Annotated in this window: 117 protein-coding genes and 1 tRNA gene (2 of these 118 running past the window's edge); 71 read left to right on the forward strand and 47 right to left on the reverse strand. The window is 58.4% G+C overall.

Going from position 1 to position 111067, the window contains the following annotated elements; genetic code table 11:
* From ACR0C6_RS11695 to ACR0C6_RS11720, 6 genes are all read left to right on the forward strand, one after another.
* On the forward strand, window positions 1-76 hold the 3' portion of the coding sequence (locus ACR0C6_RS11695) for an SURF1 family protein (protein WP_480619534.1). The gene continues 593 nt to the left of window position 1, outside the view; the window shows 76 of its 669 coding nt (coding positions 594-669); the start codon falls outside the window, past its left edge; it ends in the stop codon at window positions 74-76.
* Entirely contained in the window at window positions 73-1461 is a 1389-nt protein-coding gene (gene thrC / locus ACR0C6_RS11700; protein ID WP_480619408.1) for a threonine synthase, read from the forward strand. Before ACR0C6_RS11695 ends, thrC begins: the two co-directional genes overlap by 4 nt.
* Window positions 1458-2720, forward strand: a complete 1263-nt coding sequence (locus ACR0C6_RS11705; protein WP_171229604.1) for a M16 family metallopeptidase — start codon at window positions 1458-1460, stop codon at window positions 2718-2720. The genes thrC and ACR0C6_RS11705 overlap by 4 nt, the downstream gene beginning before the upstream one ends.
* A complete protein-coding gene (locus tag ACR0C6_RS11710; RefSeq protein ID WP_480447047.1) occupies window positions 2720-3304 on the forward strand; it encodes a GNAT family N-acetyltransferase in 585 nt (194 codons plus the stop codon). The genes ACR0C6_RS11705 and ACR0C6_RS11710 overlap by 1 nt, the downstream gene beginning before the upstream one ends.
* A gap of 102 nt (window positions 3305-3406) precedes the next feature.
* The gene (locus tag ACR0C6_RS11715; RefSeq protein ID WP_480447045.1) at window positions 3407-4225 is read left to right on the forward strand and encodes an MBL fold metallo-hydrolase; all 819 of its coding nucleotides are present in this window, start codon (window positions 3407-3409) and stop codon (window positions 4223-4225) included.
* A 38-nt stretch (window positions 4226-4263) separates the two neighbouring features.
* Window positions 4264-5679 carry an FAD-binding oxidoreductase gene (locus tag ACR0C6_RS11720; protein WP_480447044.1) on the forward strand — a complete coding sequence of 472 codons (1416 nt, stop codon included), beginning with the start codon at window positions 4264-4266 and terminating at the stop codon, window positions 5677-5679.
* A 36-nt stretch (window positions 5680-5715) separates the two neighbouring features.
* On the opposite strand, the gene ACR0C6_RS11725 is transcribed toward ACR0C6_RS11720, so the two are convergent.
* Both ACR0C6_RS11725 and ACR0C6_RS11730 read right to left on the reverse strand, forming a co-directional pair.
* Entirely contained in the window at window positions 5716-6198 is a 483-nt protein-coding gene (locus ACR0C6_RS11725; RefSeq protein ID WP_480447043.1) for a fasciclin domain-containing protein, read from the reverse strand.
* Window positions 6199-6368: 170 nt separating this feature from the next.
* Window positions 6369-6908: an adenine phosphoribosyltransferase gene (locus ACR0C6_RS11730; RefSeq protein ID WP_224857464.1), complete on the reverse strand. Its 540-nt coding sequence runs from the start codon at window positions 6906-6908 to the stop codon at window positions 6369-6371.
* Between the two features lie 437 nt (window positions 6909-7345).
* On the opposite strand from ACR0C6_RS11730, the gene ACR0C6_RS11735 reads away from it, so the two are divergent.
* Window positions 7346-7519: a hypothetical protein gene (locus ACR0C6_RS11735; RefSeq protein ID WP_171117543.1), complete on the forward strand. Its 174-nt coding sequence runs from the start codon at window positions 7346-7348 to the stop codon at window positions 7517-7519.
* 7 nt (window positions 7520-7526) lie between these two features.
* Here the strand turns inward: ACR0C6_RS11735 and ACR0C6_RS11740 are convergent, their stop codons facing one another.
* The gene (locus ACR0C6_RS11740; protein WP_480619411.1) at window positions 7527-8156 is read right to left on the reverse strand and encodes a LysE family translocator; all 630 of its coding nucleotides are present in this window, start codon (window positions 8154-8156) and stop codon (window positions 7527-7529) included.
* A gap of 356 nt (window positions 8157-8512) precedes the next feature.
* Between ACR0C6_RS11740 and ACR0C6_RS11745 the strand changes: the two genes are divergently transcribed.
* A complete protein-coding gene (locus tag ACR0C6_RS11745; RefSeq protein WP_152457271.1) occupies window positions 8513-9178 on the forward strand; it encodes a hypothetical protein in 666 nt (221 codons plus the stop codon).
* Between the two features lie 37 nt (window positions 9179-9215).
* Here ACR0C6_RS11745 and ACR0C6_RS11750 read toward each other — a convergent pair whose 3' ends face one another.
* Window positions 9216-10088 carry an S-methyl-5'-thioadenosine phosphorylase gene (locus ACR0C6_RS11750; protein ID WP_480619413.1) on the reverse strand — a complete coding sequence of 291 codons (873 nt, stop codon included), beginning with the start codon at window positions 10086-10088 and terminating at the stop codon, window positions 9216-9218.
* A 66-nt stretch (window positions 10089-10154) separates the two neighbouring features.
* Window positions 10155-10715 (reverse strand): invasion associated locus B family protein, encoded by a 561-nt coding sequence (locus ACR0C6_RS11755; RefSeq protein WP_480619415.1) that lies wholly within the window; start codon window positions 10713-10715, stop codon window positions 10155-10157.
* A gap of 166 nt (window positions 10716-10881) precedes the next feature.
* Between ACR0C6_RS11755 and ACR0C6_RS11760 the strand changes: the two genes are divergently transcribed.
* Window positions 10882-12516 (forward strand): SulP family inorganic anion transporter, encoded by a 1635-nt coding sequence (locus ACR0C6_RS11760; protein ID WP_171229611.1) that lies wholly within the window; start codon window positions 10882-10884, stop codon window positions 12514-12516.
* 31 nt (window positions 12517-12547) lie between these two features.
* Here ACR0C6_RS11760 and ACR0C6_RS11765 read toward each other — a convergent pair whose 3' ends face one another.
* Both ACR0C6_RS11765 and ACR0C6_RS11770 read right to left on the reverse strand, forming a co-directional pair.
* Entirely contained in the window at window positions 12548-13186 is a 639-nt protein-coding gene (locus ACR0C6_RS11765) for a CatB-related O-acetyltransferase (protein ID WP_480619417.1), read from the reverse strand.
* Window positions 13186-13791, reverse strand: coding sequence for a flavin reductase family protein (locus ACR0C6_RS11770; RefSeq protein WP_480447038.1), 606 nt, complete (start codon window positions 13789-13791; stop codon window positions 13186-13188). The genes ACR0C6_RS11765 and ACR0C6_RS11770 overlap by 1 nt, the downstream gene beginning before the upstream one ends.
* 71 nt (window positions 13792-13862) lie before the next feature.
* Between ACR0C6_RS11770 and ACR0C6_RS11775 the strand changes: the two genes are divergently transcribed.
* The 5 genes from ACR0C6_RS11775 (at window position 13863) to ACR0C6_RS11795 (ending at window position 16916) form a co-directional block, all read left to right on the forward strand.
* A complete protein-coding gene (locus ACR0C6_RS11775; RefSeq protein WP_480447037.1) occupies window positions 13863-14357 on the forward strand; it encodes a GNAT family N-acetyltransferase in 495 nt (164 codons plus the stop codon).
* A gap of 52 nt (window positions 14358-14409) precedes the next feature.
* Window positions 14410-15153, forward strand: a complete 744-nt coding sequence (locus ACR0C6_RS11780; RefSeq protein ID WP_171170805.1) for an EcsC family protein — start codon at window positions 14410-14412, stop codon at window positions 15151-15153.
* Between the two features lie 132 nt (window positions 15154-15285).
* Entirely contained in the window at window positions 15286-15747 is a 462-nt protein-coding gene (locus tag ACR0C6_RS11785; protein WP_480447036.1) for an NUDIX hydrolase, read from the forward strand.
* Window positions 15748-15819: 72 nt separating this feature from the next.
* Complete coding sequence (locus tag ACR0C6_RS11790; protein WP_171229617.1) at window positions 15820-16275, forward strand: DUF1178 family protein; 456 nt, start codon at window positions 15820-15822, stop codon at window positions 16273-16275.
* Window positions 16276-16277: 2 nt separating this feature from the next.
* Window positions 16278-16916 carry an SDR family NAD(P)-dependent oxidoreductase gene (locus ACR0C6_RS11795; RefSeq protein ID WP_171229618.1) on the forward strand — a complete coding sequence of 213 codons (639 nt, stop codon included), beginning with the start codon at window positions 16278-16280 and terminating at the stop codon, window positions 16914-16916.
* Here the strand turns inward: ACR0C6_RS11795 and ACR0C6_RS11800 are convergent.
* Complete coding sequence (locus ACR0C6_RS11800; protein WP_224857439.1) at window positions 16910-17266, reverse strand: hypothetical protein; 357 nt, start codon at window positions 17264-17266, stop codon at window positions 16910-16912. The two genes, ACR0C6_RS11795 and ACR0C6_RS11800, sit on opposite strands and share 7 nt — an antisense overlap.
* Window positions 17267-17431: 165 nt before the next feature.
* Between ACR0C6_RS11800 and ACR0C6_RS11805 the strand changes: the two genes are divergently transcribed.
* The 6 genes from ACR0C6_RS11805 to ACR0C6_RS11830 all read left to right on the forward strand — a co-directional run bounded on the left by ACR0C6_RS11805 (window position 17432) and on the right by ACR0C6_RS11830 (window position 26241).
* Complete coding sequence (locus ACR0C6_RS11805) at window positions 17432-18670, forward strand: aspartate kinase (protein WP_152457283.1); 1239 nt, start codon at window positions 17432-17434, stop codon at window positions 18668-18670.
* A gap of 46 nt (window positions 18671-18716) precedes the next feature.
* Window positions 18717-20960 carry a phosphoenolpyruvate--protein phosphotransferase gene (gene ptsP / locus ACR0C6_RS11810; RefSeq protein WP_480447035.1) on the forward strand — a complete coding sequence of 748 codons (2244 nt, stop codon included), beginning with the start codon at window positions 18717-18719 and terminating at the stop codon, window positions 20958-20960.
* 149 nt (window positions 20961-21109) lie between these two features.
* Window positions 21110-22555, forward strand: coding sequence for a glucose-6-phosphate dehydrogenase (gene zwf, locus ACR0C6_RS11815; protein WP_480447034.1), 1446 nt, complete (start codon window positions 21110-21112; stop codon window positions 22553-22555).
* A gap of 2 nt (window positions 22556-22557) precedes the next feature.
* A complete protein-coding gene (gene edd, locus ACR0C6_RS11820; protein ID WP_480619419.1) occupies window positions 22558-24363 on the forward strand; it encodes a phosphogluconate dehydratase in 1806 nt (601 codons plus the stop codon).
* Window positions 24364-24366: 3 nt separating this feature from the next.
* Window positions 24367-24999, forward strand: coding sequence for a bifunctional 4-hydroxy-2-oxoglutarate aldolase/2-dehydro-3-deoxy-phosphogluconate aldolase (locus ACR0C6_RS11825; protein WP_480619421.1), 633 nt, complete (start codon window positions 24367-24369; stop codon window positions 24997-24999).
* A gap of 51 nt (window positions 25000-25050) precedes the next feature.
* Window positions 25051-26241, forward strand: coding sequence for a pyridoxal-phosphate-dependent aminotransferase family protein (locus ACR0C6_RS11830; protein ID WP_480619423.1), 1191 nt, complete (start codon window positions 25051-25053; stop codon window positions 26239-26241).
* Window positions 26242-26372: 131 nt separating this feature from the next.
* On the opposite strand, the gene ACR0C6_RS11835 is transcribed toward ACR0C6_RS11830, so the two are convergent.
* The gene (locus ACR0C6_RS11835; protein WP_480619425.1) at window positions 26373-27482 is read right to left on the reverse strand and encodes a pyridoxal phosphate-dependent aminotransferase; all 1110 of its coding nucleotides are present in this window, start codon (window positions 27480-27482) and stop codon (window positions 26373-26375) included.
* A 70-nt stretch (window positions 27483-27552) separates the two neighbouring features.
* Between ACR0C6_RS11835 and ACR0C6_RS11840 the strand changes: the two genes are divergently transcribed.
* Both ACR0C6_RS11840 and ACR0C6_RS11845 read left to right on the forward strand, forming a co-directional pair.
* The gene (locus ACR0C6_RS11840) at window positions 27553-28641 is read left to right on the forward strand and encodes an SMP-30/gluconolactonase/LRE family protein (protein WP_254443947.1); all 1089 of its coding nucleotides are present in this window, start codon (window positions 27553-27555) and stop codon (window positions 28639-28641) included.
* A gap of 66 nt (window positions 28642-28707) precedes the next feature.
* The gene (locus ACR0C6_RS11845; RefSeq protein WP_171229626.1) at window positions 28708-29490 is read left to right on the forward strand and encodes a crotonase/enoyl-CoA hydratase family protein; all 783 of its coding nucleotides are present in this window, start codon (window positions 28708-28710) and stop codon (window positions 29488-29490) included.
* Here ACR0C6_RS11845 and ACR0C6_RS11850 read toward each other — a convergent pair whose 3' ends face one another.
* From ACR0C6_RS11850 to ACR0C6_RS11865, 4 genes are all read right to left on the reverse strand, one after another.
* Window positions 29491-29823, reverse strand: a complete 333-nt coding sequence (locus tag ACR0C6_RS11850; protein WP_480619427.1) for a DnaJ family domain-containing protein — start codon at window positions 29821-29823, stop codon at window positions 29491-29493. It lies immediately after the preceding gene.
* A 40-nt stretch (window positions 29824-29863) separates the two neighbouring features.
* Complete coding sequence (locus ACR0C6_RS11855; protein ID WP_480619429.1) at window positions 29864-31027, reverse strand: benzoate/H(+) symporter BenE family transporter; 1164 nt, start codon at window positions 31025-31027, stop codon at window positions 29864-29866.
* Between the two features lie 138 nt (window positions 31028-31165).
* Window positions 31166-34327, reverse strand: a complete 3162-nt coding sequence (locus ACR0C6_RS11860; RefSeq protein ID WP_480619431.1) for a valine--tRNA ligase — start codon at window positions 34325-34327, stop codon at window positions 31166-31168.
* 79 nt (window positions 34328-34406) lie between these two features.
* A complete protein-coding gene (locus ACR0C6_RS11865) occupies window positions 34407-35135 on the reverse strand; it encodes a dienelactone hydrolase family protein (RefSeq protein WP_224857408.1) in 729 nt (242 codons plus the stop codon).
* Window positions 35136-35248: 113 nt separating this feature from the next.
* Between ACR0C6_RS11865 and ACR0C6_RS11870 the strand changes: the two genes are divergently transcribed.
* The 5 genes from ACR0C6_RS11870 (at window position 35249) to ACR0C6_RS11890 (ending at window position 43085) form a co-directional block, all read left to right on the forward strand.
* Window positions 35249-37540, forward strand: coding sequence for a xanthine dehydrogenase family protein molybdopterin-binding subunit (locus ACR0C6_RS11870; protein WP_480619433.1), 2292 nt, complete (start codon window positions 35249-35251; stop codon window positions 37538-37540).
* Window positions 37518-38594 (forward strand): DUF2235 domain-containing protein, encoded by a 1077-nt coding sequence (locus ACR0C6_RS11875; RefSeq protein WP_480619435.1) that lies wholly within the window; start codon window positions 37518-37520, stop codon window positions 38592-38594. Before ACR0C6_RS11870 ends, ACR0C6_RS11875 begins: the two co-directional genes overlap by 23 nt.
* 229 nt (window positions 38595-38823) lie before the next feature.
* Window positions 38824-40728: a DUF3604 domain-containing protein gene (locus ACR0C6_RS11880; RefSeq protein ID WP_480619437.1), complete on the forward strand. Its 1905-nt coding sequence runs from the start codon at window positions 38824-38826 to the stop codon at window positions 40726-40728.
* A 291-nt stretch (window positions 40729-41019) separates the two neighbouring features.
* Entirely contained in the window at window positions 41020-42072 is a 1053-nt protein-coding gene (locus ACR0C6_RS11885) for a DUF1214 domain-containing protein (RefSeq protein ID WP_480619439.1), read from the forward strand.
* A gap of 14 nt (window positions 42073-42086) precedes the next feature.
* Entirely contained in the window at window positions 42087-43085 is a 999-nt protein-coding gene (locus tag ACR0C6_RS11890; RefSeq protein WP_480619441.1) for a DUF1214 domain-containing protein, read from the forward strand.
* Window positions 43086-43872: 787 nt separating this feature from the next.
* Here ACR0C6_RS11890 and ACR0C6_RS11895 read toward each other — a convergent pair.
* The 4 genes from ACR0C6_RS11895 to ACR0C6_RS11910 all read right to left on the reverse strand — a co-directional run bounded on the left by ACR0C6_RS11895 (window position 43873) and on the right by ACR0C6_RS11910 (window position 48044).
* Window positions 43873-44556 carry an outer membrane beta-barrel protein gene (locus tag ACR0C6_RS11895; RefSeq protein WP_480619443.1) on the reverse strand — a complete coding sequence of 228 codons (684 nt, stop codon included), beginning with the start codon at window positions 44554-44556 and terminating at the stop codon, window positions 43873-43875.
* A 380-nt stretch (window positions 44557-44936) separates the two neighbouring features.
* The gene (locus ACR0C6_RS11900) at window positions 44937-46484 is read right to left on the reverse strand and encodes an amidohydrolase family protein (protein ID WP_480619445.1); all 1548 of its coding nucleotides are present in this window, start codon (window positions 46482-46484) and stop codon (window positions 44937-44939) included.
* A gap of 235 nt (window positions 46485-46719) precedes the next feature.
* Window positions 46720-47205, reverse strand: coding sequence for a DUF3124 domain-containing protein (locus tag ACR0C6_RS11905; protein ID WP_480619447.1), 486 nt, complete (start codon window positions 47203-47205; stop codon window positions 46720-46722).
* 263 nt (window positions 47206-47468) lie between these two features.
* Window positions 47469-48044, reverse strand: a complete 576-nt coding sequence (locus ACR0C6_RS11910; protein WP_152457300.1) for a GcrA family cell cycle regulator — start codon at window positions 48042-48044, stop codon at window positions 47469-47471.
* Window positions 48045-48170: 126 nt separating this feature from the next.
* On the opposite strand from ACR0C6_RS11910, the gene ACR0C6_RS11915 reads away from it, so the two are divergent.
* Window positions 48171-48974 carry an ABC transporter permease gene (locus ACR0C6_RS11915; RefSeq protein ID WP_480619449.1) on the forward strand — a complete coding sequence of 268 codons (804 nt, stop codon included), beginning with the start codon at window positions 48171-48173 and terminating at the stop codon, window positions 48972-48974.
* Window positions 48975-49049: 75 nt separating this feature from the next.
* Here ACR0C6_RS11915 and ACR0C6_RS11920 read toward each other — a convergent pair whose 3' ends face one another.
* Window positions 49050-49934: a DMT family transporter gene (locus ACR0C6_RS11920; RefSeq protein WP_480619451.1), complete on the reverse strand. Its 885-nt coding sequence runs from the start codon at window positions 49932-49934 to the stop codon at window positions 49050-49052.
* A gap of 273 nt (window positions 49935-50207) precedes the next feature.
* Here ACR0C6_RS11920 and ACR0C6_RS11925 point away from each other — a divergent pair, with 273 nt between their 5' ends.
* Window positions 50208-51395, forward strand: a complete 1188-nt coding sequence (locus ACR0C6_RS11925) for an acetylornithine transaminase (protein WP_480619452.1) — start codon at window positions 50208-50210, stop codon at window positions 51393-51395.
* 76 nt (window positions 51396-51471) lie between these two features.
* On the forward strand, window positions 51472-52398 hold the full coding sequence (gene argF / locus ACR0C6_RS11930; RefSeq protein WP_152457303.1) for an ornithine carbamoyltransferase: 927 nt from the start codon (window positions 51472-51474) through the stop codon (window positions 52396-52398).
* Here the strand turns inward: argF and ACR0C6_RS11935 are convergent.
* Together ACR0C6_RS11935 and ACR0C6_RS11940 are read right to left on the reverse strand one after the other, a co-directional pair.
* Entirely contained in the window at window positions 52395-52991 is a 597-nt protein-coding gene (locus ACR0C6_RS11935) for a ferric reductase-like transmembrane domain-containing protein (protein WP_371419741.1), read from the reverse strand. The genes argF and ACR0C6_RS11935 overlap by 4 nt on opposite strands.
* Window positions 52992-52999: 8 nt before the next feature.
* Window positions 53000-53488 (reverse strand): peptidase associated/transthyretin-like domain-containing protein, encoded by a 489-nt coding sequence (locus tag ACR0C6_RS11940; protein WP_152457305.1) that lies wholly within the window; start codon window positions 53486-53488, stop codon window positions 53000-53002.
* 216 nt (window positions 53489-53704) lie between these two features.
* On the opposite strand from ACR0C6_RS11940, the gene ACR0C6_RS11945 reads away from it, so the two are divergent.
* The 3 genes from ACR0C6_RS11945 to ACR0C6_RS11955 all read left to right on the forward strand — a co-directional run bounded on the left by ACR0C6_RS11945 (window position 53705) and on the right by ACR0C6_RS11955 (window position 56674).
* Complete coding sequence (locus tag ACR0C6_RS11945; RefSeq protein WP_480619455.1) at window positions 53705-54538, forward strand: phytanoyl-CoA dioxygenase family protein; 834 nt, start codon at window positions 53705-53707, stop codon at window positions 54536-54538.
* Window positions 54539-54657: 119 nt separating this feature from the next.
* Entirely contained in the window at window positions 54658-55620 is a 963-nt protein-coding gene (locus tag ACR0C6_RS11950; protein WP_480619457.1) for a pirin family protein, read from the forward strand.
* 79 nt (window positions 55621-55699) lie between these two features.
* Window positions 55700-56674, forward strand: coding sequence for a 2-dehydropantoate 2-reductase (locus tag ACR0C6_RS11955; protein ID WP_480619459.1), 975 nt, complete (start codon window positions 55700-55702; stop codon window positions 56672-56674).
* A gap of 9 nt (window positions 56675-56683) precedes the next feature.
* On the opposite strand, the gene ACR0C6_RS11960 is transcribed toward ACR0C6_RS11955, so the two are convergent.
* The 3 genes from ACR0C6_RS11960 to hrpB form a co-directional block, all read right to left on the reverse strand.
* A complete protein-coding gene (locus ACR0C6_RS11960; RefSeq protein WP_480619461.1) occupies window positions 56684-58159 on the reverse strand; it encodes an inorganic phosphate transporter in 1476 nt (491 codons plus the stop codon).
* Window positions 58160-58248: 89 nt separating this feature from the next.
* A complete protein-coding gene (locus ACR0C6_RS11965; protein ID WP_480447535.1) occupies window positions 58249-58707 on the reverse strand; it encodes an NUDIX hydrolase in 459 nt (152 codons plus the stop codon).
* A 166-nt stretch (window positions 58708-58873) separates the two neighbouring features.
* Window positions 58874-61327, reverse strand: coding sequence for an ATP-dependent helicase HrpB (gene hrpB / locus ACR0C6_RS11970; protein ID WP_480619536.1), 2454 nt, complete (start codon window positions 61325-61327; stop codon window positions 58874-58876).
* A 209-nt stretch (window positions 61328-61536) separates the two neighbouring features.
* Here hrpB and meaB point away from each other — a divergent pair, with 209 nt between their 5' ends.
* The 4 genes from meaB to ACR0C6_RS11990 all read left to right on the forward strand — a co-directional run bounded on the left by meaB (window position 61537) and on the right by ACR0C6_RS11990 (window position 64254).
* Window positions 61537-62508: a methylmalonyl Co-A mutase-associated GTPase MeaB gene (meaB, locus tag ACR0C6_RS11975; RefSeq protein WP_480619463.1), complete on the forward strand. Its 972-nt coding sequence runs from the start codon at window positions 61537-61539 to the stop codon at window positions 62506-62508.
* A gap of 186 nt (window positions 62509-62694) precedes the next feature.
* On the forward strand, window positions 62695-62982 hold the full coding sequence (gene rpmB / locus ACR0C6_RS11980) for a 50S ribosomal protein L28 (RefSeq protein WP_050603240.1): 288 nt from the start codon (window positions 62695-62697) through the stop codon (window positions 62980-62982).
* 407 nt (window positions 62983-63389) lie between these two features.
* Window positions 63390-63740, forward strand: coding sequence for a hypothetical protein (locus ACR0C6_RS11985; RefSeq protein ID WP_480447536.1), 351 nt, complete (start codon window positions 63390-63392; stop codon window positions 63738-63740).
* Between the two features lie 40 nt (window positions 63741-63780).
* On the forward strand, window positions 63781-64254 hold the full coding sequence (locus ACR0C6_RS11990; RefSeq protein WP_480447537.1) for a copper chaperone PCu(A)C: 474 nt from the start codon (window positions 63781-63783) through the stop codon (window positions 64252-64254).
* A 92-nt stretch (window positions 64255-64346) separates the two neighbouring features.
* On the opposite strand, the gene ACR0C6_RS11995 is transcribed toward ACR0C6_RS11990, so the two are convergent.
* Window positions 64347-64955 carry an HdeD family acid-resistance protein gene (locus ACR0C6_RS11995; protein WP_480619465.1) on the reverse strand — a complete coding sequence of 203 codons (609 nt, stop codon included), beginning with the start codon at window positions 64953-64955 and terminating at the stop codon, window positions 64347-64349.
* A 61-nt stretch (window positions 64956-65016) separates the two neighbouring features.
* A complete protein-coding gene (locus ACR0C6_RS12000) occupies window positions 65017-65715 on the reverse strand; it encodes an NAD-dependent deacylase (protein ID WP_480619466.1) in 699 nt (232 codons plus the stop codon).
* Window positions 65716-65743: 28 nt separating this feature from the next.
* On the opposite strand from ACR0C6_RS12000, the gene ACR0C6_RS12005 reads away from it, so the two are divergent.
* On the forward strand, window positions 65744-66187 hold the full coding sequence (locus ACR0C6_RS12005) for a low molecular weight protein-tyrosine-phosphatase (protein WP_480447539.1): 444 nt from the start codon (window positions 65744-65746) through the stop codon (window positions 66185-66187).
* Here ACR0C6_RS12005 and ACR0C6_RS12010 read toward each other — a convergent pair.
* From ACR0C6_RS12010 to ACR0C6_RS12020, 3 genes are all read right to left on the reverse strand, one after another.
* The gene (locus ACR0C6_RS12010) at window positions 66184-67137 is read right to left on the reverse strand and encodes a LysR family transcriptional regulator (RefSeq protein WP_480447591.1); all 954 of its coding nucleotides are present in this window, start codon (window positions 67135-67137) and stop codon (window positions 66184-66186) included. The two genes, ACR0C6_RS12005 and ACR0C6_RS12010, sit on opposite strands and share 4 nt — an antisense overlap.
* Before the next feature lie 65 nt (window positions 67138-67202).
* A complete protein-coding gene (locus ACR0C6_RS12015) occupies window positions 67203-67511 on the reverse strand; it encodes a hypothetical protein (RefSeq protein WP_171229650.1) in 309 nt (102 codons plus the stop codon).
* Between the two features lie 2 nt (window positions 67512-67513).
* On the reverse strand, window positions 67514-68614 hold the full coding sequence (locus tag ACR0C6_RS12020; RefSeq protein WP_480619469.1) for a Hint domain-containing protein: 1101 nt from the start codon (window positions 68612-68614) through the stop codon (window positions 67514-67516).
* Between the two features lie 161 nt (window positions 68615-68775).
* Between ACR0C6_RS12020 and lepA the strand changes: the two genes are divergently transcribed.
* On the forward strand, window positions 68776-70575 hold the full coding sequence (lepA, locus tag ACR0C6_RS12025) for a translation elongation factor 4 (RefSeq protein WP_480619471.1): 1800 nt from the start codon (window positions 68776-68778) through the stop codon (window positions 70573-70575).
* 34 nt (window positions 70576-70609) lie between these two features.
* Here the strand turns inward: lepA and ACR0C6_RS12030 are convergent, their stop codons facing one another.
* Together ACR0C6_RS12030 and ACR0C6_RS12035 are read right to left on the reverse strand one after the other, a co-directional pair.
* A complete protein-coding gene (locus ACR0C6_RS12030; protein ID WP_480619473.1) occupies window positions 70610-71335 on the reverse strand; it encodes a hypothetical protein in 726 nt (241 codons plus the stop codon).
* Window positions 71325-71891, reverse strand: a complete 567-nt coding sequence (locus ACR0C6_RS12035) for a hypothetical protein (RefSeq protein WP_480619475.1) — start codon at window positions 71889-71891, stop codon at window positions 71325-71327. The genes ACR0C6_RS12030 and ACR0C6_RS12035 overlap by 11 nt, the downstream gene beginning before the upstream one ends.
* 307 nt (window positions 71892-72198) lie before the next feature.
* Here ACR0C6_RS12035 and ACR0C6_RS12040 point away from each other — a divergent pair, with 307 nt between their 5' ends.
* The 3 genes from ACR0C6_RS12040 (at window position 72199) to ACR0C6_RS12050 (ending at window position 73512) form a co-directional block, all read left to right on the forward strand.
* A complete protein-coding gene (locus tag ACR0C6_RS12040) occupies window positions 72199-72552 on the forward strand; it encodes a hypothetical protein (protein WP_171726738.1) in 354 nt (117 codons plus the stop codon).
* 83 nt (window positions 72553-72635) lie between these two features.
* Window positions 72636-72956, forward strand: a complete 321-nt coding sequence (locus ACR0C6_RS12045) for a hypothetical protein (protein WP_170345061.1) — start codon at window positions 72636-72638, stop codon at window positions 72954-72956.
* A gap of 106 nt (window positions 72957-73062) precedes the next feature.
* The gene (locus ACR0C6_RS12050) at window positions 73063-73512 is read left to right on the forward strand and encodes a hypothetical protein (protein ID WP_152457340.1); all 450 of its coding nucleotides are present in this window, start codon (window positions 73063-73065) and stop codon (window positions 73510-73512) included.
* A 100-nt stretch (window positions 73513-73612) separates the two neighbouring features.
* On the opposite strand, the gene ACR0C6_RS12055 is transcribed toward ACR0C6_RS12050, so the two are convergent.
* From ACR0C6_RS12055 to ACR0C6_RS12065, 3 genes are all read right to left on the reverse strand, one after another.
* A complete protein-coding gene (locus ACR0C6_RS12055; protein ID WP_171229655.1) occupies window positions 73613-74029 on the reverse strand; it encodes a type II toxin-antitoxin system Phd/YefM family antitoxin in 417 nt (138 codons plus the stop codon).
* Window positions 74030-74856: 827 nt separating this feature from the next.
* Window positions 74857-74994 carry an entericidin A/B family lipoprotein gene (locus ACR0C6_RS12060; RefSeq protein ID WP_152457342.1) on the reverse strand — a complete coding sequence of 46 codons (138 nt, stop codon included), beginning with the start codon at window positions 74992-74994 and terminating at the stop codon, window positions 74857-74859.
* A 61-nt stretch (window positions 74995-75055) separates the two neighbouring features.
* Window positions 75056-75397, reverse strand: coding sequence for an ArsR/SmtB family transcription factor (locus ACR0C6_RS12065; RefSeq protein ID WP_480619477.1), 342 nt, complete (start codon window positions 75395-75397; stop codon window positions 75056-75058).
* Between the two features lie 368 nt (window positions 75398-75765).
* On the opposite strand from ACR0C6_RS12065, the gene ACR0C6_RS12070 reads away from it, so the two are divergent.
* The 6 genes from ACR0C6_RS12070 (at window position 75766) to ACR0C6_RS12095 (ending at window position 79646) form a co-directional block, all read left to right on the forward strand.
* Window positions 75766-76398, forward strand: coding sequence for an ATP-dependent Clp protease proteolytic subunit (locus ACR0C6_RS12070; RefSeq protein WP_117869644.1), 633 nt, complete (start codon window positions 75766-75768; stop codon window positions 76396-76398).
* Between the two features lie 131 nt (window positions 76399-76529).
* Window positions 76530-77798, forward strand: coding sequence for an ATP-dependent Clp protease ATP-binding subunit ClpX (clpX, locus tag ACR0C6_RS12075; protein ID WP_480619479.1), 1269 nt, complete (start codon window positions 76530-76532; stop codon window positions 77796-77798).
* A gap of 193 nt (window positions 77799-77991) precedes the next feature.
* Window positions 77992-78354, forward strand: a complete 363-nt coding sequence (locus ACR0C6_RS12080) for a RidA family protein (RefSeq protein ID WP_171229658.1) — start codon at window positions 77992-77994, stop codon at window positions 78352-78354.
* A gap of 79 nt (window positions 78355-78433) precedes the next feature.
* Complete coding sequence (locus tag ACR0C6_RS12085) at window positions 78434-78817, forward strand: NADH:ubiquinone oxidoreductase subunit NDUFA12 (protein WP_152457346.1); 384 nt, start codon at window positions 78434-78436, stop codon at window positions 78815-78817.
* A gap of 11 nt (window positions 78818-78828) precedes the next feature.
* Complete coding sequence (gene mlaD, locus ACR0C6_RS12090) at window positions 78829-79281, forward strand: outer membrane lipid asymmetry maintenance protein MlaD (protein ID WP_152457347.1); 453 nt, start codon at window positions 78829-78831, stop codon at window positions 79279-79281.
* Window positions 79278-79646 carry a DUF2155 domain-containing protein gene (locus tag ACR0C6_RS12095; RefSeq protein WP_480447549.1) on the forward strand — a complete coding sequence of 123 codons (369 nt, stop codon included), beginning with the start codon at window positions 79278-79280 and terminating at the stop codon, window positions 79644-79646. Before mlaD ends, ACR0C6_RS12095 begins: the two co-directional genes overlap by 4 nt.
* Here ACR0C6_RS12095 and aat read toward each other — a convergent pair.
* The 4 genes from aat to ACR0C6_RS12115 all read right to left on the reverse strand — a co-directional run bounded on the left by aat (window position 79601) and on the right by ACR0C6_RS12115 (window position 82829).
* A complete protein-coding gene (gene aat, locus ACR0C6_RS12100) occupies window positions 79601-80233 on the reverse strand; it encodes a leucyl/phenylalanyl-tRNA--protein transferase (protein ID WP_480447550.1) in 633 nt (210 codons plus the stop codon). The two genes, ACR0C6_RS12095 and aat, sit on opposite strands and share 46 nt — an antisense overlap.
* Before the next feature lie 48 nt (window positions 80234-80281).
* On the reverse strand, window positions 80282-81631 hold the full coding sequence (gene accC, locus ACR0C6_RS12105; RefSeq protein ID WP_171117652.1) for an acetyl-CoA carboxylase biotin carboxylase subunit: 1350 nt from the start codon (window positions 81629-81631) through the stop codon (window positions 80282-80284).
* A 9-nt stretch (window positions 81632-81640) separates the two neighbouring features.
* Window positions 81641-82141, reverse strand: coding sequence for an acetyl-CoA carboxylase biotin carboxyl carrier protein (gene accB, locus ACR0C6_RS12110; RefSeq protein WP_171232527.1), 501 nt, complete (start codon window positions 82139-82141; stop codon window positions 81641-81643).
* 151 nt (window positions 82142-82292) lie between these two features.
* Entirely contained in the window at window positions 82293-82829 is a 537-nt protein-coding gene (locus tag ACR0C6_RS12115) for a LuxR C-terminal-related transcriptional regulator (RefSeq protein WP_152457352.1), read from the reverse strand.
* Between the two features lie 189 nt (window positions 82830-83018).
* Between ACR0C6_RS12115 and ACR0C6_RS12120 the strand changes: the two genes are divergently transcribed.
* The 5 genes from ACR0C6_RS12120 to ACR0C6_RS12140 all read left to right on the forward strand — a co-directional run bounded on the left by ACR0C6_RS12120 (window position 83019) and on the right by ACR0C6_RS12140 (window position 88938).
* Entirely contained in the window at window positions 83019-84311 is a 1293-nt protein-coding gene (locus ACR0C6_RS12120; protein ID WP_152457353.1) for a helix-turn-helix domain-containing protein, read from the forward strand.
* 78 nt (window positions 84312-84389) lie between these two features.
* Window positions 84390-84770: a response regulator transcription factor gene (locus tag ACR0C6_RS12125; protein WP_152457354.1), complete on the forward strand. Its 381-nt coding sequence runs from the start codon at window positions 84390-84392 to the stop codon at window positions 84768-84770.
* A complete protein-coding gene (locus ACR0C6_RS12130; protein WP_254705354.1) occupies window positions 84767-85075 on the forward strand; it encodes a hypothetical protein in 309 nt (102 codons plus the stop codon). Before ACR0C6_RS12125 ends, ACR0C6_RS12130 begins: the two co-directional genes overlap by 4 nt.
* A complete protein-coding gene (locus tag ACR0C6_RS12135) occupies window positions 85075-87753 on the forward strand; it encodes an ATP-binding protein (RefSeq protein WP_480447552.1) in 2679 nt (892 codons plus the stop codon). The genes ACR0C6_RS12130 and ACR0C6_RS12135 overlap by 1 nt, the downstream gene beginning before the upstream one ends.
* 78 nt (window positions 87754-87831) lie before the next feature.
* Window positions 87832-88938: a FliM/FliN family flagellar motor switch protein gene (locus tag ACR0C6_RS12140; RefSeq protein ID WP_480619481.1), complete on the forward strand. Its 1107-nt coding sequence runs from the start codon at window positions 87832-87834 to the stop codon at window positions 88936-88938.
* Window positions 88939-88941: 3 nt separating this feature from the next.
* Here the strand turns inward: ACR0C6_RS12140 and ACR0C6_RS12145 are convergent, their stop codons facing one another.
* From ACR0C6_RS12145 to ACR0C6_RS12160, 4 genes are read right to left on the reverse strand one after another with little or no spacing between them, the layout of a single operon-like run.
* Complete coding sequence (locus tag ACR0C6_RS12145; RefSeq protein ID WP_480447554.1) at window positions 88942-89373, reverse strand: protein tyrosine phosphatase family protein; 432 nt, start codon at window positions 89371-89373, stop codon at window positions 88942-88944.
* 9 nt (window positions 89374-89382) lie between these two features.
* Window positions 89383-89814, reverse strand: coding sequence for a DUF6691 family protein (locus ACR0C6_RS12150; RefSeq protein WP_171229665.1), 432 nt, complete (start codon window positions 89812-89814; stop codon window positions 89383-89385).
* On the reverse strand, window positions 89814-90242 hold the full coding sequence (locus tag ACR0C6_RS12155; RefSeq protein WP_480619483.1) for a YeeE/YedE family protein: 429 nt from the start codon (window positions 90240-90242) through the stop codon (window positions 89814-89816). The genes ACR0C6_RS12150 and ACR0C6_RS12155 overlap by 1 nt, the downstream gene beginning before the upstream one ends.
* A gap of 35 nt (window positions 90243-90277) precedes the next feature.
* Window positions 90278-91141 (reverse strand): MBL fold metallo-hydrolase, encoded by an 864-nt coding sequence (locus tag ACR0C6_RS12160; RefSeq protein WP_152457360.1) that lies wholly within the window; start codon window positions 91139-91141, stop codon window positions 90278-90280.
* 243 nt (window positions 91142-91384) lie between these two features.
* Here ACR0C6_RS12160 and ACR0C6_RS12165 point away from each other — a divergent pair, with 243 nt between their 5' ends.
* Window positions 91385-91600 carry a hypothetical protein gene (locus ACR0C6_RS12165; RefSeq protein WP_152457361.1) on the forward strand — a complete coding sequence of 72 codons (216 nt, stop codon included), beginning with the start codon at window positions 91385-91387 and terminating at the stop codon, window positions 91598-91600.
* A gap of 9 nt (window positions 91601-91609) precedes the next feature.
* Here the strand turns inward: ACR0C6_RS12165 and ACR0C6_RS12170 are convergent, their stop codons facing one another.
* Window positions 91610-91828, reverse strand: a complete 219-nt coding sequence (locus ACR0C6_RS12170) for a hypothetical protein (RefSeq protein ID WP_152457362.1) — start codon at window positions 91826-91828, stop codon at window positions 91610-91612.
* A gap of 428 nt (window positions 91829-92256) precedes the next feature.
* On the opposite strand from ACR0C6_RS12170, the gene ACR0C6_RS12175 reads away from it, so the two are divergent.
* Window positions 92257-92520 (forward strand): DUF2312 domain-containing protein, encoded by a 264-nt coding sequence (locus tag ACR0C6_RS12175; protein WP_152457363.1) that lies wholly within the window; start codon window positions 92257-92259, stop codon window positions 92518-92520.
* Between the two features lie 579 nt (window positions 92521-93099).
* Here ACR0C6_RS12175 and ACR0C6_RS12180 read toward each other — a convergent pair.
* The 3 genes from ACR0C6_RS12180 to ACR0C6_RS12190 all read right to left on the reverse strand — a co-directional run bounded on the left by ACR0C6_RS12180 (window position 93100) and on the right by ACR0C6_RS12190 (window position 94986).
* Window positions 93100-94161: a YeeE/YedE family protein gene (locus tag ACR0C6_RS12180; RefSeq protein WP_480619485.1), complete on the reverse strand. Its 1062-nt coding sequence runs from the start codon at window positions 94159-94161 to the stop codon at window positions 93100-93102.
* 41 nt (window positions 94162-94202) lie between these two features.
* Window positions 94203-94511 carry an ArsR/SmtB family transcription factor gene (locus ACR0C6_RS12185; RefSeq protein ID WP_152459831.1) on the reverse strand — a complete coding sequence of 103 codons (309 nt, stop codon included), beginning with the start codon at window positions 94509-94511 and terminating at the stop codon, window positions 94203-94205.
* A 100-nt stretch (window positions 94512-94611) separates the two neighbouring features.
* Window positions 94612-94986 (reverse strand): hypothetical protein, encoded by a 375-nt coding sequence (locus tag ACR0C6_RS12190; protein ID WP_480619487.1) that lies wholly within the window; start codon window positions 94984-94986, stop codon window positions 94612-94614.
* 80 nt (window positions 94987-95066) lie between these two features.
* On the opposite strand from ACR0C6_RS12190, the gene ACR0C6_RS12195 reads away from it, so the two are divergent.
* The 14 genes from ACR0C6_RS12195 to ACR0C6_RS12260 all read left to right on the forward strand — a co-directional run bounded on the left by ACR0C6_RS12195 (window position 95067) and on the right by ACR0C6_RS12260 (window position 107990).
* On the forward strand, window positions 95067-95807 hold the full coding sequence (locus tag ACR0C6_RS12195; RefSeq protein ID WP_171207063.1) for a cytochrome c biogenesis CcdA family protein: 741 nt from the start codon (window positions 95067-95069) through the stop codon (window positions 95805-95807).
* 14 nt (window positions 95808-95821) lie between these two features.
* Window positions 95822-96400, forward strand: coding sequence for a thioredoxin family protein (locus ACR0C6_RS12200; RefSeq protein ID WP_480619489.1), 579 nt, complete (start codon window positions 95822-95824; stop codon window positions 96398-96400).
* A 131-nt stretch (window positions 96401-96531) separates the two neighbouring features.
* Entirely contained in the window at window positions 96532-97008 is a 477-nt protein-coding gene (soxX, locus tag ACR0C6_RS12205) for a sulfur oxidation c-type cytochrome SoxX (protein WP_480619491.1), read from the forward strand.
* 47 nt (window positions 97009-97055) lie between these two features.
* Window positions 97056-97472, forward strand: coding sequence for a thiosulfate oxidation carrier protein SoxY (gene soxY / locus ACR0C6_RS12210; RefSeq protein ID WP_152457370.1), 417 nt, complete (start codon window positions 97056-97058; stop codon window positions 97470-97472).
* A 36-nt stretch (window positions 97473-97508) separates the two neighbouring features.
* Window positions 97509-97838: a thiosulfate oxidation carrier complex protein SoxZ gene (gene soxZ / locus ACR0C6_RS12215; RefSeq protein WP_152457371.1), complete on the forward strand. Its 330-nt coding sequence runs from the start codon at window positions 97509-97511 to the stop codon at window positions 97836-97838.
* Between the two features lie 70 nt (window positions 97839-97908).
* Window positions 97909-98754 carry a sulfur oxidation c-type cytochrome SoxA gene (gene soxA, locus ACR0C6_RS12220; protein WP_152457372.1) on the forward strand — a complete coding sequence of 282 codons (846 nt, stop codon included), beginning with the start codon at window positions 97909-97911 and terminating at the stop codon, window positions 98752-98754.
* A gap of 87 nt (window positions 98755-98841) precedes the next feature.
* The gene (gene soxB, locus ACR0C6_RS12225; protein WP_171229673.1) at window positions 98842-100539 is read left to right on the forward strand and encodes a thiosulfohydrolase SoxB; all 1698 of its coding nucleotides are present in this window, start codon (window positions 98842-98844) and stop codon (window positions 100537-100539) included.
* Window positions 100540-100563: 24 nt separating this feature from the next.
* Entirely contained in the window at window positions 100564-101826 is a 1263-nt protein-coding gene (gene soxC / locus ACR0C6_RS12230; protein ID WP_480447564.1) for a sulfite dehydrogenase, read from the forward strand.
* Complete coding sequence (locus ACR0C6_RS12235) at window positions 101810-103135, forward strand: c-type cytochrome (protein WP_480619494.1); 1326 nt, start codon at window positions 101810-101812, stop codon at window positions 103133-103135. Before soxC ends, ACR0C6_RS12235 begins: the two co-directional genes overlap by 17 nt.
* 2 nt (window positions 103136-103137) lie before the next feature.
* Window positions 103138-103845 (forward strand): c-type cytochrome, encoded by a 708-nt coding sequence (locus ACR0C6_RS12240; RefSeq protein ID WP_480447566.1) that lies wholly within the window; start codon window positions 103138-103140, stop codon window positions 103843-103845.
* Between the two features lie 24 nt (window positions 103846-103869).
* Window positions 103870-105132: an FCSD flavin-binding domain-containing protein gene (locus ACR0C6_RS12245; protein WP_480619496.1), complete on the forward strand. Its 1263-nt coding sequence runs from the start codon at window positions 103870-103872 to the stop codon at window positions 105130-105132.
* Window positions 105133-105213: 81 nt separating this feature from the next.
* On the forward strand, window positions 105214-105648 hold the full coding sequence (locus tag ACR0C6_RS12250) for a DUF302 domain-containing protein (RefSeq protein ID WP_171641091.1): 435 nt from the start codon (window positions 105214-105216) through the stop codon (window positions 105646-105648).
* 1 nt (window position 105649) lies between these two features.
* Entirely contained in the window at window positions 105650-106873 is a 1224-nt protein-coding gene (gene hemA / locus ACR0C6_RS12255) for a 5-aminolevulinate synthase (RefSeq protein WP_480619498.1), read from the forward strand.
* Window positions 106874-106931: 58 nt separating this feature from the next.
* The gene (locus ACR0C6_RS12260) at window positions 106932-107990 is read left to right on the forward strand and encodes a YeeE/YedE family protein (protein WP_480619500.1); all 1059 of its coding nucleotides are present in this window, start codon (window positions 106932-106934) and stop codon (window positions 107988-107990) included.
* A gap of 1 nt (window position 107991) precedes the next feature.
* Here ACR0C6_RS12260 and ACR0C6_RS12265 read toward each other — a convergent pair whose 3' ends face one another.
* Window positions 107992-108936 carry an MBL fold metallo-hydrolase gene (locus ACR0C6_RS12265; protein ID WP_480619502.1) on the reverse strand — a complete coding sequence of 315 codons (945 nt, stop codon included), beginning with the start codon at window positions 108934-108936 and terminating at the stop codon, window positions 107992-107994.
* Entirely contained in the window at window positions 108933-109859 is a 927-nt protein-coding gene (locus ACR0C6_RS12270) for an MBL fold metallo-hydrolase (protein WP_480619504.1), read from the reverse strand. Before ACR0C6_RS12270 ends, ACR0C6_RS12265 begins: the two co-directional genes overlap by 4 nt.
* A gap of 386 nt (window positions 109860-110245) precedes the next feature.
* Here ACR0C6_RS12270 and ACR0C6_RS12275 point away from each other — a divergent pair.
* Both ACR0C6_RS12275 and ACR0C6_RS12280 read left to right on the forward strand, forming a co-directional pair.
* Window positions 110246-110331 (forward strand) — tRNA-Leu (locus ACR0C6_RS12275).
* Window positions 110332-110680: 349 nt separating this feature from the next.
* Window positions 110681-111067, forward strand: the beginning of a protein-coding gene (locus tag ACR0C6_RS12280) for an inositol monophosphatase family protein (RefSeq protein ID WP_480447574.1). 405 nt of this gene lie beyond the right edge of the window; 387 of the gene's 792 nt are visible here — the first part of the coding sequence; it begins with the start codon at window positions 110681-110683; its stop codon lies beyond the right edge, outside the window.

Here is a 111067-nt window from a genome sequence, read left to right on the forward strand (position 1 = left end):
GGCTCTGGTCTGGGCTGTGATGACCGGTTATTTCCTGTGGCGCAATCGCGCCCCTTCTGAGAGTGAAGAGCAATGAAATACATCTCGACCCGTGGCCAAGCGCCAGAACTGACCTTTGAAGAGGCGATGTTGACCGGATTGGCCCGCGATGGGGGTCTGTATCTGCCCGCCGAGATCCCTGTGATGAGCCATGACGAGATCGCGGCGCTGGCTGGTCTGCCCTATGAAGACATCGCATTCCGTGTGATGTGGCCCTATGTCAGCGGGTCCTTTGCCGAGGATGAGTTCAAGCAGATCATCGCCCGCGCCTATGAAGGATTTGGTCATGACGCCCGCGCGCCATTGAAGCAGTTGAACGAGAACCATTTTCTGCTGGAACTGTTCCATGGGCCCACGCTGGCCTTCAAGGACTTTGCCATGCAGTTGATCGGCCAGCTGTTCCAGGTGGCCTTGAAGCGGCGCAATGACCGCGTGACCATCGTCGGCGCCACCAGCGGTGACACCGGCTCGGCCGCGATCGAGGCCTTCCGGGGGCTGGATGCCGTGGATGTATTCATCCTGTTCCCGCATGGCCGCGTGTCCGAGGTGCAGCGTCGCCAGATGACCACGCCTGCGGACAGCAATGTTCATGCTCTGGCCGTGGATGGCGATTTCGATGATTGTCAGGCTGCGCTGAAGGACATGTTCAACGATTTCGACTTCCGCGACGGGGTCAAGCTGGCGGGTGTGAACTCGATCAACTTCGCGCGGGTGCTTGCGCAGATCGTCTATTACTTCTCGGCCGCCGTCAGCCTTGGCGCGCCGCACCGCAAGGTCAGCTTCACCGTGCCGACCGGCAATTTCGGCGACATCTTCGCGGGCTATCTGGCCAAGCGGATGGGCTTGCCCATCGACCGTCTGGTCGTTGCGACCAACCAGAACGACATCCTGCACCGCTGCCTGTCGGGTGAGGGGTATTTCAAAGGCGACACCATCCCCTCGATCAGCCCGTCGATGGACATTCAGGTCAGCTCCAATTTCGAGCGGGCGTTGTATTACGCCTATGGCGAGGACGGCGGTGCCGTGGCGCAGTTGATGGATGAGCTCAAGTCCGGCGGCTTCAACGTCAGCCAGGGCGCGATGGAAGCGCTGCGCGAGACTTTCGACTCGGGCCGGGTGTCCGAAGACGAAACGCTGGCAACGATCAGGCATACGCTTGCCCACAGCGCAGAACTGGTCTGCCCCCACACTGCGGTCGGGATCAAGGTCGGCGAAGACCACCGTGCCACCGATACCCCGATGATCACCTTGGCCACTGCGCATCCCGCCAAGTTCCCCGCCGCAGTCGAGAAGGCGAGCGACGTGCATCCGCCTCTTCCATCCCGCATGTCTGATCTGTATGAACGTCCGGAACGGGTGACCCGGATCGCCAACGATCTGGGCGCCATCGAGGATCATATCAAAGGGCACATCGCCGAGTGACTGTCAGACAAGACCAACTGAAGAACGGCTTTCGTATCGTCAGTGAACATATGCCGGGGCTGCAATCTGCGGCCATCGGCATCTGGGTAACCGCCGGTGGGCGGCATGAGCGGATCGAACAGAACGGCATCGCACATTTCCTTGAGCATATGGCGTTCAAGGGAACCGAGCGACGTTCGGCGCTGCAAATCGCCGAGGCGATCGAGGATGTGGGCGGGTATATCAACGCCTATACCTCGCGCGAGGTAACGGCTTATTACGCGCGCGTCCTGAAGGACGACGTGGCGCTGGCGATGGACGTGATCGGCGACATCGTTCTGAACCCGGTTTTCGACCCGCGTGAAATCGAGGTTGAGCGCGGCGTGATTCTGCAAGAGATCGGCCAGGCCTATGACACACCGGACGATGTGATCTTTGACTGGTTGCAGGAGCAGAGCTATCACGACCAGCCTTTGGGCCGCACCATTCTGGGACCCTCCGAACGGGTCAGTGCGTTCTCGCGCGAGGATCTGTCGGGGTTCGTGGCCGAGCATTATGGCCCCGATCAGATGATCCTGTCCGCTGCCGGAGCCGTGGATCACGATCAACTGATGAAAATGGCCGAAGAGATGTTCGGTCATCTGCAACCACGCACCGGGCTGATCGCCGAGCCTGCGCGTTTTACCGGTGGTGAAGCGCGGCAGGAAAAAGTGCTGGAGCAGGCGCATTTCGCACTTGCGCTGGAAAGCCCGGGCTATCGCGACGATGCGATCTATACGGCGCAGATCTATTCCACCGCTTTGGGTGGTGGCATGTCTTCGCGGTTGTTCCAGGAGGTGCGGGAGTCGCGCGGGCTGTGCTATACGATCTTTGCCCAGACCGGTGCCTATGCCGATACCGGTACGACGACGATCTACGCCGGTACATCGGCAGATCAGGTGGCAGAGCTTGCCACCATCACCATCGACGAAATGAAGCGCGCGGCAGAGGACATGACCACGGAAGAGGTTGCCCGTGCCCGTGCGCAGATGAAAGCCGGGATGTTGATGGGGCTGGAAAGCCCGTCAAACCGGGCCGAACGCTTGGCACGGCTGGTTCAGATCTGGGGGCGGGTCCCGTCTCTGGAAGATACGGTGGCCCGAATTGATGCGGTCAGCACCGAAGATGTGCGCGTATTTGCCGAGCAGATGGCCGTAAACGCACCTGCCGCTTTGGCGCTGTACGGGCCGGTTTCGGGGGCGCCGACATTGGCCGAACTACAGGAGAGGCGGGCGGCGTGATGCTGTTGGGCAGACGCAAGCTGAAACTCGAGACTGCGCGGCTCAGCCTGCGCCCGCCAGTACATTCCGACTTCAACGATTGGGCCGCATTGCGGCGGGCCTCGAAAGACTATCTGACACCTTGGGAACCGATCTGGGCCAAGGACCACCTGAGCCGCAAATCCTTTACCAACCGTGTGTATTGGGCACAACGTTCTGTAACGGCCGGGACGGCAATCCCGCTTTTTCTGTTTCGCCGCGAGGATGACGTGTTGGTTGGGGCCATCACGCTGGACAACATTCGGCGCGGTCCCGCGCAGGCGGGCACATTGGGGTACTGGACCGGTCAGGCCTTTGCCCGACAAGGGTATATGCGTGAAGCCATCGGCGCGATGGTTCACCATGCCTTTACCCGTTTGGACCTGAGCCGGATTGAAGCCGCCTGCTTGCCGGAAAACCGGGCGTCGCGCGGGTTGCTGGAAAGCTCGGCCTTCAAGTACGAGGGCGTGGCGCAGTCGTATTTGCAAATCAACGGGCGGTGGCGGACGCATGTTCTGTATGCCAGCTTGCGGTCTGACCGGCGCGGAAAAACCGACGCAGGATAGGGGGCGCTGCCCCCGTCGCGGCAAGCCGCGCCTCCCCCGGGATATTTGGGGCCAGATGAACAAGGGGCATGACTTGTCGTAGTTCTGCGCTACACTCGGGGTATGCGCTGGTTGATTGCGGCATTGATGGTGATTTCGGGCGGGGCCGCTGCGCAGGAGCGACGGCCAAGTCATTGTGTCGCCATTGCCGATGCGGCGCCCGGAATAGAGTATCTGCACAGGGCGGCCTGGCAGGATCCTGTGCCGGAATTCTCGGTGCGGATCAGCTATATCGCGCATGCCTCTTTCATGATCCAGACCCGCGGCGGGCTGAATGCGGTGACGGATTTTACCGGATTTATCGGCAGCGCAAACCTGATCCCCGACGTGGTGACGATGAACCATGCCCACGGCACGCATTGGACGGCGCATCCCGACCCGGCCATTCCGCATGTTCTTCCGGGGTGGGGAGAGTTCGGGAAAGGTGTCGAGCATCATCTGGATCTGGGTGAGATGCTGGTGCGCAATGTCTCGACCGATATTCGATCTGTTTATGGTGGGGTCGAAGAACGCGGCAATTCGATTTTTGTGTTCGAGGTTGAGGGGTTGTGCATAGGTCATCTGGGACATTTGCATCATGTCCCTTCGGATGAGCAGTTTGCCGCGCTCGGGCGGCTGGATGTGGTCATGGCCGCCGTGGATGGCGGGACCACCATGCCTCTGCCCGAGATGATTGCGGTTCTGAAACGGCTGAAAAGTTCTGTCATCATTCCGATGCACTGGTTCTCGCAGTTTTCGCTGGATCGCTTCCTGGTGGATATCAGGGATACATTTCCGGTTGAGCGCGACGGGGTGTCGGAGATCACCGTGTCGTTGCGGAACCTACCGGACCGCCCCACGGTTGTGGTGCTTGAGCCGCGCTATCTGATTGATCTTGAATAAGGCTTGCGACAACCGCATCGCTTGGGCATTGAAGGCGTATGAGTTTGAACCCCGCTGATGACCGTTTTGCCGCGCTGCTCCGTTCGAAACTGGGCGACGGTGTCCTGCGCCCCGTAGAGGAACGGTATTTGGAAGAACCGCGCGGGCGTTTTTCGGGACGGGTCGGTCTGCTGGCCTTGCCGCGCAACACCGATGAGGTGGCGCAGCTGGTAAAATTGGCTGCGCAGGCACAGGTTCCGATTGTTCCATATGGCGGCGGCACTGGCCTGGTCGGCGGGCAGGTGATGTCGGCGGGGCCTGCGCCGTTGGTGATTTCGTTGGAACGGATGACCGCCATCCGGTGTGTCTTTCCAACCGAGAACGTTCTGGTCGCCGAAGCCGGGGCCATTCTTCAAGATGTTCAGGCCGCAGCCGGGGCGGTAAACCGTTTGTTTCCTTTGTCATTGGCGGCACAAGGATCCTGCCGGATCGGGGGCAACCTGTCGACCAACGCAGGGGGCGTCAACGTTTTGCGGTATGGCAACGCGCGCGACCTGTGCCTGGGGCTTGAGGCGGTGCTGCCCAGTGGTGAGATCTGGCACGGCCTCAGCCGGCTGCGAAAGGACAACACCGGCTATGACCTGCGCAACCTGCTGATCGGGGCTGAGGGGACGCTGGGGATCATCACTGCCGCATCGCTCAAGCTGTTCCCGCGACCTGCCGGTGTCGGGACGGCGGTGTTTCAGGTGGCTTCTCCCGAAGCGGCGATCGACCTGCTGGCTTTGGCGCGGGACAAGGTGGGTGAGGCCGTCAGTACGTTTGAACTGATCCACCGGCAGGGGCTTGATTTCCTGACCGAGGTTCTGCCGGATGTCCGTCAACCGTTCGCCTCGCCCCCGGAGTGGAGCGTGCTGATCGAGCTGGGTCTGGCTGACGGGCAATCACCATTTGCCGCATTGGAGGGACTCTTTGTTCGCGCTGAAGAGCTTGGTCAGGTTCAGGACGGAGTAATCGCCCAAAGTGAAGCGCAGCGGGCCGATTTGTGGGCGGTGCGCGAACGCATTCCCGAAGCCAATCGTTTGATCGGGTCAGTGTCGAGCCATGATATCTCGATCCCGATTTCCAGAATTCCCGATTTCATTTGCGAAGGCAGAGAATTGATTGCGGGCCTGGGGCCCTTCCGGATCAATTGCTTTGGCCATCTTGGTGACGGCAATCTGCATTACAACGTGTTCCCGCCCAAAGGGCAGCACCGATCGGAATTTGATGATCAAAGAGGCGCGATCAAGCAGGCCGTCCATGATCTGGTTTACGCCTTCGACGGTTCGGTCAGTGCCGAACATGGGGTCGGGCGCCTCAAGACCAACGATTTGGAACGCTATGCCGATCCAGCCAAGCTGGGCGCGATGCGGGCTATCAAACTGGCATTGGACCCGCAGGACATCATGAATCCCGGCGCGGTACTGAAAGGGTGAACACGGCCCGAACGTCGGACCGTGCCCGGTTGTTTCTTACGAGGCAGGCAGGATCACCTTGTCGATCACATGGATTACGCCGTTTTTGGTTTCGATGTCGGCCTGAACCACGTTGGCGTCATTCACCATCACACCCGAATCCAGATCGATCGTGATATCGCCGCCTTGTACGGTTGCAGCCGTCATGTCATCGCTCAGGTCACCTGACATCACTTTGCCCGGCACGACATGGTAAGTCAGAATGGCAACCAGCTGATCCTTGTTTTCGGGCTTCAGCAGGTTTTCGACGGTGCCATCGGGCAAAGCCGCGAATGCGTCATCGGTGGGGGCAAACACGGTGAACGGGCCATCGCCTTTGAGTGTGTCCACGAGTTCGGCGGCCTGAACTGCCGCGACGAGTGTTTCAAAGCTGCCAGCGGCGACGGCTGTGTCGACAATGTCTTTGCCGTGACCATCGGCGAATGCGGCAGTGCTGAACAGGATCGAGGCGACACCGGCGACGGCGAATTTGCGTAACATGAGCTTAACTCCCTAGGTTGAAATGCTTCAAGCAGCATCACCGAGGGTACGGGGCAACCTGACCACAAGATCACTTGTGTTGATCCGTTTTTCGCCTTGATCGGCGCAAAAACCGCGCTAAGCCCGCCCGGTTTTCAGTTTCCAGTCACGTTTTTGTGAAAAACTCCTGGTCAGAGTCCTTCGAATTCGCACAGGACATGCACGTCCATGCCCATCTCTTCCAACACTTTTCGGCCGCCAAGTTCGGGCAGGTCAATGATGAAGGCGCACGAGACGATTTCGCCCCCAAGCCGTTCGATCAGCTTAATACCCGCCGCGGCAGTTCCGCCCGTGGCCAGCAGATCGTCGACCACAAGAATTTTTTCACCGGGTTGGATGGCATCGTCATGAATCTCGACGATCGCCTCTCCGTATTCCAACTTGTAGTCCTGACTGATAGTCGTGCCGGGCAGTTTGCCCTTCTTGCGGATCGGGACAAAACCGACGCTCAACTGATGTGCAATCGCACCGCCCAGAATGAACCCGCGTGCTTCAAGCCCGACCACTTTGTCGATCCGCTCACCGGCATAGGGGTGCAACATCTGGTCAATCGCCATCCGAAACCCGCGGGGGTCGGCAAACAGGGTTGTCACATCCCGAAACATGATCCCTTCATGGGGGAAATCGACGATGGTTCGGATGTAATCTTTGACAGATTTGTTTCTGGACATGGATCAACCTTTTAGCGCCAAACACAGGTATTGTGTTTGACCCAAGAGGGTTGGCCTTGCAAGGAACAATTCCACGGCTGGATCAGCACCGGATTTGGGTTGCAGCGTTGAGCAGGCCAAAAACCGGGGCAACCCGTGCGCTGGCCGCGATAGGTGCCCGACCCATTTGTTTGGTTGCTGCCACCTGTGCCAAACAACCCCCGCGCACGGATTTCCGGGCGTGCAATGAGCAATCTGTCTGGTTTGCAGTTCGACGTACCTTGGTCACAGGCGCGGTCGGCTTCAATTGCTGGGAACCGGCTCAAGAACGGCCCGAAGGTGGCAAGGTTCATTGTCAATTTCCTGTCCTTGCCGTTAAGTGCCCGATAACGACAAAAACTATGCTATGAATTACACGGCATCGACAGATAGAGCATAACTTCGTTGGGAAAATACACGTGGCCAGGAATGAAGGCAAAGGATCGACCAAGAAGAACAGTCAGTTGGTCTTGCGCCTCGACAGGGATGAACGTGACTCGTTTGTCGAGCTTTGCAAAGAGCTGGACACGTCGGCTGCGCGCGAAATCCGCAGATTTATCCGTGGATTCATGAAAGAGCACGCCGAAGACTGATGCGGTGTCAGGCCGGTCGGCGTAGGACCGCCGTGGCCATGCCCATTCCGATCAAGGTCAACCCGCCAAACCGTGTCATCGCAGTGATCACGCTGGCGCGACCGATAAGCCGCCGCAACCTGTCTGCCAACAGGGCGTAGGCCAACGCATTCAGCCAGGCCAGCCCGACGAATGTGGCAATCAGGATGACGAACTGAGGTCCAAGTGGTTCAGCAGGGCGTATGAACTGCGGCACAAAGGCAACGAAGAAGGCGATGGATTTCGGGTTCAGGGCAGTAACGGCGGCTGCGTGGCCGAATACGCTGCGCGCGGTGACATCCCGCCCGGTGTCGACCTTGCTCAATCCACCGGCCGGTGCGCTGCGCAACAGTTTGACCCCAAGCCAGACCAGATAGGCTGCGCCGACCCATTTCAGCACGGAAAACAGGGTTGCCGATGCAAGAACAAGCGCGCCAAGCCCCAGCAAAGATGCGGTCATGGCCACAAGATCGCCCACCGCAACACCTGTGGCGGACGCGACGGCGACACTGCGCCCCTTGGACAGGGCATAGCTGAGAACGAGCAACACCGTCGGGCCCGGGATCAGCAGCAGGGCGGTGGATGCAGCAACAAAGGCCAGCCAGAGATCGAGTTGCATCGTCAAATTCCTGATCAGATCGCCCGAGATTGAGAGAATCAGCACCGGGGGTCAACCTGCTTGCGCCGCGTGAATGTCCCGTAAGCCAGCTCTCATTTCCCGTGAATCACAAGTTTAGTCAATTGCTTGTTCGTGTCCTGGGGGTTTTGGGGACAAAATATTCAATTTGTGCTATGATTACCCCGTTTTTTTAAGTTCATTTTAAAAGGAGGTTCGTCATGAAACTTGCCGTTTCTATTTTTTTGTTGAGCGTGTTGCTGATGCCGACTGCCGCCACAGCCTGCCCAGACGGTTACTTCAACTGCGGCGGGTCGTTATGCTGCCCCAAACCTCAGAACTAGTTCGGAGGGCTTGGGATGTCTGTTATCAGTTTACGCAATGCTGTCATTGTTGCTGGAGCGCTGGCAATTATGGGCGCTGGTAAAACGCTTGTATTGAATGCGAATGAACTGGATTTACAATACCAGAAGCTCATTGTTCCGAAGGGTTCACTACATGCGCCTGTGCTTGGTGCGGCTTATGCCTTGGATCATTCAACCGGAAGATTTAGACCCACAAAGATATGTAATTTGTTTGTTGGGGGGAACGAATCTGGCCCGGAAGATGTCTCCTTCACCAGCCTTAGCCTTGTGGCAATCGGCTGGAACGGTGCCATGGATGCCGTAACCGACTACGTCGGTGAGAAAATCGTAAATTCCATGAAATTCTCGGATGAGAGTGCCAAGTGGGAATTCCAAAAAAGGTTCTGGAGTGCCCGCGAGGGTATGTCATTCAGAAGCACGTGCAGGTCTCTTGTTGAGGAAACCGCTGCGAACCCCAACTACTCTGTTTTTCTTGTAGAAACCATCTTCTTCGATCCGGTTTCCGACGAAAAACAGGTAATGGTTCAAATGTCTCAGACTTCGGTGGTATTTGATGGCTGCGAAGATGCATGTCCACAACCTGTCTCGCTTCAATCCGTGCTAAATGTTGGTTGGCTAGCTCGCTCAAAGGGCGACTGGGGCATCGTTCGCATCCATTGAGGTCATTGAGGCCCTAGCCGATTTTCTCGAGTCGGTCTTATAGAATACGCCCGGCCACCGCATCCAACTTGGCCAAAAGCGCTGGATCGCGGTTTTCCGGTGCGGTCAGGATCGCGTATTCCAGCGCCCGGTCGCAGCCATGCGGGCAGGGTGCTCGTTCGGCCCCTAGAAGGGATGGCAGGCCCTTGACAAGTGCGCGGCCTTTTTCGGCATTGCCGGTCAGGGTGGCGATGATCGTGGTCACGTCCACCTCGCCATGGTCCGGGTGCCAGCTGTCATAGTCGGTGACCATCGCGATCGACGCGTAACACAGCTCGGCCTCGCGGGCGAGTTTCGCCTCGGGCATGTTGGTCATGCCGATCACGTCACAGCCCCATTGCTCGCGATACATCCTGGATTCCGCAAGGCTGGAAAACTGAGGGCCCTCCATCGCCAGATAGGTGCCGCCCCGGTGGATGGTGATGCCGGCGGCCTTACCTGCCGTCTCGCATGCGTCCGACAGGAGTGGGCAGGTGGGATGAGCAACACTGACATGGGCAACGCAGCCGGTTCCGAAAAAGCTCTTGTCCCGTGCAAAAGTGCGATCGATGAACTGATCGACGATCACGAAGTCACCCGGTGCCATATGTTCGCGGAACGACCCGCATGCGGAAACTGAGATCACGTCCGTCACGCCCAACCGTTTCAGCGCATCGATATTGGCGCGATAAGGTACATCGGTGGGCGAATGCACATGACCGCGCCCATGACGTGGTAGAAAGGCCATATCGACACCGCCCAGCGACCCGGTCAGGATCTGGTCTGACGGCGTTCCCCAAGGGGTCTCAACCTCTACCCATTCCGGGTTTTCCAGCCCATCGATGTCATAGATGCCCGATCCGCCGATGACGGCTATCCTGGTTTGGGTCACTGTCCTGCTCCGCCTGAATAACTGATGTTGAATTTGTGCGGGTTCAGCCCGGATTTGACAAGAGGCCTATTCCCGTATCGTCAACAGGTTGCGCTGCTGCGATTGCACGGTGAAATCATCCCAGGCCGCGCCAAACATGCCCAGAGACCAGGTCAGATCCTGTGATTGTCCGTGCCGGTCTCGGAACACGAAGCGGAACGCATCGCCGGTTAGCATGGCATCCAAAAGCGCCTTGGCGCGTTGGTCTTCGAAGGTACAGCCAAGCCCGGTCAGGCATCCGGGGCGCCGCGTGCGCCATATGGCTTCTTCGCCGTTGTCGATGCGAAATCCGGATGGGTTGAAGAAAGTGCCCGGCTCGATCCCGAATTCAACTTTGAAACCTTCAGGTTCGGGCGTAATGAAAACGAACTGTGCCGCAAATTTTGGCCGAAAGGAAAACACCTCTGCCCGTCGGATGTAGCACCGCTGCCGCAGGGCACCGTCTTCTTCGCGCTCGTCACAAATCGAATTCCAGATGCCGAAAATCTCGTGATGCGTTACCCGCCAGTTGCCGGCCGTGTCATTGCCATCCAAATCCTGTGCAAGGACGGGAAGGGCCGGGAACAGTAAGAAGAGGATCCAACGCATGGCCTCACATGTTGTGGCTTCATCATGGTTCCGCAAATCAACTTGCCGCGAGCGCCACGTATGCGTCACACGCATGGCTGCATCCCGTTTTATGCAGTAGCTCAATGCCGGCGCGCCAGCTACAACGACGCCTTCGCGCGAACATATAATCCTATAGGACTGTCTGATGCCCCGAGCCTTGCTGGCAAGCTTTGCCAATCGCCTCGCCATTCCCGATCTGCGCTGGGTTCCAGATGAAGGGCTGACCTTCTCACGCCTGCGGATCGAGCTGCTGTCCGGCCTGACGGTTGCACTTGCACTGGTGCCCGAGGCGGTGGCCTTTGCCTTTGTGGCGGGCGTGCACCCGCTGGTCGGTCTTTATGCGGCGTTTTTGGTCGGTTTGATCACCGCACTGATCGGTGGACGACCGGGCATGATCTCGGGCGCGACCGGCGCGCTTGCGGTGGTCATGGTGGCACTGGTGGCCGAACATGGGGTTGAATACCTGTTCGCGACCGTCGTTCTTATGGGAATCCTTCAGGTCATCGCCGGGGCGATGCATTGGGGGCGCTTCATCCGTTTGGTGCCGCATCCTGTCATGCTGGGCTTTGTGAACGGTCTGGCCATCGTGATCTTTCTTGCCCAGATGGGACAGTTCAAAGTGCCCGGAACCATGGAAAATACCGGTCATGGCATGGGCGGCGGCGAATGGCTGTCCGGGATGCAGCTTTACACCATGCTGGGACTTGTCGGGCTGACAATGGCAGTGATCTGGGTCATGCCCCGGATTACACGCATCATTCCTGCGCCGCTGGCCGGTATTCTGGTTGTCGCGGCAATCGTGATCGGTTTTGGCCTCGATGTGCCGCGCGTCGGCGATCTGGCATCGATTGAAGGCGGCCTGCCTTCGTTCCATATTCCAATGGTACCTCTGAACTGGGAAACCTTTGAGATCATCCTGCCATATGCAGTCATTCTGGCCGCCATCGGCCTGATCGAATCCCTGCTGACCTTGAACCTCGTGGGTGAGATCACAGGCAAGCGTGGTGGGGCGTCTCAGGAATGCATCGCGCAGGGCGCGTCGAATATCGTGACCGGATTTTTCGGCGGCATGGGCGGTTGCGCGATGATCGGGCAGTCGATGATCAACGTGAAATCCGGCGGGCGTACTCGTATTGCCGGAATTGCAGCAGCGCTTTTCCTGCTGGTCTTCATCCTGTTCGCATCACCCCTGATCGAACAAATCCCGCTGGCCGCGCTGGTTGGCGTGATGTTCATGGTTGTGATCGGCACCTTTGCGTGGAACTCATTCAAAATTCTGCGCAAAGTGCCAATGACCGATGCCTTCGTCATCGTTCTGGTCACCGTCGTAACGGTGATGGAGGACTTGGCCGTTGCCGTTGTGGTCGGCGTCATCGTCTCGGCGCTGGCCTATGCCTGGAACAATGCCAAGCGCATTCACGCGGTCACGCGTGACTCCGAGACCGAGAAAGGCGCGAAAGTCTATGAAATTCAGGGGCCGCTGTTCTTTGGGTCTTCTGACGGCTTTATCGAACTGTTCGACGTCCCGAACGACCCCGAAACCGTTATCATCGACTTCGCCGAAAGCCGCGTGGTGGATCAGTCCGCCCTGCAAGCCATCGAAAACATCGCCGCAAAATACGAGGCGGCAGGCAAACGGGTCATGCTGCGTCACCTGAGCCGCGACTGTCACAAACTGCTGAAAAAAGCGGGACACCTCATGGTCGACAGCGATGATGATCCGGATTACGAACTGGCGGTGGACTACTCTGTCCGCACCGGCATTCTGGGCGGGCACTGACTTTGAAAGGCGGCTGAACAAGCCGCCTTTTTCAAAGGGCCAGACGCTCCAGGTTTTCGATATCTCCCCTCAACAGGACGCTTTCGGCTTCGATGATCAATTCGGCTGGCCAATCCCACCACTTCAAAGCAAGCAACCGCTCGATCTTGTCGGCGTCAAAACGATACCGCCTTATCTCGGCAGGATTGCCGGTGACAACCGAATAAGGCGGGATTGTCCCGCGAACAACTGAACCCGCACCAATTATCGCTCCGTCACCGATACTGGCTCCTGGCATGATCAGCGCGCCATAGCCGATCCAGACATCGTTGCCGACTAGGGTGTCCCGGACGTCTGGCTGATATTCCAGCATCCGTTCCGGATCGAAAACCGGAAAGGGAAAACAGGTTATCCCATCCGTTGCGTGATTTGCCGAAGCTGTCACAAAGCGGACGCCATGGGCAATTTGGCAAAACTTTCCCAAAACCAGCTTTTCACGCGAGAACTCGAACAGGTAAGGCGCCAAACGATTGGCCCAATCCTCGGGCGCGTCAAAATCCGACGCATAGGTGTAATCGCCCACCTGAATTCTGGGGTGGTCGATCACCTGTGACAGAAAGGCTGTTCCCTTGTGTTCCGTACCATCAGGCAAAGTGACAGGATATCGGCGCGCTGAGTCAGGCAGGGGCATCAGTCATCCGGTCTCGAAAGGCTGAACAACTCGGAAACGACGGAGTAATCGCGATACCCGAGCCGCGCCAAAGGTTGGAACGAGGTCACGTCAAACTTGCCGTCCCGAATGTGATCGTCGTGCAGGTGCACACCTGTCACCTCGCCGAACACCACCCGATTGGCTTCACCAGGCAGCGTGACGATCTGGGTCAGCTTGCATTCCAACGCAGCTGGGACCCCTTCGATCCGTGCGCAGGGTATGGTTTCGCATTCTATGGGTGAAAGCCCGGCATGCGAAAACTCGTCAACTTCTTTCGGCAAGCCGGCCGAACTTGCATTCATTGCGTCCCGATGCGCATGGGCCACGACATTTACGCAAAACACGCCCGTGGCCTCGATATTGGCGATGCTGTCCTTGCCGGCGTTCTGATCCTGTTTGGTGCCGGTCGAGGCAAACATGACCTGCGGTGGCGTATAGGCGACGCCGTTGAAGAAGGAATAAGGCGCCAGATTGTTGATCCCATCCGCGTCCCGAGTCGAAATCCAGCCAATCGGGCGCGGCGTGATGATGGCGTTGAACGGGTTGTGCGGCAATCCGTGGCCGTCTTCGGGGCGGTAGAACATCTGATCTCCAAGCGTTTGCCCAAGGCGTAGCGAAGTGCTAGGGCGATTGCCAGCAAGTAAATGAGGGCAGGGTGCAGCAATTCGGGATCAGGCCGGAAGAGCCGGACGACTGGTGGGAGGTCGAAGCCCTGTATGACCTGTGTTTTGCGCCGGGTCGCGAGGCTTTGTCGTCCTACCGCTTGCGTGATGATGTGCCGCCGGTTGCGGGTTTGTCTTTGGTCGCGCGCGACGGTCAGGGGATTCTGGCCGGTGCGATCCGGTTCTGGCCGGTTCATGTCGGTGATCATGATGCTCTGCTGCTGGGGCCGATTGCCGTGCACCCCACCCACCAAGGTGAAGGCCTTGGCGGATATCTGATACATGCCGGAGTCGAAGCGGGGCACACTCGCGGTTGGCAAAGGGTCATGCTGGTCGGGGATGAGCCCTATTACAGCCGGTTCGGTTTCACGCGATTGCACGCGGTCGAGATGCCTCCGCCCACCAACCCTGACCGGGTTTTGGGGCTGGAACTGGTGCCCGGTGCCTGGTCCGGGGTTCAGGGCGCGGTGACACGTTGGAGCCGCTGACCTATTGAAACCATGCTGCGCAACGCCGATGTTGAAAGGCAGGAGGGCGTGAATGCAGAACGTTGTTCTTGTTGAAAACGTGGATACCGAGGCCGAACTGGATCGTTTGGCGGATCACTACCGATCCGCCGGAGGGGCTGGCGTGAAACTTCTCAACAAGCTTGGAGGATCAGCCGAGTCATTGCTGGAGCAATTGCCAGAACCCGTTCGGAATGGCCTGACAGGCGCAACCGAGCAGGCGTTATGGCTGGCGATGCATGCGGCCGAGGGTTCGCGGCGCGCGGTTCCTGATCAGCAGCCCTGGGTCAATACCGCAGTGACGACTGCCATGGGTGCGGCCGGGGGGCTGGGCGGTGTTTCGACAGCCCTGATGGAGCTGCCCGCGACAACCGCGATGCTGCTACGTGCCATTCAGGGGGCTGCGGCGCGCGAGGGGTTTGATCCCTCTGCCGAAAACGTAAAGTTCGATTGCGTCCGCGTCTTGTCGGCAGCGGGACCATTGTCGCATGACGATGGGGCGGACCTGGGTTTTTTCTCGGTCCGGCTGACCCTGACCGGACCGGCCATGCAACGCCTGATTGCCGCCGTTGCGCCGCGTTTTTCGATAGTACTGGGGCAAAAGCTTGCAGCCCAGTCCGTTCCTGTGCTGGGGGCATTGGCCGGCGGTGGCACGAACTATGTCTACACGCGCTATTATCAGCAAATAGCGCGCGTGCATTTCGGTTTGCGCCGGCTGGCAATTGACGCTGACATCCCCCATGAGGATCTGGCACGGCGGCTTTCTGCCCGAATGTAGGCGATATCTTGGGCGACGCGAGTGACTTGGCGTGTGTTACATCATGTGGTATGATTGCAGGTGCCAGCCGCTAGATTAGGTGAGCGTACCAATTTGGATGGCTGACGTTCGACCGAAAGGGAGCGTCGCTCGATGAAAGCACGATTGTTGCTTCATGACCTTCCAAAAGCTGCAAGGCAGCCAGTTTTGCGGCAATCCTCGGCTTTGTGTTTCCGGATCAAGCGCGGCCGTCCCAAGATTCTCTTGATCACGACACGCAAGTCGCGGCGATGGATCATTCCCAAAGGATGGCTCATCCCCGGTCTGGGCCCGCAGGAAACCGCATTGCAAGAGGCTTGGGAAGAGGCGGGTGTATCTGGCCGGATCAACGGGGCGCGACTGGGGCAGTTCCTGCACCACAAACATCATTCTAACCGGCCCCCATCCTTGTGTCTGGTGGATGTTTTTCCAGTGCATGTAAGCACTGTGTCGCAGGAATACCCGGAAAAGACCGAGCGTCGGCGCAAATGGTTTTCGCCGAAAAAAGCAGCGCTAAAGGTCGATTCTCATGAGCTTGCTGAATTGTTGCGCGACTTTAAGCCGTACTCACATTAAAGTAGCATCTGATAGGCTTGATATTGTCACCTTGATCGGTATCTATTCGCCAATCGTTTTTTTGGACTGAACATGATTCAATACGCGTTGAAATGCAGCGAAGGCCACAGTTTCGACAGTTGGTTCCAATCCGCAGAAGCCTATGACAAGCTGGCCTCTGTGGGTATGGTCACCTGCGCGGTTTGCGGGTGCACGCAGGTCGAGAAAGCGGTCATGACGCCACGCGTCCGCCCGGCGCGGAATGCCCGGAAGGAAAGTGAAATCCGTTCCGCCCCGGAACAAAAGATCGACGTTGCAACCCCATCGCCCGAAATTGAGAAGGTTTTGGCCGAGATGCGCCGCCATGTCGAAGAAAACTCGGATTATGTCGGGAAAGATTTCGCCAGTGAGGCGCGCAAGATTCATCTGGGCGAGGCGCCTGAGCGTGCGATTTACGGAGAGGCCAAGCTGGATGAGGCGAAATCCCTGATCGAAGATGGCGTGCCGGTGGCTCCGCTGCCGTTTGTCCCCAGCAGAAAGACCAATTGATCATGCACATCATGATCACCGGCGCCAATCGCGGCATCGGGCAAGCCCTGGCAAAGCGTTACGTGAACCGGGGGGACAAGGTCACTGGGACGGCGCGTGACGGCAGCATGCAGGTGCGTCTGGATGTGTCCGATCCCGTGCAGCAATCTGCCATGGCAGAACAGATGAAAGACCAGCCTGTCGATCTGCTGGTCTGCAATGCCGGCGTGTATCTGGACAAGGGGCATTCGATCGATGGCTACCCGGCCGACATGTGGGCGCAAAGCTTTGCGGTAAATGTCACGGGGGTCTTTCTGACCATACAGACCCTGTTGCCCAACCTGCGCGCCGCGGGCGGTAAAGTTGCGATCCTTTCGTCGAAAATGGCGTCGCACACACTTGCGCCGGGTGGCAGTTATATCTACCGCGCATCCAAGGCGGCGGCTCTGAACCTTGGGCGGAATCTGGCGATGGATCTCAAAGATGACGGGATTGCCGTCGGCATCTATCATCCGGGCTGGGTTCAGACGGATATGGGCGGTGCAGCGGCGGATATCGATGTGGATCAGGCCGTATCCGGTCTGATTGAACGATTTGATGCCTTGTCTCTATGCACAACGGGCTGTTTTGAAACCTATGACGGGCAATCGCACGCCTATTGAGAGGTCAATGCGGCTTTGGGGATTTCGAAGACCTCACCAGGTTCAATGTAGACCACCATCATATCGCCTCGTGTTTCATGTGAGATTTTCGAGGTCGAGTTGCTGGAGTCCGGCACGCCATCCTTGAAATAGATATTGCGCACTTGCCCGCCACCCAGGGCCACCGCGACCGTAATGTTTCCGTCGTCATGGCGGCGCAGTTCCGCGTGGCAGCTTTGTACGGGATCACCGGCATTTGCAGCGCAGGGAATTGTGCCCAACGCGTTCTTGCCGTCCGTCCCGGCGACACTCGCGACCTGGGCCAGTGCAGGCGATGACAATAGGGCAAAGGCGAGGGCTAGGCGAAACATAAAGAACCTCTTGATCTGGTTGGTGTCCTTAGGCTGACATTGCGCCAGTGCAATGTAAAGCGGCCCTGCGCCGCAGGGGCGACCGCTTTGCGCCCTTGCCCTTGCGGTGCCCCTCGCTTATGAGGCACGGAACTTCTAATCCAAGGCGCGGAGACTTTTGCCCCCATGCCCGTACTCGTAATGAAATTCGGCGGCACATCGGTCGCCAATCTGGACCGCATCCGCCGCGCCGCCAAACGTATCGGCGTTGAAGTTGCCAAAGGCTATGACGTGATCGTCATCGTCTCGGCCATGTCGGGCAAGACCAACGAGCTTGTAGGCTGGGTGAACGAAACGTCGCCCCTGTTCGACGCCAGGGAATACGATGCCGTCGTGTCCTCGGGCGAGAACGTGACCGCTGGCCTGATGGCCCTGACCTTGCAGGAAATGGACATCCCCGCGCGCAGCTGGCAGGGCTGGCAGGTGCCGCTGCTGACCACCAGCGCGCACAGTCAGGCGCGGATCGAGGAAATTCCGACCGAGAACCTGAACCAGAAATTCAGCGAAGGTATGCGTGTTGCCGTGGTTGCCGGGTTCCAGGGCATCAGCCCGGAAGGCCGGATCACGACACTGGGCCGGGGTGGGTCAGATACAACGGCCGTTGCCTTTGCGGCAGCCTTCGACGCCGAACGCTGCGACATCTATACGGACGTTGATGGTGTCTACACCACCGATCCGCGCATCTGCGAAAAGGCCCGCAAGCTGGACCGCATCTCGTTCGAAGAAATGCTGGAACTGGCGTCGCTTGGTGCCAAGGTTCTGCAAACCCGCTCGGTCGAACTTGCGATGCGATACAAAGTGAAACTGCGCGTTCTCTCAAGCTTTGAAGAACAATCCGATGAGGCCGGCACGCTGGTCTGCGACGAGGAGGATATTATGGAATCCAATGTTGTGGCCGGTGTGGCCTATTCCCGCGACGAAGCCAAGATGACCGTTGTTTCCGTGGCCGACCGACCGGGTATCGCCACGACCATCTTCTCGGCGCTCAGCGAAGAGGGCGTGAATGTCGACATGATCGTCCAGAACATCTCGGACGAGGGGCGTACGGACATGACCTTTTCCTGTCCCACCGATCAGGTGGCCCGCGCCGAAAAAGCGCTGCTGGCGATCAAGGAAAAGGGCGAGCTGAACTATGCCGAACTGGTTGCAGATACCGATGTCTGCAAGGTTTCGGTTGTGGGTATCGGGATGCGCTCGCAATCGGGCGTGGCGGCCAAGATGTTCAAGGTTCTCTCGGATGAGGGGATCAACATCAAGGTCATTACAACCTCCGAGATCAAAATTTCCGTCCTTGTCGACAGGAAATACATGGAACTTGCTGTTCAGGCACTGCATGATGCCTTTGAACTGGACAAGGCGGCCTGAGCTTATCGGCCAAAGGTATCGCCTGACACACTAAATCGGTTGGGCCATGGCGGACGGCACGGAAACAGAATCCCGCAAGCTGCTGCGGCGGTTGCGCGAAGAAATGGCGAGCGAAGCCGCCGGTCAGGAACGTCTTGACCGGATCACGCACCTGATTGCCGACAGTATCAGGGCCGAAGTGTGTTCCATCTACCTGTTTCGCGATGAAGATACGCTGGAACTTTGCGCGACCGAGGGGCTGTCTCCGGAAGCGGTCCATAAAACCCGGATGCGCATGGGCGAAGGTCTTGTGGGGCGGGTCGCCAAGTTCGGCAAGGTCGTCAACACCGCCGACGCGCCGTCGGCCAAGGGCTTTCGTTACATGCCGGAAACCGGCGAGGAACGGTATTCCTCGTTCCTTGGTGTGCCGGTTCAACGCCTTGGGGAAAAGCTGGGCGTTCTGGTCGTCCAGTCCCGCGAGGCGCGCGAGTTTTCCGCCGATGAGGTCTATGCGCTGGAAGTGGTGGCTATGGTGCTGGCCGAAATGGCCGAGCTTGGCGCTTTTGTCGGCGAAGGCGCGGCCCTGTCACCCCTGCACCAGCAATCGGTTCTGCTGCGCGGCGGCCCGGCGCAGGAAGGGTCTGCCGAAGGGCATGTCTGGCTGCACGAACCCCGCGTTGTGGTTACCAATCCAATTGCCGAAGACCCTCAACGGGAACGCGAACGTTTGGTCGAAGCGGTGGAGGAACTGCGCGTCGGTGTCGACAAGATGCTCGAAATTTCGCAGGGCGGCGACAAGGAACAGCTGAAAGTTCTGGAAGCTTACCGCATGTTTGCCAATTCCAAAGGCTGGATGCGGCGGATGGAGGAAGACATAGCCCTGGGTCTCAGCGCCGAAGCTGCGGTGGAGAAAGAACAATCCCAGGCCCGCGCGCGCATGGGGCAGGTCACCGATCCCTACTTGCGTGAACGTCTTGCGGATCTGGACGATCTCAGCAATCGCCTGCTGCGCATCCTGACCGGGCAAGGCAAGACGGACAGTGCTGATTTGCCACCCGATCCGATCCTGATCGCGCGCAATATCGGCCCCGGCGACTTGCTGGAATACGGACGGGCGCTGAAGGGGATCGTGCTTGAAGAAGGCTCTGTCGGCAGTCATGCCACGATCGTGGCCAGGGCGCTTGCGATTCCTTTGGTCGTGCATGTGGGCCGGATCACCACCGAGGCCCTGAACGGAGATCACATTCTGGTGGATGGTGATCAGGGCGTTGTGCATCTGCGCCCGGAAGACAGCGTGGTCAGTGCCTTCCGCGACAAGATCGCGATGCAGGCAAAGGCGCAGGAACGTTATGCGTCGATCCGCGAAACACCCTGCGTCACGCGCGATGGCTCGCGGATTAACCTGGTGATGAATGCAGGCCTGATGGCCGACCTGCCATCGCTTGGCACCTCGGGCGCCGAGGGCGTTGGCCTGTTCCGCACTGAACTTCAATTCCTGATCCGCAACCAGATGCCGAAACGGTCGGAACTGGTCAGCCAATATCAGCGCGTTCTGGACGCGGCGGGGGACAAGAGGGTGGTATTCCGCACACTCGATATCGGGTCGGACAAGGTTCTGCCCTATATGAAGCACGTGGCGGAACCAAACCCGGCGCTGGGTTGGCGTGCCATTCGGGTCGGTCTGGACAAGCGCGGTGTTATGCGGATGCAATTGCAGGCCCTGCTGCGCGCCGCCAATGGTCGACCGCTGACCATCATGTTCCCTTTTGTCGCACAGGCCGAGGAATATCGCGAAGCCCGTTGGGAAGTGAACAAAACGATCGAGCGGGAAAAGCGATTGGGTCATGTGCTGCCCGAGATGCTTGAAGTTGGCGCGATGCTGGAAACGCCGTCGCTGGCCTTTGCGCCGCAGAAGTTCTTTGACGAAGTGGACTTCATTTCGATAGGCGGGAACGATCTAAAGCAGTTCTTCTTTGCTGCTGACCGTGAGAACGAACTGGTCCGGCGCCGCTATGACACGCTGAATGTCAGCTTCCTGAGCCTGATGGAACGCATCGTCGAACGCTGCGATATCTCGGACACGCCGCTCAGCTTCTGTGGTGAAGATGCAGGCCGCCCGGTCGAGGCCTTGTGCCTTGCGGCGATGGGGATACGGACGCTGTCGATGCGGCCTGCCTCGATCGGCCCGGTCAAAAGCCTGCTGTTGCGGTCCAATCTGACGGAGGTTCGCAAGATCATCGCTGACGCGCGCCACCGCGGAGAGCAATCGGTGCGTCCCGCGGTCATGGACTGGCTGCGCCATCAGACTTGATGCGCGAAACGGCACGGTTTCTTCAAACTGTGCTTGATTTTTCATGGGCGGCTTTCTAATAGACAGGCAGTGTTAGCGATAACATGTCAGGTTTTGCGGGGTATCACGCCGTGCTAAGCTGATATCGGCAAATTCAGAAGGAGCCTGTGATGGTTTCACGCGTAATTCCGGTAGAGCCATTTGATCTGGTGCTTTTCGGTGCGACCGGCGATCTGGCGCAGCGTAAAATCCTGCCGGGCCTGTACCATCGCTTCGAGGTCGGCCAAATGCCCGACGGCGCGCGGATCATCGGTACGGCACGCTCTGATATCGACAATGACGGGTTTCGCGATCAGGTCCGCAAATCGATGGAACAGTTCGCGCCCGGTTTTTCCCGGGAAACAATGGATCGGTTCCTTGACCATGTCGAATATGTGCCCGTGGATGCGCTGGGCGAGGCCGGGTGGTCCGATCTGAAAGAACGGATGCGCGAAGACGTCGTGCGGGCCTTTTATTTGTCCGTTGGTCCAAGCCTTTTTTCGGGTATAGCGCAGCGGCTGCATGACGCCGGTCTTGCGACACCGGACAGCCGCATTGTCGTCGAAAAACCATTTGGGCACGATCTTGCCTCGGCGAAGGCGCTGAACGAAGGCTTGCGCGCCTGTTTCGAAGAACATCAGATTTACCGGATCGACCATTATCTGGGCAAAGAGACCGTGCAGAACCTGATGGCGCTGCGCTTTGCCAACTCGCTGTTCGAACCCCTCTGGAATTCGACCCATATCGACCACGTGCAGATCACGGTGGCCGAGACCGTAAGCGTCGAAGGGCGCGGGGCCTATTACGATCAGTCCGGCGCAATGCGGGACATGGTCCAGAACCATCTGGTTCAGTTGCTGTGTCTGACCGCAATGGAACCGCCGTCGAAATTCTCACCCAACGCGGTGCGCGATGAAAAGGTCAAGGTGATCGAAGCGCTCGAGCCCGTGGCCCAGTCTGACATCGCGCGCGGTCAGTACCGGGCCGAAAAGGGCGAGGGCGGTTATGTCGATCATGTCGGCAACCCTGCCAGCCGAACCGAAAGCTTCATCGCCCTCAAGGTTCATATCGGCAACTGGCGTTGGGCAGGTGTGCCGTTCTATCTGCGCACTGGCAAGCGTCTGCGCGCGCGGGAATCCGAAATTGCGGTGTTCTTCCGCGATCCGCCGCACACGATTTTCCCCAATGTCGGCCCTCTGCACGGAAACGTTCTGGTGATCCGGTTGCAGCCTGATGAAGGCATCACCCTGCGCACCACGATTAAGGATCCTGGGCCGGGGGGCTTCCGGCTGTCGGATGTTGCGTTGGACATGAGTTTTGCCGATGCGCTTGGGGCCGAAGCGCAAGCCCCCGACGCTTATGAGCGGCTGATCATGGATGTCATCCGTGGCGATCAGACACTGTTCATGCGTGGGGACGAGGCCGAGGCCGCCTGGGCCTGGGTCGATCCCATCATTCAGGGCTGGGAGCAGCGCGGAGACCGCCCATCCCGATACGATCAGGGCAGTTCAGGCCCCGAAGAAGCATTGATGCTGATGCATCGCGATGGGCGCCGCTGGCGTCAGATCGGAGGGTAATCATGGTTCACTCAGTCATTTCCGATGTCACCAAACGGATCATCGACCGCAGCGCCGATCTGCGCGGCCCACATCTTGAACGGATGGAGCAGGCCAGATCCAAGGGTCCTGCCCGTGCGCATCTGTCCTGTAGCGGTCAGGCCCATGCCTATGCGGGCGCAGGCGAAGATCAGCAATCGATGGCCACCGGCACCGCCGGCAATCTGGGCATTGTCACCGCTTATAATGACATGCTTTCGGCCCATCAGCCGTTCGAACGTTATCCCGCCCTGATCCGCGACGCGATCCGCGCCGCCGGCGGAACGGCACAGGTGGCAGGCGGTGTTCCAGCCATGTGCGACGGTGTCACCCAGGGCGAAGCGGGGATGGAGCTGTCGCTGTTCTCGCGCGACGTCATCGCGTTGGCAACCGGTGTGGCCCTTAGCCACAACACCTATGACGCGGCTGTTTTTCTTGGGGTGTGTGACAAGATTGTGCCCGGCTTGATTATCGGCGCGCAGGCCTTTGGCCATCTGCCCGCCGTATTCCTGCCCGCAGGCCCGATGACCAGCGGCTTGCCGAACGACGAAAAAGCCAAGGTCCGACAGAAATTCGCCGCCGGGGAAGTGGGCCGCGAAGAGCTGATGAAGGCTGAAATGGCGGCCTATCACGGCCCCGGCACCTGTACCTTTTATGGCACCGCCAATACCAACCAGATGCTGATGGAGTTTATGGGCCTGCACCTGCCGGGTTCCAGCTTCGTCAATCCGAATACCCCGCTGCGTGACGCCCTGACCGAGGAAGGCGCGCGCCGAGCCCTGTCGCTCAGCGCGTTGGGCAACAGCTATACACCGGTCTGTCAGGTTCTGGATGAACGCGCATTCGTCAATGGCATCGTCGGTTTGATGGCGACCGGTGGTTCAACCAATCTGCTGATTCACCTGATCGCCATGGCGTGCGCTGGTGGTATCGTGTTGGACTGGCAGGATTTTTCCGATATTTCCGCTGTGGTTCCGCTGGTTGCGCGGGTTTATCCCAACGGCCTGGCGGATGTGAACCATTACCACGCGGCCGGCGGACTTGGGTACACGATCGGTACATTGCTTGAACAAGGCTTACTGCACCCCGACACGCTGACCGTCGCAGGGCAGGGGCTGCACAACTATACCAAGGAACCCAAACTGATCGATGGTGAGTTGATCTGGCAGGATGGTTCGGGACACAGCCTGAACGAAAAGATCCTGCGCCCGGCCAATGACCCGTTCCAGCCCACCGGGGGCCTGTCGCGCCTGACCGGTAATCTGGGCACCGGGGTCATGAAAGTATCAGCCGTCTCGCCGGAACATCAGGTCGTCGAAGCACCCGTGCGGGTGTTCCACGATCAGGATGAGGTGAAAGCCGCCTTCAAGGCCGGAGAATTCACGGATGACGTCATCGTCGTGGTCCGCTTTCAGGGGCCAAAGGCCAATGGGATGCCTGAACTGCATTCGCTGACCCCGATTCTGTCGATCCTGCAAGGCAGGGGGCAAAAGGTGGCACTGGTCACAGATGGCCGCATGTCGGGTGCATCCGGCAAAGTGCCCGCCGCCATCCATGTCTGCCCCGAGGCGCTGGACGGAGGACCCATCGCCTACCTGCAAGACGGTGACATCCTGCGTGTCGACGCGGTCAACGGCGACCTGGAAATCCTGACCAAAGGGGTTTTGGACCGGTCCCCCGCCACCGCCGACCTTTCCGCCAATCAACACGGTGTCGGGCGCGATCTCTTCGCTGCGTTTCGGCAGAATGTCGGGTCCGCCGACACTGGCGCCAGCATATTCGGAGCGTAATAGATGTCCAAAACTCAACGCACCCGCGAAATCTGCGCTCTGGCGCCCATTGTTCCGGTGCTGGTTGTCGATGACGCCGCACAGGCCCGCCCGCTGGCCGAGGCGCTGGTCGCCGGCGGCTTGCCCGCGCTCGAGGTGACCTTGCGCACCCCGGCGGCACTGGATGCGATCAAGGTCATGTCCGAGGTGCCCGGCGGCGTGGTCGGTGCAGGCACGCTGGTCACGCCCGAAGACGTCCGCGCTGCCAAACAAGCGGGTGCGCTTTTCGGCGTTTCCCCCGGTGCCACGGATGCCCTGATCGCGGCCTGCGAGGCCGAAGACCTGCCGCTGCTGCCCGGTGCCGCGACGGCAAGCGAGGCTATGGCGTTGCTGGAAAAGGGCTATGACATGCTGAAATTCTTCCCGGCCGAGGCGTCGGGCGGCGCGCCTGCGCTCAAGGCAATCGGCGCGCCGCTGCCCCAGATCAGCTTCTGTCCGACGGGTGGCGTGTCGCCTTCCAACGCCAGCGACTACCTGTCATTGCCCAACGTGATCTGCGCTGGCGGAAGCTGGGTTGCACCAAAGCAACTGGTCGAAAACGGCGACTGGGCGGGGATCGAGACACTTGCGCGCGAGGCGTCGAAGCTGGCGGATTGACGCCGCGCGGCCCCTCGGTAATGTGGGCGTCAATTCATACAGGTTGAGCCCATGACACAGACAGTTTCCCTTTCCCAGGGGCGGACATATTTGGCCATTCCGGGCCCTTCGGTCATGCCGGACGCGGTTTTGCAAGCCATGCACCGTCCGTCGCCCAACATCTATGATGGCGAACTCATTGATATGATGCCCGGCCTGACGCGCGATCTGTGCCGGGTTGCCCGCACCAAGCACAACGTCGCCATCTATATCGCCAATGGCCACGGCACCTGGGAGGCGGCACTGTCCAACGTGATCGCCCCCGGCGAAACCGTTCTGGCTCCTGCCTCGGGCAGGTTCACCCATGGCTGGGCCGAAATGGCCGAAGGGATCGGGGCAAAAGTCCAATTGATCGATTTCGGCACCTCGTCAGCCTGGGATTTCGACCGGATCGCAGATGCGCTGCGTGCGGATCGAAACCACCAGATCAAGGCGGTTCTGGCGGTCCACGTGGATACATCCAGTTCGATCCGGAACGACATCCCGGCGCTGCGCAGGCTTCTGGACGACCTGCAACACCCGGCGCTGCTGATGGCAGACTGTATTGCCTCGTTGGGCTGTGACAGGTTCGAGATGGATGGCTGGGGCGTCGATGTCACAGTTGCCGCTTGCCAAAAAGGCTTGATGACCCCGGCGGGCATCGGCTTTGTTTTCTTCAACGAGAAAGCACAAGCCAAACGGGCCACCATCCTGCGCGTTTCGCAATATTGGGATTGGCAGCCGCGCGTTAATCCAGATCTGTTCTATCAGTATTTCAACGGCACCGCGCCCACGCACCACCTCTATGGCCTGCGCGCCGCGCTTGATCTGATCCATGCAGAGGGGATCGAGCAGGTCTGGGCCCGCCATGAGCGCCTGGCCAATGCCATCTGGGCGGCCTGTGAGACCTGGGCCGCAGGCGGCATGTTGCACCTGAACGTCGCCGACCGTGCCTATCGCAGCCACGCCGTCACTGCCTTGCGATTGACGGAAGGTCGCGGCACGGCCCTGCGTACGTTCACCGAAACCCGGTTGGGCCTGACACTGGGCATCGGCCTTGGGATGGAGGATTATGACAGCTGTTTCCGTCTCGGTCATATGGGGCATATCAACGGGCAGATGGTCATGGCGATTCTGGGCGGTGTGGAAACGGGTATGGCTTCACTTGACATATCGCGTGGCAAAGGGGCCCTCGAAGCCGCCGCCGCCGTGCTGGCGGCCTGACACTCTAAGGGTGTCTCCGCCCGATCCGCCTCTTCATCTGGCCAAAAATATCCTCGGGCGGAATCGCGCCCTGGCGCGATGGGGGGCAGACAGCCCCCCCTTTGCTGTCCGACCGGGCGCAAAGGGATCAATCAGCGCACCCGCGCGACTGCGAGCGCCTTGGGCAAAGCGGCGGCAAACGCATCCAGATCAGACGCCGGGCCACAGCTTACCCGAATGCAACTGTTCTGCGGTGCCGCGAACGGCATTCGGACAAAAATCCCCTGCGCCACCAGGGCGTCCAGCACGGCCTTGGCAAAATCCCCGTCGCGCCCGCAGTCAATCGCCACGAAATTGGTGGCCGAAGGCAGGGCCGCCAATCCGTTTTCCCGGGCAATCGTATCGATCCGCTCACGTGCTTCTGCGATCTGCGCCTGAACATGCTCCAGCCACGCGCCATCCTGCAAAGCCGCCAAAGCACCGGCCTGCGCGGCGCGGTTCATGCCGAAATGGTTGCGCACCTTGTTGAAGGCTGCGATCAGATCCGGCGTGCCCATGGCATAGCCAACCCGCGCACCCGCCATGCCATAGACCTTCGAGAAGGTCCGCATCCGGATTACGCGCGGATCATCTATACTGACAGGTGCCGCCGTCCCCTCGGGCGCACATTCCACATAGGCCTCATCCAGAACCAGCAGGCAGCCATCAGGCAAGGCATCCATGGCGGCCACGATGTCAGCGCCGGAATGCCAGCTGCCCATCGGATTGTCCGGATTGGCCAGATAGACCAGCTTGGCACCAACCTCCGCCGCCTTGGCAAACAGGGCCGAGGGGTCCTCGTGATCACCTGAATACGGCACTTTGTGAAGAATGCCGCCGAACCCGGCCACATGATAGTTGAAGGTCGGATAGGCCCCGTCCGAGGTGACAACCGCATCCCCGGGCCCGACGATCAGCCGCACCAGATAGCCCAGTAGCCCGTCAATACCTTCGCCCACGACGATATTCTCCGGCGATACGCCGTGATGGTCGGCCAAAGCATGGCGCAGGTCATGGTTTTCGGGGTCGCCGTACATCCAGATCTCTGACGCGGCTTGCGCCATGGCCTGGGTCGCGCGGGGCGAGGGGCCGAAAATGCTCTCATTGGCACCCAGTCGGGCCACAAAGGACGCGCCGCGCTGGCGCTCTTGCGTTTCCGGGCCGACAAAGGGCACGGTGGCGGGCAGGGATTGGGCAAGCGGGGTGTATCGAGGTCCGGTCATGTCCGCAGATAACCCCAAGCCCGATCAATGAGCAAGCGCGCACAGGCGTTGGGCGCGCTGGAAAAGAAGTATGAATAAAGGAGCGCAGATGCGCATTCTCTCGATCGTTATTCTTCTGGGGCTCGCCTATCTTCTGCTCTGGCCGGTCCCGGTAAAACCCGTCGCCGTCGAAATGCCGGAAGATGCCGGGTTTGTCGGGGATTTCGTTGAAAACACGGCACTGGATGCGGTGCAGCTGATCCCCCTGCCGGGTCAAGAGATCGGGCCCGAAGACATCGCCGTCATGCCAGATGGGGCGATCTACACAACCAGCCTGTCAGGTACCCTTTACCGCATCGACGGGGCGGAACCGGTCGAGGTTGACCAGCTTGGCGGGCGTCCGCTGGGCCTCAAGGCCGGACCGGATGGCGCGCTTTACATCGCCGACAGCTATCGGGGCGTGATGCGCTGGACCGGTCCGGGCACGTTGGAAAGGGTGGTGAGTGACATCAACGGCGCGCCGGTGATCTACGCCAACCAGTTGGACGTGGCGCAGGATGGCACGATCTACTTCTCGAATTCATCTGACCGCTTCGATCCTGAAACCATGGGCGGGACCAAACCGACCTCTGTCCTCACCATCTGGGAACAGTCCGATACGGGTTACGTCGCGCGTCGCACACCCGACGGCCGCACCGAGAAAATCACCGAGGGCTTTGTCTATACCAACGGTGTCGCGCTTTCACCTGACGAGGATTTTCTGCTGATCGCGGAAACAGGTCGCGCGCGCGTGCACAAGCTGTGGCTGACCGGACCAAATGCAGGGCGGCAGGAGATCCTGCTGGAAAACCTGCCCGGCTATCCCGACAACCTCGAGGCTCAGGGCGACGGCACCTATTGGATGGCCTTCGCCAGCCCGCGTGTCCCGTCCGAGGCGCTGATGCCGTACCCGTTCCTGCGCAAGGTGATCTGGCGATTGGGTCCGGCAGTACGCCCCGCGCCGATCCATCGTGGCATGATGGTGCAGTTCGATGGCGACGGTACGATCCTGCGCACGCTACAGGACCCGCAAGGCCGCCTGGGCATCACGACCGGGGGCAAGATTGCGGGGGATCAGTTCTATGTCATGACCCTCGATTCCCCGTGGTTCGGGCGAATGCCTGTCACCGACATGCCCTGACGTCGCAGTGGTATTCCTCAGTCTGTCCGGGCATGTTTGTCACGATTGAATTACCGGAGGTCCTCCATGTCACGCGTATCCGTTGCCTATCAAGACCACGTTGCCCATGTCACACTGACCCGAGGCGACAAGATGAATGCGCTGGATGATGCAATGATCAAGGCACTTTTGTCCGCCGGGCAAGAGGTCGCCGCGTCGGATGCCCGTGCCGTGGTCCTGTCCGGCGAAGGCAAAAGCTTTTGCGCCGGGCTCGACATGGCAAGCTTTGCCAAGATGGCCCACATGGACCCCACGGAATGGCTGATGACCCGCAGCCATGAAGACGCCAACGAGATGCAGGAACTGGCGTTGATCTGGCGTCGCGTACCGGTTCCGGTGATCTGCGCAATTCAGGGCGTGGCTTATGGCGGTGGCCTGCAAATCGCGCTGGGCGCGGATATCCGTATCGCGCATCCCGAGGCGAAACTGGCCGTGATGGAGATGAAATGGGGCATCATTCCCGACATGGGCGGCATGGTTCTGCTGCCTCGGCTGGTCCGGTCGGACGTGCTGCGGCTGCTGACCTATACGGCCCGCCCGATCCGTGCGCCGCAGGCGGCGGAGTGGGGCCTTGTGACGCAATTGTCCGACGATCCGCTGACCGAAGCGTTGGCCATTGCCGAAAACATCGCGGGTCAAAGCCCTTCGGCCATCCGTGCCGCCAAGCGTCTGATCGAGGTCGCTGAAACTCAGTCCCGCGCAGACGTTCTGATGGCGGAATCCGCTGAGCAGGTGGAACTGATAGGCAAACCCGACCAGATGGAAGTTGTCATGGCGCAGATGCAGGGCCGCAAGCCCGAGTTCAAATGATCACCGCATGAAGGCCCGCCGTGCGTCGCGGGCCATGTTGTAGCGCATTTCCAGATCGGCGATACGAGCCATCGCGGCTTTGCGCTTTGCCGGGTCCGTCAGGGTCGCATAGTCCTGCCGCGCTGTGTCGAGCTGCTTTTTGATGTCGAATTCTTCCGGCAACACGCCTGCCTGCGCCATGATCCGATGGCCGGCGGCGGTGGCCGGATCGCTCAATGCCTCGGATGACCGGTCAGGCAGTGGTTGGCCTTCGCCCTCGAGGCCCTGCAACTGACCCTCGGACTGGGCTTTCTTGATCTGGCGCTCGACCAGTTTTCCCAACGCTCCAAACATGGCCTCTTCATACTTGCTTTGAAGTGCGGTTTGAACCCGTTCACCGAAAGCGTTGTTTCACAAGATAGGCCATCCCGCCTGCCAGCAAGCCCCAGACCGCCGCACCAAGCCCGAACGCGGTGATCCCTGATGCAGTGATGGCAAAGGTCAGGATGGCCGCTTCGCGCTCGGCCGGAACTTCCAGCGCGGCGGATGTGGCATTGGCCATCACCCCGATCAGCGCTACACCGGTCAGCGTGCCCATCAACAGTGGATCGGCATGAATGGCGAACCCGGTAATCGCCACGGCGAACACCCCGAACAGGCAATAGAACAATCCACCCATCACGGCAGACCAATAGCGTTGCGCGGGGTCGGGGTGGCTGTCCTCGTTCGCGCACATCGCAGCGGTGATCGCCGCAAGGCAGGTGGCGGGGGCACCGAACGGAGAGGACAAGATGCTGGAAATGCCCACGGACGAGAACAGTTTGCCGGTTTGCGGCGCATAGCCAAAGCTGCGGATCACAGCGATGCCGGGGATGTTCTGGGTCGCCATCGTGACGATGGACAGCGGCACGGCAATCCCGACGACCGAAGCCACAGAGAAGCTGGGCGTGGTCCAGACCGGAGCCGCGATCCATTGCGTCGGCGTCAGCGACGCGTCCCCGGCGTTCAGGACCACGACGGCTGCCGCTGCCACGACCGCGGCCGGAACGGCAAACAGGCGGTTGATCCGGCCGGCGATGAACCATGTCAGAATTACCGGCAGCGCTTGCCACGGCAGGTCAACTGCCGCCTGAAAGGGCAATATGCAAAGCGGCAGCAACACGCCCCCCAACATGGCCTGCGCCAGGGTCGTCGGTATCGCCGCAGCCATGCGCCCCAATGGTCGCCACAGCCCGGCCAACACGGTCAAAGCCCCTGCACAAAGGAACGCGCCTGTCGCTTCGGCGAACCCCAGTGCAGGTGTGGCGGAAACCGCCAGCAGGGCCGCACCCGGCGTGGACCAGGCCACGCTGATCGGCTGTCGGTACCACAGGCTCAGCACGATGGCGGTCAGGCCCATGGCGATCGCCGCCATCATCAATCCGGACGCCGCCTGCGCCGGGGACGCGCCCATCGCCGCCAACCCCTGCAAGACGATCGGGAAAGAGCTGAAAAAACCGACGATTGCCACAACCAGCCCGGTCGAGACTGTCTGGAACGGTGGGGCTTTGTGCGTCATGACGGCCTCGGAGAAATGTGTTCGCTGATTGCTAACAAGCAGGGGCAGGGTCCGGCAAGGCCCGAGCGTGCAAAAGAAAACCCCGCCGTTGTGGCCGCGGCGGGGTTCCGGATTTGAGTATTTGTGAAAAGATGAAGATCAGGCGATTTCGGTCAGTCGGGCCAGCGCCTCGTTCAGTTTCGCCTCTTCCTCTTCGCGGGCGGCGAGGTTGGCTTTGGCCTCTTCCACGACCTCTGCGGGGGCCGAGGCCACGAATTTCGGGTTGTTCAGACGGCCACGCAGGCCACCAAGTTCCTTGGCCAGCTTGCCCTTGGCCTTTTCCAGCCGTTCCTTTTCCGCGCCAATGTCGATGATGTCGGCCAGTGGCAGGCCAAAGGACGCGCCGGGCGCCGCGATCGAGATAGTGCCCTTGGGCAGCGTATCGGCCTTGGTCAGGCTGTCGATCCGGGCCAGTCGCTTGATCAGCGCCTCGTTCCGGTCCCAGGCGGCCTGGCCGTGGGCGTCGATCTCGGTCACCAGCATCGGCACGTACAGACCCGCCGGAACGCGCATCTGGGCGCGGGCCGAGCGGGTGTTCTCGATCACCGAGATCACCCAGTTCATTTCGCGGTCCGCGTCGGCATCGACCAGATCGGCGGCGGCATAAGTCGGCCAGTCGGCATGCACCAGCATCTTGGGCCGCGCGCCGGTCAGGCCCCACAGTTCCTCGGTGATGAAGGGCATGATCGGGTGCAGCAGGACCAGACACTGATCCAGAACCCAGCGCATTGTGGCGCGGGTTTCAGCCTGGGCCTCGGCGTCATCGCCTTGCAGCAAAGGTTTGGACAGTTCCACATACCAGTCACAGACCTTGCCCCAGACAAAGGCATAAAGCCCGTTCGCCGCGTCGTTGAAGCGGTAGCTGTCCAGCGCCGCGTCGACCTCTTCCCGCACCCGGGCGGTTTCGCCGATGATCCAGCGGTTCGCGGCGGCCTTGGGTTTCAGGTCGGCTACGTCCAGTTGCGGGACGGCATCAGTGAAAACCTCGTTCATTTCGGCAAAGCGGACAGCGTTCCACAGTTTGGTGCCAAAGTTGCGATAACCGGTGATGCGTTCGCGGGACAGTTTCAGCACGCCGCCAATCGCCGCCATCGACGCGTTGGTAAAGCGCAGCGCGTCGGCGCCGAACTCGTCCACGATCTCCAGCGGGTCGATGACGTTGCCGGTGGTCTTGGACATCTTCTTGCCCTTCTCGTCGCGGACGAGCTGGTGCAGATAGACGGTGTGGAACGGGATTTGATCGACCACGGCCAGCTGCATCATCATCATCCGGGCGACCCAGAAGAACAGGATATCGAAACCGGTGATCAGAACATCGGTGGGGAAGTAGCGCTGCAACTCCTCGGTCTGTTCGGGCCAGCCCAGCGTGCCGATTGGCCACAGGCCGGAGGAGAACCAGGTATCCAGCACATCCGGGTCGCGCCAAACCGGATAGACCAGCTTGGTCGGATCCTGATCAACGGCGTACTGCGCAAGGCTTTCGGCGAACCGATGGATCGCCTCCTGCTTGTCGGCGACTTCGATCACGGTCGCGTGGCTCAGAGGGCTGGGAATGTCCGCATTGTCGTCCAGGAACTTTTCGGTAACGGCCTCAAAGCTCGCGGCACATTCCATGACATTGCCACGGTGCAGCATGCCGCCTTCGTTCAGCAAACGACCCAATTCAACCAGATCAAGGTCGCCATCATTCTCGTCGTCAATGAAGTCTTCTGCCGACAGGTCGAGACCATACCAAACCGGAATCTGATGCCCCCACCACAGTTGGCGGCTGATACACCAGGGCTCGATATTTTCCAGCCAGTGGTAATAGGTCTTCTCGCCCGACTCGGGGATGATCTTGACCGTGCCGTCCTTGACCGCGTCCAGCGCGGGGCCGACGACCTTGGCGGCATCGACGAACCACTGATCGGTGAACATCGGCTCGATCACCACCTTCGACCGGTCGCCGAAGGGCTGCATGATCGGTTTGCTTTCGACCAGCGGCACCAGCGTGTCGGCGCCTTCCTGATCCGGCTTCAAAGCGGTTGATCCCAGGCGCGGATCATCCGCGCGGGTCATCACGGCCAGACCATCAGCGGTGATCTCTTCCACCACCTTGGCCCGCGCTTCGAACCGGTCGAGGCCACGCAGATGATCCGGCACCAGATTGATCGCGTCGATTTCGTTCTCGGTGAACGCGCGCCCACGCGCATAGTCCTGCGCCTTCCCTGCCTCTTCGGCATAAGGGGCCCCATCGGCCCGCATCGCGCCCTTGGTGTCCATCAGGCGGTACATCGGAATACCGCCGCGCTTGGCGACCATGTTGTCGTTGAAGTCATGTGCGCCGGTGATCTTCACCGCGCCCGAGCCGAAATTCGGGTCAGGGTAGTCATCGGTGATGATGGGGATCTGGCGGCGATGCTCTTTCGGACCAACTGGGATTTCGCACAGCTTGCCGACGATCGGCGCATAGCGTTCGTCCGAGGGGTGCACCGCAACCGCGCCGTCGCCCAGCATGGTCTCGGGGCGGGTCGTGGCGATCGAAATATAATCCCGCTCTTCGCGGAAGATCACATTCCCATCTTCATCTTTTTCCAAATACTCATATGTCTCACCGCCCGCCAAAGGGTACTTGAAGTGCCACATATGGCCGGCGACCTCGATATTCTCGACCTCGAGGTCCGAAATCGCGGTTTCGAAATGCGGATCCCAGTTGACTAGCCGCTTGCCGCGGTAGATCAGGCCCTTGTCGTACATGTCGACAAAAACCTTGATGACCGCGTCGTGGAAGTTGGGGCTGTTTTCATGGCCCGTGCGCGGGTCGCCCGCCGCGCCGGCCATGGTGAAGGCGTTGCGCGACCAGTCGCATGAAGAGCCGAGGCGTTTCAGCTGCTCGATGATGGTGCCGCCGTATTCACCCTTCCATTCCCAGACTTTCTCCAGAAATTTTTCGCGGCCCAATTCGTTGCGGCTGGGTTGTTGGGTGGCGGCCAGCATCTTTTCGACCTGCATCTGGGTTGCGATGCCGGCGTGGTCCTGGCCGGGCTGCCACAACGTGTCAAAGCCACGCATGCGGTGCCAGCGGATCAGGATGTCCTGTAGGGTGTTGTTGAACGCATGGCCCACATGCAGAGCACCGGTCACGTTCGGCGGCGGGATCATGATGCAAAAGCTCTGGTCGCGCGATTTGTTCGCGCCTGCCTTGAAGGCTTCGGCCTGTTCCCAGGCCTTGTAGATCCGGGCCTCGGCCTCGGCCGCGTTGAATGTCTTTTCCATCGCCATGGGATGCGTCCTGCGTCAACAAATTCGGGTCAGCGCCTGCAATAGCGAATGCGCGCGGCAAGGGGAAGGCCTAGTGCGCCTACGCCATGCCAAAGCGTGCTTTGAAATAGGCGTCAACGCGTTGATAGGCGGGTTCGTGAAAATCCAGCGTCAGCAGCGAATGATCCTTGCCGGGATATTCGACGGTTTCCAGCAGATTGCCAAATGCCTGTTCAAGCGCCCGCATCAGTTTCTTGGGTGCAAGCTTGTCTTCGGAATACCGCATCGCCAGACCGGGGCCTTTCGCGGCCATACCCGCAGAGGCCGCGCCGATATCTTCAGCGCTCATATGCAGATGGCGGCCCCCGAGGATCGGCAGCGCAGGTTGGCTGGCTACCCCGCCCAGAACGGCGTCTTCGGCCATGAGGGTAAGGGCGAAACTGCCGGTCAGGCACATGCCGATGACGCCCACACCGGCGCTGTTTTCGCGTTGCTTGATCTCACGGGTCAGGGCGCGCATCCATCCTGCAATGGGGCTCTGCCTGCCGCGGGCGAAAATGTTGAACTCGCGCCGCACGCAGAACAACCGGGCCATGTTCTTGGCCATTTCAACCTTGCCATAGGTTCCAAACAAATGAGGCAGGTAGACGCGAAAGCCGGATGCGTTGAGCTTGGCGGACAACGCCAGCGTTTCGGGCCCGATCCCTGGCAGTTCCTGAAGGATCAGGATCGGTGGGCCTTCGCCGCCGACATAAACGTCATGTGTGGTCGACTGCCCGCTGGTCATCGGGGCAGAGAAGGGAAAAACGGTATCATGCGTCCAGCTCATGGCCCAAGGCTAGCCGAACATCCTTTGCGCGCAAACGAATTTCGGTGAACCCTGCTGGACATCGCCGGGTCGCGGGCTAGGCTCGCCCCTGATATCGCGCAGGAGGGCCACCCATGGAAAAGTTCGGCAGAAGCCAGCCGGTGAAACGGACCGAGGATCAACGGTTCCTGACCGGGCAGGGGCGTTACATGGACGATGCGGTGCCCGGGAACGCTTTGTTTGCCGCATTCTTCCGCAGCCCGGTGGCGCATGGTAATATCACCTCTCTGGATGTCGAGGCCGCGCGGGTTGCCGACGGTGTTCGGCTGGTCATGACTCTGGACGATCTGGCCGCGTCAGGCATCGACACGGTGCTGAATGCGGCGGTCTTGCAGAACCGGGATGGGTCCAGGGCCGCTGCGCCCGATCGGCACATGCTGGCCAGGGATCGCGTGCGTTTCGTGGGCGAGCCGGTGGCAGTTGTCATTGCGGATACCCTGACGCAGGCGCAGGACGCGGTTGAATTGATCTGGATGGATACGCAAGAGCGCCCGGCCAAGTTGGACGTCGAGGCCGGGGGCGAGATCCTGCACGTGGAAGCGCCCGAGAACCGTGCTTTCGATTGGGGGCTGGGCGACGAAACCGCGACCCAGGCAGCCTTTCAGGCGGCCGCGCATACCGTGTCGCTGAACGTCGCCGACAACAGGGTCATCATCAATTCGCTGGAGCCGCGCGGATGTCAGGCGAACTGGTCCGAGGGGCGCCTGCATTTCTCTTACGGAGGTCAGGGCGTATGGGCGATGAAGGCCCAACTGGCGCAAAAACTGAAACTGGATGCGGACGACATACGCGTCACGACCCCGGATGTGGGTGGTGGTTTCGGTATGAAAGTCATGCCGTACCCTGAATATTTCTGCGTCTCCGTGGCGGCGATGAAACTGGGTCAGCCGGTGCACTGGATGTCCGACCGGTCCGAGGCGATGCTGTCTGATCATCATGGCCGCGATCTGACCTCGCTGGCCGAGCTGGCCTTCGACGCCGATCACAAGATCACCGCCTATCGGGTCCACAGCAAGGTGAACCTTGGCGCATACAACAGCCACTTTGGTCAGGCGATCCAGACCAGCCTGTTCAGCAAAGTGCTGATGGGTGTCTATGACGTTCAGACCACCTGTTTGCGGGTCGAAGGCTTTTTTACGAACACGACGCAGGTGGATGCGTATCGCGGTGCGGGCCGCCCCGAGGCGATTTACGTGCTTGAACGCGCGATGGACCGCGCCGCGCGCGAACTGGGCATTGACCCGTGGGAACTGCGGCGCAGGAATTTCATCCGCCCCGGCGATTTCCCCTACACCACTTCCACCGGCGAAACTTATGATGTCGGCGATTTCGACATGGTTCTCACCCGCACGGCCGACCAGACCACAGGGTTCGAGGCCCGTAAAGCTGCGGATGCCGAACGCGGTCTGATCCGGGGGCAGGGTCTCTGTTACTATATCGAAAGCATTTTGGGGGACCCTTCCGAAAACGCGAAGGTCGCGTTTTGCGAGGATGGAACGGTGAATCTGTACGTCGGCACACAATCGAACGGGCAGGGGCATGAGACGGTCTACGCCCAGTTCCTGTCAGATCAGACGGGTATCCCCATGGACAAGATCACCGTCATTCAGGGCGATACCGACCGGCTTGCCCATGGCGGCGGCACTGGCGGGTCCCGCTCGGTCACGGTGCAAAGCACGGCCACCCTGGCCACGATTGACAAGATGATCGCCGCATTCACGCCTTATCTTGCCGATAAGATGGGGGTCGAGGAAAATGATGTGAGTTTTGACCACGAGACATTCCGAGCGCCGGGCTCCAACCTGACGCCGACCCTGACCGAAGCCGCCGAGATGGCGCGTGCCGATGGTCGAACGGATCTGCTGCAACATGAGGCCCGCGCCAACCTGGATGCGCGCAGCTACCCGAACGGCGCGCATGTTGCCGAAGTCGTGATCGATTCTTGCACCGGCGAAACCTGGGTGGACCGCTACACGGTGGTTGACGATTTTGGCAATCTTATCAATCCGATGCTGGCCGAAGGGCAGGTGCATGGCGGGGTGGTGCAGGGTATCGGCCAGGCCCTGACAGAACATGTCGTGCACGATGCACATGGGCAACTGCTCACGGCTTCGTTTATGGATTACGCCTTGCCCCGTGCAACCGACATACCCATGATTAAGTTTACCTCGGCGCCGGTTCCGTCAACCTCGAACCCGATGGGGATGAAAGGGTGTGGCGAGGCTGGCACCGTGGGCGCGCTGGCCGCTGTGGCAAACGCGGTTCAGGATGCGCTCTGGGACCACGGGGTGCGGCAGGCGGACATGCCTTTCACACCTCACAAAGTATGGGAATTGCTGACGCATGAATCTGTCGCGGCTGAGTAGAAAGGTTCTGGGATGGCTCGGGCGCCCTTTGCGGTCCGAGCATTCCGCCGAGACGCGGCACCGCGAACCGATCAGCCATGTCATCATTCTTGATGGCACCATGTCCACTCTGGAACCGGGGTTTGAAACCCACGCCGGTCAGACATTTCGCCTGTGCTGCGAGATGGGCAGCAAGGTTTCGGTGTTCTACGAGGCAGGCGTGCAGTGGGAAAGCTGGAAGTCCTCGCTGGACGTGATGATGGGCCGGGGCATCAACCGCCAGATCCGTCGCGCCTATGGGTATTTGGCGTCCCGCTACAAGCCGGGCGACAAGATCTTTTTTATCGGCTATTCGCGCGGTGCCTATGGCGCGCGCAGTCTGGCCGGCGTGATCGACATGATCGGCCTGCTCAAGGCGGAACACGCCACCGAGCGAAACATATTGCAAGCTTATCGCCACTATGAATGCAATCCAGACGGCATCGCCGCCAGCGAGTTCCGCCGACGTTTCTGCCACGACGGGGTCGAGATCGAGATGATCGGCGTCTGGGACACGGTCAAGGCGCTGGGTTTGCGTCTGCCGCTGCTGTGGCGCAGGGCCGAAGAGAAGCACGCCTTTCACAATCATCAGTTGGGCCCAGTCACCCGCCACGGGTATCACGCCATGGCGCTGGATGAGACGCGCGAAGTGTTCGAACCGGTTCTGTGGACCTGCACGCCCGAGTTCAAGGGCCATGTGGAGCAGGTCTGGTTCCGTGGAACCCACGGCGACATAGGTGGCCAATTGAACGGCTACGAAGAGGCGCGGCCGCTGAGCAACATTTCCCTGATCTGGATGCTGGACAAGGCGGAATTGCACGGTCTGCCTTTGCCCGACGGCTGGCGCGATCGGTTTCCCATTGATCCCCATGCTCCGTCGGTTGGCACATGGCGCGGCTGGGGCAAGATTTTCCTGCTGCGAAAGCACCGCAAGGTCGGGCAGGACCCTTCAGAGCGCCTGCATGTTTCAGTTTCGCCGGATAAATTACCGGGCTGGGTGGCGATGCCGAACCTGCCGACACATCCCGCGCAGTGAAAGGCTACCATGTGCCAGTGACTCCAAGATCACCGGCACTTCAATGTCAGGTTCGAGCCCAAAGCGGACCCTAATTTGACAGTACTGCGCCGCTCTGCGGCGAACGACCGCTCTGAGCCCATAGCGATCATTCGATCTCACCAGGGCAATCTGGTTGTGATCCAAGTCAAACCAGTAATCTGAATGTGTGTTATGCTTACAAAGATTTCGCGGTGTAGTGGAGAGTTTGATGAAGCAAATTCTTGTTGGAGCGAGTTTGACTGCCCTTATGGCTGGCGCAGGGTTGGCGCAGTCTTACTTAGGCGATTTGGCGATTGATCCAGAGGACGCAAGGATTGGTACGCAACATTATTCGCCATTTGTCGACCAGTCTTTTCCCAACCGGGTCTTCTGGGGCGATACTCATCTACACACGTCCTATTCAACGGATGCAGGAATGGTCGGCAATGCGCTTGGGCCAGATGAAGCGTTCCGCTTCGCTCGTGGCGAGAAGGTTCGAGCTTCGCTTGGCGATTACGCTCAACTCGTGCGACCACTCGACTTTCTAGTTGTAGCTGACCACGCCGAAAATCTTGGTCTGGCTCCCATGATTTCGGAGTCGAATCCACAGCTTTTAGCCAACTCCTGGGGTCGTCAGGTCCATGATCTGGTGAAGGCGGGCGATCCATTGGCAGCCTACGTGCTTTGGGGCGAGTCTATGATGGTGAACACGGATCCTTTGGATGACGACGACCTGACGCGGACATTTTACAACCGTATTGTCGACACCGCCGAACGCTACAACGAGCCCGGTGTGTTCACTGCCTTGAATGGCTTCGAGTGGACGTCAGTTACCAATGCAAACAACCTTCACCGGGTTGTCATGTTCCGAGACGGTGCCGACAAGGTCGCAGACATCGTCCCATTCTCCAACTATGACAGCTCGGATCCCGAGGACCTGTGGGACTGGATGGAGGCGTACGAGGCGCGGACGGGTGGGAAGGTCATGGCCTTTCCACACAACGGGAACCTCTCTAACGGCCTGATGTTCGACGACACACGTGCAAATGGAGAACCCTTGGATGCTGCCTACGCTGAAAGGCGAATGCGGTGGGAACCGCTGTACGAGGTCACTCAGATCAAGGGTGATGGTGAGGCGCATCCGATGCTATCGCCCAATGATGAATTTGCCGACTACGGCACTTGGGATCGTGGAAACTTTGGGACCGAACTCAAGACACTGGAGATGCTGCCGCGCGAATATGCCCGGGACGCTTTGGCGCGGGGATTAAAGTACGAGGAAGAGATCGGAGTTAACCCGTTCAAGTTCGGCATGATTGGCTCGACCGACAGTCACACTTCGCTCGCGACGGCGCGGGAAGACAACTACTTCGGCAAGGCTTCGATGGCGGAACCGAGTGCAATCGAAGACCGCATTTCTGAGAACCTTATCCAGCCAGATTTCCTTGGCGACGAAATCACGGTCAAACACTACGAGACCATCGCCTCAGGTCTCGCTGCTGCTTGGGCGAGAGAGAATACTCGAGAAGCTATCTGGGATGCGTTTAAGCGTAAGGAAGTCTATGCCACAACCGGTCCACGAATGACCGTGCGTGTTTTTGCCGGATGGGACTTTGAACCAGAGGAGGTTCATCGGCACGACTTCGCAGCCGAAGGATATGCTCGTGGCGTCCCTATGGGCGCTGATCTTTTTGAAGGACCCGAAGGTTCAGCACCCAACTTTATGGTACGTGCTCTCCGCGATCCCGACGGTGCGAACCTGGACCGCATTCAGATCGTTAAGGGTTGGGTCGATGCGAGTGGTGAACCCCAGACGAAAGTCTTCGACGCCGCTTGGGCTGGAGACCGGGTGCCCAACGCCGACGGCATTCTACCACCCGTAGGGAACACTGTTACTGGCGCGGACTATACAAACACCATTGGTTCCGCTGCTCTTGGTGCTCATTGGATGGATCCTGAGTTTGACCCATCTCAACGTGCCTACTACTACGTCCGAGTTTTAGAAATCCCGACACCGACATGGCTAGCTTATGACGAAGCTTTCTATGGCAACCTCGACCTGCCTGATGACGCTGTGATGGTCCACCAAGAGCGAGCTTATACCTCTCCGATTTGGTATGCGCCGGGAGGCTGATAAATGATTTTGGATGTTCGTCCAGTCTGTCCTCGAGAGGTGATCGTTTGGACAAAATCCAGCCAATGATCTGAATGAGGCCAGTTCGGATTCAGCCTAGAAACCCTCGGCCGATATTCGTCAAAAAGCAGGAAACGTCCTTTCTCACTTCGGCTTCGCTAATTAGTCCGAAGAACTTTAAGCCCGGAACCAACGACGTGTTCTTGGGGCGCTAAGTTTGACGCAGGTCAAAGATATCTGAGGTCAATCGCATATATTTCCTTGCTATTGGGAGGTTGGGGGATAACCGCGATGCTAGTAATTCTAGTTGCCTTGGCTTTGGCAGTAACGGTCGGAACAACAGGGCAAGCGCAAACTACAACCAACACCGTCGAGGGCCTGATCGAAAGCGCAGAGGTATCGATCACCGCGGACAATTTCATCCGTGCGGCCACAGACCTTGAGTTTCAAAAGTACGTCTCGCTCGCGGGTGGCATCAATCGGTTCTACCACTTCCGGGAACCGACCCCCGTCGAAAACCAACCGACGATCCGGATGAACCGCGACACACTTTATAGCACAGCGGTTGTCGACATCAGCGAGGGCGCGACGCTGATCCTTCCCGAAGTCGCGGACCGGTACATGACGGCAATGGTAGTCAATCAGGACCACTTCATAAACGAGGTGTTCTTCGGTGGCGGCACCTATACGCTCGACATGGAAACGTTCGACACCCCGTACGTGATTGTGTATCTCCGCGTGCTGGTCGATGCCGCAGATCCCGAGGACGTGGCGGCCGTCAATGTGATCCAGGACGCAATGACAATTGAGGCCAATGCATCGAACCCGTTCGTGGCCCCGAACTACGATGACGGAGCTTTTGAGGCGGTAGTCGAACAGCTACTGCCGCTCGGTGCCCTCGGGTTTGTACCAGACAGTTCCCGCATGTTCGGCACAAAGGAGGACGTTCACCCCATACGTCACATGCTCGGCACGATTGCCGGTTGGGGCGGGCTGCCGGAAGAGGAAGCGTTCTACCCAGCATTTTTTCCAGGTCTGCCCGTCGGCGCGTACAAGATCGAGGTGCCGAAGAACGTGCCGGTGGACGCTTTCTGGTCGGTGAGCATGTACAATGCCGACGGCTTCTATGAACCGAACGCTCTGAACGCCTATAGCATCAACTCCGTCACCGGCGCGCAGAATGCTGACGGAAGCATGACCATCCATCTTGGGGCCTGCGACGACGGGCGGGTGAATTGCTTGCCCATCACCGAAGGCTGGAACTACGTGGTGCGCCTGTATCGCCCCGGTCAGGAGGTCCTAGATGGGGGCTGGACCTTTCCCACCGCGCAATCTGTGAACTGAGAAGGACGCTAACGATGTTGAAGAAATTGTTTCCGATTGCACTGCTGGCCCCATCTCTGGCTGTTGCCGAACCAGTGACGCTGGGCACCTTTGTCCGGGCGGAGACGGATCATATGTTCCGTGCCAACATGGCCGCTTTTGACGCGGGTGTTGGGGAATTGATCCACGTTCGCAAACCGACAACCCCTGACAATCAACCGGTTATCCGGATGAACCAGGACACACTCTACTCCGGGATCGTCTTGGACCTGTCCGATCCGGTTGAATTCACTCTGCCTGATCTGGGCGAGCGATACATCTCGATGCATGTGATCAATCAGGATCACTACATGTTCGTCGAAACCGCGCCTGGGACCTACAACCTGACCGAGGAAAACGTTGGTTCTCGTTTTGCCTATGTGACCGTACGGATATTCATGGACGCCAACGATCCTGACGACGTGATAGCGGCACATGCCGCTCAGGACAGTCTTATCGTGACTGGAGGCGGGGCAGGTCCGTTCGAAGCGCCAGATTGGGATCTGGATGATCTGGCACAGGCACGCATGGCCTTAAGCAACCTTGCCCAGCTGGGATTCAGCAGCTTCTACTCGTTTGGCACTGAGGAAGAGACCAGGCCCATCGATCATTTGGTTGGAACCGCTGCCGGCTGGGGGGGACTGCCGCGAACGGCTGCGCTCTATGAAATCGACAGCGTCGATGCAAATAATGGCGAAACACCACATTCGGTGACCGTGAATGAAGTCCCGGTTGACGCGTTCTGGTCGATTACGGTCTACAACGCCGACGGATATCTGGAAGCAAACGATCTCGGTCGAAACAGTCTCAACAACGTTACAGCAAAAGCCAATGCCAACGGCAGCATCACCATAAATTTTGGCGCGTGCGAAGATGGGCGCGTGAATTGCATACCGATCACGCCAGGCTGGAACTACACTGTTCGGCTATATGAACCTCGTGAAGAGATCTTGAACGGAAATTGGTCCTTTCCTGCAATCGAGCCGTCTGATTAAGAGGGCATTTAAGCTGGTTTTTAGGTGGCTGCTGTGCGCGACTTAGAAACCACTGAATTCTGCTTTGCAGCCACTTGGTGTTCAAGTGTTCGCGCGCTAAAGGCAGGGCAAAACGTGGTGGTGATCCAAATACCCGCGCCGTCATGATCTGGGATGACAGACAGCGGGGGCCATAGTCTGGTCATGGGACTGCCCAGACTATCTGGAACGCGTATTTGGGAAAGCGAAGTTAACCAGATTGGTGTGGCCACTGCTGAACAACAGTGTTGTCCCAATTGGTAACCAACTACCTGCATAGTTCGCCCTTACCTTCAAAAGCAGGACTGCGAGATCTAATACTCACGCAATCATAGTTCGCGCGATAAAAATTTTCTTCCCGCGCGTAAAAATCCTTGAATTGTTGTATCTTGGATTCAAGTATTCGAAGGCGTGGCAAATTTGTATTACCTCTCTTGCTCACGCATTCGCCAGATTTGTCTGGTTCGCCTCTTGGTGACGTGGAGTGAGTGGCGTCGCCAAGAGGCCATCATTTGTTTGAATGTCACCCTTTAGAAGTACTCGAGTTTAGGATTGCATAGTAAACTATGGGCCCTGCCGCACAAATGATAGTATCGTCTACAAAGTGGACATCCAGCGTAATCGAGGGAATAGTTGCTACTGGCCCAAACAAGAACTGTCTGTCTCAAGCTTCCGCGGAAACAGCAATCTTTGCAAATCCATTGCTTCGTGTAGCGCATTCGAATCCGTGTTACGCACGCATAAATGCACATAGATTTTCGGGTGCTACTCAAAAGCGGTATGTCGCACCGATAACCGGCCCCGACTGACTGAAGGTAAAGTCGTTGCCGTTGATCTCGTGATCGAACTTGATGTAGCGATATCCGCCTCTAATCATCCATCTTTCGTTTATTGAGTAATCCGCGGTCAACAACACTTGCCAAGTCTCGCTGTCGCTGGTGAATCCGCCATAATCTAAAAACGCCGTGCCGGTCCACCTGTCTGAGAACTTAAACCGAGCAAGGGCTCCGATAACGGGGTCAGTCCAGTCTGCGTCCACAGTGGTTGTACGCCCTGGCAACGCTCCAGGTGACAGCGTGAACTGAGTTTCTGTACTAAACCACCTGAAACCTCCTGCAACGTCTACCTGTACAGTTGGATCTTCGTAGACCCGGTAACCAACATAGCCGCTCAGAAACTGCGTCTTTAGCGACGTGTCCAGCCCGGAAAATGCGGTGCCAGGTGTGTCATCTCCGAAAGAAAGGTCGGTGTAGTTGTAGTCAGCCAATAAGCTCCACCGTCCATTGCTGGCAGCAATTGTACCCATAAACGCAAGGTCCAAGTTGCTTAGCGCGTCCGAAAAACTGAGCGTGGCATCGATGTTGCCTCGTGGAGTGTCCAGCGACGTTTCGGTCTCTGGCATGAAGAGGTAAATAGTGGCTTCGAAACTCCAGTCGCTGGAATGTGCTGCCATAGGTGCCGCCAAAAACGCTAAGCTTAAGAACGCCGTTCTCCATGTGGGAAGCCTTTGCATTATACCCTCCAAACAAACACCGACTGCAAGAACATTCGATAGCGAAGGCTTGAACTTGCATTCCAGCATTCTGATATGAATGAGGGTTATGGCATTGATCTGAATCAATAGGATCCGCGTTCTACGCAGTGCAGAAAGAGCATGGCATTCAGAGTTAGTATCAGCTTAGGTTTACTTATCTTGGATAGAATAGCTGCTCAAACGATCCGTCAGCTCTTGATTTTAGGGAAAACCCGTTCGGTACGCGGAGCCGCCATTGGTCCAGTTAGCAAGCCCCGCATAAAACGTCGGATGACCGGTGTGAGTCCAAAGCGGTCACCTTATCTTTCGAGCTTGCGGCGGATTGGTTGACCTGAGTCAGCGTCTATTTTGAGTTCACCATCGCCAACAACTAACGTGCCGTTTACGAGAACGGTATGGACACCTTTGGCAGGTTGGTTCGCGTTATCGTACGTGGCTAGGTCTGATACGGTCGTGGGGTCAAAGACGACAATGTCGGCATCCATTCCTACTTGCAGCCGCCCCTTCTTTCTCATTTGTGGAACGAATTCCTCGAGCGTTTGAGCTGGCATCAAGGACATCTTGCGAATGGCTTCTTCCAGTGACAATAAGCCTCGTTCGCGCACATAAGATCGAAGGATTTTAGCGAACGCTCCAGCCGACCGCGGGTGACTAAATACATTGTCGGGAAGTGGCCAATCACTACCTTCATAGTTCAAAACAGCCCCGCTTTCGTCGAAGTAGGACCAGAATACCGCATCCGAGGCGATCATGACCGCAGGGTGGGTAACGGATGCATCTAATAGCGCGAGCGCTTCCGGATCTTTCTCGTCCAGAAAATGCCACGTGACAAAGGTGCCAGGCTCGTTGTCCTGGTAATCGGCGAGCTCCTGTTCCGTCATGCGATCTGAGCCCAGTTGAAAGTTCTGTGCCGTAGAGCTCATGCGTTCTCGCCATCCGTCGCCTGAGAACATCGCGGCTCCTACAACGGTGTTTGCGGCGCCATAAGGATAGGCCTCTACTGTAACGTTTATGCCTTGAGCCTGTGCTCGTTCCACCAAATCAAGGGTGGCGTGGATGTCCTCCAATGAAGAACTGTTGATATGACAGATATGCATGTGTGCGCCTGTGAGCGCGGCGTTCGCAATCAATTCTTTTATTGCTTCAAAAGACCCCTGAGGTTCCAAATTCGAAGCGTACCGCACGTGCGTATACGTGGCCACACCATAGTCGGCGGCCATATTTGCCAAAGCAAAGTACTCTTTTTGACCGTAACCAGGCGCGTATCCTGCGTTAACGCCTATCCCCAATGCCCCCTCTTTCAATCCTTGCTCGACTAAGTCTAACAACTCCACCATGCGAAGGGGATCGGCGATTTCTGTTTTCCAATCGTCGAACCTCTGCGCATCTTGAAAATAGGATAGTTCGGCAATAGGCCCTTCTCCTGTGAACGCAGCTATTCGGCCAAACGTCCAAGCCGCAGACGCCCCATAGTTCAGTGGCGTCTGCTGCCGTTCCATTTCAGCATACCAATCTGCAATAGGGAGGATACCGGACTCCAAATCCAGAACAGTTGTTACGCCCTGCATCGCCTGCATGCGCATGTCGCCCAAGTTCATGCCGTGTGCATGCAAATCGATGAACCCCGGCGCTACAACAAGATCAGTTGCATCGATTTCCACCGAACCGTCCATTGCGAACTCGGAGATCGCGGATATCTCGCCGCCGTTGATCCCGAGATTTCGGATGGCGTCCAAACCTGTCTCCGGATCGATGACCCGCCCGTTCGTTATGACTATATCGTAGTCCTGCGCTGAGCAGGTCGTGGCAATAGCCACAAGAATTGAAGAAACGAATGTGCGGTACATGATCTTGACCTCCGTGCCCCCAGCGTAAGGCGATGAAGGAACAGATCAATTTAATATTTTTGCCTAAGTCTGCTTTGTCTGCTTTCCGCCCTGAATAGCCATCTGAGCAAGTGCTCTAATGTCTACTTTCAACCCAAAGTTGGCTCCAGTCGCCATGGCAAAGAACAAATCAGTAATGCCTAAGTGATAGCTTCGTTATTGAACTGGATACATAGAAGCAAAGTAGTGGTCGATGTTACGGTTTTTGAGTCAACACCTGACCTCGGCTTGTAAACGAGATTCCTTGAGTGCCGCTTCCTCCAACCATGATCGCTTCTACGATAGGGGGTAGTACCGGAACTTCTGCCGACCAGGTGACTATGAAATTCGCGCCAATCCCGTCTCCGACGCTGCCAATAGGTACAAGCGCATTCATCGACCCAAATGGCATCAGTTGAACGGGCTCATTTATGAGAGTTTCCAGAAGTTGCCCCGCTCTGTCGTAATATTCCACACGCTCAACTTTGATTTCTGATTGAAGACTAATGTTGTGCACAACTAGCGTAGACGCGAGCGGTTCGCTGCGCCCCTCCTGCGTGAAAACTCGCGAATAAGAGGGAACATAGATGACTTGAGATGTAACACTCTCCGAAACTTGTGCGAATGAAAGGTTTGGTACGGTCGCCAACGAAACCAAAACCATTGAGAACGACCAGAAAGATCTGCGGGAGAAAAACTTCATGTAGGCGCATGCTCCGATTGTTCTGTCATCAAAATGAGCATACGGATGACAAGATTCGGCGCAAGAATCTGTCCGCTTTGTCCGCAAAGCTGACGCTCCGAACTAAAACAACCTCGCAGCATTCAGCGAGGGTGTTTTCTTTGTAAGAACCCGTTACGCCTTGCGTCGCTCTTGACTATGCAACGCCTCCGGTAAGAGGCGTTGCGAAATGCCTGCGCCCTTTTCACGTTCCATAGACATGATTTAGGTTCTTGTGTTCGCAATTACCGCCGACGATCCCTGCGCGAGCTCATCGGCTGGAAGGCCACGCCCACATGTGCCTCGCAATAGGGTTTGCCCGCCTCAACCGGAAGGCCGCAGAACCAGAAATCCTCGGTCGCGGGGTCGCCCACGGGCCACTTGCAGGTTTTCTCTGTCAATTCCATCAAAGTCAGCTTCTTGGCTTTCTTTTCAACCTCGTTGACCTTGGCCAGCGCCTCGGGGCTGATCTCGTTGGCCGATGGCTGCGGTGGCAGTGGCTGACCGGCGGGGATAATCTGACGGCGGGCCGGAACGACCGGTTTCGCTTCGGCGGTCGGGGCCGGGGCCGGACGCGCCGGTTCGGTCTTGGGTGCAGGTTTGGGCTTGGCCTCGGCCTTTGGGGCGGGCGCCGGTTTTTCTTTCGGTTCCGCCTTGGCCGGGGATGCGCCCGCCGTCCGGTTTGACAGGCCCAGGCGGTGCACCTTGCCGATCACCGCATTGCGGGTCACGCCGCCCAGTTCCTTGGCAATCTGGCTGGCCGACTGGCCTTCGCCCCACATCTTCTTCAGCAGTTCAACACGCTCGTCTGTCCAGGACATCGTTAGCCTTTCAAAAGCGGAAAGCGGCCCCGGATTCGGGCCGCCTTGGGAATTCGTCTCAGCCCCCTATTCTAAACACTGCTGCCCGAGTTACAAGCTGTCTTCGAATCAGCTCGAGGGCAAATCATGCAAAATCCCGCAGATCAGACCGCGCGTCGCTTCGGAGCAGTCAACTGGATGGGCCTGTACACGCTGGCGCAGCGCGAAACCCTGCGTTTTCTGGCCGTCTGGACGCAGACGGTTCTGGCACCTCTGGTTACGGCGGGGCTGTTCCTGTTGATCTTCACCATCGCCATCGGACCCAGCCGGCCCGATGTCATGGGTGTGCCGTTTTTGATGTTTCTGGCGCCAGGGATCATGATGATGACGGTGATCCAGAATGCCTTTGCCAATACCTCGTCCTCGATGGTGATCGCCAAGGTGCAGGGCAATATCGTCGATACTTTGATGCCACCGCTGTCACCGCTCGAGATTCTGCTGGGTTACCTCGCGGGAGGCATTGCCCGAGGCGTGATGATTGCCCTGGTGATCTCGATTGCGTTCTTGGTCTTGCTCTCCATTGCGCCTCAGCACCCCCTGATCGCGCTGACCTTTGTTGTTCTGGGTGGGGCATTCATGGGCGCGTTGGGCCTGTTTGCCGGTATCTTCGCCAACAAGTTTGATCAGATGGCCGCGATCACCAACTTTATCGTCACGCCGCTGGCCTTCCTGTCGGGCACGTTCTACTCGGTCGAGGCGCTGCCGCCCGTGCTGAACCGCCTGACCCACCTGAACCCGGTGTTCTATCTGATCGATGGTTTGCGCTATGGAATGATCGGAGTGTCCGACAGCTCTCCGTGGCTGGGGATGGCGGTCTGTACGTTTGCGACACTCGTGATCGGAGCCATCACCTGGCTGATGCTGCGCACCGGATATCGCCTCAAGGCTTAGGGCGGCCCGGCCGTCGCGGTTGGTTGCACGGGCCGGGATGCGGACGCACCCGTTCCCGCCGTTCGGGGCAGGCTCTCAGGCGCGGCGTCGCACCGCTTCTCGCCAGACCAGGATCAGCCCGCCGCCCAGGATGGTCGCAGATCCGACCAGACTGATCCAGTCGGGGATCACATCAAAGACCGCAAAGTCGTAAAGGGCGGCAAAGATCAGCGTGGCATAGCTGATAGGGGCCACGAAGGATGCATCCGCCCGCGCCATGCCGTTGACGAAACAGGCCTGGGCGCAGGCCATCAGAACGCCGATCCCCACCAATGCCGCCCACTGCTGCGGGGTTGGCATCTGAAAGACGAAGCTGACAGCTAAAGTGGCGATCAGCACCCCCATCGCGTTGTTGATCAGCAGGATCTGCATCGGTGGCTCGCGCCCGGACAGCTTTTTGATGAAAATCAGCTCCATCCCGATCAGCGCAGCCGCCGCCAGCGCCAGAAGGGCTGCGGGCTGAAAGCTGGCGGGGGTCGGGCGAAGCAGGATCATCGCGCCCGTCAAGGCGACAGCCGCCGCCAGCCAGCGCCAAGGACCAACCCGCTCTTGCAGCAGCGGAATGGCCAGCACCATACCAAAGACAGGGTTCAGAAAAGATATGGCCGTCGCATCCGCCATCGGAATGAAGGCAACCGATGCGAACATCAATGTCACCCCCGCCCAGCCAAAACTGGTCCGCCCGACGTGAAGCCCCCAATGGGGCCGCACCAACCGGGGCCGCAGAGTTGCAACCGCCAGCACAATCGCCAGCAGGGCAAACAGAAACCTCCCGTGACTGATCTGCATGGCATGCAAGGGCGGCCCCAACGCATCCGTCCCCAGCGCCTTGGCCAGCAGCGTCGTCGCGGCGATAAAGGCGGTGGCGACAAAAATCAGCGCAGCGGCAAGCGGAGGATTATGGTGCTTGGGTTCGAACATGGCCAAGCGGTGCGCGGTTGCACAGGCTTTGGCAAGGGCAAAATTCGATCCCTGCAAAATACTGGCTTTCCAACCTGCGCAAGCATCGCTATACGGTCGGCCATGATCAAACATGTGCATATCCAACTGCTCCGACGCCGACGCATCTTTGCGTAACCGGCCTGTTTGATCTCATGTGCCCGGCAAATCGGCACAGACCTCACCAAAATTGTTGACGAACAGGGCCTTCGTGTATCACTCACGAGGCTCATACTACCTGAAAAGGATGATCCCATGATCCCGTCCGTTCTGCCGACCTATAACCGTGCGCCCCTGACCTTCGTAAAGGGCGAAGGCGCCTGGCTGACCGAGGCGGATGGCCGACGTTTCCTGGACCTCGGCGCAGGGATCGCCGTGAACGCACTGGGCCATGCCCATCCGGCATTGGTCGCCGCGCTGACTGACCAGGCCCATGCGCTGTGGCATGTCTCGAACCTGTACGACATTCCTCAGCAACAGGCGTTGGCTGACAAGCTGGTGGAACACAGTTTTGCCGATACGGTTTTCTTTACGAACTCCGGCACGGAATCCTGCGAACTGGCCGTGAAAATGGCCCGCAAGTATTTCCATGACAAAGGTCAGCCCGAGCGGGTCGAGATCATCACTTTCGACGGTTCCTTCCACGGCCGGTCGTCAGCCGGCATCGCCGCTGCCGGGTCCGAGAAAATGACCAAGGGCTTCGGCCCTCTGCTGCCGGGTTTCGTGCATGTGGCCTTCGGAGACCTCGACGGCGTGACCGACGCCATCACCGACAAGACCGCCGCGATCCTGATCGAGCCCATCCAAGGCGAGGGCGGTATTCGCCCCGTCCCCGACGCCGAACTCAAGGCACTGCGTCAGATCTGCGACGACAACGGGCTGCTGCTGATCCTTGATGAAGTCCAGTGCGGCGTCGGCCGGACAGGCAAACTCTTTGCCCATGAATGGGCCGGGATCACCCCTGATATCATGATGGTCGCCAAAGGCATCGGCGGCGGCTTCCCGCTGGGCGCGGTACTGGCGACCGAGGACGCGGCATCCGGCATGACCGCAGGCACCCACGGTTCGACCTATGGCGGCAACCCGCTGGGCTGCGCGGTGGGCTGCGCGGTGATCGATCATGTGGCAACACCCGCCTTTTTGGAAAGCGTCAACCGCAAGGCGGGCCTGCTGCGCCAAAAGCTCGAAGCCCTGATCGCAGATCACCCCGACGTGTTCGAAGAGGTGCGCGGATCGGGCCTGATGCTCGGCCTCAAGTGCAAGCCTGCCAATATCGACGTGGTCAATGCAGGTTATGACAACCTCGTCATCACCGTTCCCGCCGCCGACAACGTGATCCGCCTGTTGCCGCCTCTCACCCTGACCGAGGACGATATCGCTCAGGCCATGATCCGCCTCGACAAGGCCGCCCGGCAGATCGAGACCCAGCTCCAAACCGCCTGATTTTCATCTTTTCTCAAATACTCCAGGGGTCCGGGGGCAGCGCCCCCGGCGACCGACAGCCAGGAAACGAACCGACATGAACCATTTTCTTGATATCCACAAAACCGATTCCACCGATCTGCGGGCCATGATCGATCAGGCGGGCGTGATGAAGCAGGCGCGTTTGGGCCGCCCCAAGGCCGCCCCCGACGACGAACAACCGCTGAAAGATCGCATGGTGGCGCTGATCTTCGAAAAGCCTTCGACGCGGACGCGCGTGTCTTTCGATGTGGGCGTGCGCCAGATGGGCGGGCAGACCATGGTGCTCTCCGGCAAGGACATGCAGCTGGGTCACGGCGAAACCATCGCCGACACCGCCCGCGTGCTGTCGCGCTATGTCGACATGATCATGATCCGCACCTTTGATGAAACCATCCTGACCGAAATGGCCGAATACTCGGACGTGCCGGTGATCAACGGCCTGACCGACCGCACCCATCCCTGCCAGATCATGGCCGACGTTCTGACATTCGAGGAACATCGCGGCCCCATCGCTGGCAAAAAGGTGGTCTGGACCGGTGATGGCAACAATGTCTGCGCTTCCTTCCTGCACGCCGCCGGTCAATTCGGATTCGATCTAACCTTCACCGGACCGGCTCAGCTTGACCCGGAAGAGGAGTTCATGGGGTTTGCCCGTCAAAAAGGTTCGAAAATCGTGATCGAAAGGGATCCGCACAAAGCGGTGGAAGGTGCGGACCTCGTCGTCGCGGATACCTGGGTTTCGATGCATGATTCCCAGTCGGCCAAAGAGCGCCGCCACAACATGCTGCGCCCATATCAGGTCAATGCTGAACTCATGTCGCATGCCAAACCAGATGCGCTGTTCATGCATTGCCTGCCGGCCCACCGCGAGGAAGAAGCGACCTCCGAGGTCATGGATGGACCGAACTCGGTCATTTTTGATGAAGCCGAAAACCGTCTGCATGCACAAAAGGCGGTGATGCGCTGGTGCCTAGGCGTCTAAGGGCGTCGACGGATATCCCAAACTTTCAATTTGGCGAGCGTACTTGCGCTCGCCAAGAGGACCAGCGCGCAAAGCGCTGTTTTGGTCACGATCTCCATCGTGCCTTCGATCAGCATGGCGTGAACAAGGCTGCCGACAATCGTCACCCCGGCCAGTGCGGTGTGGCTCAGCCGCCAAAGACGAAAGCGCTGGCGCAGACGTTTGCGGAAGACCCCTAACAGGGCCGCCCCGAAAGCGGCCCACATGGCAATGACACCCCAGGCCGAGAACGGCGTTGGCGATACGAACAACAACGCATCCACCACATCCGGCGGGCTGGTAAGCCACAACCCCGCGACATGGACCACAATCGCCAGCACCAGGGTCAGACCGATCCAGCGGTGAATGTGGCGGCTTATCACTGCGGACAAGCCCGGAAGGTATCTTCCGGCCAGAAGCGGCTGCAGCAACAGCAGGCCCAAGCTCAGAATTCCGGCAAACCCGGCGAGGATATAGGTTGGATCGCGCCACGCAAGATACGGGCTGCCTGCCGCAGCGATTAAAGGAACGGCAAGGGCGGCGATCAGGGTCGCCCAAATGACACCGGTTCGGATCACCGGGATCAGAGCGGTTGCAACACGAAATGCGCAGCCAGTGTCTTGTCTTTGGAACTGGACATCACAGGCCGCAGGAACACGGTTTCGAACGCGCCGCTGTCATAGGCCAGATGCCCGTGCGGTTGACCGAATGCAGGAACGATCTGCGGCATTTCCAGGCGGAATTCACCCTTTTCATCCGTCAAGGTCGCTCCATGGCTTTGCGGGTCACGCTCGTGCCCTTCTGTGGTATGGGCCCAGATCTGAATGCGCTGGCCGGGCAGGGGTGCGCCATCGCCTGCCCTTCGTACGGTGCCTGTCATCCAGAACCCGCCGCCACCGATCCGGTCCACGATCGGCGCGCCGGGGCGATAGTTGTTTGATCCGCCCCGCATTGAAGGCGTCGGCGCAATCCCGGCTGCGCGGGCAGGCACCAAAAGCCCTGTGGCGCCGGTTGTCAAAACGGCAACACCTTGGGTGATCAGGGAACGACGGGACAGCAACGCATCTGTCATCGAGAAACCTCCAATACGCGATCCAATCTTGTCAGTCTGCGGCTTCCATCTGAAACATAGCATGTTTCTTTCAAAATCCGAGGCCGTGCGCGGTTGGATTCCCGCGCCCTCACGGTTCTGTGAGTGATTCCGGGTCGTCGAAACGAATCTTTTTGACCTCTGGCGGTGCGTGGTGCGATGCTCGGGGCCACCGAACCACATCGGGATGATCCTTCCATGACGACAGCAGATCTGGTTACACAGGAAGACATTGCCGCCTTCCAACGCGATGGCGCTGTTGTTCTGCGGTCGAAATTCTCATCCGACTGGTTGTCATTGCTGCGTGCAGGTATCGACGCCGATCTTGACAATCCGACCGATAATTTCACCCTTCATACCAAGGATCCGAACGCCCCGGGCTATTACGAAGACTACTGGGCCTGGAACAAAATCTCGCAATTCAACGAATTCGTTCATAAGTCCCCCTGCGCACCGCTTGCCGCCGGGTTGCTGGGGGCGCCATCCATCAACCTTGTCATGGACAACTGGTTCCTGCGCGAGGCCGGCTCGACCTCGCGCCCGCCCTTCCATCAGGACCTGTCTTACTTCGACTTCGAAGGCACGATGTGTGTCCTTTGGCTGCCGCTGGAACCCGTGACCAAGGAAAACGGCATCGCATTCGTGAAGGGCTCACACCTATGGGAAAAGCTGTTCATGCGGGTGCGGTTTGCCGATGGGCATCCCAGCTATGAGCCCACCGAAGTCGCCGGGCTGACCTATCACCCGCCACCCGATGTCAATGCCGACCCCGGCGCGTATGAGTTGCTGCAATGGAATCTGGAGCTTGGGGATTGTATCTTTTTCGACATGCGAACGCTGCATGGCGGGCTGTCCTCGACCACGCCGTCGGAAACGGTGCGGCGCTTCACCCTTCGCATGACGGCACCTGATGGTGTCATCCGGTATCGCGGCGACTGGGCCAAGGACGAGCGCGCGCAGTTCGAGGCGGCAGGCTATGGCGAGGGGGATCGGATTGACGGGCCGTTTTTTCCGCAACTCTGGCCGCGTTGATTGGAACGGCGCCGCACTCAATCTGTGCGATTGTGCACTTTATGGGCTGCTTTGCGTGGCTATTTCTTACCTGAGTGAACGCAGGTGGCCTGACCATCTGCAACGAAGGGAGAGCTGAAATGAGTTGGAACCCGACACACAATCCGGACTGCATCTCGGAGAATCCGGCACTGGACACATTAATCATCCCGCGTGCCCGTGACCTGGGTGGGTTCGAAGTGCGCCGCGCGTTGCCTTCGGTAAAACGACAGTTGGTGGGCCCTTTCATATTTTTCGATCAAATGGGGCCCGCTGAATTCATCACCGAAGGAGGCATCGACGTGCGGCCCCACCCCCATATCGGACTGGGCACGGTCACTTATCTGTACAAGGGCGAATTCGAGCACCGTGACAGCCTTGGCACACATCAGATGATCTATCCCGGCGAGGTCAATTGGATGGTCGCAGGGCGTGGTGTCACCCATTCCGAGCGCACCAGTGACGAAACACGCGGCAAAAAACACAGCCTGTTCGGCATTCAGACCTGGATTGCTTTGCCCGAAGCGCATGAGGATATGGCTCCGGATTTCGAACATCACAAACAGGCCGCGCTGCCGCATATTCAGGATGCAGGCGTCAGCGCCCGATTGATCCTGGGTTCAGCCTATGGTGAGACCAGCCCGGTCACGATGCTGTCCGAAACCTTCTATCTCGACGTGCAATTGGAACCCGGCGCGTCTTTCCCTCTGCCTGACGACCACGAAGATCGAGGTGTCTATGTCACGCAAGGTTCGGTCGAAATCGCGGGTGACAGGTTTGACGAGGGCCGCATGATGGTGTTCCGGCCCGGGGACAAGCTGTCTGTCAAGGCCGGTGCGCTGGGCGCGCGGCTGATGCTGCTGGGCGGAGCGACCCTGAATGAAGATCGCTACATCTGGTGGAATTTCGTTTCGTCTTCGAAGGAAAAGATCGAAACCGCAACCCGTGAGTGGAAAAGCGCCGATTGGGCCAATGGTGCATTTCAACTGCCTCCGGGTGACGATCAGGAATTTATCCCTATTTCCAAAGAGCTTGAGCGCACCAAACCCCGGCTGGCCCGCTAGCGCGTGACGTCGGGGGCAAGCGGGCTTGTGTCACAGGACGTTTGCGGTGATCCTTTTCGGGTGTACCGGAGGGGGTATCATGAAACTTGTCCTTGCAGGCGCGGGCAGCATCGGCTGTTACTGTGGTGCTTTGCTGGCCCGGTCGGGGCATTCCGTGACCCTGCTGGGGCGCGCGCATGTGCTGGACCCGATCCGTGAGCGCCGGCTGACGGTTACGGATTTCGACGGCCTTGATTACACGGTCCCGCCTGAATCTCTGGTGCTCAGCGAAGATCCGGCCTGCCTGGGCCGGGCCGAACTTGTCATTGTAACGGTCAAATCGGGCGCAACATCGGATATGGCCGAGCAGATAGGCGCCTTTGCGCCCCGGGATGCGCCTGTCCTGTCCTGGCAGAACGGGATCGAGGCCGCAGAGACGTTGCGCAACGCCCTACCCGGGCGCGACATACGCGCCGGAATGGTTCCGTTCAACGTGGTGCCGACTGCCCCCGCCACCTATCATAGGGCCACGTCCGGAGATATCGTCATCCAAAGCGGCACCGGTGATCTGGCCGCGCAGCTGAGCAGCGCAGACCTTCCCGTCACGTCCAGCGACCAGATCGAAGCCGTGCAATGGGGCAAGCTGGTGATCAACCTGAACAATGCGCTCAATGCCTTGTCGGGCCTCACGCTGGTGGATCAGCTGATGAACCGCGACTGGCGCAATCTCATGGCGGATCAGATGTCCGAGGCGCTGACCGTCCTCAAGGCGGCGGGTCATCCCGTGGCCTCGACCACATCGCTTCCGGCATGGATGACCCCGCATATTCTGCGGCTGCCGACACCGCTGTTCACCAGGATCGCGGCCCGGATGCTGACAATCGACCCGCATGCGCGAACGTCCATGGCCTATGACCTCATGGCTGAGCGGCAAACGGAAATTGACAGCCTGCAAGGTCACATCATCCGGATGGGTCACGAAACCGGAGTGCCGACACCCATCTGCACGCAGGTGTCCGACCTGATCAAACATGCACCCGATCACCCGTTGTCGCCGGAACAGATCAGGCTCTGACGTCAACCCTCAGGCGAACGCGGTCAGCACCCAGTAAATGACGGCCGACATGGTTGCGGCGGCGGGCACGGTGACAATCCACGCGGCCACGATGGTCATGAAATGCGACCGCCGTACCAGCTTGCGACGGCGGTATTCTTCCGGGGCAAGGTGTTGTGCTGTGCGTTGAAGCTTTCCCCGCTTGCGCCGGCGCTCGGAATCCCACTCGCGGTAGAAGCCGACGCCAAAGACGGCACCAACGGCGATATGGGTCGAACTGACCGGCAGGCCAAGCCAGCTGGCCAGAATCACGGTGATCGCCGCCGACAGGGCAACGCAAAAGGCGCGTATCGGGTTCAGCTTTGTGATCTGGCGGCCCACCATCCGAATGAGCCTGGGGCCGAACAGGAACAGACCGAAGGAAATCCCGAACGCTCCGATGATCATCACCCAAAGCGGGATTGGAACTTTCGCGGCGAACTCTCCGAACTCGGCTGCGTGAACAATCGCAGCCAGCGGGCCGACCGCATTGGCCACGTCATTTGCGCCGTGGGCAAAGCTCAGGAACGTGGCCGAGATCACAAGCGGCAGGCCAAACAGCGTCTTCAGCGACCGGGTCCGGTTCTCCATCCCTTCGGATCTGCGTTTGACCCACGGGACGGTCACGGACCAGGTCAGCAGCCCCACGCCCAACCCGATCAACAGGGCCATCTTGGGATCGATATGCACGATCCATTGCAGGCCTTTAACGGACAGATAGGTGGCAAATGCCCCCGCCATCACCGCCAAAAGGAAAGGTACCCACTTGCGCGCGGCGGCAATCTTGTCGTCCTGATTCTGGATTTTCGACTTGATCAGCGCCAGAAAAGCCGCGGCAACCGCACCGCCGAGTATCGGCGAAATCACCCAGCTGGCTGCAATTGCACTCATCGTGCCCCAGCTCACCGCGCTCAGGCCCGCTGCTGCAATGCCTGCACCCATCACCCCGCCCACGACTGAATGCGTTGTGGACACAGGGGCGCCGATCCAGGTCGCCAGGTTGACCCACATGGCCGAAGATATCAGCGCCGCCATCATGGCCCAGATGAACACCTCGCTGTTTTGCACCGAGGCGGGGTCGACAATCCCCTTGGAGATGGTCGAGACCACGTCACCCCCCGCAAGCAACGCACCAGCGCTTTCGGCAATGGCGGCAATCACGATAGCGCCGCCCATGGTCAGCACATTCGCGCCGACCGCTGGGCCCATGTTGTTGGCCACGTCATTGGCACCGACATTGATCGCCATATAGGCCCCGAACGCGGCCGCCGCGACCACGACATGGCTGCCATCCGCCCGACCGAACAAGACCGCCGCCGTCAGCCCGGCAAGCGCCATGAAGGCCAGCGCGACCCCCGGTGCCAGCAGGTGGCGCGCGACATGGATGTTGGCGGTTTCGACCCGCGAAATTCGGTGCAGGTCGCTGTCCAACGTTTGCCAGCGTGGTTTCGGATTCGTGTCAGACATGAACTTGGTCAGATATTGAAGGATCGTGCGCCACTAACGGTATCGGGCTGCTCAGGCAAGCTGGGTGCCATCGAAATGTTGCGAATTCCTTACAGTTTGCGCAACAAGTCCTGAAGCTCGGGCTCTTGCACCAGGGTGGCCGCTTCAGCCGGCGAAAACCAGCTGCGCTCGCGCTGGTCGGCCTCGGGAAAGTCATCGGCCAGCGCGCACACCGAAATCCTGTAGACATTGGTCAATACCGGTTGCGCCGATCCGTCTTTGAGGATCTTGTCGTAGGTGAATTGGCCGATGGGTTCATCGTGAACTGCATCCGCGCGCACCCCGGCTTCTTCCCAGGCCTCCTGAAGGGCTGTTTCCGCGCCACTCAAACCATCGATGGGCCAGCCTTTCGGGATGATCCAGCGTTTGGTGTCACGGCTGGTGATCAGCAAGACCTGGTCCTGCCCGTCATAAGTGCGGGTGCACAACGCCGCAAACTGCACCCGTCGGGGGCGCAGGAACAGCGGTCGTCCTACCTCTTCCCAGATATTTTGCAGCCATGCATTCATCAGTTTTTTTGTCGGTCTACTCTATGCCTTCAAAGTTGATTCGACTTAACAACGGAAATAGTGAGTTTCAATTAAACCTTCCAGTTTGGCCGGGTTTGGCCGATTTTTGAGGGTTTTCTGGGTTGTTTTGTGGATTATGGGCAAGGCTCGGGCTTTGCTGATGGCTCTAGTCACGTCTGCGTTTTGCCCTCAGCGTGGGATCAGCCTGGGTCGGGTCTTCGGGCCAGGGGTGTTTGGGGTATTGCGCCCTCATGTCTTTGCGTACATCCGCGTAAGAGCCCGCCCAGAAACCGGGCAGGTCACGCGTTATCTGGATCGGGCGCTGCGCCGGTGACAGCAGAGTGATCTTCAAAGGCTGGCCACCGATCGCCGGGTGTCGGGTCACGCCAAACACTTCCTGCAAACGGACCGAGATTTCCGGCACGGCCGCGCTGTAATCAATTGGCACCTTGCGCCCCAGCGGCGTTTCAAATGACCCCGGAGCGCGCCGGTCCAGCTCCTGCGTCTGCGCCCAGTCCAGCCGCGCGCGCAGGGCGGGCAAAAGGTCGAATTTCTTCCAGTCTTCGGCGCTTTTGACCCCTGACAGCATGGGCAGCAACCAGTCCTCCATGTCGGCCATCAGGCCTGCGACCGAAAAATCGGGCAGATCGACGCCATCGGCGCGCACCAGCTCGACACGGGCGGCCAGGCGCGCGGCGGCACCCTCCGGCCGCAGGCCCAGATCGCGTATCCCATCCAGCATCGCGCGGGCCACGGCGTCGTCCGGGACGTCCTTCCAGATGCGGTCGTCCAATATGATCGCGCCGAACCGCTCTTGCCGCCGCGACACGACGCGCCGCTCGCGTTTGGACCAGGCGCACGTCTCGACCCAGCCGATCTGATCCGCGAACAGATCGCGGATGTCGCGTTCCGAAATCTGGGTGGCCATCCGGACCTTCGCCTCGCGCGGGTTGCCATCCGTGTCGATGACGACCAGAAACGGAGCGCTGGCCAGTGAATCCGCACTGTCCAGAACAACGCCTTTCCCCCCTGACAGCACATAGCGCGGCGCGTCACCCTTGCGCCGCTGCCCGATGCGGTCAGGATAGGCCAGCGCAGCCATGGCGGCGGGGCTCAGATCGGCCGAGTCGCCCTTGACCTGTTTCCGCAGACGCCTGGTCTCGGCATTGATCCGATCCACTGCGCCCATGTTGACCTGCCAGACCCTGTTGCGCTGAAAGGCCCGGGGATCGCGCAGCGCCTCTTGCCGCAGGGTGATATCCACCGGCGCGCCGCGAAGGGGGTCACGCTCGGCCATCAACGCCGCCAACGGGGCGGCCTTCGGACCGGCCCGCACAAGCATGTGCCCCAACCGGGGATGCAAGGGCAGTGCCGCCAGGGCGCGCCCATGATCGGTGATCCGCCCATTGGTATCGAGTGCGCCCAGCATCGTCAGCAAAGCCCGCGCCTCGGCCATCGTCCCCTCGGGAGGTGGTGTCAGAAAGGCAAGATCGGCCGCGTCAGCGCCCCACAGGGACAGCTCCAGCGCCAGCCCGGTCAGGTCCGCCGCTTCGATCTCGGCAGGCGGGTAGGCGGCCAAGGCACCGTCTTCCCCCTTCGACCAGAGCCGGTAACACACCCCTTCGGCCACCCGTCCGGCTCGGCCCGCGCGCTGTGTGGCCTCGGCCCGGGTCACCCGTTCGGTCACCAGCCGGGACATGCCCGATCCTGGATCGAACCGAGCCCGCCGGGCCTGTCCCATATCCACCACGACCTTGATGTCGGGGATCGTCAGCGAGGTTTCGGCAATCGACGTCGCCAGCACGACTTTGCGCCCTTGTTCCACCGGGGCAATCGCCGCACGCTGGGCCGCAAAGGGCATGGCTCCGAACAATGGGCGCACCACGCAACTGTCGGGCAACCGACCGTACAAAAGGCTTTCAGCGCGCCGGATTTCGCCCTCTCCTGGCAGGAAAACCAGAATTCCGCCGCCGGACTTCCGCGTCTCACGCTCGGCCTGCACCACCAGATCGATCAACGCATCCAACCGTCGCGCTTGCGGCCCCATTGGCCGTTCCAGCCAGCGCGTCTCAACCGGGAAGCTGCGCCCGTCCGATGTGACCAGAGGGGCCGCCATCAACGCGCCGACCGGATCCGCATCCAGCGTGGCTGACATGGCCAGCAGGATCAGATCGTCCCGCAATGCGTCGGTCACCTCGAGGCACAAGGCCAGCCCCAGATCGGCATTCAGAGATCGTTCGTGGAATTCATCGAAAATCACCGCGCCAATTCCCGGCAGATCCGGGTTGGATTGCAGCATCCGGGTCAGGATGCCCTCGGTCACCACCTCGATCCGGGTGTCTTTCGACACTTTCGCCTCGCCACGTACACGGTAGCCCACGGTCTGTCCCGCGCGCTCTCCCAACGTCTCGGCCATCCGCTCGGCCGCGGCCCGGGCCGCCAGCCGCCGGGGTTCCAGCATCACGATCCTGCCATCGCACAAACCCGCCTCGAGCATTGCCAGGGGAACCCGCGTGGTCTTGCCCGCCCCCGGTGGGGCCTGCAATACCGCGCGGCCCTGCGCGCGCAATCTGTCCAGCAGTTCGGGAATGGCGTCGTCGATGGGCAGGCGTATCGTCATCCGGCTCTTATCCGCGATCATGCAGGTGTCGTCCAGTTCTCGCGCCGCGCGCGCTTTGGTGACACCGTGGCGGCGGGCCCAACCCTGAATGGCCAAGCAACGCACGAATTGACGCAGCTTTCGCTTTGATCGCATTTCCGGCGACCTGCGGTCTGGACAAACGCCCCCCGAGCGCGGCAACTATTCCTGCCTCTAGGATCGGGACAAGAATGCAGACAGATAGCCTCAGCGACAGGATTTTGAAGGGCGAGCGCCGGGCGCTGGCCCGCGCGATCACTCTGGCGGAAAGCAACCGCGCCGATCATCGTGCACAGGCCAGCGATTTGTTGGCCCGGCTCGCAGGGTCAGGGCGTCAGGCGCTCCGGATCGGTTTGTCGGGTACGCCCGGGGTGGGCAAGTCCACCTTCATCGAAAGCTTTGGCATGATGCTGACAGGGCAGGGGCTGCGTGTCGCGGTTTTGGCAGTCGATCCCAGCTCTGCCCGTTCGGGGGGCTCGATTCTGGGGGACAAAACCCGGATGGAACGCCTGAGCCGCGAGAAGAACGCTTTTATCCGCCCCTCCCCCAGCCAGAGCCATCTCGGCGGCGTTGCCCGACGGACGCGTGAGGCCATCGCCCTGTGCGAGGCCGCAGGCTATGACGTGGTGCTGATTGAAACCGTGGGCGTCGGGCAGTCCGAAACGGTGGTGTCCGAATTGTCGGACCTGTTCCTGTTGCTGTTGGCCCCGGCGGGTGGGGACGAATTGCAGGGTGTCAAACGTGGCATCATGGAGATGGCCGATATCATTCTGATCAACAAGGCGGATGGTGATCTGAAGGCCACGGCGACCCGGACATGCGCAGACTATGCCGGCGCGTTGCGATTGCTGCGCAAGCGCCCGCAGGATCCCGAAGGTTTCCCCAAGGCAATGACCGTTTCAGCGGTCGAAGAACAGGGGCTGGAGCAAGCCTGGGACGAGATGCAATCCCTGACCCGGTGGCGCCGCGACAACGGTATCTGGGAAGCCAACCGGGCCGCCCAGGCGCGATACTGGTTCGATCAGGAAGTCCGCCATGCACTTCTGGCCCGGCTCGACACGCCGCAGGCCAAGGCCGAGATGGAACGCCTGAACGCCGAAGTCTCGGCCGGGCGGCTGAACCCGGCCCGCGCGGCCGAAAAACTGCTTGGCACGCTGAGCTGACGGGGTGAAAGGGGGCAAGGTTTCAAAGGCGGGCGCAAAATGAAAGAATTCGTCCGGTCCGTCTTGACCCTTCCTGCGATTCCCACTAAACGCATCCAACCAGTTTTCGGGCGCGACTTCGGGTTGTGCCCCTTGTGATTTGGCCGAGGGCTTTGTGCCCGGCCTCCAGAAACAAAGGAAGAAACCATGTCGCGCCGTTGCGAACTGACCGGAAAAGGCCCGATGACTGGCAACAATGTCAGCCATGCCAAAAACAGAACTCGTCGTCGTTTCCTGCCGAACCTGAATGACGTTACCTTGCAGTCCGAGACCCTGGGCCGCGGCGTGAAGCTGCGCATCTCGGCAGCCGCTCTGCGTTCGGTTGACCACCGCGGTGGTCTGGACGCATTCTTGGCCAAAGCCAAGGATGAAGAACTGTCGGCGAACGCACTGAAAGTGAAGAAGGAAATCGCCAAGGCGCAAGCCACGGCCTAAGCCTTATCGCTTGTTGATTTTCAGGCCCTGCACCTCTGAGGTGCAGGGCTTTTTCGTTTTGAGCCGCCCGCCGCCGCCTTGCATTGTTTTCAATTTCGAAATTATTTTTCGCCATTGGTGAATTGCTTCACATACGGAAAGCCGAATCTGACCTATCGTCACTGCCATTCATCAGGCGGGGGCCTCACTATGACGTTAAAAAGTTTCTACCTTTTCCTGTTTCTGGCCGCGGTTTTTCGCAAAGCAATTTCGGCTTGTACGCGGATGCAGCGCAGGGTGAATCGTTCCCACACCAGCTTCAATACAAGCAAGGTGAAACGACCGGGAATTGATTACTGAAACCAGCTTCAAGCGCGACCCTTTGGCGCTTGAAGCTACTCTGCTGACTGACCTATACCCGGGTCAGGATGAGACCAGCCATATCACGATTCCTGCCTTATGTTCTGTCCCTGCTTTTGGTTCTGACCGGGCAGGGCCTTGCCGTGTCCCGCGGCATGGACAAGGCCGTGGGTCAGATGGTGTTGTGCACAGGCACCGGTCCGGTCGTTGTCTACATGGACGAAGACGGACAGCCCACCGCGCCACCGCATTACTGCCCGGATTTCGCACTGTCCCTGATGGGCGCGGTCGCCGTTGCCCAGCCGCCCATGCCTATGGCGCCAGAGCGGGCGCAGATAGCGCCGCTGCGACATCTGGTCAATCAAATCGCCTTGCCGGTCCCCGGCACCCCGGCGCGCGCGCCGCCTGTACGTGTTTGAAGACACTACTTTTTCAAACCTACAATACAGGAGAGGCACGATGTCCCTCAAAACTACTCTGTTTGCAACCCTGGCCGCCTTTACCCTGGCCATGCCCGCTTTTGCTGAAGGCACTATCAAAGTTGATGACGCCTATGCCCGGTCGTCGGGAAAGACCGCCAAGGCAGGCGCCGCGTTCATGATGATCCAGAATCTGGGCGATGCGGACGACCGTCTGGTCGGCGTGACGTCGGATGCCGCTGCCCGGGTTGAACTGCACACCCACAAAGTCGACGACAATGGCGTGGCCAAGATGGTGCATGTCGAGGAAGGCTTTGCCATTCCGGCAGGTGAAACCCACATGCTGAAACGTGGCGGCGACCACGTGATGTTCATGGGGCTGACCGAACCGTTCGAGCAGGACGCCATGGTTCCGGTGACGCTGATCTTTGAAAAGGCTGGCGAGGTTGAGATCGAAATCCCGGTCGATCTGGAGCGTCAGGACATGGGCGGGCACGGATCTCATTCGAACTAGGGCAACGCCTGTCTTCGGGCCGCGCTGCGGCCGTCATCCATGCGTCAGGCCGGGCATTGCCCGGCCTGTTGTTTCTGCGGCCGCCACTGGTGCTATTTGTTGATGGTTTTCATACCAACACGGTCACTGGCCTGGCGGAATCGGGATGCCAGCCAGAACATGACCGCGGCAATGGCCAGCGCCGAAAAGGCGATGCCCCATCCCAGCGCAACAAGCGCGACCGCTGGCCAGATCATCAAAACAAGCCCGACCACAAGCGCGACAAAACCCGAAACGCGCATGGAGCCGCGTTGAGGGTCTCTCTCGTGCATTTGCCCGGATGCCGCCAGCGAGCCGATCCCGATGATCAGCGCCCATGCGCCCATCAGGAAAAAGGCCAGTTTGACCGTCCCTTCCGGCCAGATCAGCAGGACAAGCCCGATCAGAAGCGCGCCGATTGCAGCGCCGCCCATTACCCCACGACGCCCAACGCCCAAAAGCGTCAGGCCACCATCGAGGATCAGCAGCACACCAACCAGCCGCAGCAGCAACGCGATGCTGCCAGACGGCCAGAACAGTGCTGCAATACCGACAAGCCCGGCCAATACTCCGCGCAACAGAAAGGTCCACCACAGGCTGGAAAGCTGCTCTCCAAGCATGTCGCGCCCGGCCATGCTGCCTTCATCCAGAATTTCACCAGTCCGGGGGTCCTGATCCGTCATGTCTTGTCCTCCAGTCGTTTCGGGGACAGTCTAACCGAATTAAGCGAGTGTTGTCTGTACTTTAACTGTGCGGCGCAAGCAGGTGCCCGACCCATCGCGGAACTGTCTGGGTCGCTTTGCCGACAAGTCTTTCATCAAACCCGGATGCGCCCGGTGACGGTTCCAGATTGATCTCGATCGTCCGAGCGCCCGCCGCTTGTGCCTCGTGCACGAACGCTGCCGCCGGATAAACCTGACCCGAGGTGCCAATGGCGGCAAAAAGCGACGCGCTGGACAGGTGGTCATAAATCTCGTCCATGAAATAGGGCATCTCACCAAACCAAACCACATCGGGTCGGGCCGTGGGCCGCGCACAGGCGGGGCAGGATTCCCCAACCGCCATTTCGGGCGGGGCGGTCCAGCGATGGCCACAGGCTGAACACAGCGCGCCCGCCAAAGTTCCGTGCATGTGGATGACATCCTTTGCGCCGCCCGCCTCGTGCAGGCTGTCCACGTTCTGGGTCACGATCACGACGTCCCCGGGCCAGTCCCGTTGCAGCCGGGCCAGTGCTTCATGAGCGGCATTGGGTTGAACCCTGGCGGCCTGAACCCGCCGCGCATTGTAAAACCCTTGAACCAGTGCGGGATCGCGGGCGAATCCTTCCGGCGTGGCTACATCCTCGATGCGGTGCTGGACCCATAATCCACCCTCATCGCGAAAGGTGCTCAACCCGCTTTCGGCGGATATTCCGGCCCCGGTCAGAATCACGATCTTTTCCATTTCTCCTCCGCGCGGTACAGCATGGTACATGTCACACCGTATCCTCTTTGTCTGCCTGGGCAATATCTGCCGCTCGCCTGCGGCAGAGGGCGTTTTTCGCGCCCGCGCGCCGCATCACGTAACCGATAGTGCCGGAACCATGGGCTGGCATGCGGGAAAACCGCCCTATGGCCCGATGCAGGCAGCTGCGAAGGTCAGGGGAATCGATCTGGGCGACCTGCGCGCCCGTCAGTTCACCGCTGCCGATTTCGACCGCTTCGACCTGATCCTGGGCATGGACGCCAACAACATCGCGGATATCGAGGATCTGCGCCCCGCCGGCAGTGACACCCCGGTGCGCCTGCTGACCGATTTCGCCCCTGAAGCCGGCGCTGATCATGTGCCTGACCCATATTACACGCGGGATTTCGATGGCGCTCTGGATCTGATCGAGGCGGCGGTCGAGGGGCTTGCCGCCCATCTGGACAGTTAGCCGCCGATCACCCGCAGCGATCCGCTCAGCCAGGGCAGTTTGGCCAAAGCCGGGTCAACGATCTGGTTCTGCATCAGACGCCGTGTCATGCCCGCCACCTCCTGCGGCACCTGATCGGACCAGCCCGTTCGCGCCAGCAAGGATATGCTGCGCGAGAAATCCCCAAACGGGGCAGGCTGGGCCTCCAGCCCTTCATGGAACCGCGCGGCGCGCATGAAACCCAGCGGCGTCGTGATCGCCCAACCCAGACCCCGTGCAACCATGGCCATCAGCGCCATGTGCGAGCCGATCTCGAACCGTTCCTCGAACTCCTGCGTGCCGCGCGCCATATGCGCCTCGATCTGCCGGCTGATCAACTGCTCGCGGGCATAGCGCAGATACGGCAGGCTGTTCTGTGCCGCCTCCACTCCGCCCGCCCCCTTAGGCGCAACCAGAATGAACGGATCCCGGACCAGAGGGTACTCGACCACCCCCTCCAGCACTTCTCCGCTATGGGCGGTGACGGCCATATGCAGGCGTTGTTCGGCCAAGGCCTCGAACAGATCGAGGCTCGACAAGGTGATCAGTTTGAAATTCGATCGGGTCAGACTGTCTGCCAGCAACGTGGCCAGCCGCGGGGTCAGATCATTGTCGAAGTCGTCGATCAGCCCGATGGACAACGTGGTCAGATGCCCCAAATCCATGACCGACAATTCGCTTTGCGCCATTTGCAGCTCGGCCAGAACCGCCTCGGCGCGGACCAGAAAGCTGCGCCCGGCCTGTGTCAGGCGCATCGGTCGGCGCCCGTGATCGACCAGTTCGGTGCCCAGAGCCTTTTCCAGATTGCGCAACTGTTGGGAAACGGATGGCTGGCTGAGCCCCGTGATCTCGGCGGCCTGTGCCACCGATCCCGTCCGCGCCAAAGCCTCGAACACCTCAAGGCCCCGCAGGGTCAGCCCTTTCATCACCATAAGATACACCTTTCGCTGCGCCTTTCTGGGGCGCAGCGCGGATCAGGTCAAGGTTTCAGAAGGGCTCAGCTACAGATCGCCTGCGCCATCTGGCCAAAGTTCTGATACCGGTCCCACAGCGCATCGTCGCGCGCGGTCTGCGACATCTTCAACTCCTGCGCCTGATGGGGGTCGGTGAACCATTTGGCCACGGTTTTCTGATCGCTGCGGGTAAGCGCCTGATCTGCTACGCGCTGGATGCAACTGCACCGATCCCGCGTCGCTGCTGACCGGTCCGACGCCAGACATGCCCGCTTGATCTGCGCCGCATCCGCAACCGGAGCCACCGCCGTCAGCGATGCCGCACAAAATGCGATTAAGAGGAACTGTTTCATGCTCATGCCTCGTTTTTGCCTGCCCGGAGGGATCTTGCGCCCCTCTCGGTCTGCGGCGGAGTATGAATCAAACTGGAGTTTGGATCAACGGACAAGATGCTGTTGATCAGGAATGTTGCCTCTTTTCTCTTCAGCGTCAGCCTCGCGGTTTCAACGGCATATGAATCCTGATCGACCAGGCTGCGAAAGAACAGATCATCCGGGTTCTGGCCACTGGTGGATGGTGCCAGCAGCAGGCTTTCGGAAATTGCTCCGTTGGCGTTAATGACATTATGTGTTTCAAGCAGCAGATGATGGTAAATTGCACTGTTTTTTCTGCACAATGTAGCAACGCCCGCATCAACAAGGCTGATGGCTGGAACAAACACTTCGTTCTCTGCACAAAGGATTTCAGCCAAAGGGTGCGTGACCAGCATTCTGTGTTGCTGTGACACTTTCAAAGGCGCGAAATTCGAAAGCGTTCCCTCGGGAATTTCGACCATTCTGAAACGTCCGGCTGTGATGACAGCCTGTTCGCCCGTCCAGATGACAGGTAGATAGCCATTGTCACGGGTCCAAATCTCATCACCCGGCTTCAGCATTTCGATGGGGCGGTATCCGGATTTGGTTTCGATCAGTGTCCCACGGCAGTAGCAAATGGGGCTGACATATGCGTTTGATGCGAAGCTTGGGCCTTCTTGCGTACTGACGACCGTCAGAGGCACTCCGGCTGGTGGAAACTGTCCGGGTCCGCCGATGAATGCGATGCCCTCGACGGTTCCATATGCCGGTGATGAGTTGTTCACGTTGAACGCAACCGCCTGCCACGTGGTTGTCCCATCTGTCAGCGTAATACCATATTCGGCTTCAACACGCGTGCCGCTGGCGAAAAGCGTACCATCGATTGTCTGATCGCCGTTTAACCGCTGATTGCCATCATTGTCGGAAAAGTTGGTGTCTGATCCGGCATCCGTGATGAAAACTTCGGTCGCAGTGCGCGAATTGATGGTAATCGTCTCGCCAATAAGATGTATCCCCGTGCCCTGATTGATCCCGTCCAGACCCTGCGCCACAGAGACGGACAATTGACCTTCACCCAACACAAAGATCGAATAATCGGCCAAGTCTTCCCTGCTTTCTGTTTTTGAAACGGCCAGATGATGCGATCATCTTAACTATTCACTGATTTCGGGTAAATGCCGCTGAACAGAAAGGCGCGGGTGGGACCTTTTTTGCAACGCTTCAACGCTTGACGAGGGGCAAAACTCCCGACATATCCCACTCCATGACAGACCTCGCTCATATCCGCAATTTCTCCATCGTCGCGCATATCGACCATGGCAAATCCACCCTTGCTGACCGGCTCATCCAAGAGACCGGCACGGTCAAGGATCGCGACATGAAGGAACAGCTGCTCGACAGCATGGATATCGAGCGCGAGCGCGGCATCACCATCAAGGCCAACACGGTTCGCATCGACTATACCGCCGACAATGGCGAACAGTACGTGCTGAACCTGATCGACACCCCCGGCCACGTGGACTTCGCCTATGAAGTCTCGCGGTCGATGCGCGCGGTCGAGGGCTCTCTGCTGGTCGTGGACTCGACCCAAGGGGTCGAGGCGCAGACGCTGGCGAACGTGTATCAGGCCATCGACGCCGATCATGAGATCGTGCCGGTGCTGAACAAGATCGACCTGCCCGCGTCCGACTGTGACCGCGTGGCAGAACAGATCGAAGATGTGATCGGCATCGACGCGACCGATGCCATTCAGGTTTCCGCCAAGACGGGGCAGGGCATCCACGAAACTCTGGAAGCAATCGTGCAGCACCTGCCCGCACCGAAGGGCAATCTGGACGCGCCTCTCAAGGCGATGCTGGTGGATTCGTGGTACGACGCCTATCTGGGCGTGATCGTTCTGGTCCGCATCATGGACGGAACGCTGAAAAAGGGCATGCGGGTCAAGTTCATGTCGAACGGTACCCTGCACCATGTCGATCGCGTCGGCGTCTTCCGGCCTGAGATGGAGATGGTTGACAGCCTTGGCCCCGGTGAGATCGGCTTCCTCACCGCATCCATCAAACAGGTCCGCGACACCCGCGTCGGCGACACCATCACCAATGACCGCAACGGCACCGAAGAGGCCCTGCCGGGCTTCAAACCCGCGCAGCCGGTGGTGTTTTGTGGCCTGTTCCCCGTCGACAGTTCCGAATTCGAAGACCTGCGCGATGCGATCGACAAACTGGCCCTGAACGACGCCAGCTTTAGCTTTGAAATGGAAACTTCGGCCGCACTTGGCTTTGGCTTCCGCTGCGGCTTCCTTGGCCTCTTGCACCTTGAGGTCATCCGCGACCGCATCGAACGCGAATACGATATCGAGCTCATCACCACCGCGCCGTCGGTGATCTATCACGTCTACATGAAAGACGGCGAGATGATCGAGCTGCACAACCCCGCCGACATGCCCGACCCCTCGAAGGTCGACCATATCGAGGAGCCGCGCATCAAGGCGACCATTCTGGTGCCAGACGAATACCTCGGCGACGTGCTGAAACTCTGCCAGGACCGCCGCGGCATCCAGCTGGACCTGACCTATGCAGGCAGCCGCGCCATGGTTGTCTATGACCTGCCGCTGAACGAGGTTGTTTTTGATTTCTACGACCGCCTGAAATCGGTGACCAAGGGCTATGCTTCGTTCGACTACCAGATGACCGGCTATACCGAGGACAATCTGGTCAAGATGTCGGTGCTGGTGAATGATGAACCGGTTGATGCGCTGTCGACCATGGTTCACCGCGACCGGGCCGAGATGCGGGGCCGGGCGATGTGCGAGAAGCTCAAGGATCTGATCCCGCGCCACATGTTCAAAATCCCGATCCAGGCCGCCATCGGAGGCAAGGTCATCGCCCGCGAGACCCTGTCCGCCCTGCGCAAGGACGTGACCGCCAAATGCTACGGCGGCGACGCCACGCGGAAACGCAAACTGCTGGACAAGCAGAAGGCGGGGAAGAAGAAGATGCGTCAGTTCGGGAAGGTGGATATCCCGCAGGAGGCATTCATCTCAGCGTTGAAGATGGACAGTTAAGGCTGTCCACTATTAAGCGCACTGCAAGCTTCGGCTAGTGAGAAAAAGAAGATATTTCTTCTACGAGCATTCTGTACTCGTGAGAAAACTCGTCAATATCCTTTTGCTTAGTCAAATATGTTCTACTGTGCGCCGCCGTATCGCCAAGTGTTTTTACTTTTTCCAACCAACCAGGAGCATTGCGGCTCAATTTGAATGTTTGACCTGATTTGAGAGCTCCAATAAGGCCATTCATCATGAGTAGATTGTTCGATGTATCGCGTATCAGGTGATCCGACTGTTTTTCGATATAGCCGTCAATAATTAGCACTTCCACTAACCGCCGCATCATTGTTGCGCACGCGTCAAAAAAAGCAAACTGATAGCTGCCGTTGATTTGTCTAACAAGCTCTTTGACATACTTGCGGCGGCTTTGGAAATCAGATGCAATCAGTAAGACATCATCGATTTCTGCTGGCTTTGCTGTTAGAAAATCGGAGTACTTTCCGTCAAAATCTCTGGATAATGCGAGAGATAGCGAAATCACCCCATCGGAAGATATTGAGATTCCTCGCTGACCGCGTAGGTTCTTTCGAAGTCTCGTCATATTAACATTGCTGCGTAGTCCAGTGTCTTTCAGAAACTTGACCACATCAGAGATAGTAGTTTTCTTGCTTTCAAATGCTTCATGCAAAAACCAAGCAATTCGAGCAGAAAGCTCCACTTCGGTAAGATTGCTGTCATCCAAACAATGAACAAATTGCTCAAATTCACTCTTCATTGCTTGTTAGTACATCCTTGAATTCTTGTTCTGTCGACGCAGTCATTTTGTAGCGTATCGGGTTTGTTAGCTGCGTCAGGAATTGCGCTTTGTTGTTTGAAAGGGCTTTTGAAGACTGGGTGCCGTTCATCTTCACTCCCAGTTGATTGAGAACACGGTACGCAGTGCCGGACGTGATGTAATCGTCAGCGAAATAGAGGACGAGTTTGCATTTTTCCAGTGTACTTGCTTTTCCAGTTATGAATTTCTTCGAAATTTCTGCATAAGATGCATGGCTCTTTATTTTGTTTGCTAGTTTGCTCTCGGCTTCCGTGTCCACTGGGTCCGTGGGTGTTTTGCTGCTACTGCTACGAGATTTCTTTGAGGTACTCTTAGTTTTAGGTTTGGTGTTGCCTGTTACAGTTGGCTCCTCGCCGGAACTTGCTTGGCCATCGACCGCGAGAGCCGCTTCAATATACTCTGGTTTCCAGAAGGTCTCCAACAAGGCTTTAACTTCCGCAAAGTTACCTTCTGCCTTCAATTCGGATGAGCCGTGCTTTAATTCAATCTTAATCATTGCGTTCCTATCAAATTCTAAAAGCCACCACAGATTGTATCGAGTCCGCTGGCACACGCAAGTATTTGTGGATTACTTTTCCTGTTTGAGAGGACGCTCTCTCCAAGCAAATTTGAATGGCTGTCACGTCTCAACCGCTCGGCGGCACCGTCGGACCGCGCCAACCCGCCCCCATGGGGCGGCGCGTTTACGCCTCCCCTCGGGCCGGCGCTTCCCTCCGGCTTGGCAATCGCACAATTTCTGAAATCCAGCCAAAAGTGCTAGACTCCCCGCATTCCAAACAGATTTTTTCAAAGGGGGAAGTGTTATGGACCCGCAATTGCGTTCCGAGATTTCGATGCGCCGTCTTGACCATTATTACGACATCATGCGCACCTCGATCTTTGCCTATGTCGCCATCGCCGCGGTCATTGGGTTTGGGGCTGAAGGGGTTGCTCTGCCGCTGATCGTGCTGGTGCTTGTGATCACCACCTATGGCGTTCTGGCAGGCAAGACCGCGCTGGAAGATGTTGAAAACCTGCGTGGCGACATGACCGAGGAGTTTGCGCAGACCAGCTTTGCCCAAGGATTGAAGGCGCGTAACCTGAAAGGGCTGATCCTGACGTCGAATGTGTTGCTGGGTCTGATTGGGCTGTCCGAACTCATCGCAATCGTGTTCTGACCGGAGACTGTGATCAACCTCACAGCCTCAACTTCGCCCACCTGCTAATGTTGACGCAACGGCAACCTCGGCAGGAGGCCCCTATGTCCACATCGCTCATCCCTCTCATCGCCCTCGGGTCGGCGGGTCTCTATTCCGTTGCCATGATCTCGATGAAGTTCTGGTGGAAGATCCCCGGTGTTGGCCTGACCCTTCTGATTGTTGCCACGCTGCTGGCCGCCGCGACGCTGGAACTTGCCGCGCTACGCAACGAACGATTGGGCATCATCTATACCGGCATTCTGGGGGCCGAGGTCGTGCTGATCGCCATCGCCTCGTATTTCCTGTTTGGCGAGAACTTTTCCTATCGCGAGGGGATTGGCATTGCGCTGGTCATTGTCGGGACAGCTCTGGCCTGGGCCTGAAGCCCCATGCTAAGCCGCCGCTGAACCAATCATGAAGTTTCCCTTAAGTAAGTTGTAACCCGCCCGGGCGCTCCCAATCTGTTTACCAGACAGAAGGAGAGAGCCCATGACCAGATATATGACTGCCGGAGCAGCCGCTTTGGCCACGACCCTCGCCCTTGGAACGGCCGCGCTGGCCGATACCACGCCCGACCTGCGCGGCACCTGGCTGGGGTCTTACACGACAGTCCAGCCCAGCCATTACTACAAAGGCGATCAGCCCCGGTTCAATCAGGCCGAATGGATGCTGGATGTGCAGCTTCAGGACGGCAACGTTTTCTGGGGGCACAGCAAATGGCGTCGCGATGGCGATACCGACTGGAATGAATACGAGGCCACCGGCACCATCAGCCTCGATGGGACGGGCAGCATCGGCATCGTCGAAACCTCACCTCTGCTGATCGGCGCGAATGCGTTGATCGATGCGCGGTACGAAGATGGCAAGATCTTTGCCGATTTCCGTAGCCTGCGGAACGGAACGACCTACAGCACCGTTCTGGAACGTCAGGTGAACTGAAGCGTGTCCGGCCCGGGCGATTGTAGGGGGTAAGTATCGCTGCTGCAATTTTGACTGCGGCGGAGGTTAGTAGGTTGCCACGCGCGGGTCGGACCGCTTCTCAAAAACGGAACCATCGTCTCCAAAGCGAGGAGACGGGCCGGGCGGCCAGTTCACCGCCTGCGACAGGATCCAGACCACCCCGCGCAAGAATGCGGCGTTCCTCGGCACGGGTCATCTGGATTTCGCGAACCTTCAGCGCGGCTTCGCGCGCGGTGACATAGCTGCCGTCCGGTCCCGGTTCCATTCCGGGGATGTTGCGCCCCCGCGACCACATCCCGCGAATGCCCGACAGCGGGTGTTTCCACCCGATTTCGTCATCATCCTGCAAATGCCAGATCCGCTTCGCTTCGGCGACCGAGACCAGAGCGGCCAGCGGTTTGCCGTGCCGGGTCAGTATGATCACTTCGCGCGGGTCCTGTGCGCGGGTGACCAGAGCGCCCAAATGGGCGCGCGCATGGGAAATGGTGCAACGCATCGGCGAATCTCCGTATGTACGATTCGAAAGATTGGTGGCCCGAGAGTTGTACAAATCCTGCAATTCTCAACTAATGGCGCGTGCGGTGGCCTTTGCGCCCGCAGCATAGGGCCAAAAACCGGGCTCAGGTTCAGGCCTGAAAATGTCCCGGGACAAACATGCGTGGAGTCGAAACTTCTCGGATTATCCACAAAGATTTCCCGGCAGATACCAACAATTTATCCCCGTCTAATTTTCATGCTGCAGTGCTATTTTCTTGTCAGATACAAGGCGTGCTGCAACAGTCTGAACACCACACGGGTTCTTCGGAACCGAAGGTGGGACGCAAAGGCCCGGGGGTCTTGGCAGAGAGACTGGATCTTAGGATTTGCGTTGAACTGCAATGGCTTACCGGTGGGTGATCAGCCGAGTGAGGGTTTCGTGCCCAAGTCGGATGGCTATCTTCTCAGAAGGCCGATGCACGCTGTGATGTCTCTTCGGGGACAATGCAGCCGCTGCAGTCTCTCAGGGGGTGTAGCAACTGGATCGGGTGCTCTTCGGAGCGCATCGACCCGGTAAGGCGTCAGGAGTGTCCGAAAGGATGCATGCAAAGACCGCGTCTGCGCACCTGGCGCCTTTTCCTTTGCCGGATTTCGGTTTCATACAGGCTACCACTCACCCCTGCCGAAAGGGACCGGGGCTCTTCTGCGTGTGCGAAAGAGCCCCGATTTAGCGTCAGATGATGCAATGCCGCGTCTATGCACCTGTAAGGGAAAGCTACCGCGGCATGCCAAGTCTTTCAACTATATATTGAGAGAAAGCCCGCGCGCGGCGCAAAATGAAGTTTATTACAGGCTTTCCTGCACGTCGGTTGCTGCGCCTTGGATGGCATCTCCGGCTTTTTCGATATCCTTGCCGGCGCCTTTGGCGGTTTCGCAGGCAGTCAGTGCAAACAGGCTCAGGCCCATCAGAATTACGCGGATCATGTTCGTCTCCTTGGTGCTCGAATATTTTTCGGTAACACCTTTTTTCAGCCGGAGCCAGTTCCTAGGTCCGGTCGTCGCTGCAGAAGAGCTCGTAAACGACTTCGAGCATGCGGCGGGGACGATCATCCGCCAGACGATAATAGATGGCTTTGCCTTCCCTGCGAGGTATCACCAACCCTTCAAGTCGCAGACGGGAAAGTTGCTGTGATACAGCGGCTTGTCTGGCGGACAGCAATTCTTCCAGTTCGGTGACGGATTTTTCACCGGACACCAGATGGCAGAGGATCATCAATCTGCCTTCGTGGCTTATTGCCTTGAGAAAATTGGAAGCGCGTGTCGCGTTGGTGACCATGCGGTCAAAATCTTCTTTTGACATGTCATTGGACAGCTCAGGAAGTGCCATCGATTGAGTTCCTTGCAAACCCGTTGGCCGGGTGTTGTTTCCGTTACGTAAAGAGACGTGAGTGTGAGACCCCTCACTACATGTTTCGTACATTCATTTCTATATGTATGAATCAAAATAGCGTGATGTATGAAAGGGGAAATCGGATTGAACGTTCCCGCAACGCGAGGGGGCAGATGATTCACTTTAAGGCGATCTGCGGATCGTTGCCGGAAACAACAGATGGTTCGCCTTGACGATTGATGATGATCGACATTCGGTCAGCGTTCTCACTTGCCCCCCTTGCAGCCCCCCTTAGCCGACACTAAGACTCAGGTAACACTTGTTGGGATATTGTCCCGATCCATAGCTAAACAGGCAGGTTACGAATGTTCGATCCCGTAGAAACCTACATGAATACACTTGTTCCCATGGTCGTTGAGCAGACCAGCCGGGGCGAGCGCGCCTATGATATTTTCTCCCGCCTGTTGAAAGAGCGGATCATATTCATCAACGGACCGATTCATGATGGGATGAGCCATCTTGTTGTGGCGCAATTGCTGCACCTCGAGGCGGAAAACCCCAACAAGGAAATCTCGATCTACATCAACTCGCCCGGCGGGGTGGTGACCAGCGGTTTGTCGATTTACGACACAATGCAATACATCAAGCCGAAATGTTCCACATTGGTGATCGGTCAGGCGGCTTCGATGGGCTCGGTCCTTTTGGCCGGGGGCGAGAAGGGAATGCGCTTTTCACTGCCCAACAGCCGCATCATGGTGCACCAGCCCAGTGGCGGATACCAGGGCCAGGCCAGCGACATCATGATTCACGCGGCCGAGACGCAAAAGCTGAAGGATCGCCTGTATGACATCTACGTACGTCATACGGGGCAGACGAAAAAGGCGGTCGAAAAAGCGCTGGATCGTGACAATTTCATGAGCCCGGAAGAGGCCAAGGAATGGGGTCACATCGACGAGATTGTCGAAAACCGAGCGAAAATGGACACGGAAGAGGCCTGAGGCCGATACCCCGCGTCACCGGCGCGGGGGTCATTTTGAGATTGTAGCCGCCAGAGTGCTGGCCTAAGCTGCACACACAGGTGTAAGCGCCCCCGAAAAGGGGCGCAGGGACGAAGCCCGAAAGGTAGATCATGGCGACGAATTCAGGCGGCGATGGTAAAAACACGCTCTACTGCAGCTTCTGTGGCAAAAGCCAGCATGAAGTCCGTAAGCTGATCGCAGGCCCCACAGTTTTCATCTGTGATGAATGTGTTGAGCTGTGCATGGACATCATCCGCGAAGAGACCAAGGCCAGCGGGCTGAAGTCATCTGACGGTGTTCCGACGCCCAAGGATATCTGCGAAGTACTGGACGATTATGTAATCGGTCAGGCCACGGCAAAGCGGGTTCTGTCGGTGGCCGTTCACAACCATTACAAGCGTTTGAACCACGCTCAGAAAGCGGGCAGCGATATCGAGCTGGCAAAGTCGAATATCCTGCTGATCGGTCCGACCGGTTGCGGTAAGACGCTGCTGGCGCAAACGCTGGCGCGTATTCTGGATGTGCCGTTTACCATGGCCGACGCGACGACCCTGACCGAAGCCGGCTATGTGGGTGAGGATGTCGAAAACATCATCCTCAAGCTGTTGCAGGCGAGTGAGTACAACGTCGAACGCGCGCAGCGCGGCATCGTCTATATCGATGAGGTCGACAAGATTACCCGCAAATCCGAAAACCCTTCGATCACGCGTGACGTGTCGGGTGAGGGCGTGCAGCAGGCGTTGCTGAAACTGATGGAGGGGACAGTGGCCAGCGTCCCCCCACAGGGTGGCCGCAAGCATCCCCAGCAGGAATTCCTGCAAGTGGACACGACGAACATTCTGTTCATCTGTGGCGGTGCATTCGCGGGTCTGGACAAGATCATCGCGCAACGTGGCAAAGGCTCGGCCATGGGCTTTGGTGCCGATGTGCGCGACAATGACGACCGCGGTGTGGGTGAGATATTCAAGGATCTGGAACCCGAGGATCTGCTGAAATTCGGACTGATCCCGGAATTCGTCGGTCGTCTGCCGGTTCTGGCGACGCTTGAGGATTTGGATGAAGATGCGCTGGTGACCATCCTGACCAAACCCAAGAACGCATTGGTCAAGCAATACCAGCGTCTGTTCGAACTGGAAGATGTTGAGCTGGGATTCACCGATGACGCGCTGAAAGCGATTGCCAAGAAAGCCATCGAGCGCAAAACCGGTGCGCGCGGCCTGCGGTCTATTCTCGAGGATATTCTGCTGGACACCATGTTCGAACTGCCGGGCATGAAAAATGTCAGCGAAGTTGTGGTGAACGAAGAGGCGGTGATGTCCGACGCGCAGCCGCTATTCATCTATGCCGACGCGGCACCGGAATCGGCATCGGCGGGCTGAGGCCGGGCTGTTTGCCGCGACGGTGGGACTTCACTTGAACCGGTTCAGGGGGCCCTGCCCCCGCTGCCCTTCGGGCATCCCCCGGGATATTTTTAGCCAGATGAAGCTGCGGATCCGCCGCTCGCACATGAGTGTCGGTGCAGTCAGGCGGCGGAAGCTTAAGCAAGTTTTCGAACAACAAAGGTGACGGATTATGGCAGTGAAGCGAATTTCTTCGGGCGGTGAGTTCGAAGCCAAGGTCGGGTACTGCCGTGCGGTGGTTGCGGGCGGCTGGGTTCACGTCGCCGGTACTGTCGGGCAGGGCGAGGACGTGGTGGCGCAATGCCGGTCTGCGCTGGACATCATCGGCAAGGCGCTGGCTGAGGCAGGCGCAGGCTTTGACGATGTGGTTCGGGTCACCTACATGCTGCCCGATCGCAGTGAGTTTGAGCCGTGCTGGCCGATCCTGGCCGAAACTTTTGGCACCAATCCTCCGGCAGCGACAATGATCGAATGCGGTTTGATTGATCCGAAATACAGGATCGAGATCGAAGTTACCGCCTTTCTGCCGGAGTGACGCAGGTGGTATCAGGGGCACTGGACCTTGGCGGGCCTTTGGTCCATACCTTTCTTCGACGAAATGCCGGAGGCACCCGATGGGAATCCTGAACAGTCTTTTGCGAGCCGTGACCTGGTGGAATGGGTCGACTTTGAACACTCAGATCTACACTGCACGCAAGGGCGTGAAAGTGGGCGAAGACAATGAAGGCAACGTGTTCTATCGCAATGCCGACGACAGCAAGCGTTGGGTTATCTTCAATGGCGAGGCCGAAGCCAGCCGGGTTGATCCTGAATGGCATGGTTGGTTGCATCGCACTTGGGACGAGCCTCCGACAGATAAACCGCTGCCGCATAAGTCCTGGGAAAAACCACATCAGGAGAACCTGACCGGCACCGCGCTGGCCTATGCTCCTGCCGGCTCACTGCGTCGCGCGGAGCCGGTTGAACGTAAGGACTATGAGGCCTGGAGCCCGGAATAAACGAGGCGATAATGTCGACCCATAACTGGACCGAAGTTCTTGTCGGCGGCGTCGTTTTGGCCGGTGCTGTGGCATTTGGTGTCTATGCCAGCCAATCGACGGGCTTGTCGCAAGGGGCTGCTGGATACGAACTGGGCGCGTCTTTCAGGTCTCTGGAGGGTGTGGGTGTTGGCACGGATGTGCGCCTCGCCGGCGTCAAGATCGGAACCGTCACGGGTGTCACCCTGAACCCTGAAACCTACCGCGCTGACACGACTTTCACGATTGCGGACGGAATTCTGGTTCCGGACGACAGTGCCATTGTCATTTCCTCAGAAGGTTTGCTGGGGGGCAATTTTGTCGAGGTGATGCCCGGTGGGTCGCCATTCTACTTTGAACCCGGCGATGAGATCGAGGATACGCAGGGCGCGGTCAGCCTGATTTCTCTTCTGGTCAAGTTCGTAGCCGGAGACGGCAGCGAATGATACGCGCCGCGTTTCTTGCCTTGTTGCTGGCCGCCACAGGTGCGGCCGCGCAGCAGAAAGTTCAATCTGGACCCGGGGCAATGCTGCGGGGCCTGGACAAGGTGAACGGCCAGACCGTCGATGTTGAATTGAAGACCGGCGAGACGGCAGCGGTTTTTGGGCTGGATGTTGCCTTGGGAGATTGTCGTTATCCCGTGGACAATCCAACGGGTGACGCGTTCGCCTATCTGACCATCTGGGAGAGCGGGAAGGCCGATCAGCTGTTTGACGGTTGGATGATCGCAACCTCCCCTGCGTTGAACGCGCTGGATCACGCGCGTTATGACGTTTGGGTCATACGGTGTATCACACCTGCCGCCGACTGATTCAGCGGTGCCGAGAAATCGGCGCTGTGGTTCAAGGCCTCTTCCAGCTCTTTCTTGTAGGCGCCGCGCGGAATTTCGATTGCGCCCAAAGAGGCCAGGTGCGCGGTCAGAAACTGCGTGTCAAACAGACGGAAGCCGGTTTGCCGCAGGCGGTCCACAAGATAGGCGAGGGCGATTTTCGAGGCGTCTTTGCGTCTTGAAAACATGCTTTCGCCGAAAAATGCCGCGCCCAGGGTCACGCCATAGACGCCGCCCACCAGGTTGTTGTTTTCCCATACTTCCAGTGAATGCGCATGCCCGGTTTGGTGCAACTGACGGTACAGGTCATGAAGTTCGGCGTTGATCCAGGTATCTGCCCTGTCGGCACACCCGTCGACGACGCCGGAAAAGTCCTGGTCGATCGAGATATCGAACCCGCAGTTTCGGATACGGCGCGCCAGGCTTCGGGAAATGTGGAAACCGTCCAATGGAAAGACGCCGCGAAACTTGGGATCGACCCAAAACAGCTCGGGGTCATCGCGATGCTCGGCCATCGGAAAGATACCGATGGAATAGCCATGCAACAAAAGTTCGGGGGACAGGCTCATGTCAGGTATGAGGCAACCGGAGGGCATGGGCCCTCCGGTCCTTGGTGACTATTGTTCCATGTTCTCCGCAAGCCAGCGCTCCAGCCAGTGGATGTTGTAGTCGCCGCTGCGCAGATCGGGTTCCTGCAACAGTGCGTGGAACAGAGGGACCGTGGTATCGATACCGTCGACAATCAATTCCCCCAGCGCGCGTTCCAGTCGGGCCAGCGCTTCGGCCCGGTCACGGCCCTGCACGATCAGCTTGGCGATCAGAGAGTCATAATAGGGTGGAATCGAATACCCGTCATACAGAGCCGAGTCCATTCGAACGCCAAGGCCCCCCGGCGCGTGGTACGCGGTGATCTTGCCGGGGCAGGGCGAGAAATTCGGCAGCTTTTCGGCGTTGATCCGAACCTCGATGGCGTGGCCGTTGATTTCCAGATCGTCCTGACCGAACGACATCGGTTCACCCGCTGCGACAAGGATTTGTTCGCGCACCAGATCGACGCCAAAGATACCTTCGGTGACCGGATGTTCCACCTGCAGGCGGGTGTTCATTTCGATGAAATAGAACTCGCCATTTTCGTAGAGGAACTCGATGGTGCCGGCACCGATATAGTTGATTTTCGCGACCGCATCCGCGCAGATCTTTCCGATCCTGGCGCGTTCTTCGGGTGTTATGCAGGGGCCGGGGGCCTCTTCGAACACCTTCTGGTGGCGCCGCTGAAGCGAACAATCCCGTTCGCCCAGATGAACAGCCTTGCCTTTACCGTCGCCAAACACCTGAATTTCGATGTGGCGCGGCGTGGTCAGGTATTTCTCGATATAGACTTCGTCGTTGCCAAAGGCGGCCTTGCCCTCGGCCCGTGCAGTCATGAAGGCGCTTTCCATTTCGTCAGCGTTCATCGCAACCTTCATGCCGCGACCGCCGCCGCCTGCGGTAGCCTTGATGATGACCGGATAGCCGAATTCCTCACCGATCTTCTTGGCCGTCGCAAGATCAGGCACGCCGCCGTCTGATCCCGGCACGCAAGGCACACCCAGCGCCTTCATCGTGTCCTTGGCCGTAATCTTGTCGCCCATGACGCGGATGTGTTCCGCGGTGGGGCCGATGAACGTGATGCCGTGATCTTCGACGATCTGCACGAACTCGGCATTCTCGGACAGGAAGCCATAGCCGGGGTGGATCGCCTGCGCACCGGTGATTTCACAGGCCGAAATGATCGCGGGCACGGACAGGTAGCTTTGGGGGCTGGGCGGGGGGCCGATGCAGACCGATTCGTCCGCCATGCGCACATGCATTGCGTCGCTATCCGCGGTGGAGTGGACGGCTACCGTCTTAATCCCCATCTCGCGGGCGGCGCGGATGACGCGCAGGGCGATCTCGCCTCGGTTGGCAATCAGGATCTTGTCGAACATGGGCCCGCCTTACTCGATGATGACCAGAGGTGTGCCGAACTCCACAGCGTCGCCATCGCCGACCAGAACACGCTTGATCGTGCCCGACTTGGGCGCGTGGATGTGGTTCATGGTCTTCATCGCTTCGACGATCAGCAGCGTGTCGCCTTCGGACACGGAAGCGCCGACCGAGATAAATGCGGGCGCGCCGGGCTCGGGCTGCATGTAGACGGTTCCAACCATGGGTGAGGTCACCGCGCCAGGGTGGCTGGCCGGATCTTCCTGAGCAGCCGGGGCTTCGGCCACGGCAGGCGCAGCCGCGGCAGCAGCGGCAGGAGCTGGTGCTGCCGCAGGGACGGCAACCTGAACCGGTGCGGCTGCGGCCTGTGTCAAGCGGCTTACGCGCACGTTCAGGCTGTCTTCCTCACCATATTCGCGCTTTACCTGCAATTCGGTCAGGTCATTGTCACGCAGCAACTCGGCCAGAGCCTTGATGAATGCCACATCCGCTTCGTGTTTGGTGTCTGTCATGAGTGTCCTCGACGGTTCCCCTTTGGCCCGTCTGTTTCTTGCGGGCTCTGATCAAATTACGCAGGGTTATAGGCTAAGCGGCGGTGCATGAAAAGCGCCGACTCGCACCATCACAGGCGGGAATCCCGTATAATTTAAAGGGGCGGACAGATTACAGAGGCATCCCTGACAATTTGGCGACAAGCTCGGACAGTTTGCGGGCGCCGAATTTCTCAAGCAGGCGGGCGCGATAGGCTTCGATTGTGCGGTAACTCAGGCCCAGTTCGGCGCCGATTTCCTTGGCGGACAGGCCGCGGCAGGACAGGATCGCCACTTCGCGTTCTCGAACGGTCAATTCGACAAGGGGACGTTCTTCCGAGATGTCGGAAAAGCTCCAGATTCCATGGCGGAACGGGTCATCGGGCGTCAAAGAGCGGCCACGGGCGCGGCACCAGAACAGATCGCCATTGCGCCGCCGCATGACGCGCTCATCCGTATAGTACCCGGTGTCTCGCATCACTTGCAGGCTGCGTTCCCCGATCCTCTCCCAATCCGCGACCGAAGGATAGAGATGCAACAGCGGCATGTTGCGGTAATCGGCCTCTTCCCCGCCGAAAGTGCGGGCGAATTGCAGATTGCAGCGTCTGATGATCCGGTTTTCCAGTTCAACAAGCCCGATCGGTGCGTATTCAAAGGCGGGGTCACTCATCCGCTTATCGTGCCGGGAAACCACGCGGAATTGAAGGGGAGATGCGGTTTCTTGTGGCCATTGATGCGCATTGGCGGCTGCCGCTTTTGTCAAGATTGTAAACATGGCTTGAAAATATCTCGGTAAACCAGTGAAACACATGATATGTTCTGAAAAAAGAGGCTGAATCCTGGTCAGGAGAATACGATCATGCGTGATATGTTGACGGGAAGCCGTATTCGGGAAAGACGGCAGATTGCAGGGCTTCGGCAGGCAGAACTTGCCCGCCTCGCCGGGATATCCGCGTCTTACTTGAATCTGATCGAACATAACCGCCGACGGATCGGTGGCAAATTGCTGGTGGATATTGCGTCTGCGCTTTCCGTCGAACCCTCTGTCCTGACACAGGGGATCGAGGCAACCCTTGTGTCGGCCCTGCGGGAAGCGGCGGATGACGCCGTCGGGCAGCAGGCCGAAGTGGACGGGCTGGAGGAATTTGCCGGGCGCTTTCCCGGTTGGGCCGGAGTTCTTGCGCAGATGCACCGCCGGGTTGTTTCGCTTGAGCGGAATGTCGAGATCTTGTCGGACCGGCTGACTCATGACCCGCATCTTGCGGCATCTATGCACGAAGTGCTGTCGACGGCGGCGGCGATTCGGTCAACAGCGGCAATTCTTGCAGACACAGAGGACATCGAAGCAGAGTGGCGGGAACGGTTTCACAAAAACCTGCACCAGGATGCAGAGCGGCTGGCCGGGAGTTCAAAGGCACTTGTAACCTTTCTGGACGAAAGCGACTCGTCAATTGATCCGCGCGGTGTTCCGCTTGAAGAGGTCGAAGCGTTCTTCGAAACCCGCAGGTACAGTTTTCCGGAATTGGAACAGGGCGAGGACGTGGATGCCGTTGATCTGAGCAGTCTCAACACGTCGGCGGCCCGAACTGTGGCGCGTGAAGTTTTGAAGATGTATCGCGATGATGCAATCGCTTTGCCGCTGGATGCGCTTCGATCGAGCCTGCAAAAAGGCGACACGGATCCCATCGCGTTGGCTTATCGCTTTTCCGTGGACGTCGCCACCGTTCTGCGTCGATTGGCGTTCATACCCGATGACGTGTTGCCGCAGCCGGTTGGCATGGTGCTGTGCGATGCATCCGGCAGCATATTGTTCATCAAGCCGATTCCGGGCTTTGCTTTGGCGCGGCATGGTGAGGTTTGCCCGCTGTGGCCGTTGTTCACGGCTTTGAGCCGCCCACTTGTTCCGGTGCGCAAGCAGGTTGTCCAGATGGGGCGGACCCCGGCTGAATTCGAATGCTTCGCCTATGCTTGGCCTTATGCGGTATTGGGGTATGATCAGGATCCCGTTTATCGCTCGGTTATGCTGGTCCGTTCGGGCAACGAGGCGGCAGGTGACGCTCCGGTCACGCAAGTCGGGCCGAACTGCCGCGTCTGTCCCAGCAATGCTTGCAAGGCCCGCCGCGAACCGTCGATTTTGAGCGAAGGCTTTTGACACTTTCCCGACAGAAGGCTTAATCTGGCGGGGACCGATCTGAGGATGGAGGAACGGTCTTGGGGAGGAACTGAAAATATGAGCCGTAAGGTTCTGTTGATCGAGGACGAGCCGAACATTGCCGAGGCAATCCGGTTTCTGCTGACCCGCGAGGGATGGCAGGTAGACACGCATGGCGATGGCACGGATGCGGTTCAGGTGATTCAGAGGGCACAGCCCGATCTGGTAATTCTGGACGTCATGCTGCCGGGCAAGAGCGGCATGGATATCCTGCGGGACATCCGAGAGATGGAAGAGCTGGCAGGTTTGCCGGTTTTGATGCTGACGGCGCGCGGTCAATCGCGCGACAGGGAAATGGCGGAAAACGCTGGTGTCAGCCGTTTCATGACCAAACCGTTTTCCAATGCCGAAGTTCTGACGGCTGTGCGCGATCTTCACGCGCAGGCGACGCGAATATGATGTCTGGCGAGGGCAAAAAGGGCGCACCACAGGGCGCACGCCCCTCGCTTTTTCTCGAACGTCAAAGCTATCGCCGACGTAGGCTGGCGGATGCGGCGCGGCTGCTGCCGTTCTTGGGGGCGGCGCTGCTGGCGCTTCCGTTGTTGTGGCCCGATCAGCCCGGCAAGGGCGAGGCTGTCCCCTTGTCTTCGGCAATGTATTACATCTTTATCTGCTGGGGTGCTCTGATCCTGGTAGGGCTGGTTTTTGGAATTGCCGCGCGCCGTTTGGGCGTGCGCGAGGATCAAGACGCGGACGCTGAGTGATGGCAACCATTAACACGCTGATCCTGGTATGCCTTGGCTATGTCATCTTCTTGTTCGCCGTGGCTTTCGCTGCTGACCGGATGGCTGCGGCAGGGCGGGGCAAGTGGCTGCGCTCGCCCCTGATCTATACCTTGTCGCTGTCGATCTATTGCACGGCGTGGACGTTCTATGGTGCGGTGGGCAATGCCGCGCGGTCCGGGTTGGAGTTTGTAACGATTTACCTTGGCCCAACCCTGGTGATGGTCAGTTGGTGGTGGGGACTGCGCAAACTGGTGAGGGTCGGGCGCAGTCAGCGGGTGACCTCGATCGCGGACCTGTTGTCATCGCGCTATGGCAAGTCGAACACGCTTGCCGTGTGTGTGACCGTTCTTGCCGTGCTTGGCGGGACACCCTACATCGCGCTCCAGTTGCAATCGATCACCCTGTCCTTTTCGATTTTCGCCGAAGCCGATCCATCGGGTCTGTATCGCGAAGGGTCCAGCGTATTCTGGATGGCAGCGGGGCTTGCCGTGTTCGCAATTCTATTCGGCACGCGCAATCTGGACGTGAACGAGCGTCACCACGGTGTGGTCACCGCCATCGCCGTGGAGGCCGTTGTCAAACTGTTTGCTCTTATCGCCGTGGGCGTTTTCGTGGTGTGGGGCATTGCCGGTGGCATTGGCCCGATGATGGAGAGGATAGATGCCTCGGAAATCGGACAGTGGAACGTCGACGCCGGGCGCTGGACGACTTTCATATTCCTGTCCGCCGCGGCCTTTATCTGCCTGCCGCGCATGTTTCAGGTTATGGTGGTCGAAAATGATGACGAAAGCCATCTGCGAACCGCCGCCTGGGCGTTTCCGCTCTATCTGCTTTTGATGAGCCTTTTTGTCGTGCCAATTGCCGTCGTTGGTCTGGATCTGTTGCCAGAGGGGGCCAATCCCGACCTGTTCGTGCTGACGGTGCCGCTGTCGCAGGGCAATGACTGGTTGGCCATGCTGTCCTTTATCGGCGGGTTTTCGTCCGCAACGTCGATGGTCATCGTCAGCGCAATGGCCTTGTCGACGATGGTTTCGAACCATGTGGTCATGCCCATTTGGTTGAACACGCATGAGGGTACGGGCTCGGTCTCGGGCGATGTGCGCAGCATCGTTCTGGTTGCGCGCCGCGTGTCCATCGCCGTGATCATGGCGTTGGGTTACTTTTATTATCGGTTGTCCGGTGGGGGGGCGGCGCTGGCCTCGATCGGATTGATTGCCTTTGCCGGAATCTCGCAGATTCTGCCTGCTTTGGTCGGGGGATTGTTCTGGCGCGGTGCAACCCGGACAGGGGCGCTGGTCGGGTTGAGCGTAGGTTTCGCACTTTGGATATATACGCTGTTGTTGCCAGGTATGGGCGCGCCGTGGATGCCGGAAGCCGTCATGCAGAATGGGCTGTTCGGCCTTGCCTGGTTGCGTCCTCATGCCCTGTTCGGGATCGAAGGGATCGATCCGATGGTCCATACCGTGATGTGGTCCCTGTCCCTGAACACCATTGCCTTTTGCATAGCGTCCCTTTTGAGCTTTCCCAGCCCTCTGGAGCGTTTGCAGGGGGCACAGTTCGTCAATGTTTTCGATCACTCGGTTTCACCCGGTGGCTGGTCCGGCTCGGTGGCGCAAAGCGAAGACCTGATGATCATGACACAGCGTATTCTGGGCGCCGCCCCGGCGCAGGAGTTTTTTCAAGCAGAGGCTGAAAAACAGGGCGGCCGGTCACATATGCCAGAACCGACCCCGGGTTTCCTGAACCGGCTGGAACGAGAGTTGAGCGGGTCGGTTGGCACTGCCACGGCGCATGCGATGATTGCGCAAATCGTCGGTGGGTCTTCAGTTTCCGTAGAAGATCTGCTGGCGGTGGCGGATGAATCGGCCCAGCTTCTGGAGTATTCGGGGAAGTTGGAAGAGAAGTCGTCGGAATTGTCCCGTACGGCGCGCCAATTGCGCGAAGCAAACACCAAGCTTACGCAGATTTCCGAACAAAAAGACAGTTTTCTCAGCCAGGTCAGTCACGAGTTGCGCACGCCGATGACCTCGATCCGGGCGTTTTCCGAAATCATGCGGGATACAGAGGGTCTGAGCCGCGAGGAACAGACCCGTTATGCCGCAATCATTCACGATGAGGCTTTGCGCCTGACTCGGCTTCTCGACGATCTGCTGGATCTGAGCGTGCTGGAAAACGGGCAGGTCAATCTGAACCTCAGCGATGACAGTCTGCGTTCGGTTCTGGACCGTGCGGTATCCAGCGCGCTGGCCGGGGCCGAGCGGAAAATCACGGTTCGCCGAACTCTTACGGCCGAGCGAATGTCCCTGCATACGGATCTGGACCGGTTGGGGCAGGTGTTCATCAATCTGATCTCGAACGCTCAGAAATACTGTGACGCGGAAGAACCGGTTTTGGTCATTTCAGCTCACGACGTCGGCGGCAGGGTCATCATCGATTTCATCGACAACGGCAGCGGCATTCCACCCGGCGCGCGTTCGATGGTGTTCGAGAAATTTGCCCGTGTCGGGGTCGACAAGGCAGGGGGCGCGGGTCTGGGCTTGGCCATTTGCCGTGAGATCATGCAACGGTTGGGCGGTGAGATCACCTATTTGCCCGGGCAGGGCGGCGCGGCGTTCCGGGTCAGCTTGCCTTTGGCTTTCCAGCAGGCCGCGCAATGACACGGCCATAAAGAACTTCGTAACGCTCGGCAGGGTAAACCAATAGCCAGTTATTGAAACAACTGGTGATCGGGCGCCATGTCACAAACCGTCAGCGCTGCTTTGGCGCGCAAACTGTCTGTTGGACGAAAAGATCTGGGCGATCGCCCGCGTTCGGTTCTGCGGGCGCTGCGCTTGGGGTTTGCGCGGGCGGCAAGTGATCGATTGAACCTTCCCTTGGCTGTCATCGGGGCAAAACAGGTCAGCCGCACGCAGGATGACATGGTGGAATCAGTCGCTCAGGATTGGCTTATGCTGGTGTTTGACGGGCCCGAGGGGCGCGCAGGGATTTGCCTGAGCCCGCATGTGGTGTCCGCCATTGTGCAAACCCAGACCATCGGTGAAGTACTGCCCGGTGATCCCGATCCAAGGGCCTTTACGGATACGGACGCCGCGATGGTGGCGCCATTTATCGAAACCGCTCTGACCTTGACCGCCGGCTCAATAGACGCCGCGGCCGAGCAGGTCTGCCTGACGGGATACGAGTTCGCGGCACGTACGAAAGATTCGCGCGGCTTGTCGTTGGCCATGACTGAAGATGAATACCGCGTCTTCGATCTGACGGTTGATCTGGCCGGCGGGGCGCAGCAGGGACAGATCTCGATCTTTCTTCCAGAGCATCCTGCCACGCCGGAAAAGGCAGAGGAGGTCACGGACCCGGCCGGACCCCGGCTTGAGCAGGCATCGGGTGTTGTTCGGGCGGAACTGAACGCCGTCTTGTGCCGGATGTCGCTGCCACTGTCCGATCTGTCAGAGATTCAACCTGGATGTGTCTTGCCATTGCGCGGGGCGCGCCTGGACAGAACTGAGATTTTGACCATCGACCGAAAGCCAACGGGCATTGGCCGCCTCGGTCAATGTGGTGGGTTGCGCGCCGTTCGGTTGAACGAACATTCGACCCTGCCCGCCTTGTCGCGGGACGACGCGCAGGAGTTCATCGAAAGCCGAGGGAGAATGCAGCCGCACGATGGCCTGGTCGAACCGGTTTCCGGCGCGGTGGATGTCATGCCTCCGGAAATAGAGGACGCGGGTTTGGACCTCACGGACAACGATCTGTCACTGAACGATTCCGAACGCATGGTCGCAGAGATTTCGCAATTGGCTGGCCTTGACGCGGCCGACACGAATCCCGGCACGGAGGAATAGGGTCTAGTCTGCCTGGCTGCGGAAGTGTTCCAGGGCAGGGCGCAGGTTTTCCAGTTGATACCCGGCATTTGTCGTGGCGGCCAGAATGTCGTCCGTGCTCATTCGGTCGCATTGACCAAGGGCCCAGACCACCGAACACCGAGTGCCCGAGGCGCAATAAGCCAGAACCGGGCCATCGCAGCTTTCTGCCAGGTCACGCTGCTGCTTTGCAATCTCGGGCGTCATGGTCTGGTGAGTCAGTTCCAACACCTCGTATTCCATGCCTGCCGCACGGACGGCTTCACCGATCGCGTCGGATTGCATGATCGCGGGAACCTCAACATCGGGCCGGTTGCAGATCACCTTGACGAAGCCTGCCTCGGCAATTGCCGGGACGTCTTCTACCGTGATCTGCGGTGAGACAGCATAGCGGGGCGTGATCGGTCGAATCTCCATGCCAAATCCTTAGGCCGCGTTTGCGGCTCTGTCCAGTTGCGCTCCCAGCGTTGGCGCGATGAACATGCCTGCAACCATCGCGATCAGGAAGACCAGACCACCCAAACCACCATATGTCAGCGAGGCCATCGCCGGTCCCGGGCAAAGCCCGGCCAAGCCCCAGCCCATTCCGAACAGGACGGAACCAATGATGAGCCTGCGATCAACCTCGGACCTCGGAGGAGGTGGAAAATCGCATCCGGTCAAGGCCTTGCGCCCAGTGGTCAGCCTCCAGGCCACAAGCATCGGCAGGATGGCGCCGCCCATCACAAAGGCCAGGGTCGGGTCCCAGTTTCCGAAAACATCCAGCCAGCCCTGAACCTTGGTCGTGTCCGTCATGCCCGAAACCAACAATCCGGCACCGAACAGGGATCCTGCGAGCAAAGCAATCAAAAGACGCATCAGATCAACCCCCAAACATGGCGCAGCAGGACGAGGGTCATTCCGCCGGCAAGGATATAGAATACGGTGGCCAGGATGCCGCGCAGAGAAAATCGCGAGATGCCACACACCCCGTGACCCGACGTGCAGCCATTGGCGATACGCGTTCCCACACCGACCAGAAGCCCGGCCACAACAACAAGGCCCAGATTGCTGGTGAGATGCGTTTGGGCCTCGGGGGCGATCAGTGGCCGCAGCAGAAGCGGCATACCGATCAACCCGGCGATGAAGGCCAGGCGTTCGGCTTTGGTATCGCGGGCCTCACCGTCGACAAGGCCACCCAAAATACCACTTGCCCCCATGACCCTACCATTTCCAAGCAGGTACACGGCTGCGCCCAGGCCAATCAGCAGGCCACCGCACAGCCCCCAGATCCACTCGATGTTCATGTGGGATAATCCTTTTTAGAGTGACTTGACTTGCGTCAGATTTTGTTCACCGGCAGCTTCAGGAATACATCGCCTTGCTCATCGGCGGGCGGCATTTGCCCCGCCCGCATATTGACCTGCAAAGAGGGCAGGATCAGGCGCGGCATGGCAAGGGTGGCGTCCCTTGCGTCACGCATTTCCACGAATTCTTCGATGCTGCGTCCTTGTCCGATATGGACGTTCAGCGCTTTCTGTTCACCTACCGTCGTCTCCCAGGCGTATTCATCTCGGCCCGGCGCTTTGTAGTCGTGCCCGACAAAGATGCGCGTTTCGTCCGGCAGCGACAGGATTTTCTGGATCGATTCAAACAATGTGGCAGAGGAGCCTCCGGGAAAATCGCAGCGCGCCGTGCCGAAATCCGGCATGAACAGCGTGTCGCCTACAAAGGCGGCGTCGCCTATCACATAGGTCAGGCAGGCCGGGGTATGGCCCGGGGTATGAAGTACATCGCCGCGCATCTGCCCAATGTGAAAACTGTCCCCCTCCGAGAACAAGGCGTCGAACTGGCTACCATCGCGCTGGAACTCGGTTCCTTCATTGAAGACTTTGCCGAACGTGTCCTGCACTGTGACGATCTGAGCGCCAATTCCGATTTTGCCACCCAGTTCCTGTTGCAAGTAGGGGGCCGCAGACAGGTGATCGGCGTGAACGTGGCTTTCCAGAATCCATTCGACCTTTAGATCGTGCGCGCGCACAAAGTCGATGATTGCGTCAGCCGATTTTGTCTCTGTGCGCCCCGAAGCATGATCGAAATCCAGAACACTGTCGATGATGGCGCAGGCACGCCCTTGCGGTTCATGAACAACGTAGGACACCGTGAAGGTTTGATCGTCAAAAAACGCTTTCACTGCGGGTGTCATGATTTCCTCCGTATCGGTTGTCATTATCATATATGTAAAATGGAATGTGATGCAACATCGAACCTGTGTTTGATGCGCGTCAAGGCATTCACGATTAAATCAGCTTAAACTTTAGCCCATCCGCGCCGGATTGCCGAAAACGCGAATGTGTTGGGCAATATCCCGCACAATTTCAGGTTAATATCAGCGGGTCTTATTCCCGTTACCTATATCTGGGATACTGGCGACACTTGGGAGGGTATTATGACATCGACAAGTCTTTATTCCGAAGCAGAACGGCTTGAACAAGAGCTCAGAAATGCGTGCCTTGATACGCGTTTGGCGCTTCAGCCGAGTGTGAGCAAGGTTGTCGACCGTATGCGACAGCAGGGGATGCAGGTGCCGTCCCGCCTGCGGCGTCTGGATGCAGCCCTGTGCGAAGACGCTATGGAAGCGCAGTTCGATAACCTGCCGATTTGAAACAAGTGGTCATCCAAAGGATATCCCGAGGATGACCAGCATCAATCCAAGGACGGACAGGAACAAAGACGCCAGGTTCCAGGGCAAAACGCCCTGAACGGTCGCGCGCAATTCGTCGTCTGACAGACCCGCCTTGCGCGCTTTCATCACGCGAAGAATACACCAGATCAGGCCGGCGAGGCCGGTCATAGAAAGGGCTGCGCCGCCCCAAGTGATGAATTCGAACATGGTGCCCTACATCTCTTCGTGAACTACCCCCGCGCTTACCGGAACGGATCACGCCGTACAAGTGTGCTCGGGGATTGGGTGGGATTGGGCGCTTGCGACCCGGGCGGCGGCATTGTATCCGGCTTCCTGCATCAGATTTCAGCTCTTGGGACGGACGCGTATGGAAGGCATCACCAAAGATCAGACTGCCGCCAACTGTCGCGTGACTGCCGATGAGCCGTGCCAGTTCATCGAACGGTTTGAGGGGCTGGATGCGGTGAATACAACCTGGTGGAACAACGGAAAAAAGCCATGGCCGAGGCCCGGGCACGTCGTTGCTTCTGCCTCTCGAAAACTGTTTTGTGGGTAGCAACCAAAGCTTGAGGCGAATACAGGTGGTATGAACTGTATTCTCTCAGCGGTGATGATCCAGAATTGGGAAGAATTGGATGAGCATGTCGGAAGAAGCAGAAGCAAGTTACAAGGTCACCTCTGGGGAGTTGCGCCAATTTGTTGAGCGTATCGAGCGCCTGGAATTGGAAAAGAAAGACATCGCGGATCAAATAAAGGAAGTGTACGCAGAGAGTAAATCGCGCGGCTACGACGTGAAGGCTCTTCGCAGCATCATTTCTCTCAGAAAAAGAGATAAGGATGATATTGCCGAGCAAGAGGCTGTCATCGAGATGTACAAAGAAGCCTTGGGCATGAACTAAGGCCGGTTCTTGGCAAAAGCGCTAATTCATTCAGGCTGACGAAAGCATCAGCCCGAACAGCGTGTCACTGGCCAAGACTGCAACATGTACAGCCAGACAGGGCAGAGATTTCAAAAATCGCAGACTTGGCTGGCTGTCCGGTGATAACTTTTGCCTCAGTTGCCTTGTGGGTTTGCAGGGTCCTTGCTGACGACCAGATCTGTTTTACACAGGCAGATATTCAATGTGTCAGAAAGCCGAAGCTGCGGTTGCTGAAGACCTTGCTGCCTTTTTTGATAGTTTATCCGAGGCAAGACCTGCCTCGTGATTGCCGGAAGGCTTGCGGCTCAAAGGCTGGGTTCTTTTGGCATTGAAGATCGTTGAAGATTCCTGTTCCGCCTTTTGCGGAGTGACACATGCGATTGGGCTGTGGCGAAATCCCGACCGACCCTGCGGCATTGCGGGTGCGAGCGCCGCAAACCATCCTTTTGATCAACCAAAAAGCCGGTCATGCACCAACCAACAAAGCCTGACCACTCAAGTGGGGCTGGTCAGCGCGATCGACACCTTTTTGGCATAAGGCATGGTGGTGTTAAGAACTCAGCGCTCGGTAATGAAGGACAGTCCGGACACGAGTTGTCTCAGTCCAAGCGCCGCGCCTGCAAAGATCGCGGCGAATGTCACAGGCGCGCTGTATGCCAGAAGTGAGAAGGCAGATATGCCTTGTCCGACGCTGCAACCGACTGCGATGATCGCTCCGGGGCCCATGATCGCCGCGCCCAACATCTGCCGTTTCAATTCGCGCGGATCTTCGCAGGCTTCCCAGCGAAAATGACCCTTTGACCAGGACCCCAAAAACGCGCCGATCAGAACACCCGAGACTGATCCGACGGCAAAAGACAAAGTGTTTCCGGACGCTGTCATCAAGTAGAATATCGTGTCACCCAAGGGTGCCGCGAAGGTATGGGTTTGCACCGGCTCACCGTCAAAGCCGTGGGTTGCTACCCAATTCGTGCCAAGCCAGCCCGAAACGATCGCCAGTCCAACCATAGATCCCCAGAACACCTGCGCTGGCGTGCGGCGGAACTGCTGGTTCGCCAAAGCGAAGACCACCAATACGACACCGACGGCAAAACCAACGAGCCACGCCGGAACAGAGGTCAACCGTTCAGCTAGAAAGCTGACGCTTTGGGGCGCGCTGATATCCATTTCTACTGGAAACAACCAAACCCGCAGATATGCCAGGGGGCCGGACATTACGACATACGCCGAAAGGCCCATGATCAGGACGATGACGAAAGATCGAAGGTCGCCGCCTCCCAACCTTGCCAGCGCCCCATAGCCGCAGTTCCCGCTGATGGCCATTCCATAACCGAACATGAGGCCGCCCACGATCGAACCGATCGGGCTCCAGGTCTGGGCAAGGTAGCGTGTTCCTACAGGGTCAAGCCACCCGACCGCCATGGCGGCATGGCATCCAACAATCGCAACGCCAATCGCAACCGCCCACATGCGAAGTCGCCGGTCATCATCCGCGTAAAGGTAGTCTTCGATGGCGCCCAACGTGCAAAAGCGACCGATGCGTGCAGCCAACCCCAATGCGATGCCCCCAATCAAACCGATCAGAGCAACGGCATTTGCGTCTCCCAATGCTTCGAACATTGCCAGTCTCCTCCCAAAGCTGGCGGCGTCTTGACCGGCTTCTACGTCTCCCGGCAGAAAAGATCGTAAACGACTTCCAGAATTTGCGTCGAACGATCATCAGCCAATCTGTAATAAATTGTCTTACCCTCGCGCCGTGTTTTGACCAAGCCTTCAAAGCGCAGTCGGGATAATTGTTGGGATACGGCGGCCTGTCTCGCCGACAGCATCTCTTCCATTTGGGTGACGGACTTTTCACCCGATGAAAGATAGCACAAGATCATCAGACGCCCCTCGTGGCTGATGGCCTTCAGGAAGTTTGATGCCGTCTGGGCATTCTCCATCATTCGGTCCAGATCTTCTGCACACATGTCCTTTGTGAACACCGGCAGTTTCGATGGTTTGTCCAAAAGGATCGCCTCGCTTTCTCAGCTTCACGCATTCAAAACAGTTTATGTAATTTGCCGCCGATTAGCCAGAGGTCTCAACCTGTACCCCTGCGTCACGCAGCATCACGCCCAACAACCCCCAGAAAAAGTCTTCGCCGGGGTAGCCTTCGATCCGGCCGACTTCGTGGCCGTTGTCCAGCAAAACAAAGGTCGGAGTGTAGTAGAGAGGTCGTTTTAGGGTGATTCCATCCGGCAGGGTTTCATGGATGTCGACACGCCGAAGCGGGGCGGCAACTCCTTCTTGTGTTTTCGGGTAGATCCCCGAGATTTCGGAATCCCATCGGGCACACCACATGCACCCTTCTTCTTCGGCCATCAGAAGCGCCATTTCGGCCCGTAAAGCCAGGGGCGAAACAAGCAACGTAACCGCAAGCACAAGCAGGAAAAAGTGGCGCATCTCAAGCTCCGATTGACCGCAGCGTCATATCTTTATTACTTTGAATGTATGAATGATAGCGTGCCAGGACGGGTTTGACCATGCTCGACATCACATTTGCAGGGGCTTTGGTCGCAGGGCTGTTGTCATTTCTGTCCCCGTGCATCCTGCCGATTGTCCCGTTTTACCTCAGTTACCTGGCGGGTGTCGGGATGGAGCAGATTTCTGCCAGTTCAGTCATTTCCGGCAACGTTCGCCGCAGGGCAACGCTTTCTGCAATCGCTTTTGCAGCAGGGATCATAACGATATTTATGGCCCTTGGGGCCACGGCTTCGATATTCGGTCAAATGATCCGCGAATACTTCGATATTCTTCGTTGGATTGCCGCGGCCATCATCATGGCGATGGGCTTGCATTTCCTGGGGCTGATTCGCATCGGATTCCTGTATCGCCAGTTTCGGGCAGATGTCGGTGAAACATCAAACCCGAGCCTGATTGGTGCGTATGTTCTGGGACTGGCATTTGCTTTTGGCTGGACGCCCTGTGTCGGGCCCGTGCTTGCTGCAATCCTGTTTACGGCGGCCGGAACCGAGACGGCTTGGCGCGGTGCGATGCTTCTATTCGTTTACGGGGTGGGAATGACCGCCCCCTTTGTTCTGGCGGCCTTTTTGGTGCGCCCCTTCATGCAGTGGATGGCGCGGTTCAGAAAGCATTTGCCTCTGATCGAGAAGGCCATGGGCTGTCTGTTGATTCTGTTCGGCGCTCTGATCGCAACCAACTCGATCAATCGCGTGGCTCAATGGATGCTGGACCATATGCCCTGGCTTGCGGCCATCGGATAATACGGGAGGAAAACATGAAGCGAACATTGTCAGTTTTGATGGCGTGCTTAGTGGGCGTGGCGGTTTCAGCCGCCGAGCTTGGCGACGACGGGTTGCACAAAACACTATGGATGCGCGACACGTTCAAAGACCTTCGCGAGGATCTTGAAGAGGCGTCAGATGAAGGCAAACGCCTGGTTTTGTTTATCGAGCAACAGGGCTGCATCTATTGCAAGAAAATGCACGAAGAGGTTTTCCCCCAGCCCGACCTGGCGGCGTACATCGAAGAGAACTTCTTTGTCGTCCAACTGGATCTGCACGGAAGCACCACGGCCACCGACTTTGACGGGGAAGAGAGCGAGCAAAGAGCGCTGATGCGCAAATGGGGGATTCTGTTTACGCCGACCCTTGTATTTCTGCCGGAAGAGGTTCCCGAGGACGCCACCGCCATCGATGCAGCGGTTGCAGTCATGCCGGGGGCGTTTTCGAAAGGAACAACTTTGGATCTGTTCACCTGGGTCTTCGAAAAGCGGTACGAACTTGAAAATGGTGAAGATTTTCAGCGCTACCACGCACGGCGCATTCAGGAGCGAAACAATGTTTCGCAAGACTGAGGTCGGGGGGTATAAATAAAAAAATTCATTGTAATGAATTTAATGTTGCGACAGACCGCCCTCGTCGACTACGGTACACAAATGCTTTGGGTCGCAAAGCGCCGTCGGCGTGTTAGCAAATGGGAGGGATCATGAAGCTGAGACTCTTAACATTGGTCTGCGCAATGACAGGGGGTGCCGCGTTTGCCGCGGATACCGACCCGAAAAACGTAACCTATGGTGAATATGGTGCCGTTGAGGTCTCGTTGACCGGCGCGGCCGGTGACGCGGCAAAAGGCGCGCTGATCGTTGGCGACAAGTCAAAAGGCAATTGCGTGGCGTGCCATGCGGTCTCGGCTTTGGCCGATATTCCGTTCCATGGCGAGGTTGGCCCGGCGCTGGATGGTGCCGGTGATCGTTGGTCCGAGGCCGAGCTTCGCGGATTGGTTGCAAACGCGAAAATGACGTTCGAAGGCACGGTGATGCCGGCATTCTACAAGGATGACGGCTATATCCGCCCGGGCGACGCCTATACCGGCAAAGCCCCGACCGAGCCTCTGACGTCGATCCTGACAGCGCAGGAAATCGAAGACGTGGTCGCGTTTCTTGCAACCCTGAAAGAGGAATAGTCGCGCTTGTCCAGCGTGATTTTTCGAAGACTCAAAGGAGATTGAAAATGGAACTCTCTCGCCGCGAAACTCTGGCCCTTGGGCTGGGCGCCGCGTTCCTGACAATGATGCCGTTTCGTGCAAATGCGGCCGCTGAGGATGCGATTGCCGCGTTTACCGGTGGGGCGGATGTGGCCGACGGCGGTGTTACACTGACGGCACCTGAAATCGCCGAAAACGGAAACACCGTACCGATCGAAGTAAGCGCCCCAGGTGCAGCATCGATTCTGATCGTTGCAGCAGGCAACCCCGAACCGGGCGTCGCAACGTTCAACTTTGGCCCACTGGCCGCTGAACAGGCCGCTTCAACCCGTATCCGCCTTGCCGGAACGCAGGATGTCATTGCCGTGGCGAAGATGGCAGATGGCAGCTTTGCCAAGGCATCCGCGACCGTAAAAGTGACAATCGGCGGCTGCGGCGGCTGATAGCCACGCGCGCCTCGAAGAACAGGAGACTAACCAATGGCATCCGGTGTGAAACCCCGCGTCAAGGTTCCCAAGAAAGCCGCAGCTGGCGAAACCGTCACGATCAAGACATTGATCAGCCACAAGATGGAAAGCGGACAGCGCAAGGACAAAGAAGGCAACGTCATACCTCGGTCGATCATCAACCGTTTCACCTGTGAGTTTAACGGCGAAATGGTGATCGATGTGACGATGGAGCCGGCAATCTCAACCAACCCGTATTTCCAGTTTGAGGCAACCGTGCCCGAGGCAGGTGAGTTCGTGTTTACCTGGTACGATGACGACGGCTCTGTATACGACGAGAAGAAATCGATCGAGATCGCCTGACGGCTCGACCACTAAGGCAGATCAGCGCCGGGCATGACGTTTGGCGCTGGTCCACCAAGGGAGGAACGTAATGAATACAAAGGCATTAACGGCGATCGCAGCAGTTCTGGTTTTCCCAGTGGCAGCAATGGCCGGACCTGACGAAGACAATCTTGTGATCAATGACGAGCTGGACATGACCTCGGTCACCGAAGCGCCGGCGCATTTGGAAAACCTGGACACGATCTATTCCGGTTGGCATTTCCGTACGGATGAAACCCAGGCCCTTCAGATTGATGATTTCGACAATCCGGCGATGATCTTCGTCGACAAGGCTGCCGACCTTTTTGAGACGGTCGATGGGGCTGCCGGCAAAAGCTGTGCCTCGTGCCACGACGGGGTGGAAAGCTTCAAGGGATTGCAGGCTTCCATGCCGAAGGTTGATGCCGAAACCGGCAAGCTGGTGGTCATGGAAGATCTGATCAACGCGTGCCGGACCGAGCACATGGAGGCCGATGCCTGGAAATGGTCCGGCGGCGATATGCAGGGCATGGTCGCTTTGATCGGACTACAGTCACGCGGGATGCCCATGAACGTTGCCATCGACGGTGATGCCGCCCCGTATTGGGAACAGGGCAAGGAAATGTACTATACGCGCTATGGCCAGCTTGAGCTGAGCTGTGCCAACTGTCATGAAGACAATTGGGGCAACATGATCCGGGCAGATCACCTGAGCCAAGGAATGATCAATGGGTTCCCGACGTATCGCTTGAAACAGGCCAAGCTGATTTCGCGACACAATCGTTTCCGCGGTTGTATTCGTGATACGCGGGCGGAAACCTTTGCCGAAGGTTCAGACGAATTCCGTGCGCTGGAGCTTTATGTTGCCTCGCGTGGCAACGGGCTTTCAGTCGAAACCCCGGCCGTGCGCCAATAACGAACGACCCGCGCGGGCGATGTCTGGCGCGGGTTTTTCAAGAATGCAACATTCACACATTTATATGTGTAACAGGAAAGCCGAAAGATGATTTCTCGACGTGACTTCTTGCAGGTTTCAATGGCGGCATCGGCTCTGTACGGAGCGTCCGGGTTTGGTAATTGGGCCAGGCTTTCCGCGCAGCAAAGTCTGACGCAGGATCAGCTGCTGGAGTTTGAGACCTTTGGCAATATCAGCCTGATCCATGTCACTGACATCCACGCGCAACTCAAACCGATTTACTTCCGTGAACCCGAGATAAACCTGGGTATCGGCGAGGCGAAAGGGCAGATGCCGCACGTCACGGGGGCCGCATTCCGCAAGGCCTACGGGATCGAGGATGGCAGCCCGTCCGCCTATGCGCTGACATACGACGACTTTGCGGCCCTGGCAAAGACCTACGGTCGGGTCGGTGGTTTGGACCGGGTCTCGACGGTGATCAATGCCATCCGTGCGGACCGGCCCGATGCCCTGCTTTTGGATGGCGGTGATACCTGGCACGGGTCTTACACCTGTTACCAGACGGCTGGTCAGGACATGGTCAATGTCATGAACGCGCTGAAACCTGATGCAATGACCTTTCATTGGGAGTTCACGCTGGGCAGCGACAGAGTTAACGAAATCGTCGAAGGGCTGCCCTTTGCCGCTTTGGGTCAGAACATTTTTGATGCCGAATGGGATGAACCCGCGGAATTGTTCAAGCCCTACAAGTTCTTTGACCGGGGCGGAGCAAAGGTTGCCGTGATCGGGCAGGCGTTCCCTTACATGCCAATTGCGAACCCGGGTTGGATGTTCCCTGAATACTCTTTCGGCATTCGGGATGAGAACATGCAGGCAATGATCGACGAGGTTCGCGATGCCGGTGCCGATGTCGTCGTCGTCCTCAGCCATAACGGCTTTGACGTGGACAAGAAAATGGCCGGTCGGGTGCAGGGGATCGACGTGATCCTCAGTGGCCACACCCATGATGCGCTGCCCGAGCCGGTTCTGGTGGGCAAGACGCATATCATCGCGTCAGGCTCGAACGGCAAATTCGTCAGCCGCGTGGATCTGGATGTGCGGGATGGGCAGTTGATGGGGTTGAAGCACAAGCTGATCCCGATCTTCTCTGATGTTATCGCTCCGGATCCTGCGATCACCGCCCTGATAGATGAGCAGCGCGCGCCCTATGAGGCGACGCTCAGCGAAGTGATCGGCAGAACGGACTCGCTGCTCTATCGTCGCGGCAATTTCAACGGAACCTGGGATGACCTGATCTGTGACGCCCTGCTCAAAGAACGTGAGGCAGACATTGCCATGTCCCCCGGTGTTCGTTGGGGGCCGTCGATCCTGCCGGGGCAGGAGATCACGCGTGAGGATATCTGGAATGTCACCTCGATGTCATATCCGAATGCCTATCGCACGGAAATGACGGGTGAGTTCATCCATGTGATCCTCGAGGATGTTGGCGACAACCTGTTCAACCCTGATCCTTACTACCAGCAGGGCGGCGACATGGTCCGTGTCGGTGGGCTGGGCTACCGCATCGACGTAACCAAGCCGCAAGGGCAGCGGATCAGCGAGATGACCCTGCTGAAGACGGGTGAGGCGATTGATCCGTCGAAAACCTATGTCGTGGCCGGCTGGGCCAGCGTCAACGAAGGCACCGAGGGTCCGCCGATCTGGGATGTCGTCGAAAACCACATTCGCAACCTTGGAACCGTAACGGTGCAAGAGAACACCAGCGTCGATGTCGTCGGCGCCTAAGAAACAGATGGAGACCTTAGAGATATGGATGACGCGTTCAAACCGTCCCGCCGGGCTTTCCTGAAAGGCAGTGCCGCGGTCGCCGCGGGATCAGTTGCAGGTGCGGCAGTGGCAGAAAAGCCCGACCCCCTGATAACAGAGCTTCAGGATTGGGCATCGTACACGGGTGCAGGCGTTGACGAGACACCCTATGGCATGCCGATCAGCTATGAATCCCATGTCGTGCGCCGCAATGTGGAATGGCTGACCGCCTCTCCGATTTCGTCGATCAACTTCACGCCGATCCACGCGCTTGATGGTACCATCACACCCCAGGGCTGCGCCTTTGAACGGCACCACTCGGGCGCAATCGAGCTGCGCAAGGAAGACTATCGGCTGATGATCAACGGGCTGGTCGATCGCCCGCTTGTCTTTACGTATGACGACATCGAACGTTTCCCGCGCGAAAACCACGTGTATTTCTGCGAATGCGCGGCGAATACCGGGATGGAGTGGGCGGGCGCGCAGCTCAACGGTGTGCAATTCACCCATGGTATGATCCACAACATGGAATACACCGGTGTTCCGCTGCGCACGCTGTTGCAAGAGGCCGGCGCCGATATCTCGCCCGACAAATGGGTCTATGTCGAGGGCGCGGACGCGTCGTCCAATGGCCGCTCCATTCCGATGGAAAAAGCGCTGGATGATGTGTTGGTGGCCTTCAAGGCAAATGGCGAGGCCCTGCGGATGGAACATGGCTATCCTGTGCGCCTGGTCGTGCCAGGCTGGGAAGGCAACATGTGGGTCAAATGGCTGCGCCGGATCGAGGTCGTCGACAGGGCGGTCGAAAGCCGCGAAGAAACGTCGAAATACACCGATGTCTATGCCGATGGCACGGCCCAGAAATGGACTTGGGTGATGGATGCGAAATCCGTCATAACCTCGCCCAGCCCGCAAATGCCGATCAAACATGGGCCCGGGCCGCTGGTGATTTCAGGGCTTGCATGGTCAGGTCACGGACAGATTACCCGTGTCGATGTATCCAAGGACGGCGGCATCACGTGGGAAACGGCACGCCTTGGCAAGCAGGGCGACACCAAGGCTTTGACACGTTTCTATCTCGACACGAATTGGGACGGGGCACCCATGCTCCTACAGGCCCGAGCAATGGATGAGACCGGCTATGTGCAGCCAACCAAAGACCAGCTGCGCGAAAAGCGCGGCGAAAACTCGGTCTATCACAACAACTGTATCCAGACGTGGTACGTAAGCGCAGAGGGGATCGCCGAGAATGTCGAAGTCTCTTAGTCATGTTTTCCTGCCCGTATTCGGCGGCACAGCGTTGGTGCTTGCGGGGGCGTTGGTGTTCGCCAACCGAAACTTCGGCCAATCGAAGATCGAAACTTTGGAAACCCGGATTGGCCAGGTCGAGGCCCACGCAGCAGCCGCACAGGAAAAAGCGAAGGCAGAAGCCGAACGAGCAGCCCAGCTTGAGCTCGAAGTCCAGGAAATTCAGGCCGCCGCGGCGGAACGGGTCGCGAATGGCGAGAACCTGACCGCACCTGCGCCCAGCCGCGAGGGCACCTATGGGCTTGGACGGCCTGCGCTGGAGGAAGAGATCGCGGCCTGGGACGTTGACGTTTTGCCGGACGGGCGGGGCTTGCCTGTCGGATCGGGCGACGTTTGGACCGGGGAAGAAGTGTTTGCCGACCGCTGCGCCTCATGTCACGGAGAGTTTGCCGAAGGTGTGGACAACTGGCCCGTTCTTGCCGGTGGGTTCGATACGCTTGCAAACGAAGATCCCGTGAAGACCGTCGGGTCCTACTGGCCGCATTTGTCTACTGCCTGGGATTACATTTCCCGATCCATGCCATTTGGCGAGGCGGGCACTTTGACCGCGGATGAGACCTATGCGATTGTTGCCTACATCCTGTATTCCAATGATTTGGTGGATGACGATTTCGAACTGAGCAACGAAAACTTCGTCGAATTCGAGATGTACAATAAGGACGGTTTTGTCGTCGATACACGACCCGAGACCGAGTACGCCGAATGGCGCAAAGAGCCTTGCATGGAAAACTGCAAGGCAGAGGCTGCTGTCACGATGCGTTCCGTTTTTCTGGTCGAGACGCCGCCCGAAGGTGGGTCGAACTCGGTGATGAATGATGCCACCGTTGAGGGGTTGCCGACATTCACTGCGGACGGCCCGTCGTTCATTCCGGCAGCGGCACCCAAGCCCGAGGAAGAAGCCGCTGCGGAGCCAGCCGTTCAAGAGGCCGAAGAGACCGACGAAGCAACGGAACTGGTTGCCGCCGGAGCGAAAGTCTTCAAGAAGTGCAAAGCCTGCCATCAGGTGGGTGAAGGTGCAAAGCACGGCACCGGGCCGGCGTTGAACGGGATTGTCGGGGCCAATGCAGGATCGGTCGAGGGGTTCAAATACTCCAAGGCGATGAAAGCCGCAGCCGAGGCCGGCCTAGTCTGGACGGATGAGGAAATGGCGGCCTTCCTGACGAAACCCAAGGATTACATCAAGGGCACGCGAATGTCTTTTGCGGGGCTCAGGAAGCCAGACGACGTTGAGGCCGTGATTGTCTACCTCAAATCGTTCGGAAGCTGATCATGCGGTGGTCGGAAATACTGGCGTGCGCGGCGGTTGTGGCGGCTTTCGCCACATCGACCTACGCAACCGAAGACCTTGGTGATGCCGAGGCCGGGAAAACAGTGTTCGCCAAATGCAAAGGCTGCCATCAGGTTGGCGAAGGCGCTGAAAACAAAATCGGTCCGCATCTGAATGGTGTCTTTGGGCGCAAGGCCGCAGGTCTCGATGATTTCAATTATTCCAAAAGCCTTATGCGCGCGGGAAATTCGGGTTTGGAATGGCACGCTGACACTCTGTCAGCCTATATCGAAAATCCTCGTGCATTCGCCTCGGGCACAAGGATGAGCTTTCGCGGTCTGAAAGACCCGGAAGACCGGGCCAATGTGATTGCCTATTTGCGGGGGTTTTCAGACAACCCTCGGGATATTCCCGAAGCGGACCCAACCGCGAAAGGCACGGACCATTCCGTCGATCCAGCGATCCTGGCGATTCAGGGAGACCCCGAATACGGCGCATATCTCAGCAGCGAATGCACGACGTGCCATCAGATCGAAGGAAGTGACGAGGGTATCCCGTCGATCGTGTATTGGCCCGACGAGGATTTTGTCGTCGCCATGCACGCATACAAGGACAAAAAACGGCCACACCCGGTTATGCAAATGATCGCCGGAAGGCTGAGCAATGACGAGATCGCGGCGTTGGCCGCATATTTCAATAACCCAGAGTGATTGTGCCTAAGGGGAGGAAACGCGATGACACTCAATAGACGTACATTTCTAGGAGCCGCCGGGGTGGCGGCAGCCGGGTTATCTGCACCGATGGTTCTGGCTCAGGGCAGGCCCCGGGTCGTTGTTGTCGGCGGCGGTGCAGGCGGCGCCACGGCTGCCCGCTATATTGCGAAGGACAGCAAAGGTGATATCGACGTGACGCTGATCGAGCCGTCCCGGACCTACTACACCTGCTTTTTCTCGAACCTGTATCTTGGAGGGTTCCAGGAACTCTCGGATATCGCCCACAGCTATGGAACGCTTGCTGCCGACTATGGGATAAACGTGGTCCACGATTGGGCCATCGGCGTGGACCGCGATGCCAAGACTGTATCCTTGGCCGGGGGTGGCTCGGTCCCGTATGACAAACTGATCCTCAGCCCGGGTATCGATTTTGTCGACGGGGCTGTTGAAGGCTGGGACGTCTCGGCGCAGAACAAGATGCCGCATGCGTACAAGGCCGGCTCGCAGACAGAGCTTCTGAAAGCTCAGATCATGGCGATGCCCGAAGGCGGTACTTTTGCGATGGTTGCACCACCAAACCCGTACCGCTGCCCGCCCGGACCCTATGAGCGGGTCTCGATGGTTGCGCATGTTCTGAAAGCAAACAATCCCACGGCGAAAATCATCGTGGCGGATCCGAAGCCGAAGTTTTCGAAGATGGCATTGTTCCAGGAAGGCTGGGCAAACCATTACGAAGGCATGGTCGACTGGATCGGTGAAGATTTTGGTGGTGGAAATGTCTCGGTAAACCCGGACGCGATGACGGTGACCATCGACGGAGAAGAGACCAAAGTCGACGTCTGCAACGTGATCCCGGCGATGAAAGCCGGACGCATTGCCGAAATGGCCGGAGTGACCGAAGGCAACTGGGCGCCGGTGAACGCCGCGGACATGTCCTCCAAGGCGGATCCGGACATCTATGTCCTGGGCGATGCCAGCCAGCAGGGTGACATGCCGAAATCGGGTTTCTCGGCCAACAGTCAGGCGAAAGTGTGCGCGAATGCCGTGCGGGGTGCGTTGACCGGATCCAAGGTGTTCCCGGCCAAGTTCTCCAACACCTGCTGGTCGCTGATCGACACGGATGATGGCGTGAAGGTTGGCGCAACCTACGAGGCGACGCCGGAAAAAATCGCCAAGGTGGACGGCTTCATCAGCCAGACCGGCGAAGATGCCGATCTGAGAAAAGCAACGTATGAAGAGTCGCTGGGTTGGTATGCCGGTATCACCTCGGACATGTTTGGATAGAAGTTCTCGGGGGTTTTGACACGGGTCAAAGCCCCCGAAGCTCAATCTGAGAAACTGCGGCTCAGGAGGAGGATCAAGATCATGAAGCACTTAATCATCACGGCCGCGTTTTTTGCAGTCTCTGCCAGTCAAGGGCTTGCCGAGGATATCATCACGACCCCCTTTAACGGAAGTTTTGATGATGCCACCTTCGCGGTCGAATCCGCCATTGTCGGGCAGGGGTTGGTCATCGACTATGTGAGCCACGTTGGCGAAATGTTGAACCGAACGGGCGCTGATGTCGGCAGCGACAAACAGATATTCGCGGCGGCGGACATCTTTATTTTTTGCTCGGCAAAGATTTCGCGTGAGGTGATGGAAGCAGATCCGATGAATATCGGCTATTGCCCATACGGGATATTCGTGACCGAGGACGATGACGGGGTGAAGGTAGGATACCGAAGCTATCCGGACGGCCCAATGCAAAAAGTCCAGACCCTGTTGTCCGGAATCGTTGAAGAGGCTGTTGGGGATTGAAATGAACTACCAGCAGTATTTTCGTGATCAACTTGGTCTACTGAAAGACGAAGGAAACTACCGGGTTTTCGCGGACCTCGAACGTCAGTGCGGCGCGTTTCCAAAGGCGCGCAGTTACACGGGGAATGGTCCCGAAAAAGTCACTGTCTGGTGCTCGAACGACTATCTTGGAATGGGCCAGCACCCAAAAGTCCTCGCAGCCATGCACGGGGCGATTGACAAAAGTGGTGCCGGGGCAGGGGGAACGCGGAATATCTCGGGAACCACGCACGAACATGTGCTGTTGGAGCAGGAGCTTGCGGACCTTCACGGCAAGCACGCGGCATTGCTGTTCACGTCTGGTTACGTATCCAATTGGGCCGCCTTGGGAACCTTGGCGTCCCGCATTCCTGGCATCACGGTTCTGTCCGACGAATTGAACCATGCCTCGATGATCGAGGGGATTCGTCACAGCCGTTGTCAAAAGCGGATCTGGAAGCACAACGATCTTGAGGACCTTGAAAGACATCTTGCGGACCTGCCTGCAAATGCGCCCAAGCTGATCGCGTTTGAAAGCGTCTATTCCATGGATGGCGATATTGCACCGATTGCCGAGATCTGTGATCTGGCGGACCAATATGGCGCGATGACCTATCTGGATGAGGTTCACGCGGTCGGGCTGTACGGTCCGCGCGGCGGTGGCATCGCCGAGCGCGAGGGTCTGATGGACCGCCTGACCGTGATCGAAGGGACTTTGGGCAAGGCGTTCGGCGTGGTCGGTGGGTACATCGCGGCGTCGAAAGAGCTTGTCGACTTTGTCCGATCCTTTGCCAGTGGATTTATTTTCACCACTGCTTTGCCTCCGGCCGTGGCGGCAGGTGCTGCGGCTTCGGTGAAGCACCTGAAGCAAAGCAATGCAGAGCGGCAACAGCACAAAAAGCGCGTGCGCGAAGTCCGGGACAGGCTGGACGATCTGGGTATTCCCCATACACCGAACCCAAGCCATATCATTCCGGTGATGGTCGGCGATCCGGTCAAGTGTCGATTCATTTCGGATGTGCTGATGCGTGACTATGGGATTTACATCCAACCTATCAACTATCCAACTGTTCCCAAAGGAACGGAACGTCTGCGGATTACGCCGTCGCCGGTGCACACCTGTGAAGACGTGGACCGGCTGGTATCTGCGTTGGGCGAGTTGTGGACGCAATGCCAATTGGCGCGCAGGCCAATGGCTGCGCAATAACGCTGACGAATTGACCAAAGACAAAGACACATACGCAACGAAGTGAGAGTTTCTGTCCATGGAGAGGCTCATCGATTTGCTGGGAGACCCGGGCACCCTGGCGTTTGCCGGAGTGCTGGTCGGTATCTTGTTCGGTGTGACGGCTCAGAAGTCGCATTTTTGTTTGCGCGCATCGACGGTGGAAGTCGCCGAAGGTAAGTTTGGCCCTCGCTTGGCGGTTTGGCTGATCGCCTTTACCGCGGCACTGACGCTGGTACAGGCGCTTGTCTCGCTTGAATTGCTGGACCTTTCCGAGGCACGCGCGATCGCGTCAACCGGCAGCCTTAGCGGTGCGGTTATTGGTGGGGCGATGTTCGGCATCGGCATGGTTCTTGCGCGCGGATGTGCTTCTCGCCTGCTGGTCTTAGCGTCGTGCGGCAATCTGCGTGCACTTGTGACAGGGTTGATTTTGACCTTGGTGGCTCAGGCCGCCTACACAGGCGTTCTCAGCCCGGCCCGTGAAGCGATTTCCGGTCTGTGGACCATCTCAGGAGGCGCAGAGCGCGATCTTGCAGAAATAATGGGGTTCCCCCCATCGGTCTATTCGGCCGTTGCAGCAATTGGATTTGTCCTGTCGATCGTGTTTGCCCTTCACAGGAAAGTCGCGCCTGCAAAGATCGTGACAGCCGCCGGAGTTGGCGGGGCAGTGGCGCTTGGCTGGTTCATGACGTTTTCCATCGCGCAGGCATCCTTTGAGGTCGTCCCCGTGTCTTCGGTGACGTTTACCGGCCCGGCCACAGACACGCTGATGGCGTTGGTTGCAGAGCGCAATGTGGTGCTGTCTTTCGGTATCGGTCTTGTGCCGGGCGTAGCCATTGGCGCAGCAGGATCTGCCATCATTTCCGGCGAGTGGAGGATCGAACGCTTTGGCTCGGACACTCCGATGGAACGGTACCTCGTCGGAGCTGTCCTCATGGGGTTCGGGGCGATGCTGGCCGGAGGTTGCGCCGTGGGCGCCGGACTTTCAGGCGGGTCCGCCCTGTCATGGACAGCCTGGCTTGCCGTTTTCTTCATGTGGGTTGGGGCGATAGGCACGCACAGGTTTTTGATGCGGCTGCCGGTATTGCAGCATTCCTGACTTACTCGAACTCCATATGTTCGAAAACGCGCCCGGCATTCTTGGTTGCCAGTTCCTCGTACGTGTCCAGATGGGCATAGGGGGACTGATCGACATAGTAGGCTTCGGTCAGATCGCCGCCTGCATCCATATGTTCTTGAATCCTGGTTCGCAGGTACACCAGGTAATCGCGTGTATAGCGGCGCACCTGATCCATATTCGTGGGATGACCGTGCCCGGGAATGACATACGTGGCATTCAAAGCCTCGAACTCGTTGTCCCAGGTTTCCAGCCAATCCGCGGTATAGGTCTCTTGAAAGATCGGCAGCATGCGCTCGTGGAACGCCATGTCACCCGCGATGACAAGGCCTTGGTTCGGCAGCCAGATCGAGATATCGCCGGGGCTGTGGGCCGGTCCGAGGTATTTGGCCTCGATCCGGAAGTCGCCCATCTCTATCACGTATTCATCATCGAATGTCTCGGTTGGGCCTGCCAGAAACGTGCCCTCTGCCTTGTCCTGATTGTATCGTTTCATTCCCTCCAGAATCTGAGGGCCATACTCCTCGAACTCGGCAGCTGCATCCGAATGGGCGACGATCGGAACCCCGATTTCCGACCAGTAGGCATTGCCAAGCATCGCGTGCCCCTGACCGTTCTCGTTGAAGACAAGCGTGACCGGCTGATCCGTAATCGCCTGAATTTCCTTGTGAAGCGCCTCGGCAAGGACATAGGCGGCACCGCCGTTGACAACGACCACGCCCTCACCGGTCACGATGAAGCTCAGGTTGTTGTTGTGACCAGAGTTTTCGTAGGTCGGCGGAGCGGTTGCGCCAATGGCGGAATAGACGCTAGGGATGAATTCGACCGGCTTGGAATACAGAACGCTTTGCGGATACTGGTCTGCAATATCCTCGCTTGCCCAAGCTGGTGTGACTAAAGCAACCGCAATCCCGAATGATCGTATCATGACGCCTCTCCAATGAATCTGTAGGCCGAGTCGGTCTTTTCGACGCGGCCAATTCCACCGTTCGATAAGTGGAAGCCAATTATTCTCTTTTTTTCTTCGGAAACCTGATCCAGAAGTGAGTAACGCGCAGCTGCGGCGACCTGGGGATCCTGATCCGTTCCACTGTGCCAATCGGGGTGCTCAAAGGCCACGTGCGGATTTCCCAGCGCGTCGCCGACGACCATCACGGACTCATTCCCATTTCGAAGCTCAAAAGCCATGTGACCGGGCGTGTGCCCAAAGCTTGCCCGTGCCGCAATGCCCGGAAGTATCTCTTGACCATCCTCGAAGAACGCGACCTGATCCTCGATTGCTTCCAATCGCCGTTTTGCACCGGCCGCGAACGCGGTGCGATCTTCACCTATCGTGTCCACCGTTGAGGGGTTCCACCAATAATCCCATTCTTTGCGTCCAATGAGGTGCGTCGCATTAGGGAAAAGCAGGTCGTCGAAATCATCCAGAACACCCCAGATATGATCCGGGTGCGCGTGGGTGAAAACCACATGCGTGACACTTTCGGGCGACAAGCCGATTGCTTCAAAAGTTTCCATCAGATTGCCCGATGTGGGCATGAAGTCCGGCCCCGCTCCAGCATCGAACAGCACGGTGTTTTCATCATCTCGATAAAGCGTGACGTTGCACTCTGGCTCGTACTTGGTCGCGTCCGCTTGAGTGCGGGTCAGAAATTGCTCGACCTCCTCTTTGGGCATGGCTCCGAAAACAACATCAGGTGGCAATGACAGGTATCCGTCTGACACGGTCGTAATTCGGGCTGAAGGACCGAGCCGCAGCTCTGCTTGCACGATCCTGGCTTGAGCTCCAAGTGCCGCAAGACACGTGGCATTGAACAGGAAGCTGCGTCGGGACAAAGAAATTCCATTCATACGCAATCATTAAAATGAATATTTTTATTTGTAAACGATGGAAGTACCAACAAAGGATCATTCCACGACGCTGAAAAACCGGTCGGGTCTTCTTTGTAATTGGGCGAAGATCGGTTTTCAGCGGTGGTAAATGGAGACGATACCAAGGTCATGCGCAAAGTGAACGTGCAGCGCAATCCGCGCCATGATGGTTTGCCGAGGAAGAGATGATGTCGGAAAGGCGATTGTTACGTGACCTCGAAACAGGGGAGAGGCCCAGCCGCTGAACGACGGCGACGGCAGACGCAGCTTTCCACCGAAAAATCCCGGCCCATCTGCGTCAAAGCGCATTGTTCTCATCCCGCTGTGCTTGTAAGGAAATTGCACGGCCCCAGGGGCTGCGCCGTGCGGGCGTGATGGAATGGTAGACATATCAGACTTAAAATCTGAAGGGCGTATGCCCGTGTGGGTTCGAGTCCCACCGCCCGCACCAAAAAACCGTATAAGCGTTTTTAAAAAAACAAATAAAAATATGGCACCTTTCGTGCCCCACATTCTGCCCCACACTTGGTGAGGTATGCTTGCCAATCGGGCGGCCTTTTCTTCGATTAGACTTTCCAGTTCAGCAACCTTCGCCAGATTGACGCCTGTGCCCTGGTGAATCATCCATTTGCTGTCTTTCTCTGTGCACAAGAACGATTGATCCGATCGAAATGGCGTGTAGACCATTCACTAATTTTCCAGGGAGGACCCCACAGGCTCTGAAACTCGATCAGTCTGGAGCCTGGTCTTCGCTTGGCCTACAGTGTTGCTGGGCCTCTCCAACCGAAAAAGGAGCTCCTATGTCCCGACTTTCAGAACGCACAGACTTTGCCACCGAAATCTGCAAGCAGGCTGGGGTAGTGGCCAAAAAGTTCTTTGCAGATCGGGTCAATCTTGTCGTTGATCAAAAAGGCGCTCAGGACTGGGTTAGCGAGGCGGACAGGAGCGTTGAGACTTTCATTCGTCAAAAGATCGCGGAAACTTGGCCCAAAGATGGCGTTTACGGTGAAGAACATGGCGCGGTAGCGGGAGAGAGTGGCTTTGACTGGGTTATTGATCCAATTGATGGAACCACGAATTTCGTGAACGGTATTCCAGCATGGACCATTGTTCTGGCTGGTGTCACCAACGGCCAAACGGAGATTGGCGTGATCCATGATCCAAACGTGGATGAAACATTTGTCGCA

The sequence above is a fragment of the Ruegeria sp. AL12 genome, assembly GCF_056540885.1.

Bases quoted from the DNA above. Each gene is read 5' to 3' on its own strand.
- hemA (WP_480619498.1), top strand. From the start codon at position 105,650: ATGAACTACCAGCAGTATTTTCGTGATCAACTTGGTCTACTGAAAGAC.
- ACR0C6_RS11805 (WP_152457283.1), top strand. From the start codon at position 17,432: ATGCCCGTACTCGTAATGAAATTCGGCGGCACATCGGTCGCCAATCTG.
- ACR0C6_RS12260 (WP_480619500.1), top strand. From the start codon at position 106,932: ATGGAGAGGCTCATCGATTTGCTGGGAGACCCGGGCACCCTGGCGTTT.
- ACR0C6_RS12190 (WP_480619487.1), bottom strand. From the start codon at position 94,986: ATGCGCCACTTTTTCCTGCTTGTGCTTGCGGTTACGTTGCTTGTTTCG.
- ACR0C6_RS12070 (WP_117869644.1), top strand. From the start codon at position 75,766: ATGTTCGATCCCGTAGAAACCTACATGAATACACTTGTTCCCATGGTC.
- ACR0C6_RS12030 (WP_480619473.1), bottom strand. From the start codon at position 71,335: ATGAAGAGTGAATTTGAGCAATTTGTTCATTGTTTGGATGACAGCAAT.
- ACR0C6_RS11950 (WP_480619457.1), top strand. From the start codon at position 54,658: ATGAGTTGGAACCCGACACACAATCCGGACTGCATCTCGGAGAATCCG.
- ACR0C6_RS11760 (WP_171229611.1), top strand. From the start codon at position 10,882: ATGCCCCGAGCCTTGCTGGCAAGCTTTGCCAATCGCCTCGCCATTCCC.
- ACR0C6_RS11825 (WP_480619421.1), top strand. From the start codon at position 24,367: ATGTCCAAAACTCAACGCACCCGCGAAATCTGCGCTCTGGCGCCCATT.
- ACR0C6_RS11900 (WP_480619445.1), bottom strand. From the start codon at position 46,484: ATGTACCGCACATTCGTTTCTTCAATTCTTGTGGCTATTGCCACGACC.
- edd (WP_480619419.1), top strand. From the start codon at position 22,558: ATGGTTCACTCAGTCATTTCCGATGTCACCAAACGGATCATCGACCGC.
- ACR0C6_RS11955 (WP_480619459.1), top strand. From the start codon at position 55,700: ATGAAACTTGTCCTTGCAGGCGCGGGCAGCATCGGCTGTTACTGTGGT.
- ACR0C6_RS11965 (WP_480447535.1), bottom strand. From the start codon at position 58,707: ATGAATGCATGGCTGCAAAATATCTGGGAAGAGGTAGGACGACCGCTG.
- ACR0C6_RS12115 (WP_152457352.1), bottom strand. From the start codon at position 82,829: ATGAGTGACCCCGCCTTTGAATACGCACCGATCGGGCTTGTTGAACTG.
- ACR0C6_RS12165 (WP_152457361.1), top strand. From the start codon at position 91,385: ATGACATCGACAAGTCTTTATTCCGAAGCAGAACGGCTTGAACAAGAG.
- soxZ (WP_152457371.1), top strand. From the start codon at position 97,509: ATGGCATCCGGTGTGAAACCCCGCGTCAAGGTTCCCAAGAAAGCCGCA.
- accB (WP_171232527.1), bottom strand. From the start codon at position 82,141: ATGACAGACACCAAACACGAAGCGGATGTGGCATTCATCAAGGCTCTG.
- soxX (WP_480619491.1), top strand. From the start codon at position 96,532: ATGAAGCTGAGACTCTTAACATTGGTCTGCGCAATGACAGGGGGTGCC.
- ACR0C6_RS12185 (WP_152459831.1), bottom strand. From the start codon at position 94,511: ATGTGTGCAGAAGATCTGGACCGAATGATGGAGAATGCCCAGACGGCA.
- hrpB (WP_480619536.1), bottom strand. From the start codon at position 61,327: ATGACGATACGCCTGCCCATCGACGACGCCATTCCCGAACTGCTGGAC.
- mlaD (WP_152457347.1), top strand. From the start codon at position 78,829: ATGTCGACCCATAACTGGACCGAAGTTCTTGTCGGCGGCGTCGTTTTG.
- ACR0C6_RS11840 (WP_254443947.1), top strand. From the start codon at position 27,553: ATGAATAAAGGAGCGCAGATGCGCATTCTCTCGATCGTTATTCTTCTG.
- ACR0C6_RS11920 (WP_480619451.1), bottom strand. From the start codon at position 49,934: ATGTTCGAACCCAAGCACCATAATCCTCCGCTTGCCGCTGCGCTGATT.
- ACR0C6_RS12135 (WP_480447552.1), top strand. From the start codon at position 85,075: ATGGCAACCATTAACACGCTGATCCTGGTATGCCTTGGCTATGTCATC.
- ACR0C6_RS11730 (WP_224857464.1), bottom strand. From the start codon at position 6,908: ATGTCCAGAAACAAATCTGTCAAAGATTACATCCGAACCATCGTCGAT.
- ACR0C6_RS12235 (WP_480619494.1), top strand. From the start codon at position 101,810: ATGTCGAAGTCTCTTAGTCATGTTTTCCTGCCCGTATTCGGCGGCACA.
- ACR0C6_RS11710 (WP_480447047.1), top strand. From the start codon at position 2,720: ATGCTGTTGGGCAGACGCAAGCTGAAACTCGAGACTGCGCGGCTCAGC.
- ACR0C6_RS11925 (WP_480619452.1), top strand. From the start codon at position 50,208: ATGATCCCGTCCGTTCTGCCGACCTATAACCGTGCGCCCCTGACCTTC.
- thrC (WP_480619408.1), top strand. From the start codon at position 73: ATGAAATACATCTCGACCCGTGGCCAAGCGCCAGAACTGACCTTTGAA.
- ACR0C6_RS11785 (WP_480447036.1), top strand. From the start codon at position 15,286: ATGAAAGCACGATTGTTGCTTCATGACCTTCCAAAAGCTGCAAGGCAG.
- ACR0C6_RS11715 (WP_480447045.1), top strand. From the start codon at position 3,407: ATGCGCTGGTTGATTGCGGCATTGATGGTGATTTCGGGCGGGGCCGCT.
- ACR0C6_RS11945 (WP_480619455.1), top strand. From the start codon at position 53,705: ATGACGACAGCAGATCTGGTTACACAGGAAGACATTGCCGCCTTCCAA.
- ACR0C6_RS11845 (WP_171229626.1), top strand. From the start codon at position 28,708: ATGTCACGCGTATCCGTTGCCTATCAAGACCACGTTGCCCATGTCACA.
- ACR0C6_RS11875 (WP_480619435.1), top strand. From the start codon at position 37,518: ATGAATCTGTCGCGGCTGAGTAGAAAGGTTCTGGGATGGCTCGGGCGC.
- ACR0C6_RS11990 (WP_480447537.1), top strand. From the start codon at position 63,781: ATGTCCCTCAAAACTACTCTGTTTGCAACCCTGGCCGCCTTTACCCTG.
- ACR0C6_RS12060 (WP_152457342.1), bottom strand. From the start codon at position 74,994: ATGATCCGCGTAATTCTGATGGGCCTGAGCCTGTTTGCACTGACTGCC.
- ACR0C6_RS12240 (WP_480447566.1), top strand. From the start codon at position 103,138: ATGCGGTGGTCGGAAATACTGGCGTGCGCGGCGGTTGTGGCGGCTTTC.
- ACR0C6_RS12095 (WP_480447549.1), top strand. From the start codon at position 79,278: ATGATACGCGCCGCGTTTCTTGCCTTGTTGCTGGCCGCCACAGGTGCG.
- ACR0C6_RS11995 (WP_480619465.1), bottom strand. From the start codon at position 64,955: ATGACGGATCAGGACCCCCGGACTGGTGAAATTCTGGATGAAGGCAGC.
- ACR0C6_RS12050 (WP_152457340.1), top strand. From the start codon at position 73,063: ATGACCAGATATATGACTGCCGGAGCAGCCGCTTTGGCCACGACCCTC.
- ACR0C6_RS12140 (WP_480619481.1), top strand. From the start codon at position 87,832: ATGTCACAAACCGTCAGCGCTGCTTTGGCGCGCAAACTGTCTGTTGGA.
- ACR0C6_RS11795 (WP_171229618.1), top strand. From the start codon at position 16,278: ATGCACATCATGATCACCGGCGCCAATCGCGGCATCGGGCAAGCCCTG.
- ACR0C6_RS11765 (WP_480619417.1), bottom strand. From the start codon at position 13,186: ATGCCCCTGCCTGACTCAGCGCGCCGATATCCTGTCACTTTGCCTGAT.
- ACR0C6_RS11745 (WP_152457271.1), top strand. From the start codon at position 8,513: ATGTCTGTTATCAGTTTACGCAATGCTGTCATTGTTGCTGGAGCGCTG.
- soxC (WP_480447564.1), top strand. From the start codon at position 100,564: ATGGATGACGCGTTCAAACCGTCCCGCCGGGCTTTCCTGAAAGGCAGT.
- ACR0C6_RS11725 (WP_480447043.1), bottom strand. From the start codon at position 6,198: ATGTTACGCAAATTCGCCGTCGCCGGTGTCGCCTCGATCCTGTTCAGC.
- ACR0C6_RS11855 (WP_480619429.1), bottom strand. From the start codon at position 31,027: ATGACGCACAAAGCCCCACCGTTCCAGACAGTCTCGACCGGGCTGGTT.
- ACR0C6_RS12200 (WP_480619489.1), top strand. From the start codon at position 95,822: ATGAAGCGAACATTGTCAGTTTTGATGGCGTGCTTAGTGGGCGTGGCG.
- ACR0C6_RS11720 (WP_480447044.1), top strand. From the start codon at position 4,264: ATGAGTTTGAACCCCGCTGATGACCGTTTTGCCGCGCTGCTCCGTTCG.
- ACR0C6_RS12000 (WP_480619466.1), bottom strand. From the start codon at position 65,715: ATGGAAAAGATCGTGATTCTGACCGGGGCCGGAATATCCGCCGAAAGC.
- ACR0C6_RS12145 (WP_480447554.1), bottom strand. From the start codon at position 89,373: ATGGAGATTCGACCGATCACGCCCCGCTATGCTGTCTCACCGCAGATC.
- ACR0C6_RS12150 (WP_171229665.1), bottom strand. From the start codon at position 89,814: ATGCGTCTTTTGATTGCTTTGCTCGCAGGATCCCTGTTCGGTGCCGGA.
- ACR0C6_RS11915 (WP_480619449.1), top strand. From the start codon at position 48,171: ATGCAAAATCCCGCAGATCAGACCGCGCGTCGCTTCGGAGCAGTCAAC.
- ACR0C6_RS11835 (WP_480619425.1), bottom strand. From the start codon at position 27,482: ATGACCGGACCTCGATACACCCCGCTTGCCCAATCCCTGCCCGCCACC.
- ACR0C6_RS11985 (WP_480447536.1), top strand. From the start codon at position 63,390: ATGAGACCAGCCATATCACGATTCCTGCCTTATGTTCTGTCCCTGCTT.
- meaB (WP_480619463.1), top strand. From the start codon at position 61,537: ATGCAGACAGATAGCCTCAGCGACAGGATTTTGAAGGGCGAGCGCCGG.
- soxB (WP_171229673.1), top strand. From the start codon at position 98,842: ATGATTTCTCGACGTGACTTCTTGCAGGTTTCAATGGCGGCATCGGCT.
- ACR0C6_RS12245 (WP_480619496.1), top strand. From the start codon at position 103,870: ATGACACTCAATAGACGTACATTTCTAGGAGCCGCCGGGGTGGCGGCA.
- argF (WP_152457303.1), top strand. From the start codon at position 51,472: ATGAACCATTTTCTTGATATCCACAAAACCGATTCCACCGATCTGCGG.
- ACR0C6_RS12250 (WP_171641091.1), top strand. From the start codon at position 105,214: ATGAAGCACTTAATCATCACGGCCGCGTTTTTTGCAGTCTCTGCCAGT.
- ACR0C6_RS11940 (WP_152457305.1), bottom strand. From the start codon at position 53,488: ATGACAGATGCGTTGCTGTCCCGTCGTTCCCTGATCACCCAAGGTGTT.
- ACR0C6_RS11895 (WP_480619443.1), bottom strand. From the start codon at position 44,556: ATGGCAGCACATTCCAGCGACTGGAGTTTCGAAGCCACTATTTACCTC.
- rpmB (WP_050603240.1), top strand. From the start codon at position 62,695: ATGTCGCGCCGTTGCGAACTGACCGGAAAAGGCCCGATGACTGGCAAC.
- soxA (WP_152457372.1), top strand. From the start codon at position 97,909: ATGAATACAAAGGCATTAACGGCGATCGCAGCAGTTCTGGTTTTCCCA.
- ACR0C6_RS12085 (WP_152457346.1), top strand. From the start codon at position 78,434: ATGGGAATCCTGAACAGTCTTTTGCGAGCCGTGACCTGGTGGAATGGG.
- ACR0C6_RS12270 (WP_480619504.1), bottom strand. From the start codon at position 109,859: ATGAATGGAATTTCTTTGTCCCGACGCAGCTTCCTGTTCAATGCCACG.
- ACR0C6_RS11865 (WP_224857408.1), bottom strand. From the start codon at position 35,135: ATGAGCTGGACGCATGATACCGTTTTTCCCTTCTCTGCCCCGATGACC.
- ACR0C6_RS11910 (WP_152457300.1), bottom strand. From the start codon at position 48,044: ATGTCCTGGACAGACGAGCGTGTTGAACTGCTGAAGAAGATGTGGGGC.
- ACR0C6_RS11780 (WP_171170805.1), top strand. From the start codon at position 14,410: ATGCAGAACGTTGTTCTTGTTGAAAACGTGGATACCGAGGCCGAACTG.
- ACR0C6_RS12010 (WP_480447591.1), bottom strand. From the start codon at position 67,137: ATGGTGATGAAAGGGCTGACCCTGCGGGGCCTTGAGGTGTTCGAGGCT.
- zwf (WP_480447034.1), top strand. From the start codon at position 21,110: ATGGTTTCACGCGTAATTCCGGTAGAGCCATTTGATCTGGTGCTTTTC.
- soxY (WP_152457370.1), top strand. From the start codon at position 97,056: ATGGAACTCTCTCGCCGCGAAACTCTGGCCCTTGGGCTGGGCGCCGCG.
- ACR0C6_RS11800 (WP_224857439.1), bottom strand. From the start codon at position 17,266: ATGTTTCGCCTAGCCCTCGCCTTTGCCCTATTGTCATCGCCTGCACTG.
- ACR0C6_RS12155 (WP_480619483.1), bottom strand. From the start codon at position 90,242: ATGAACATCGAGTGGATCTGGGGGCTGTGCGGTGGCCTGCTGATTGGC.
- clpX (WP_480619479.1), top strand. From the start codon at position 76,530: ATGGCGACGAATTCAGGCGGCGATGGTAAAAACACGCTCTACTGCAGC.
- ACR0C6_RS12195 (WP_171207063.1), top strand. From the start codon at position 95,067: ATGCTCGACATCACATTTGCAGGGGCTTTGGTCGCAGGGCTGTTGTCA.
- ACR0C6_RS12180 (WP_480619485.1), bottom strand. From the start codon at position 94,161: ATGTTCGAAGCATTGGGAGACGCAAATGCCGTTGCTCTGATCGGTTTG.
- aat (WP_480447550.1), bottom strand. From the start codon at position 80,233: ATGAGCCTGTCCCCCGAACTTTTGTTGCATGGCTATTCCATCGGTATC.
- ACR0C6_RS11790 (WP_171229617.1), top strand. From the start codon at position 15,820: ATGATTCAATACGCGTTGAAATGCAGCGAAGGCCACAGTTTCGACAGT.
- ACR0C6_RS12055 (WP_171229655.1), bottom strand. From the start codon at position 74,029: ATGCGTTGCACCATTTCCCATGCGCGCGCCCATTTGGGCGCTCTGGTC.
- ACR0C6_RS11860 (WP_480619431.1), bottom strand. From the start codon at position 34,327: ATGGCGATGGAAAAGACATTCAACGCGGCCGAGGCCGAGGCCCGGATC.
- ACR0C6_RS12125 (WP_152457354.1), top strand. From the start codon at position 84,390: ATGAGCCGTAAGGTTCTGTTGATCGAGGACGAGCCGAACATTGCCGAG.
- ACR0C6_RS11905 (WP_480619447.1), bottom strand. From the start codon at position 47,205: ATGAAGTTTTTCTCCCGCAGATCTTTCTGGTCGTTCTCAATGGTTTTG.
- ACR0C6_RS11890 (WP_480619441.1), top strand. From the start codon at position 42,087: ATGTTGAAGAAATTGTTTCCGATTGCACTGCTGGCCCCATCTCTGGCT.
- ACR0C6_RS11770 (WP_480447038.1), bottom strand. From the start codon at position 13,791: ATGTTCTACCGCCCCGAAGACGGCCACGGATTGCCGCACAACCCGTTC.
- ACR0C6_RS12170 (WP_152457362.1), bottom strand. From the start codon at position 91,828: ATGTTCGAATTCATCACTTGGGGCGGCGCAGCCCTTTCTATGACCGGC.
- accC (WP_171117652.1), bottom strand. From the start codon at position 81,631: ATGTTCGACAAGATCCTGATTGCCAACCGAGGCGAGATCGCCCTGCGC.
- ACR0C6_RS12160 (WP_152457360.1), bottom strand. From the start codon at position 91,141: ATGACACCCGCAGTGAAAGCGTTTTTTGACGATCAAACCTTCACGGTG.
- ACR0C6_RS11870 (WP_480619433.1), top strand. From the start codon at position 35,249: ATGGAAAAGTTCGGCAGAAGCCAGCCGGTGAAACGGACCGAGGATCAA.
- ACR0C6_RS12175 (WP_152457363.1), top strand. From the start codon at position 92,257: ATGAGCATGTCGGAAGAAGCAGAAGCAAGTTACAAGGTCACCTCTGGG.
- ptsP (WP_480447035.1), top strand. From the start codon at position 18,717: ATGGCGGACGGCACGGAAACAGAATCCCGCAAGCTGCTGCGGCGGTTG.
- ACR0C6_RS12040 (WP_171726738.1), top strand. From the start codon at position 72,199: ATGGACCCGCAATTGCGTTCCGAGATTTCGATGCGCCGTCTTGACCAT.
- ACR0C6_RS11880 (WP_480619437.1), top strand. From the start codon at position 38,824: ATGAAGCAAATTCTTGTTGGAGCGAGTTTGACTGCCCTTATGGCTGGC.
- ACR0C6_RS12045 (WP_170345061.1), top strand. From the start codon at position 72,636: ATGTCCACATCGCTCATCCCTCTCATCGCCCTCGGGTCGGCGGGTCTC.
- ACR0C6_RS12265 (WP_480619502.1), bottom strand. From the start codon at position 108,936: ATGATACGATCATTCGGGATTGCGGTTGCTTTAGTCACACCAGCTTGG.
- ACR0C6_RS12035 (WP_480619475.1), bottom strand. From the start codon at position 71,891: ATGATTAAGATTGAATTAAAGCACGGCTCATCCGAATTGAAGGCAGAA.
- ACR0C6_RS11885 (WP_480619439.1), top strand. From the start codon at position 41,020: ATGCTAGTAATTCTAGTTGCCTTGGCTTTGGCAGTAACGGTCGGAACA.
- ACR0C6_RS11830 (WP_480619423.1), top strand. From the start codon at position 25,051: ATGACACAGACAGTTTCCCTTTCCCAGGGGCGGACATATTTGGCCATT.
- ACR0C6_RS12015 (WP_171229650.1), bottom strand. From the start codon at position 67,511: ATGAAACAGTTCCTCTTAATCGCATTTTGTGCGGCATCGCTGACGGCG.
- ACR0C6_RS11755 (WP_480619415.1), bottom strand. From the start codon at position 10,715: ATGCGTTGGATCCTCTTCTTACTGTTCCCGGCCCTTCCCGTCCTTGCA.
- ACR0C6_RS11740 (WP_480619411.1), bottom strand. From the start codon at position 8,156: ATGCAACTCGATCTCTGGCTGGCCTTTGTTGCTGCATCCACCGCCCTG.
- ACR0C6_RS12120 (WP_152457353.1), top strand. From the start codon at position 83,019: ATGCGTGATATGTTGACGGGAAGCCGTATTCGGGAAAGACGGCAGATT.
- ACR0C6_RS11850 (WP_480619427.1), bottom strand. From the start codon at position 29,823: ATGTTTGGAGCGTTGGGAAAACTGGTCGAGCGCCAGATCAAGAAAGCC.
- ACR0C6_RS12005 (WP_480447539.1), top strand. From the start codon at position 65,744: ATGTCACACCGTATCCTCTTTGTCTGCCTGGGCAATATCTGCCGCTCG.
- ACR0C6_RS12080 (WP_171229658.1), top strand. From the start codon at position 77,992: ATGGCAGTGAAGCGAATTTCTTCGGGCGGTGAGTTCGAAGCCAAGGTC.
- ACR0C6_RS12130 (WP_254705354.1), top strand. From the start codon at position 84,767: ATGATGTCTGGCGAGGGCAAAAAGGGCGCACCACAGGGCGCACGCCCC.
- lepA (WP_480619471.1), top strand. From the start codon at position 68,776: ATGACAGACCTCGCTCATATCCGCAATTTCTCCATCGTCGCGCATATC.
- ACR0C6_RS11960 (WP_480619461.1), bottom strand. From the start codon at position 58,159: ATGTCTGACACGAATCCGAAACCACGCTGGCAAACGTTGGACAGCGAC.
- ACR0C6_RS12065 (WP_480619477.1), bottom strand. From the start codon at position 75,397: ATGGCACTTCCTGAGCTGTCCAATGACATGTCAAAAGAAGATTTTGAC.